93 protein-coding genes and 2 pseudogenes (2 of these 95 cut by a window edge) are annotated in these 115,343 nt (G+C 69.2%); 51 read left to right on the top strand and 44 right to left on the bottom strand.

Annotated features, from left to right (window positions below):
- Positions 1-243, bottom strand: the 5' portion of a protein-coding gene (locus OVA30_RS18895) for a hypothetical protein (RefSeq protein ID WP_268176370.1). 8,163 nt of this gene lie to the left of the window's left edge; 243 of the gene's 8,406 nt are visible here — the first part of the coding sequence; its start codon is at positions 241-243; its stop codon lies beyond the left edge, outside the window.
- 360 nt (positions 244-603) lie between these two features.
- On the opposite strand from OVA30_RS18895, the gene OVA30_RS18890 reads away from it, so the two are divergent.
- A complete protein-coding gene (locus tag OVA30_RS18890; protein ID WP_268176369.1) occupies positions 604-948 on the top strand; it encodes an Hpt domain-containing protein in 345 nt (114 codons plus the stop codon).
- Positions 949-1,163: 215 nt separating this feature from the next.
- A complete protein-coding gene (locus OVA30_RS18885; RefSeq protein WP_003604694.1) occupies positions 1,164-1,484 on the top strand; it encodes a 2Fe-2S iron-sulfur cluster-binding protein in 321 nt (106 codons plus the stop codon).
- Positions 1,485-1,705: 221 nt separating this feature from the next.
- Here the strand turns inward: OVA30_RS18885 and OVA30_RS18880 are convergent, their stop codons facing one another.
- The gene (locus tag OVA30_RS18880) at positions 1,706-2,881 is read right to left on the bottom strand and encodes a vWA domain-containing protein (protein ID WP_268176367.1); all 1,176 of its coding nucleotides are present in this window, start codon (positions 2,879-2,881) and stop codon (positions 1,706-1,708) included.
- Between the two features lie 235 nt (positions 2,882-3,116).
- Between OVA30_RS18880 and OVA30_RS18875 the strand changes: the two genes are divergently transcribed.
- Both OVA30_RS18875 and OVA30_RS18870 read left to right on the top strand, forming a co-directional pair.
- Positions 3,117-3,515 (top strand): hypothetical protein, encoded by a 399-nt coding sequence (locus tag OVA30_RS18875; protein ID WP_015824545.1) that lies wholly within the window; start codon positions 3,117-3,119, stop codon positions 3,513-3,515.
- A gap of 371 nt (positions 3,516-3,886) precedes the next feature.
- Positions 3,887-4,420 (top strand): MucR family transcriptional regulator, encoded by a 534-nt coding sequence (locus tag OVA30_RS18870; protein WP_056117380.1) that lies wholly within the window; start codon positions 3,887-3,889, stop codon positions 4,418-4,420.
- Positions 4,421-5,145: 725 nt separating this feature from the next.
- On the opposite strand, the gene OVA30_RS18865 is transcribed toward OVA30_RS18870, so the two are convergent.
- The 4 genes from OVA30_RS18865 to OVA30_RS18850 all read right to left on the bottom strand — a co-directional run bounded on the left by OVA30_RS18865 (position 5,146) and on the right by OVA30_RS18850 (position 10,162).
- Positions 5,146-5,880: a sigma-70 family RNA polymerase sigma factor gene (locus tag OVA30_RS18865; protein ID WP_003604688.1), complete on the bottom strand. Its 735-nt coding sequence runs from the start codon at positions 5,878-5,880 to the stop codon at positions 5,146-5,148.
- A 247-nt stretch (positions 5,881-6,127) separates the two neighbouring features.
- Entirely contained in the window at positions 6,128-6,949 is an 822-nt protein-coding gene (locus tag OVA30_RS18860) for a class II glutamine amidotransferase (protein WP_003604686.1), read from the bottom strand.
- A gap of 58 nt (positions 6,950-7,007) precedes the next feature.
- The gene (locus OVA30_RS18855; RefSeq protein ID WP_268176365.1) at positions 7,008-8,237 is read right to left on the bottom strand and encodes a hypothetical protein; all 1,230 of its coding nucleotides are present in this window, start codon (positions 8,235-8,237) and stop codon (positions 7,008-7,010) included.
- Positions 8,234-10,162, bottom strand: a complete 1,929-nt coding sequence (locus OVA30_RS18850) for a quinol:electron acceptor oxidoreductase subunit ActD (RefSeq protein ID WP_268176364.1) — start codon at positions 10,160-10,162, stop codon at positions 8,234-8,236. Before OVA30_RS18850 ends, OVA30_RS18855 begins: the two co-directional genes overlap by 4 nt.
- A 436-nt stretch (positions 10,163-10,598) precedes the next feature.
- On the opposite strand from OVA30_RS18850, the gene OVA30_RS18845 reads away from it, so the two are divergent.
- From OVA30_RS18845 to OVA30_RS18835, 3 genes are all read left to right on the top strand, one after another.
- Positions 10,599-13,202 carry an ATP-binding cassette domain-containing protein gene (locus OVA30_RS18845; protein ID WP_268176363.1) on the top strand — a complete coding sequence of 868 codons (2,604 nt, stop codon included), beginning with the start codon at positions 10,599-10,601 and terminating at the stop codon, positions 13,200-13,202.
- 125 nt (positions 13,203-13,327) lie between these two features.
- Positions 13,328-14,518 (top strand): L,D-transpeptidase family protein, encoded by a 1,191-nt coding sequence (locus tag OVA30_RS18840; protein WP_268176362.1) that lies wholly within the window; start codon positions 13,328-13,330, stop codon positions 14,516-14,518.
- 191 nt (positions 14,519-14,709) lie between these two features.
- Complete coding sequence (locus OVA30_RS18835) at positions 14,710-15,615, top strand: MBL fold metallo-hydrolase (RefSeq protein WP_015824538.1); 906 nt, start codon at positions 14,710-14,712, stop codon at positions 15,613-15,615.
- 133 nt (positions 15,616-15,748) lie between these two features.
- Here OVA30_RS18835 and OVA30_RS18830 read toward each other — a convergent pair whose 3' ends face one another.
- The 4 genes from OVA30_RS18830 to OVA30_RS18815 all read right to left on the bottom strand — a co-directional run bounded on the left by OVA30_RS18830 (position 15,749) and on the right by OVA30_RS18815 (position 20,315).
- On the bottom strand, positions 15,749-17,239 hold the full coding sequence (locus tag OVA30_RS18830; protein ID WP_003605217.1) for an amino acid permease: 1,491 nt from the start codon (positions 17,237-17,239) through the stop codon (positions 15,749-15,751).
- A 177-nt stretch (positions 17,240-17,416) separates the two neighbouring features.
- Complete coding sequence (locus OVA30_RS18825) at positions 17,417-18,100, bottom strand: TenA family protein (RefSeq protein ID WP_268176361.1); 684 nt, start codon at positions 18,098-18,100, stop codon at positions 17,417-17,419.
- Between the two features lie 27 nt (positions 18,101-18,127).
- Positions 18,128-18,817 (bottom strand): response regulator transcription factor, encoded by a 690-nt coding sequence (locus OVA30_RS18820; RefSeq protein ID WP_003605215.1) that lies wholly within the window; start codon positions 18,815-18,817, stop codon positions 18,128-18,130.
- 10 nt (positions 18,818-18,827) lie between these two features.
- Positions 18,828-20,315 (bottom strand): ATP-binding protein, encoded by a 1,488-nt coding sequence (locus OVA30_RS18815; RefSeq protein WP_268176360.1) that lies wholly within the window; start codon positions 20,313-20,315, stop codon positions 18,828-18,830.
- Between the two features lie 502 nt (positions 20,316-20,817).
- On the opposite strand from OVA30_RS18815, the gene OVA30_RS18810 reads away from it, so the two are divergent.
- Entirely contained in the window at positions 20,818-21,660 is an 843-nt protein-coding gene (locus tag OVA30_RS18810; protein ID WP_268177515.1) for a hypothetical protein, read from the top strand.
- Between the two features lie 112 nt (positions 21,661-21,772).
- On the opposite strand, the gene OVA30_RS18805 is transcribed toward OVA30_RS18810, so the two are convergent.
- Together OVA30_RS18805 and OVA30_RS18800 are read right to left on the bottom strand one after the other, a co-directional pair.
- The gene (locus OVA30_RS18805; RefSeq protein WP_268176359.1) at positions 21,773-23,479 is read right to left on the bottom strand and encodes a DEAD/DEAH box helicase; all 1,707 of its coding nucleotides are present in this window, start codon (positions 23,477-23,479) and stop codon (positions 21,773-21,775) included.
- Positions 23,480-23,817: 338 nt separating this feature from the next.
- Positions 23,818-24,882, bottom strand: a complete 1,065-nt coding sequence (locus OVA30_RS18800; protein ID WP_268177514.1) for an HD-GYP domain-containing protein — start codon at positions 24,880-24,882, stop codon at positions 23,818-23,820.
- A 167-nt stretch (positions 24,883-25,049) separates the two neighbouring features.
- Here OVA30_RS18800 and OVA30_RS18795 point away from each other — a divergent pair, with 167 nt between their 5' ends.
- The 6 genes from OVA30_RS18795 to OVA30_RS18770 all read left to right on the top strand — a co-directional run bounded on the left by OVA30_RS18795 (position 25,050) and on the right by OVA30_RS18770 (position 31,121).
- Positions 25,050-25,466, top strand: a complete 417-nt coding sequence (locus tag OVA30_RS18795) for an HIT domain-containing protein (RefSeq protein WP_003603554.1) — start codon at positions 25,050-25,052, stop codon at positions 25,464-25,466.
- Positions 25,467-25,476: 10 nt separating this feature from the next.
- Positions 25,477-26,436 (top strand): NAD(+) diphosphatase, encoded by a 960-nt coding sequence (gene nudC, locus OVA30_RS18790; protein ID WP_268176358.1) that lies wholly within the window; start codon positions 25,477-25,479, stop codon positions 26,434-26,436.
- Between the two features lie 171 nt (positions 26,437-26,607).
- Complete coding sequence (trpA, locus tag OVA30_RS18785; RefSeq protein WP_012255531.1) at positions 26,608-27,450, top strand: tryptophan synthase subunit alpha; 843 nt, start codon at positions 26,608-26,610, stop codon at positions 27,448-27,450.
- Positions 27,451-27,560: 110 nt separating this feature from the next.
- Complete coding sequence (accD, locus tag OVA30_RS18780; RefSeq protein ID WP_268176357.1) at positions 27,561-28,484, top strand: acetyl-CoA carboxylase, carboxyltransferase subunit beta; 924 nt, start codon at positions 27,561-27,563, stop codon at positions 28,482-28,484.
- A gap of 32 nt (positions 28,485-28,516) precedes the next feature.
- Positions 28,517-29,842 (top strand): bifunctional folylpolyglutamate synthase/dihydrofolate synthase, encoded by a 1,326-nt coding sequence (locus OVA30_RS18775; protein ID WP_015952634.1) that lies wholly within the window; start codon positions 28,517-28,519, stop codon positions 29,840-29,842.
- A gap of 388 nt (positions 29,843-30,230) precedes the next feature.
- Positions 30,231-31,121, top strand: a complete 891-nt coding sequence (locus OVA30_RS18770) for an outer membrane protein (RefSeq protein ID WP_003603559.1) — start codon at positions 30,231-30,233, stop codon at positions 31,119-31,121.
- A gap of 157 nt (positions 31,122-31,278) precedes the next feature.
- Here the strand turns inward: OVA30_RS18770 and trxA are convergent, their stop codons facing one another.
- Complete coding sequence (gene trxA, locus OVA30_RS18765; protein ID WP_003603560.1) at positions 31,279-31,599, bottom strand: thioredoxin; 321 nt, start codon at positions 31,597-31,599, stop codon at positions 31,279-31,281.
- A gap of 375 nt (positions 31,600-31,974) precedes the next feature.
- Here trxA and OVA30_RS18760 point away from each other — a divergent pair, with 375 nt between their 5' ends.
- Positions 31,975-33,261, top strand: coding sequence for a PQQ-dependent sugar dehydrogenase (locus OVA30_RS18760; RefSeq protein ID WP_003603561.1), 1,287 nt, complete (start codon positions 31,975-31,977; stop codon positions 33,259-33,261).
- A 94-nt stretch (positions 33,262-33,355) separates the two neighbouring features.
- On the opposite strand, the gene addA is transcribed toward OVA30_RS18760, so the two are convergent.
- Together addA and addB are read right to left on the bottom strand one after the other, a co-directional pair.
- Positions 33,356-36,799, bottom strand: a complete 3,444-nt coding sequence (gene addA, locus OVA30_RS18755; RefSeq protein WP_268176356.1) for a double-strand break repair helicase AddA — start codon at positions 36,797-36,799, stop codon at positions 33,356-33,358.
- Entirely contained in the window at positions 36,796-39,939 is a 3,144-nt protein-coding gene (gene addB, locus OVA30_RS18750; protein WP_268176355.1) for a double-strand break repair protein AddB, read from the bottom strand. The genes addA and addB overlap by 4 nt, the downstream gene beginning before the upstream one ends.
- Positions 39,940-40,164: 225 nt before the next feature.
- On the opposite strand from addB, the gene OVA30_RS18745 reads away from it, so the two are divergent.
- On the top strand, positions 40,165-41,601 hold the full coding sequence (locus OVA30_RS18745) for a phospholipase D-like domain-containing protein (RefSeq protein WP_253398410.1): 1,437 nt from the start codon (positions 40,165-40,167) through the stop codon (positions 41,599-41,601).
- Here the strand turns inward: OVA30_RS18745 and OVA30_RS18740 are convergent.
- Positions 41,492-42,271: an endonuclease/exonuclease/phosphatase family protein gene (locus tag OVA30_RS18740; RefSeq protein WP_238507407.1), complete on the bottom strand. Its 780-nt coding sequence runs from the start codon at positions 42,269-42,271 to the stop codon at positions 41,492-41,494. The two genes, OVA30_RS18745 and OVA30_RS18740, sit on opposite strands and share 110 nt — an antisense overlap.
- A 106-nt stretch (positions 42,272-42,377) precedes the next feature.
- The gene (locus OVA30_RS18735; protein ID WP_268176354.1) at positions 42,378-43,190 is read right to left on the bottom strand and encodes an enoyl-CoA hydratase; all 813 of its coding nucleotides are present in this window, start codon (positions 43,188-43,190) and stop codon (positions 42,378-42,380) included.
- 260 nt (positions 43,191-43,450) lie between these two features.
- On the opposite strand from OVA30_RS18735, the gene OVA30_RS18730 reads away from it, so the two are divergent.
- The 10 genes from OVA30_RS18730 to OVA30_RS18685 all read left to right on the top strand — a co-directional run bounded on the left by OVA30_RS18730 (position 43,451) and on the right by OVA30_RS18685 (position 58,687).
- On the top strand, positions 43,451-44,062 hold the full coding sequence (locus OVA30_RS18730; RefSeq protein WP_268176353.1) for a nitroreductase family protein: 612 nt from the start codon (positions 43,451-43,453) through the stop codon (positions 44,060-44,062).
- A 143-nt stretch (positions 44,063-44,205) separates the two neighbouring features.
- The gene (locus OVA30_RS18725) at positions 44,206-45,828 is read left to right on the top strand and encodes an AMP-binding protein (protein WP_442786134.1); all 1,623 of its coding nucleotides are present in this window, start codon (positions 44,206-44,208) and stop codon (positions 45,826-45,828) included.
- 1,096 nt (positions 45,829-46,924) lie between these two features.
- Positions 46,925-48,331, top strand: coding sequence for an adenosylhomocysteinase (gene ahcY / locus OVA30_RS18720; RefSeq protein WP_003606448.1), 1,407 nt, complete (start codon positions 46,925-46,927; stop codon positions 48,329-48,331).
- Between the two features lie 489 nt (positions 48,332-48,820).
- Complete coding sequence (locus tag OVA30_RS18715) at positions 48,821-51,364, top strand: sensor histidine kinase (protein WP_268176351.1); 2,544 nt, start codon at positions 48,821-48,823, stop codon at positions 51,362-51,364.
- A 257-nt stretch (positions 51,365-51,621) separates the two neighbouring features.
- Positions 51,622-53,250: a tRNA (adenosine(37)-N6)-threonylcarbamoyltransferase complex ATPase subunit type 1 TsaE gene (gene tsaE, locus OVA30_RS18710; RefSeq protein WP_268176350.1), complete on the top strand. Its 1,629-nt coding sequence runs from the start codon at positions 51,622-51,624 to the stop codon at positions 53,248-53,250.
- A gap of 33 nt (positions 53,251-53,283) precedes the next feature.
- A complete protein-coding gene (locus tag OVA30_RS18705; protein ID WP_268176349.1) occupies positions 53,284-54,030 on the top strand; it encodes a nucleotidyltransferase family protein in 747 nt (248 codons plus the stop codon).
- Between the two features lie 61 nt (positions 54,031-54,091).
- Positions 54,092-54,541 carry a tellurite resistance TerB family protein gene (locus tag OVA30_RS18700; RefSeq protein WP_268176348.1) on the top strand — a complete coding sequence of 150 codons (450 nt, stop codon included), beginning with the start codon at positions 54,092-54,094 and terminating at the stop codon, positions 54,539-54,541.
- Positions 54,542-54,744: 203 nt separating this feature from the next.
- Positions 54,745-56,847 carry an ATP-binding protein gene (locus OVA30_RS18695; protein ID WP_268176347.1) on the top strand — a complete coding sequence of 701 codons (2,103 nt, stop codon included), beginning with the start codon at positions 54,745-54,747 and terminating at the stop codon, positions 56,845-56,847.
- Between the two features lie 179 nt (positions 56,848-57,026).
- Positions 57,027-57,230, top strand: a complete 204-nt coding sequence (locus OVA30_RS18690; protein WP_003606352.1) for a DUF3311 domain-containing protein — start codon at positions 57,027-57,029, stop codon at positions 57,228-57,230.
- Positions 57,227-58,687, top strand: a complete 1,461-nt coding sequence (locus OVA30_RS18685) for a sodium:solute symporter family protein (RefSeq protein ID WP_147016299.1) — start codon at positions 57,227-57,229, stop codon at positions 58,685-58,687. Before OVA30_RS18690 ends, OVA30_RS18685 begins: the two co-directional genes overlap by 4 nt.
- A gap of 26 nt (positions 58,688-58,713) precedes the next feature.
- Here OVA30_RS18685 and OVA30_RS18680 read toward each other — a convergent pair whose 3' ends face one another.
- From OVA30_RS18680 to OVA30_RS18660, 5 genes are all read right to left on the bottom strand, one after another.
- Entirely contained in the window at positions 58,714-59,598 is an 885-nt protein-coding gene (locus tag OVA30_RS18680) for a metallophosphoesterase family protein (protein WP_003606354.1), read from the bottom strand.
- Entirely contained in the window at positions 59,595-60,494 is a 900-nt protein-coding gene (locus OVA30_RS18675) for a diacylglycerol/lipid kinase family protein (RefSeq protein ID WP_268176346.1), read from the bottom strand. Before OVA30_RS18675 ends, OVA30_RS18680 begins: the two co-directional genes overlap by 4 nt.
- Positions 60,495-60,570: 76 nt before the next feature.
- Entirely contained in the window at positions 60,571-61,089 is a 519-nt protein-coding gene (locus OVA30_RS18670; protein WP_268176345.1) for a DUF3016 domain-containing protein, read from the bottom strand.
- Entirely contained in the window at positions 61,086-61,301 is a 216-nt protein-coding gene (locus tag OVA30_RS18665; protein ID WP_003606358.1) for a hypothetical protein, read from the bottom strand. Before OVA30_RS18665 ends, OVA30_RS18670 begins: the two co-directional genes overlap by 4 nt.
- A gap of 204 nt (positions 61,302-61,505) precedes the next feature.
- Positions 61,506-62,042 carry a ComEA family DNA-binding protein gene (locus tag OVA30_RS18660; RefSeq protein ID WP_268176344.1) on the bottom strand — a complete coding sequence of 179 codons (537 nt, stop codon included), beginning with the start codon at positions 62,040-62,042 and terminating at the stop codon, positions 61,506-61,508.
- 457 nt (positions 62,043-62,499) lie between these two features.
- Here OVA30_RS18660 and OVA30_RS18655 point away from each other — a divergent pair, with 457 nt between their 5' ends.
- A complete protein-coding gene (locus tag OVA30_RS18655) occupies positions 62,500-63,693 on the top strand; it encodes a patatin-like phospholipase family protein (RefSeq protein ID WP_015952617.1) in 1,194 nt (397 codons plus the stop codon).
- Between the two features lie 19 nt (positions 63,694-63,712).
- Here the strand turns inward: OVA30_RS18655 and OVA30_RS18650 are convergent, their stop codons facing one another.
- From OVA30_RS18650 to OVA30_RS18630, 5 genes are all read right to left on the bottom strand, one after another.
- Positions 63,713-63,961 carry a hypothetical protein gene (locus OVA30_RS18650; protein WP_268176343.1) on the bottom strand — a complete coding sequence of 83 codons (249 nt, stop codon included), beginning with the start codon at positions 63,959-63,961 and terminating at the stop codon, positions 63,713-63,715.
- A gap of 354 nt (positions 63,962-64,315) precedes the next feature.
- The gene (locus OVA30_RS18645; RefSeq protein WP_003603100.1) at positions 64,316-64,444 is read right to left on the bottom strand and encodes a hypothetical protein; all 129 of its coding nucleotides are present in this window, start codon (positions 64,442-64,444) and stop codon (positions 64,316-64,318) included.
- Between the two features lie 101 nt (positions 64,445-64,545).
- On the bottom strand, positions 64,546-65,715 hold the full coding sequence (locus OVA30_RS18640; protein ID WP_268176342.1) for an MFS transporter: 1,170 nt from the start codon (positions 65,713-65,715) through the stop codon (positions 64,546-64,548).
- Between the two features lie 76 nt (positions 65,716-65,791).
- Positions 65,792-66,790: a GNAT family N-acetyltransferase gene (locus tag OVA30_RS18635; protein ID WP_268177513.1), complete on the bottom strand. Its 999-nt coding sequence runs from the start codon at positions 66,788-66,790 to the stop codon at positions 65,792-65,794.
- A 212-nt stretch (positions 66,791-67,002) separates the two neighbouring features.
- Complete coding sequence (locus tag OVA30_RS18630) at positions 67,003-67,389, bottom strand: DUF2267 domain-containing protein (protein WP_003603094.1); 387 nt, start codon at positions 67,387-67,389, stop codon at positions 67,003-67,005.
- Positions 67,390-67,543: 154 nt separating this feature from the next.
- Here OVA30_RS18630 and OVA30_RS18625 point away from each other — a divergent pair, with 154 nt between their 5' ends.
- From OVA30_RS18625 to OVA30_RS18595, 7 genes and pseudogenes are all read left to right on the top strand, one after another.
- Positions 67,544-69,106: a helicase HerA-like domain-containing protein gene (locus OVA30_RS18625; RefSeq protein WP_268176341.1), complete on the top strand. Its 1,563-nt coding sequence runs from the start codon at positions 67,544-67,546 to the stop codon at positions 69,104-69,106.
- Positions 69,107-69,301: 195 nt separating this feature from the next.
- Positions 69,302-69,610: pseudogene (gene rplU, locus OVA30_RS18620) on the top strand (50S ribosomal protein L21); the annotation flags it as partial.
- A gap of 132 nt (positions 69,611-69,742) precedes the next feature.
- A complete protein-coding gene (gene rpmA / locus OVA30_RS18615) occupies positions 69,743-70,009 on the top strand; it encodes a 50S ribosomal protein L27 (protein ID WP_003603089.1) in 267 nt (88 codons plus the stop codon).
- 188 nt (positions 70,010-70,197) lie between these two features.
- Positions 70,198-70,797 (top strand): GNAT family N-acetyltransferase, encoded by a 600-nt coding sequence (locus tag OVA30_RS18610; protein WP_268176340.1) that lies wholly within the window; start codon positions 70,198-70,200, stop codon positions 70,795-70,797.
- Entirely contained in the window at positions 70,794-71,273 is a 480-nt protein-coding gene (locus OVA30_RS18605) for a hypothetical protein (protein WP_265224180.1), read from the top strand. The genes OVA30_RS18610 and OVA30_RS18605 overlap by 4 nt, the downstream gene beginning before the upstream one ends.
- 36 nt (positions 71,274-71,309) lie before the next feature.
- Positions 71,310-72,344, top strand: a complete 1,035-nt coding sequence (obgE, locus tag OVA30_RS18600; RefSeq protein WP_268176339.1) for a GTPase ObgE — start codon at positions 71,310-71,312, stop codon at positions 72,342-72,344.
- 67 nt (positions 72,345-72,411) lie between these two features.
- Positions 72,412-72,858 (top strand): hypothetical protein, encoded by a 447-nt coding sequence (locus OVA30_RS18595; protein ID WP_042509031.1) that lies wholly within the window; start codon positions 72,412-72,414, stop codon positions 72,856-72,858.
- A gap of 72 nt (positions 72,859-72,930) precedes the next feature.
- Here the strand turns inward: OVA30_RS18595 and OVA30_RS18590 are convergent, their stop codons facing one another.
- The 8 genes from OVA30_RS18590 to OVA30_RS18555 all read right to left on the bottom strand — a co-directional run bounded on the left by OVA30_RS18590 (position 72,931) and on the right by OVA30_RS18555 (position 83,678).
- Entirely contained in the window at positions 72,931-73,866 is a 936-nt protein-coding gene (locus OVA30_RS18590) for a LysR family transcriptional regulator (RefSeq protein ID WP_268176338.1), read from the bottom strand.
- Between the two features lie 94 nt (positions 73,867-73,960).
- The gene (locus OVA30_RS18585; RefSeq protein WP_003603083.1) at positions 73,961-74,251 is read right to left on the bottom strand and encodes a formate dehydrogenase subunit delta; all 291 of its coding nucleotides are present in this window, start codon (positions 74,249-74,251) and stop codon (positions 73,961-73,963) included.
- A gap of 107 nt (positions 74,252-74,358) precedes the next feature.
- The gene (gene fdhF, locus OVA30_RS18580) at positions 74,359-77,211 is read right to left on the bottom strand and encodes a formate dehydrogenase subunit alpha (protein WP_056505196.1); all 2,853 of its coding nucleotides are present in this window, start codon (positions 77,209-77,211) and stop codon (positions 74,359-74,361) included.
- A 12-nt stretch (positions 77,212-77,223) separates the two neighbouring features.
- Positions 77,224-78,783 carry a formate dehydrogenase beta subunit gene (locus OVA30_RS18575; RefSeq protein WP_056461073.1) on the bottom strand — a complete coding sequence of 520 codons (1,560 nt, stop codon included), beginning with the start codon at positions 78,781-78,783 and terminating at the stop codon, positions 77,224-77,226.
- On the bottom strand, positions 78,780-79,253 hold the full coding sequence (locus OVA30_RS18570; protein WP_003604593.1) for a formate dehydrogenase subunit gamma: 474 nt from the start codon (positions 79,251-79,253) through the stop codon (positions 78,780-78,782). Before OVA30_RS18570 ends, OVA30_RS18575 begins: the two co-directional genes overlap by 4 nt.
- Before the next feature lie 491 nt (positions 79,254-79,744).
- Positions 79,745-81,724: a BCCT family transporter gene (locus tag OVA30_RS18565; protein WP_268176337.1), complete on the bottom strand. Its 1,980-nt coding sequence runs from the start codon at positions 81,722-81,724 to the stop codon at positions 79,745-79,747.
- 169 nt (positions 81,725-81,893) lie between these two features.
- Positions 81,894-83,111: a serine hydrolase domain-containing protein gene (locus tag OVA30_RS18560; protein WP_268176336.1), complete on the bottom strand. Its 1,218-nt coding sequence runs from the start codon at positions 83,109-83,111 to the stop codon at positions 81,894-81,896.
- A 72-nt stretch (positions 83,112-83,183) separates the two neighbouring features.
- Positions 83,184-83,678 carry a DUF427 domain-containing protein gene (locus OVA30_RS18555; RefSeq protein ID WP_182567898.1) on the bottom strand — a complete coding sequence of 165 codons (495 nt, stop codon included), beginning with the start codon at positions 83,676-83,678 and terminating at the stop codon, positions 83,184-83,186.
- An 86-nt stretch (positions 83,679-83,764) separates the two neighbouring features.
- On the opposite strand from OVA30_RS18555, the gene otsB reads away from it, so the two are divergent.
- Positions 83,765-84,520: a trehalose-phosphatase gene (gene otsB / locus OVA30_RS18550; RefSeq protein ID WP_268176335.1), complete on the top strand. Its 756-nt coding sequence runs from the start codon at positions 83,765-83,767 to the stop codon at positions 84,518-84,520.
- Positions 84,521-84,610: 90 nt separating this feature from the next.
- Positions 84,611-85,612 (top strand): glucokinase, encoded by a 1,002-nt coding sequence (locus OVA30_RS18545; protein ID WP_012255495.1) that lies wholly within the window; start codon positions 84,611-84,613, stop codon positions 85,610-85,612.
- Between the two features lie 14 nt (positions 85,613-85,626).
- Here the strand turns inward: OVA30_RS18545 and OVA30_RS18540 are convergent, their stop codons facing one another.
- Complete coding sequence (locus tag OVA30_RS18540; protein ID WP_268176334.1) at positions 85,627-87,171, bottom strand: putative bifunctional diguanylate cyclase/phosphodiesterase; 1,545 nt, start codon at positions 87,169-87,171, stop codon at positions 85,627-85,629.
- A 7-nt stretch (positions 87,172-87,178) separates the two neighbouring features.
- Entirely contained in the window at positions 87,179-87,724 is a 546-nt protein-coding gene (locus OVA30_RS18535) for a heme NO-binding domain-containing protein (RefSeq protein ID WP_056117503.1), read from the bottom strand.
- A 264-nt stretch (positions 87,725-87,988) separates the two neighbouring features.
- Here OVA30_RS18535 and OVA30_RS18530 point away from each other — a divergent pair, with 264 nt between their 5' ends.
- The 5 genes from OVA30_RS18530 (at position 87,989) to tuf (ending at position 94,723) form a co-directional block, all read left to right on the top strand.
- Positions 87,989-88,885 carry a DUF3108 domain-containing protein gene (locus tag OVA30_RS18530; RefSeq protein WP_015952598.1) on the top strand — a complete coding sequence of 299 codons (897 nt, stop codon included), beginning with the start codon at positions 87,989-87,991 and terminating at the stop codon, positions 88,883-88,885.
- A gap of 216 nt (positions 88,886-89,101) precedes the next feature.
- Positions 89,102-89,446: a hypothetical protein gene (locus tag OVA30_RS18525; protein ID WP_268176333.1), complete on the top strand. Its 345-nt coding sequence runs from the start codon at positions 89,102-89,104 to the stop codon at positions 89,444-89,446.
- Positions 89,447-89,635: 189 nt separating this feature from the next.
- A complete protein-coding gene (locus OVA30_RS18520) occupies positions 89,636-93,058 on the top strand; it encodes a helicase-related protein (protein WP_268176332.1) in 3,423 nt (1,140 codons plus the stop codon).
- Between the two features lie 76 nt (positions 93,059-93,134).
- The gene (locus tag OVA30_RS18515; RefSeq protein ID WP_015824489.1) at positions 93,135-93,410 is read left to right on the top strand and encodes an RNA-binding S4 domain-containing protein; all 276 of its coding nucleotides are present in this window, start codon (positions 93,135-93,137) and stop codon (positions 93,408-93,410) included.
- 122 nt (positions 93,411-93,532) lie between these two features.
- On the top strand, positions 93,533-94,723 hold the full coding sequence (gene tuf / locus OVA30_RS18510; RefSeq protein WP_012255488.1) for an elongation factor Tu: 1,191 nt from the start codon (positions 93,533-93,535) through the stop codon (positions 94,721-94,723).
- A gap of 914 nt (positions 94,724-95,637) precedes the next feature.
- Here tuf and OVA30_RS18505 read toward each other — a convergent pair.
- Positions 95,638-95,787 (bottom strand): DUF6065 family protein, encoded by a 150-nt coding sequence (locus OVA30_RS18505; RefSeq protein ID WP_268176331.1) that lies wholly within the window; start codon positions 95,785-95,787, stop codon positions 95,638-95,640.
- Positions 95,788-96,138: 351 nt separating this feature from the next.
- Here OVA30_RS18505 and OVA30_RS18500 point away from each other — a divergent pair.
- Together OVA30_RS18500 and OVA30_RS18490 are read left to right on the top strand one after the other, a co-directional pair.
- Positions 96,139-96,626, top strand: a pseudogene (locus OVA30_RS18500) (hypothetical protein).
- 494 nt (positions 96,627-97,120) lie between these two features.
- Positions 97,121-99,487, top strand: a complete 2,367-nt coding sequence (locus OVA30_RS18490; protein ID WP_268176330.1) for a hypothetical protein — start codon at positions 97,121-97,123, stop codon at positions 99,485-99,487.
- A gap of 25 nt (positions 99,488-99,512) precedes the next feature.
- On the opposite strand, the gene OVA30_RS18485 is transcribed toward OVA30_RS18490, so the two are convergent.
- Positions 99,513-99,980 (bottom strand): hypothetical protein, encoded by a 468-nt coding sequence (locus OVA30_RS18485; RefSeq protein WP_268176329.1) that lies wholly within the window; start codon positions 99,978-99,980, stop codon positions 99,513-99,515.
- 7 nt (positions 99,981-99,987) lie between these two features.
- Positions 99,988-100,149, bottom strand: a complete 162-nt coding sequence (locus OVA30_RS18480; RefSeq protein ID WP_268176328.1) for a hypothetical protein — start codon at positions 100,147-100,149, stop codon at positions 99,988-99,990.
- Positions 100,150-100,509: 360 nt separating this feature from the next.
- Here OVA30_RS18480 and OVA30_RS18475 point away from each other — a divergent pair, with 360 nt between their 5' ends.
- Positions 100,510-101,085 (top strand): hypothetical protein, encoded by a 576-nt coding sequence (locus OVA30_RS18475; protein ID WP_268176327.1) that lies wholly within the window; start codon positions 100,510-100,512, stop codon positions 101,083-101,085.
- 45 nt (positions 101,086-101,130) lie between these two features.
- Positions 101,131-102,831 carry a type IV secretory system conjugative DNA transfer family protein gene (locus OVA30_RS18470; RefSeq protein WP_268176326.1) on the top strand — a complete coding sequence of 567 codons (1,701 nt, stop codon included), beginning with the start codon at positions 101,131-101,133 and terminating at the stop codon, positions 102,829-102,831.
- Positions 102,832-102,835: 4 nt separating this feature from the next.
- Here the strand turns inward: OVA30_RS18470 and OVA30_RS18465 are convergent, their stop codons facing one another.
- The 3 genes from OVA30_RS18465 to OVA30_RS18455 all read right to left on the bottom strand — a co-directional run bounded on the left by OVA30_RS18465 (position 102,836) and on the right by OVA30_RS18455 (position 104,639).
- Entirely contained in the window at positions 102,836-103,267 is a 432-nt protein-coding gene (locus tag OVA30_RS18465) for a hypothetical protein (protein WP_268176325.1), read from the bottom strand.
- A 152-nt stretch (positions 103,268-103,419) separates the two neighbouring features.
- The gene (locus OVA30_RS18460; protein ID WP_268176324.1) at positions 103,420-104,139 is read right to left on the bottom strand and encodes a hypothetical protein; all 720 of its coding nucleotides are present in this window, start codon (positions 104,137-104,139) and stop codon (positions 103,420-103,422) included.
- 5 nt (positions 104,140-104,144) lie between these two features.
- Positions 104,145-104,639: a hypothetical protein gene (locus tag OVA30_RS18455; protein ID WP_268176323.1), complete on the bottom strand. Its 495-nt coding sequence runs from the start codon at positions 104,637-104,639 to the stop codon at positions 104,145-104,147.
- 241 nt (positions 104,640-104,880) lie between these two features.
- Here OVA30_RS18455 and OVA30_RS18450 point away from each other — a divergent pair, with 241 nt between their 5' ends.
- From OVA30_RS18450 to OVA30_RS18440, 3 genes are all read left to right on the top strand, one after another.
- A complete protein-coding gene (locus OVA30_RS18450) occupies positions 104,881-105,255 on the top strand; it encodes a CopG family transcriptional regulator (protein WP_268176322.1) in 375 nt (124 codons plus the stop codon).
- A complete protein-coding gene (gene mobF, locus OVA30_RS18445; protein ID WP_268176321.1) occupies positions 105,252-108,167 on the top strand; it encodes a MobF family relaxase in 2,916 nt (971 codons plus the stop codon). Before OVA30_RS18450 ends, mobF begins: the two co-directional genes overlap by 4 nt.
- Before the next feature lie 345 nt (positions 108,168-108,512).
- The gene (locus OVA30_RS18440) at positions 108,513-109,310 is read left to right on the top strand and encodes a DUF1883 domain-containing protein (protein ID WP_268176320.1); all 798 of its coding nucleotides are present in this window, start codon (positions 108,513-108,515) and stop codon (positions 109,308-109,310) included.
- A 73-nt stretch (positions 109,311-109,383) separates the two neighbouring features.
- On the opposite strand, the gene OVA30_RS18435 is transcribed toward OVA30_RS18440, so the two are convergent.
- Positions 109,384-110,202 carry an IS5 family transposase gene (locus OVA30_RS18435; protein WP_268176316.1) on the bottom strand — a complete coding sequence of 273 codons (819 nt, stop codon included), beginning with the start codon at positions 110,200-110,202 and terminating at the stop codon, positions 109,384-109,386.
- 180 nt (positions 110,203-110,382) lie between these two features.
- Between OVA30_RS18435 and OVA30_RS18430 the strand changes: the two genes are divergently transcribed.
- The 3 genes from OVA30_RS18430 to OVA30_RS18420 all read left to right on the top strand — a co-directional run.
- The gene (locus OVA30_RS18430) at positions 110,383-111,147 is read left to right on the top strand and encodes an IS5 family transposase (protein WP_268176319.1); all 765 of its coding nucleotides are present in this window, start codon (positions 110,383-110,385) and stop codon (positions 111,145-111,147) included.
- Between the two features lie 520 nt (positions 111,148-111,667).
- Positions 111,668-114,154, top strand: coding sequence for a hypothetical protein (locus OVA30_RS18425; RefSeq protein ID WP_268176318.1), 2,487 nt, complete (start codon positions 111,668-111,670; stop codon positions 114,152-114,154).
- Positions 114,142-115,343, top strand: partial view of a hypothetical protein gene (locus OVA30_RS18420; RefSeq protein WP_268176317.1) — the 5' end (the start) only. It continues 8,803 nt past the right edge of the window; the window shows 1,202 of its 10,005 coding nt (coding positions 1-1,202); its start codon is at positions 114,142-114,144; its stop codon lies off the right edge, out of view. The genes OVA30_RS18425 and OVA30_RS18420 overlap by 13 nt, the downstream gene beginning before the upstream one ends.

Genomic DNA, 115,343 nt, shown 5'->3' with positions numbered 1-115,343 from the left:
GCGCGAGCGCCCCCGCTCGGGCAGCGGCAGATCGGAGGCGGCGGGATCGATGTCGAGGGTCGGGGTGCGGCGTCCCCCGGCCTCGGAGAACGGATCGGCCAGCGGATCGCTGTCGCCGACATCGGGCAGCCGCGGCTCGACGCGGGCGGTGTCGCCCGGTGCCGGAATGTCCAGATTCAAAGCCTGCTCGATCGCGGAGAGGGCCGCCTCTGCCGGATCCTTCAGCTTCTTCTCGGTGGCCATGCAACCCTCGTACGCATCGCCGTCCATTGCAGAGCTCGCGCCCTCCGCAATGGAGACGGATTTACCCGACGTCTCACGGGATCTTAGTCCCTCGGATGATGCCCCCGATACCCGATCGGCCCGGCGCACCCAAGAAACCTTAACGGAATGGTTACCAAGCCGGGTCCCGTGATCCGGCATTCGCCCCAAGTTCTGACGCTTGCAGCCTTAAACGGGTACGCCCCGGCGCGCCCTGCGCTGTGGATAGCTGGCGCCACCCACAGGCAGGTCGCCGCGGCGAGCGCTTTTACCCAGAACCGGGCGGATGGAGCGGCCGTTTCATTCCGAACAACGATGATCAAGCAGACGATAAGGACGGACGTGGACCTCGAGAACAAGCTCGCCCCTCTGCTGGATCACGCCCACCTCGATGCGCAGACCTTCGGCGATGCCGACCTCGCCCGGGAGGTGCTGAGCCTGTTCGAGGATCAGTGCCGCCGGCTCCTGCCCGCGATGGCGGAGGCGAGCCGTCCGGCGGAGGAACGGGCCGATCTCGCCCATACGCTCAAGGGTGCGGCGCTCGGCGTCGGAGCGATGCAGGTGGCCGAGGCGAGCACGACCGTCGAAACCGGGTTTCGCACCGTTGGCGAGGCCGATCTCGAAGCGTTGCGGAGCGCCGTCGCCGAGACGCTGGCGGCGCTCGCCGCCCCCGGCCGGGAGATGTGAGCGGCCGCCTGTCAGGTTCGCTCGATGCCCGCGACGTAAGACCGCCGCCGTGCCGGCCCGACCTCTCGGCGAACGGACACGCGGCATCCGCACCGGCGGCGCGACGGAAAAGCGCCGGCTTGGCGCTTGCTTTCTCACTCGGCCGCCCGCAAGCAGGCGCCACGCCGCCCCCCTGAAGGATCGCAGGCGGACGCCGACACGTCCCGGAGCAAGGTATGCCCAAGATCACCTTCGTCGATCACGCCGGCACGGCCCGCACGATCGACGGCGAGGTTGGCTCGACCGTCATGGAGACGGCGATCCGCAACAACGTTCCGGGGATCGATGCCGAGTGCGGCGGAGCCTGCGCCTGCGCCACCTGCCACGTCTACGTGGACGGGGAATGGGCCGACAAGGTCGGGCCGGCCGAGCCGATGGAGCAGGACATGCTCGATTTCGCCTCGGATGTGCGCGCGACCTCGCGCCTGTGCTGCCAGATCCGCGTGACGCCGGAACTCGACGGCCTCATCGTGACGACCCCGGCCCGCCAGGGCTGAGGCGACGCCGCGCGGGGGCGTGCCTCCGCTCCGGGCGGACTCGCCGTGCTCGTCCTGCCGATGAACGCCGCCCGGTACAGGATACGCTGCGGCTCGGCCTCTCGCCCTGCGGCGCCGAGCAGACCGAGGCACGGTTCCAACCGGAGCCTGTCTTGGTCCGCAGCCTCTACGGGCTCCCGCCGCTGGCCGTCCTCGTCACGACCCTGTCGTCGGAAAGCGCTCTAGCGCAGCAGCGCCCGCATCGCCCCGTCCAGCCCTTCGAGCGTCAGCGGGAACATCCGGTCCGCGAAGATCCGGCGGACCATGCCGATCGAGTGGGTGTGGCCCCAGTGCTCGCCCGGAATCGGGTTGAGCCAGACCGCCTTCGGGAAATGATCGAGCACGCGGCCGAGCCAGACCTCGCCCGCCTCCTCGTTCCAGTGCTCCACCGAACCGCCGGGATGGGCGATCTCGTAGGGGCTCATGGAGGCGTCGCCCACGAACACCACGCGGTAGTCGGAGGGATAGGTGCGGATCACGTCGAGGAGCGGGATACGCTCGTCGTGGCGGCGATGATTTTCCGTCCACACCGCCTCATAGGGGCAGTTGTGGAAGTAGAAATGCGCGAAGTGCTTGAACTCCGAGCGCGCCGCCGAGAACAGCTCCTCGGCCAGCTCCACATGCCAATCCATCGAACCGCCGACATCGAGGAAGAGCAGCACCTTCACGGCGTTGCGCCGCTCCGGGCGCAGCCGCACATCGATGAAGCCCTTGCGGGCGCTCTCGCGGATGGTGCCGTCAAGGTCGAGTTCGTCGGCCGCCCCCGTGCGGGCGAAGCGGCGCAGGCGGCGGAGCGCCACCCGCATGGAGCGGGTGCCGAGTTCGCGTGAATCGTCGAGATCCTTGAACTCGCGCCGGTCCCAGACCTTGACCGCACGGAAGTTGCGGTTGCCGTCCTGGCCGATGCGGATTCCCTCCGGATTGTAGCCGTAGGCGCCGAAAGGCGAGGTGCCCCCGGTTCCGATCCATTTCGAACCGCCCTGATGACGCTCCTTCTGTTCGGCGAGGCGCTGTTTCAGCGTCTCGAACAGCTTGTCCCAGCCAAGCGCCTTCAACTCGGCCTTCTCATCCTCGGTCAGATACTTCTCGGCGAGCTTGCGCAGCCATTCCTCGGGAATGGCGGCGGGTTCGACCGCCTCGCCCAGCGTTTCCAGCCCCTTGAAGACCGAGGCGAACACCCGGTCGAACCGGTCGAGGTTCGACTCGTCCTTCACCAGCACGGTACGGGCGAGGAAGTAGAATTCCTCCACGCGCTTGTCCGCGAGATTGCTCTCCATCGCCTGGAGCAGCGTGAGGTATTCGCGCAGGGACACCGGCACGCGGGCCTCGCGCAGGCCCGTGAAGAATTGGAGCAGCATGAGGCCTAAACGCCCGAGCCCGGCCCGCAGGTCAAGCCGAGGCCGGGCTCGGGCCAAGCCGCAGGCGCAGAACCGCCGAGCTTGAGAGTCTTCGACTCCTGTGGACAGCGCCGTTTTCCCGTGGATATCGCCCGACGCCACCTTTGTGCGTGAGGGATAACTGTCATCTCGGCGGAACTAAGGTGCCGTCGCACAATGCAGGATGCGTCCGTGACTTGACGATTGGAAGGACACCATGCCCGTGGTCTTGCGATCCCTGAGCGATTTCAAGAAATTCCTCCGCAAACCCGGAGCGACCCTGCAAATCGTTCAGAACACCTTCGTCGATCGCCAGGACGCCGAGTCCCGCGCTGCCTATCGCCGCAAGGGCCTCTACGAGCCGCGAACCCTCCGGGCGCTCTCGAAGAAAGCCGCCGTGTTCGACGTGAAGGGCCACGAAACCACCGTGTGGCTCTACTGGGATCGCGGCACCCGACACTGGCGCTTCTCCGGCGATACCGTCACGGTTCCGCTCAACGCCACCCTCGGACCGCCCGACGCGGTGGTCTATCGCTGCACTCTGCCGCCGCCGAGCGGGCAACGCCGTCCCGCCAGCCAGCGCGACGACGATGAGGCCATGCTGCCGGGCCTCTAACGGCAGGCTCCGACCGATACAGTTGCGCCGTCATGGCGGGGCGAACCATCCCGGACCTGCCGTGATCCATGAAAGCCGGCCGGTTCGACCTGCCGAGAGCCGCGCTCAGCTCGGACTGACCTCTCACAGTTTGTTGAACGGACGAATCAAGCGCCCTTCATCGTGCGCTTGATCGAACCTCAGCTTGTGTGCACCACCTGGAGCGACCGCAACCTGGTGTCTGATCCCGACTGATCGTTCGCAATAGCAGCCAGATCGTGGTTTTTTCTCGATTTTGCAGTCGTTTTCCAGGAAAATGGCTAGAACCGGACTTGAATCTTTTTCAGATCCTTTTAGCTCACAAGAACGAGGGGCAAATAGGATCACGTACAATGTCGGAAACCAATCAGGTCACGCAACACGACCGTATCGAACTCGCAGCCGATCTCGTCTCGGCTTATGTCTCCAACAACTCTCTGCCGTCGCCTGAACTCGCGGGCTTGATTGTTCAGGTTCATGCGGCCCTGGTCGCCCTGTCGGCACCGCAGGCGCCCAAGGAAGAAGAAGTCGAGCGGGCGACACCGGCCCAGATCAAGAAGTCGATCACGCCGGATGCCCTGATCTCCTTCATCGACGGCAAGCCTTACAAGACGCTCAAGCGGCACCTGACCACGCACGGCCTCGACATCGACGGCTACCGCCGCCGCTACGGCCTGCCGGCCGACTATCCGACGGTCTCGTCCAACTATTCGGCCGCGCGCTCGGCGCTCGCCAAGGATCTCGGCCTCGGCCAGCAGCGCCGCAAATCCTCGGCGAAGGCCGCGGAGCCGGTCGATGAGGTGGTGGCGGAAGCGGCCCCTGAGCCGCGCCGCAAGGCCGCTGCCGGCGAAGGCCGCAAGACCGGCGGGCGCCGCAAGGCCGCCTGAGGATCGATGCCGCGTTGGCGGAGTCATCGGACTCCGCTGGCCGGCTCCGATACGGCAGGTCGATAGGGGCTGCGCAGTCGAAGCCCGGGCCAATCGCAATGCCGCCGAGCCGGCCGACCGCTCTCGATGCCCTGCATAGTGGCTTGTAGCGCCAGCGCTTCGCCGCTCGCGCTTTATTCGCTGACGGCGTGTGAGCCCTCTGCTCACCGCAGACGCACTCACAAAGCGCCGCATCCCGATGCGGCCGGCGCCATCGCGCGAAGACGGCCTCCCTCAGAGACAGGACCCGCGAGCCGGTCGCATTCAGCTTGGCTGGCTTCGTCCAATGTCCGATTTTCGCGACGGGACGCCCGCGTGGTTTCCAGCTCCCCGCCAAGGCCGGTCAGAGGTTCGCGTTCGCGCAACGCCCCCAACATGATCAAGAGTCGGTGCGTCGAGCCTTACGGATACGATCGGGCTGCCTCCGAAGCGTCATTCAGAGCATCGTCCGGCACGAGGGCCGACGGCTTTCAGCAATGGACGCTGCGAGATCCAAGTCCCCAACTACGGTCGTGACCGGAACCCGCTGCACGGAAGCAGATACGGGTTCGACACCGGAAAGCGGGCCGATCACCAAGTCCCGTCGTCGGACCCGGCCCCATCATCGGGCAAACCGCTCGGCCTTTACCGCATCCGTCGCCACCGTTTCGATGGCGAGACGGTTCCGGCGTCCTTCGAGCCAACAATCAGGCGTCGGGCATCGCCGACTGGATGAGACGGTCGGAGGACAGGTCCTCCTCGTCATACCCGAGGAGTTCGGCGAGACGGCCGCGGGCGCGGCTGACGCGGCTCTTCACCGTGCCGACCTTGCAGCCCATGATGGTCGCGGCCTCCTCGTAGGAGACCCCCTCGGCGCCCACCAGCACGAGGGCCTCGCGCTGGTCCGGCGGCAGCTTGGCGAGCGCCGTCTGCAGATCCTCGACATCGAGCCGGTCGCCCTGATGCGGCGCAGTGGCGAGGCGGGCGGCGTAGGAGCCGTCCTGATCCTCGACCTCGCGCACGCGCTTGCGGTGATCCGAGTAGAAGATGTTGCGCAGGATCGTGAAGAGCCATGCGTTGAGGTTCGTGCCCGGCTGGAAGCGGGCGCGGTGCTGCCAACCCTTGAGCAGGGTGTCCTGCACGAGGTCGTCGGAGCGCGCCGGATTCGAGGTCAGCGACAGGGCGAAGGCGCGCAAGGACGGCACCGCGGAGAGCAGGCCGTTGCGGAATTCGGGATCGATCCGCTCGCCCTGCGCCTTGAGGGCCGCTTCGAGCTTGCCGATCAGCTCGGAGAAGCGGGACGGTGTGTCCTCCCCCGCGCCGAGCGTGTCGTACACGCTGCGCAGATGATCGCCGAGATGGCTGCGGATCGAGTCGGAAAGTTTGGGACGGCCGTCTGTCATCGCGGGACGATCCAGGGTCGCTTCGGTATCGTTACGCATCGGGCTCTTCGCGATCGGGACTTTTCGGCAATGCCGGCGCAGTGCCGCACACGGGGCAGGCCCCGGCACGGCCCTTAACATAGTTGTAGCGCATCGGCCCGATCACGCACACCCGCGCCACGCGAAATACTGCCACGCTTGCACACCAGACGGTAGTCTGTCGCCCGAAGAGTGAGATGATTCGCCGATCCTGTCGCTTGAATGCGGCAAATCGGCAGGCCCCTCCGCCTTTCCCGATCGATCGCCCTCAGGCTGCGCCGTGGATCTCCGGCATCGGACGCGCGCGCCGCCGCGTCGCGCCCTTCCGCACCCGCACCACCCCGTCGGTGAGAACGAGGGTGTCGCCGCGCTCCAGCTCGGTCCAGGTCTCGTCCCGGGTCAGCGCCCGCGTGGCGATCATGGTGACGATATCGGTCTCGGTGGTCTCCTGAGCGAAATCGACCCGCCAATCCTCGTCGATCAGCGTCGCCGTGCCGAACGGCGCCCGGCGGGTGAGGTAGCAGAGCCGCTTACCGCAATGGGCGTAGAGCACGCGGCTGTCGGACAGCAGCATGTTGAAGACGCCGCGCTCCGAAAGGATGAGGGCGTAACCCGCAATCGCCGCCTCCAGGGTCGCGGCGCGGGGCGGCTTGGGGAAGCGCTCCTGAAGCTGCGACAGCATCCAGCAGAAGGCGTGTTCGCTGTCGGTGGTGCCGACCGGCTCGAACCGGCCGAGCGGCAGCCGCTTCACGCCCTTGAGCTGGCCGTTATGGGCGAAGGTCCAGCGCCGGCCCCACAGCTCGCGGGAGAAGGGGTGGGTGTTCTCCAGGCTGACGCGCCCGCGATTGGCCTTGCGGACATGCGCGACGACGATGCGGCTCTTGATCGGATAGCGGCGCAGGAGCTTGGCGAGTTCGGAGCGGGCGCTGGGCTCGGGGTCGTGAAAGGAGCGGCAGCCGCGCCCCTCGTAGAAGGTGATGCCCCAGCCGTCGGCATGCGGGCCGGTCTCGCCGCCGCGCCGGGCCAAAGCCGCGAAGGAGAAGCGGATATCGGTCGGCACATTCGCGCTCATTCCGAGCAGTTCGCACATGGTGGCCGGGGTCTTCTGCGTCGCGCGCGGTAGGATCGAGAGAGGCGGGGAGGGGAAACTAGGAAGCTTCGGGGGGCGGAACAACCGATTTGCGGTGCATGTCCCCCGCCGCCGCGCCCGGTCGCCCGCGCGCGCGCTCGCGGCCCGGCCAGACGGGGGTGACGGCGAGACCCGGAATCAGGCGGCGGACCGCGGGCGCCAGTCCCAGGGCGAGCCCGATCATTCCGGCGAGCGCCAACAGGTCGGTGAAGCCGACGCGGAAGTGGCCGCGGAAGGCGGGCGTGACGAACCAGAACAGTTCGGCGAGATGGACCGCGACGGCGAGCGCCGCCACCAGCCGCGTGCGGTTCTCACCGGGACGCAGGGTCAGGATGGCGGCCAGCCCCACGACGGCGCCCGCGGACAGCGCCAGGGCGCGGCCGGAAAAGCCCGCGCGGAGCCGGTACCACGCGGCGGCCCCCGGATCGGCGGCGGCGCCGAGCATCAGGAACTGCACGACGTGCAGGCCGGCCCAGACGAGCAGCAGCACGGCGAGCGGCGTGAGGCGATCGTGGCGGCGCCGGGCGGGCCCGGCATCGGGCGGCGCGACGAGGATCGCGGCGGCGAGCGCCAGACTCGACCACGCCGCCAGCACTAGCAGGCCGAAGGCGCTGGCATGGAAGCGCAGGCCGGGATCGGTTCCGACCGACATGACGAGGTCGTCCGCGGCCAACGTGCCGACCACGGTGTGGAGGCCGAGGCCGAGCACGGCCCGCCCGTCGTCGATCCGACCGGCCTTGGCCCAGGGCTCGCCGCCGCGACGGGCGAAGAGCAGGGCGAGCCCGGTCCAGAGCGCGAAGTAGAGGGCGAGGCGGGCGGCGAGCAGCGGCGGTGCGACCCCGAACAGGGCGAGCGGCCCATCCGGCCCGGCGCTTTCCGGCGCCGGGTAGAGCAGGACGGCGGCCACCGGGATCGGCAGAGCGAGGATCGCGGCCACCGGCATCAGCACGAGCAGGCCGCGCAGGGTCTCCAGCAACGCGGTCTCGGGCTGCGGGCGCCACGCATCGGCCCGCTCGATCATGATGACGACGGGCAGCGCGCCTGCCGGCAGCGCGAGGAGGCAGGTCCAGGCAGCGAGATAGGACGGCGCGAGCCGGGGCAGCCCGGCATGGTGGAACGCCAGCAGCAGGCAGGCCAGCCCGGCCGCGAAGGCCGCCGCCGGGCGGCGGGCCGGATCGCGGAAATAGGCGCCGGCGGATTTCGCCCCCGTCGCCTTGCGGGCGGCGGCGCCCTTCTCCTCCGCGCTCACCGCAGCGGCTCCCCGGCGGCAAGGCCGTACAGTGCGAGGGGACGTCCCGCATCCGCCGGCAGGGCGTTGAGGCGCCGGGCGAGGGCCGCCGGAATGAACGGCGCGCCGGAGGGCTCGATCGTCAGGACGAAATGTCCGGCGAGGGCAGCGGGAGGGAGGCGGCCGGCCCGCCCGGCTCTCACGACGGAGAGGAGCGCGACCGCAAGGCCGAGCACGCCGCCCGCCGCCGCAGCGGAAAGAGCCGGCACCGCCGCCATGGCCCAGGATAACGGCCACGCGGCCGGCCAAGGCGTTGTCCAAGCGGTCGGCCAAGCAGGCGGCCAGGAATTCGGCCAAGAGAGCGGCCGGGCGAGGAGCGCCGCCACGCTCGCCGGCCCGTCCGGCATGTCCCCGGCAAGGCCCGCGATGCGGATGGCGAGGAAGGCCGCAAATCCGAGAAAGGCACCAAACAGCGCGAGGCGGTTCAGGCTCCGCTCCTCCCGATGCAGGGCAGCGGCGGCCTCCGGCATCGGCACCGGACCGAAGGCGTCGAGGCGCGGCGCGCGCGGCCCCGAGAGCCCACGCGCCGCCTCGGCCAGCCCGGCGTCCGAGGCGAAGATTGCGATGAGGCCAGGGGGCTGGCCAGGCGGTTGGGCAAGGGTCTGCACGGCGAACGGGCCCGGCCGGGCGTCCGGCGCGGTCTCCGGCACCCGCGGCGCCGCGTGCGCGTTCTGGGCGAGGGCGAGTTGGCGTGTCTCGGCGATTCCGACCGGCGGCACGAGGCGGAAGAGAAGCAACAGGCCGAGGACGAACAGCCCGGCGGAACCGAGGGTCGCGACCCCCGCGGTGAGGAGATCCGCCAGGGCCGCCCCCGTCGCCCCGATCCGCGTCGCGAGCACGTGATCCGCGCCGAGGCCGATGGCGACGAGTCCGCCGATCAGACCGAGGGCGAGGGCGCTGCGGCGGATGTCGGGGATCCAGAACAATTGCGTGGGGAGAAGCCCGGCGAGCATGAGTATCCAGAAGGCGGGCGCCTCGTCGCCGAGGAGCCGGCGCGTCAGGCGCGCCCGCTCGGCCGCGTCGCCGTAGAGAAGGGCGGTGACGATCTCGGTGACGTGGCAATAGAGGGCGGCCAGGCCGAAGGCGAGCAGCAGCCGGCCCAGGATATCGAGGTGCCGGCCGGTGATGAGGCCGTCGAGCCCGCGGCCTCGGCGCAGGGTCATGGCGAGTGCCGCGATCAGCCCGGCGCCCGAGAGCACCGCCTCGACCAGCAGGGCGACCGGAAGCAGGGTGTCGTGCCGGTCAGTGCGAAGGGCGGCCGCGAGTGCAAGGTCGATCAGCACCGCCACCGCCGCGAGAATGCCGAGCAGGCCGAACCCCCGGCAGGCCCGCTCCCAGGCGAGCCATTGCAGCGCCGAGCCGCACCAGCCGGCGGACAGCGCTCGGTAGAGGCGGGCGCGTCGGCGATCCGGTCCCGCGGCGTCGCGCAACACCGTCAGATCCGGCAAGAGCGCCGCCGCCCACAGGCCGAGGCTCGCCAGGAGCAAGGCCCCGAGGCTCACCGGATGGACCGGCACAGGGTAGAGCGCAGCGAGACCCGCGCAGAGCAGGGCAGCGGTCTGTGTCAGGCGGCCGATGCCGCAGCGCCACGCCACGCCCGCGAGCAGCAGCAGCCCCGAGATCAGCAGGCACCCCGCGGCGAGCCCGATCCACCACGCGGCAGCGGCCGGACCGAATACGGCGGGCGCAGCCGAGCGCAGGCCGGCCCAGACGAGGATCGGGACGAGCGTTCCGGCAACGGCAAGCCACCAAAGGCGGCCGGCCGGCGCGAGCACGCTCCCCGCGAGCGCAGCGGCGATCGACGCGACCGTCTCGTCGGGCCCGATCACCGGCGCGCCGTAGAGGGGAACGGTCTCGGCGGCAGGTGGAAACGCGCGTTCGGTCATCGGCTCAACGGTCGGCCGCGGGCTGCGCGCGGCTTCGATCCTGAAGGACAAAGGCGGGCGATGGTGTGTCTCGCACGGCCATCCGGTCTCGTCCGAAGGGAGGGTAGGGAAGGGCGCTGCCGAACGGGATGGCTGGGAAATGCGGGAAAGGCAGGCCCTCCGCCCGCGGAGTCGAACGCAGGCTGACCGCCATGTGCTCTCCCGCACCAAAGAGCAATGCCGCGGCGGGAATGCAATGCGACGCGCCAGCCGCGCGGGCTTGCGCCGCGGCGTTTCCGTGCGAAGAGGACGATCTGGCGAAGAGGACGATCCGTGACGGCCTCCTCACGCGCCGGCCCGCCGGATCGTCCTTCACAGCGCCGAAACCGTTCTCCGATGCCGCACCCCACCGCCGCGAATTCGTCGGCCACGGCTTGGCCGGGCGCCCGGAATGCCGATGGAGCGTGATCCCGTCCTGTTCGCCTGGGCCTCGTCGCCGCGTCGGCACGCGGCGGCGCTCGCGCTGGCGGTGGGCCTCGGCGGACCGCTGGCGCTGTTCGTGCTGCTGTGCCTGCGCGACCTCATCGCGGTGCTGACCCGCAGCAGCCCGGACTTCCTGCCCTTCCTGCGGATCGCCCTGCCGCTGCCGGGCCATCACGGACACGAAGCGCCGATCCTGTTCCCGGGCTGGAGCCTGCCGCCGACGGAATTGCCGCTGATCGCGCTGACCTCGCTCGCCGCCGCAGCCCTGCTGCTGGCCGCCCTCGGGGCTGCGGTTGCGTATCTCTGCTTCTCCGTCCAGGCCCGGGCCACGGCGCGGCTGCGGGCGCGGGCCACCGAGGCGATCCTCGCTTCGCCGCCCGGTGCCCGCGAGGATCTCCGGGCGCTGCCCGGCCTCGTCGGCCAAGCGCTGGCGCGGATGGGCCCGCTCGCGGCGGTCGGCATCGTCGTGCCCGGCCTGACGCTCGCCGCGATCCTGCTGGCCCTCGTCATGGCGGAACTCGCGGCCCCGCGCCTCGTGCCGGTGATCGCGCTGTTGCTCGCCGCCGTCGGGCTGGCGCGGGTCCTGCTCGCCAGCCGCACCGCCGCCCGGCGCAGCCTGCGCCTCGCCGACACCGCCGCGACGGAGGCGGGCCTGCGCGACCTGATCCGGCGGATGCCGGCGGTGCGCGCCCACGGGGCGGCGGCGTTCGAGCGACGCCGCCTGGGGCTGCGCGCACGGGCAGCGCGCAGCGCGCTGGTGCGGGCCGAGGCTCGGCTCGCCTATGCGCGGGCCCCGGCGCTCGCGCTTGTCGTGATCCTGCCCGCCCTCCTCGTGGCCACCGCCCTGTGGCAGGGCGAGGCCGCCACGGAGGCCGACAACGTCCTGCCCGGAGCGCTGGTCGCGGCGGCCGGCGCCTTCGCCCTGGCGGCAACCCTCGTCGCGATCAGCCTGCGCCTGTGGAGCCAGTATCGCGCGGCCGCCCCGTTGTTCCGCACCATTGCCGAGACGCTCGACGCCCTGAGCCCCCGCCTGCCGGGGAACCGGTCGCGCAAGGCGGTCCCATTCCCGGCGGCGGGCGCCCTCGTCGCGAAGGGCGTCGGCGCCTACGATCCCGGCAGCGGCGAGCGGCTGACGGGCGTTGATCTCGCTCTGCCGATGCCGGCGCATGTGGCGATCGTGGGTCACCGCGGCAGCGGATCGCGGGCGCTCGCCGCCCTGCTCGCCGGGCAGATTGAGCCCACCGCCGGCGCCGTCACCTATGGCGGCACCGACCTGCGCGCCTTCGACTCCGCCGAGCGCGCCCGGCGGATCGCGCTGGCCGGCTCGGAGGCGATCCTGATCGAGGGGACGCTGCGCCAGAACCTGCTCTACGGCGCCCGCAGCGGCGACCGCGAGGCCTCGGGGCTCGCCGAGCGCATCGCCATCCTCAAGCTCACCGGACTCGACGCCTTCGTCTACGAGCGGGGCTTGGAAGCCTCGGTCGATCCCGAGGACGATCCCGCCACCGCCGCGGCGGTCGTCGCCGCCCGCTGGGCCGTGCGCGAGGCGCTGGCGAGCGAGGGCATGGCCCGGCTCGTCGAGCCGTTCGACCCGGCCCGCTACAACCATCAGGCCGATATCGGCGAGAACATCCTGTTCGGCGAGGCGGTGAGCCCGGCCTTCTCGCAAGCGCGGCTCGCGGCCCACCCCTACCTGCGCGCCGTGCTGGAGGCCGAGGATCTCACGCGAACCCTGGTCGATGTCGGGCTCCAAGTGGCGCGCTCCACCGTCGAGATCTTTGCCGACCTGCCCGACGACCACCCGCTATTCGAGACCTTCTCGCTGTTTCCGGCGGCCGAGCGGGGCTATTTTGAGGATCTGGTCGCGCGCCAGCCCGAGGCCCGCGGTTTTCGGCGCGGCCCGGCCGGGCACCGCGACCGCGAGCGGCTGATCGGGCTCGCTTTGCGTTACAGCGAGACCCGCCACCGCTTCGGCCTGATCGACGAGGCGCTGGAACAGCGTCTGGTCGCCGCCCGCCACTCCTTCGCGGCGATGCTGCCACCGCGCTACCGCGAGAAGGTCGAGTTCTACGATCCCTCCCGGCTCACCGCCGCCGCGAGCCTGGAGGAGAACCTGCTGTTCGGGCGCATCACCCAAGGCGAAGCGGGCGCCGAGGGGCGGGTGCGCGCTCTGGTGCGCCGGGTGCTCGCCGAGCAGGGGCTGGAGCCCACCGTCTACCGGCTCGGCCTCGCGGCGCGGATCGAGGCGGGCGTGGCGGTGGCGGGCCAAGGCCAGCGCGCGATCCTGGGGGAGGGCGCCATCGGCCCGCGCGAGCGGGTGGCGATCGAGTTCGTGCGCTGCCTCGTGCGCCGCCCGGACATCCTCGTGGTCGGCCTCTCCCTCGACGACCGCAAGCCCGACGAGATCACCGCCCGGATCGAGCGCCTGCGGGCGCTGCGCGCCGGGGCGGCGCTGATCGTCTGCCTGCCCGATGAGGACACCCTGAACCGGCAGGCGCCGTTCGACGCGGTGCTGCGGGTGGAGCGCAACACGGTGGTGAGCGGCGATCCGCAGGAAACCGAGGCGGTGACCGTCTGAGCGCTTCCCTTTCCCGCAAAACCGCCCCAAAGCTTGTGCACGATCCGGTTCCGTCGCCCGCGGGCGCCGCCGGTCGGCCTCGATCGAGACGGTGCATGCTTCCCCCGAACTGCTCTCGAGGCTCTGTGAGATCCTTCCTCAGAACCTTGATTCCGGGGCTGGTCGGGTTGGCGATCCTCACCGCGTCGGACACGCTCGCCCGGGCCGACAAGGCGAATGCGCCGATCCCGGCCGCGACGCTTGCGCTGATGGCTGCACGCGGCACCAACGCCGCCTCGCCGATCGTGCTGCGGGCCTACAAGAAGGAATCCGAGATCGAGGTCTGGAAGCGCAACGCCAGCGGGCGCTACGTGCCGATCAAGACCTATCCGATCTGCCGCTGGTCCGGGCAGCTCGGGCCGAAGACCAAGAGCGGCGACCGGCAGACGCCGGAGGGGTTCTACACGGTGGCGAAGAGCCAGATGAACCCGAACTCGCGCTACTACCTCTCCTTCGACGTCGGCTACCCCAACGCCTACGACCGGGCACACGGCTCCACCGGCTCGGCGGTGATGGTGCACGGCGTCTGCTCGTCGATGGGCTGCTTTGCCATGACGGATGCGGTGGCGGGCGAACTGTTCGCGATCGCCCGCGAGGCGTTCGCCGGGGGGCAGGGCGCGTTTCAGTTCCAGTCCTTCCCGTTCCGGATGACGGCCGCGAACATGGCCCGGCACCGGACCGACCCGAACATCGCCTTCTGGCGCCAGTTGAAGGAGGGTTCGGACCGCTTCGAGGCGACCGGCGAGGAGCCGGCCGTGAGCGTCACGAGCGGCCGCTACACCTTCGCGCCCTCGCGCGATCCGGCCAAGGAAGCGGCCTTCAGCGCCCTGCACAAGGACGAGACTGACCGCATCGCCGCCCTGGTGGAGGAGGGCGCGGCGGCCGTGCGCACGACCTATTCCGATGGCGGCCAGCACGCCTTCTGGGCAGCGCGGATCCTTCAGGGGCATCCGGTGGGCGACATCAGCCGGCCGGAGGCGCTGGCCTATGCCGGCCAGGAAGTCGTGCTGATCCCCGCCCGCCGCAGGGCGCCGCCACCGCCGCCCGTACCGGACGCCGTATGGACGGCCTGGATCGGCACGGCCAGCCCGTCGCTCACCGTGCGGACCGCAGGTGTCGTGCCGCCCTACGCCGCCGCGACCGCCCGCATCACGGCACCGGTCACGCGCTATGCGCAGACCTGGCCGAGCTTCGCCCGCGCGGCGATCGAGCGTACGCTGCCGCCGCCAGACCTCGCCCCTTCGCAACCCCCGATTGAGAAACTTGCCCAGCGCTGACTTGGAGCCGCTCAAAACGGCGTGTGCGAGCACGCACACAAACCCGAATGGCGGCCCCCCATCTCCGCACTGTACACTCGGAGCCTGAAGAGGGGCCGAAGAACAGCCGCGGATCCATAGCGCGGATGCGTGCGGCGGCACCACTACCACCAGAGAAAGCCCGGCCCGAGGCCGAGCATTGGTACCGATCCATGACCCTGCCATATCCAGCCAAGGACGATTCCCTCGTCCTGCGTTTCTGGGGCGTCCGCGGCTCTACGCCGGTCAGCGGCCCGGAGAACGCCGAGTTCGGCGGCAATACGCCGTGCCTGGAGATCCGTTGCGGGGAACGTCTGTTCGTGATCGATGCCGGCTCGGGCCTCGGTGCCTTCGGGCGCAACTGCTGCGAGAGCCTGCCGCAGGATATCGACCTGCTGTTCAGCCACCTGCATCTCGATCACACGGCGGGTCTGCCGTTCTTCAAACCGGCGGTTCTGGACGGCGCCCGCACGATCCACACCTATTGCGGCAATCTCGATGGGGCCAGCGCCGAGGACGCCCTCGGCCGGCTGTTCTCGCCGCCGCTCTTTCCCGTCACGCTCGACGTGCTGCCCTGTTCCTTCGCGCATCACGGCTTCCGCGCGGGCGAGCCGCTCACCTTTGCCGACGGCATCCGGGTCGATACGATTCTGCTCGACCACCCGCAGGGATCGACCGGCTACCGCTTCGACCATGGTGGCAAGCGGCTCTGCATCATCAGCGACATCGAGCACGGCGTGAACTGGCCCGATCCGGACCTGTGCCGCTTCGTCGAGGGGGCCGACCTCCTCGTCTATGACGGCATGTTCACGGAGGGCGAGTATCCCTGCTGCAAGGGCTGGGGCCACTCGACCTGGCAGAAGGGCGTGGAACTGGCCAAGGGCGCGGGCGCCAAGGCGCTCGCCATCATCCACCTCCATCCCTGCCATTCGGACGTGCAGTTGCGCTCGGTCGAGGCCGAAATGCAGGCCGAGATGCCCACCGCCTTCATCGCCCGCGAGCGGCAGTCGATCGAGGTGGGCCGGCCGCTCGTCGGCCTCGCCGAACCGCCGGTGGTGGCGCTGGCACGCCGGGCCTGAGGCGGCCCGACAGCCCGTGATCTCGGCGCCGGCCCTGTCACCTCCGGGGACGGATCACCATGCCGAAGGAAGCATCATTACCCGGCAGGCGCGGCCCCTCTCCCAGGCGGGAGAGCGGCCGCAATCGGTATCCTTACAGAGCCGAGGTCGCGTTCGCCCCTTCCTCGCGGCCGATGCGGCTGTGCTTGCGGCTCCAGGCGAAGTAGATCACGAGGCCGATCGCCAGCCAGATGATGAGGCGCAGCCACGTATCGCCGTCGAGCGAGACCATCATACCGAGGCAGAACAGGGCGCCGAGGATCGGCACGAACGGCACCAGCGGGGTGCGGTAGGCGCGCGGTGCGTCGGGCTGGGTGCGGCGCAGGATGACGACGCCGGCGCAGACGAGGATGAAGGCGAGCAGCGTGCCGATGCTCGTCATGTGGCCGAGTTGCGAGATCGGCAGGAAGCCGCCGAGCGCGCTCGTGAACACCATGAAGAACAGGTTCGAACGGTAGGGCGTCTTCCACTTCGGATGGATCGCCGAGAAGAAGCCCGGCAGCAGCCGGTCCTTCGACATGGAGTAGAACACCCGGCTCTGGCCGAGCAGCAGCACGAGGATCACGGTCGAGAAGCCGCAGATCACGCCGAAGGTGACGAGGCTCTTCAGCCACGGAAAGGGCGTCGCGGCGATCGCGGTGTTCACCGGGGCGGCATCGCCGCGCATGGCTTCGTAGTGGACGAGGCCGGTCAGCACGCCCGCAAACGCGATGTAGAGCACCGTGCAGATCGCCAGCGAGCCGAGGATGCCGATCATCATGTTGCGCTGGGGGTTCTTGGCCTCCTGCGCCGCAGTCGAGACCGCGTCGAAACCGACATAGGCGAAGAACACCACGCCGGCCGCGCGCATCACGCCGCTCCAGCCATACTCGCCGAAGGTGCCGGTGTTGGCCGGCAGGAAGGGGTCGTAGTTCTGCGCCTTCACGTAGAACAGGCCGACCCCGATCACGATCGCCACCACCGCGAGCTTGAGCAGCACCACCGCGCCGTTGACGCGGGCGGATTCGCGGATGCCGATCATCAGCAGGGTCGAGGCCGCCACCACGATCAGGATCGCCGGCACGTTGACGATGCCATGCGCCAGTGTGCCGTCGGCGAGCTGGTAGGTCTCGAAGGGCGAGTGCACGAGCGAGCCCGGCAGGTTGATGCCCAAGGTGTCACGCATGAAGCGGGCGACGTAGCGCGACCAGCTCACCGAGACGGTGGCCGCCCCGACCGCGTATTCGAGCACGAGATCCCAGCCGATGATCCAGGCGATGAACTCGCCCATCGTGGCGTAGGTGTAGGTATAGGCCGAGCCCGCCACCGGGATCATGCCGGCGAGCTCGCTGTAGCACATGCCCGCAAGCGCGCAGCCGATCGCCGCGATGGCGAAGGAGAGCGTCACCGCCGGCCCGGCATGCTCCGCCGCGGCGATGCCGGTGAGCGAGAACAGGCCCGCCCCGATCACCGCGCCGATGCCGAGGCCGATCAGGCTCCAGGGACCGAGATGGCGTTCCAGCTTGTTCTCGCCGGATTCGGCGTCGGCGTTGAGCCGTTCGAGCGTCTTGATCCGGAAAAGGTCACTCGCCAAGCCTGACGCCATATCTGCCCCAACCCCCTCGTACCGGCCGAACTCCTCTGACGGAGCGGCCGAATTCTCACACAGATGAATCGTGAAACCGACGCGGGCGCAACGGCCTCAGGCGACATTGCAGTGCAAGGACCCGGCCAAGCTGTCACGCGAAGCGGCCGCGCCGAGGTCCGTGGCGGCGATCCCAGCTCACAGCGCCCAGGTGAGATCCCGGTAGGCGCTGTCCCAGAAGCCGAATTCGAGGCGGGTCGCGTGGGTGTAGGCCGCGTGCATCCGCGCGCGCAGGGCCGGGGAGGCGTCGGCGGCCGCCTCGTCGGTCGCGGCGATCATCGCGGCCACCGCCTCGCCGAACTCCTCGCCGGCATAGGTGTCGATCCAGGCGCGGTAGGGATTGTCGGGCTTGGCGCGGGCGAAGATGTCGCGGCCGACCTCGGCGTAGATCCAGAAACAGGGCAGAAGCGCGCCGAGTACGACTTCGTAGGGCTCGGCATAGGCCGTCGCGATCAGCCACGCGACGTAGTGGTCGCAAGCCGGCGAGAGGGGCGTTGCGGCAAACGTCCCGGCATCGATGCCGTATTCTTGGAAGAAGCCGCCATGCAGCGCGCGCTCGACCACGATGGCGGTCTCGGCGCCGCGGGCGAACTGCACGATCCGGTCGGGATGCGGCGCCTTGGCAGCGGCGAGCGCCAGCGCCCGGCCGAAGCCGATCAGGTAATGCGCGTCCTGCACGATGTAGCGGCGGAACCGCTCGCGACTCAGGGAGCCGTCCGCCAGTTCCGCGTTGAACGGCATCGTGCGGATCGTTTCAAAGGCCGCGAGATTGCGGGCCCAGGCTTCCTGCGAGAAGCGCCCGGCTGAGAGGTCTTCGGCCAAGGGCGGCGCTCCGTCTTGTGAAAAGGCTCAACCCTGCCGCTGCGCCTGAGTCACCGCGACGTGGATCAGTTCGGCCAGCGTGCGCACCCTGAGCTTCTGGCGCATCTGCGAGCAGGCATTGGTGACGGTCTTGTAGCTGACCGAGAGGTCGGCGGCGATGGCTCCGTAGGACTTGCCCTGGGCGAGGCGCGCCAGGATCTGCTGCTCGCGCGGCGTGAGCTGCGTCTCCGGGGTGCGGCGCGGGTCGGCGCGCAGCATCGCGACCTCGGTGGCGAGCCGCCGGTCGAGATAGACCTCGCCCGCGCGCACCCGCTCGAAGGCCTGGAACAGCTCGTTCGAAGCGTGATCCTTCAGCACGTAGCCGAGCGCCCCGGCCTCCAGCGCCCGCGAGACGATGACGGGATCGTTGTGCATCGAAAACACGAGCACGCGGGTCTCGGGCTCGATGGCGCGCATGCGCCGGATCAGGGCGAGGCCGGCGAGGCCGCTGCCCTGGAAGGTAAGATCGCAGATCACCACCGGCGGGCGCAGGCGGTGGAAGGCGCGGTAGCCGGAGACGACGCCGGTCGCCTCGACCACGGTCTCGATTCCGGCATCCTCCAGCACACGGCGACAGCCCTGGAGGACGATCGGGTGATCGTCGATGACCAGGACGGGGGTGGCGGCACCCTTGCTCGACGCTGCTCTCATCATGGGGCTGCTGACCGGCGCGTTCATCGTACACGCATCACTTGGGTTGCGGCGCGACGGGCGGAGGCGGAACCTCGCTGCCGTCGCGCTCGGGATCGATCGGGAGGGTGATCCGGACAACGGTTCCGGAGGCGTTGTTGTCAAGAGACGCCGTATCGAGACTGAAATGACCGCCCAGCGCCTCGACCCGCTCGCGCATCCCCGACAGGCCGAGGCCGACACGGTGGCCGGGCGTGATCCCGGTGCCGTCATCCTCGACGCTCACCCGCAGGACCGTCAGGCCGGCGGCGTCGGTCTCCTCCGTCGCGCGGGCCCGGACGTGGCGGGCAGCGCCGTGGCGTACGGCGTTGGTGCTGCTCTCCTGGATGCAGCGGAACACGGTGAGATCGACGATGTCGCCGTAGCCGCGGGCCAAGCCCTCGAACGCGCCATCGAAGGCGGTCTCGGGATGGCGCCGTCGGAAGTCGCGGAGCAGCAGGTTGAGGCAATCGGTCAGCGGCACCTCGCCGAGCCCGTGCGGGCGCAGGCGGTTGAGAAGGTCACGGTTGAGGACCTGAACCTGGCCGACGATGCTGCCGATGTCGCCGGCCCGCGCCGCGAGCCGGCCGCGGTCGATCTCGCCGGGGCTGGCGGCGAGCCGCGCGACGGAGGCCGCGTTCGCCTCAAGCGCAAACAGGCACGGGCCGAACTCGTCGTGGAGTTCGAGGGCGATGCGGGCGCGCTCGTCATCCTGGGCCGTCAAGAGTTGGCGGTTGAGGCGGCCGTTGGCGGCCCGCGCGTCGAAGAGCGCCCCGGCCACGCGGTTGAAGCGCTCGGCGATCACCGCGAGTTCGCGGGAGGCGGGCGGGTCGAGATGGGCGGTGTAATCGTGCCGCTCCAGCCGGTTCAGCCCGTCAGCCAGGCGTCCGAGCGGCCGCAGGATGCGCCCGAGCGCCAGGGTGAGGGCAGCCAGCACCGCGAGGTTCAGGATCAGGCTGGCGAGCGCCAGCGAGCGGGCATAGCCCCAGACTTCCTCGATCTCGTCCAGGGGCTGGGTCGTGATCGCGGCGGTGCCGATCCGCTCGCCCTTCACGACGATGGGCAGATCGTGCTGGCGCGGCTCGGGGGCGATCAGCCGGACGAACCAGCGCGGCGCCGTCCGCTGCTCGCGCGCCTGCTCGGAGGGACCAAAGCCGACACGCTTGCCCTCCGCATCGAGGATGGTCACGCGGACATGGCGCAGGGCCTGAAAGCGCAGGTCGAGGGTGTGGAGCACGCTCTCGGGGCTTGGGCTGCGCAGGGAGCGGATGGTATCGGCGACCAGGGGCTCGACGGTGGCGAGACCGGCCGCGGTCTCGACCTGCACGGCGCTGCGCGCGGTCAGCACGATCACGCCGCAGGAGGCGAGGGCGGCGACGATGTCGATGGCGAGCACGACCAGGATGAGCCGCGTGCGCGTCGGCCAGCCGGCCCAGAACGGCAGCCCCGTGCCGTCGGCCCGATCCTGCGCCTTGTCGAGGTTGGGATCGGCCACGCTTTGCGCCATCAGGGGCGTCGGGGAAGTTTGCGTCGCGGCGGGAATCGGCACGGGCCCTCGCGGTCGATCAGTCCGCCATACGCCGACACGAGCAGGCCGGATCCGGGACCATTCGGCAAACCGCCATCGGTTAAAAGGCTCAGATTTCTACTCTTTCGGCACGGCGGCACCGTGGCCGATCGCCGGATGATTGTCCATGCCGGGGCCGCGCCGCAGGGTCGCGCGGCACACTGATGTTTTTCTTATGATCCCGCACGACCAACCGCGCACCGCATCGATCCGGTTACACGCTCCGTTAAACCGGCTCGGCTAAGGTCGATTGCGAGAACTCATCGCGATGAGACTTGCCCGGCGCGCGCCTGTCCCGATCAGGTCCGGCCGCCCTGGAGTTTCCGCCAGATTCGTGTGGGTGGACGGCGCCTGAATTCTCAACAGGCGACGCCGGACATCTTGCCGCCGCATTGCCGAGGCCGTCTTGTTGCAGGGCTACAACGTGCAAGAGGCCGACCGCATGTCGGTGACGATTCACCCATCTCAAACCCGGCCGGCCGAGAGCAGGGCTCCGGCCCGTCGCCGGCTGCCCGTCATCCTCGGCGCCGCGGGCGGGAGCGCTGCCCTCCTCGTCTTCGCCGTGGGGGCTTTCGCGTTCTTCTCCGATCTCGCCGATCCCAGGAGCCGGCCGGCGCGGATCGCACCCGTCGCCTCGCAATGGCCAGACCTGAAGGACGGCGTTCCGGCGCTGGCGCCGGCCTCCGTCGGGTTGCCGGAAGCGCGCCGGGCCAGCCTGCCGGCCGCGGAACCCGTCGCACCGGCCGCAGCGCCACCGCCCGCGCCGGTGGCGGCTGCAACGCCGGAGATCGCCCCACCGGTCCGGGCGAACCTGCCGATCGAGCCGGCACCCACGGTTCCGGCCGCGGCCCGCACGGCGGCCGCGCTCGCCCCCGCCAAAGTCACTGTGCCGCTGCCTCCGAGCCGGAGCGAGATGGTGCAGGCGAAGACGGAACAGCCGGCGCGTTTCGTTTCGCTGCCCGCGAAGACGAAACCCGAGATCGCCAAGGTCGAGGCCAAGGTCGAGGCCAGAACCAAGACCGAGACAGCCAAGGCTGAAACCGCCAAGGTTGAGCCGGCGAAGGCCGATCCCAGCCGGAAGCCCGCGCCCGCCGTCCGCAACCGCGCCACGGAAGCGCGGCCGACGCAGACCGCCTCGGCGCAAGCACCCGCCGCGCGACCGGCACAGGACGCGGCGGAAGAGCCGGAACTGCTCGGCGTCAAGATTCCCGGCGGCCGTCAGATCCGCGACGGCTGGGATGCCGCCGTGAGCGGCCTGCTCGGCGGCAAGTCCGGCGGCGAATAAGCCCGGCGGCGAGTAAGGCCAAGCTCAAACGAGCCGGACGCCGCCATTACGTTTGCACCCCCGAAATCGTCGCCGGGGCGGCTTTCTTGCCCCGGCGCCGTCGCGAGGCGGCTCAGCCGCCCCGGCCGGTTTTGGTCGCCTCGCGGCGATGGCGCTGGGCGCGGGGGCTCTTCGGTGCCTTGGCGGCGGCCGGTCCATCCCCCTGCATCCGCTCGACGCGGACATCGGCGGGCCCACGCCGGGCGAAGGACGCGGCGAAGTCATCCGCCGCGCTGGCACGGACCTCGAAGGTCGTCTCGTTGTCGAAGATCCGGATGGAGCCGATATCGCCCCGCCCGATCTGCCCGCGGCGGGTCAGCATCGGCAGAAGGCGGCGTGGCTCGGCCCGGTCGCGGCGGCCGAGATTGAGCCGGAACCACGCCGCCGGCTCGTCGTCACCGACCCGCGACGCGCCAACCGGCACACTGCTGCGGGAATCCGGACGCCGGCTGGTCTCGTAGGCCGGATCGCTCACCTCCTCCGGCACGGGGATGCGCGAGCGGTAGAGCCGGGCGAAGGCCGCGGCCAGACGCTCGGGCGGGCAGCGCTCCATCAGCGCCTCGGCCCATTCCCGCTCCCACTCGCGGTCCTCTTCCGTCTCGGGCTCGGCGAGCAGCGGATCGGACATCATCCGCTCGCGGTCGAGGATGCGGATTTCGTCCGCGTTCGGCGGGCCGCTCCAATCGGGACTGACCTTGGCGATGGCGAACATCTGCTCGGCCCGCCGCCGCTTGGCCGCCGGCACGAGCACGACGCTCGTCCCCTTGCGGCCGGCGCGGCCGGTGCGGCCGGAGCGGTGCTGCATCACCTCCGCATCGTGCGGCAGGTCGGCGTGGATGACGAGGTCGAGCCCCGGCAGGTCGATGCCACGGGCGGCGACGTCGGTGGCGACGCAGACGCGGGCACGGCCGTCGCGCAGGGCCTGGAGCGCGGCGTTGCGCTCGCCCTGGCCGAGTTCGCCCGAGAGCGCCACGGCGGAGAAGCCGCGCTCGGTCAGCGAGGCCTGGAGATGGCGCACGCCGTCACGGGTGTTGCAGAACACGATCGCCACCGGCGCATCGACGTAGCGCAGAATGTTGACGACGGCGTGCTCGACCTCGCGCGGCATCACGCGCACCGCGCGGTAGACGATGTCGGCATGGCCGCGGGTCTCGCCGGCGACCGCGAGGCGCAGGGCGTCGCGCTGGTAGCTCTCGGCGAGTGCGACGATGGCCTTCGGCAGGGTCGCCGAGAACAGCAGGGTGCGCCGGTCCTTCGGGGTCGATGCCAGGATGAATTCGAGATCCTCGCGAAAGCCCATGTCGAGCATTTCGTCGGCCTCGTCGAGGATGACGGCGCGAAGACCTTCCGTGACGAGCCGGCCGCGCTCCATGTGGTCGCGCAGGCGCCCCGGCGTGCCGACGACGATATGGACGCCGGCCTCCAGCGCGCGGGCCTCGCGGCGCGGATCCATGCCGCCGACGCAAGGGACGATGCGCGCGCCGGTCTGCGCGTAGAGCCAGGTCAGCTCCCGCTGCACCTGGAGTGCCAGCTCACGGGTCGGAGCGATGACGAGCGCCAGCGGCGCGCCGGGCGGCGGCAGCGCCTCGTCTTCGCCGAGCAGCGTACCGGCGATGGCGAGACCGAAGGCAACGGTCTTGCCCGATCCGGTCTGAGCCGAAACGAGCAGGTCGCGCTCTGGGACGGCATCGAGCACCGCCTGCTGAACGGGTGTCGGCTCGGCATAGTTGCGCTCGGTGAGCGCCCGCGCCAGGGGGGAGGGCAGAGACGGAAATGGCAAGGGAGATGCGCCTTAAGAACCGGCGCATTCGCACCGGTACACGCGAACCGGCAGACGGCCGGATCGGAATTCGGATGCCGTTTCTAACGCCAACCGGGCGCGGAGACCACTACCTGCACCGCGCAGCGGCGTTGCACGGTGCGGATTACGCGGGCGAACTGGCGCGGATGCCCCGGCCTTTTCGAGAAGATCGCCTCACGTTGACGGTTCGTGGCGATATCCCGCCCTGTGCCCGCACCGGAGCCGGTCGTCGCCGATACCAGTCCCAGTCGCTCCAGGGGCGGGCGCTTCTCGACGGCATCGCCGCGCCCAACGACGGCGGATCGGCCGAGCGCGTCCTACGCCGCCCGCTCCTCCACCAGGGCGACGATGTCGTCCCAGCGCGAGAGGAAGGCGGTGACGCAGTCCGGATCGAAATGCCGGCCTGCCTCCGCCTCGACATGGGCGCGCGCCCGTTCCAGGGACCAGGCGGGCTTGTAGCTGCGCACGGAGATCAGCGCGTCGAACACGTCGGCCACCGCGACGATCCGGCCGGAGCGGGGAATCTCCTCGCCCTTGAGACCGCGGGGATAGCCGCTGCCGTCCCAGCGCTCATGGTGGGTCAGCGCGATCTCGGCGGCGATCTGGAGCAGGCGCGAGGGGCTGTCATGCAGCATGTGGTAGCCGCGCAGGGCGTGCTGGCGCATCTCCTCCCACTCGTCGGGGGTGAGGGGGCCGGCCTTCATCAGGATGTGGTCGGGGACCGCGATTTTGCCGATGTCGTGCATGGTCGAGGCCAAAGCCACGTCGTCGGCCTCCGCCGACGACAGGCCGAGTCCCTCGGCCACCGCGATGACGCAGCCGGCCACGCGGGTGAGATGGTCGCCCGCCCGGTCATCGCGGAACTCGGCGGCCAGCATCAGGCGGCGGATCAGCTCGCGCTCACGCGCCGAAGCGTCGGCCACCGCCCGTGCCGCGTCGCGCCGCATGGCGCGCGCGCGATCGTCGCTCTCCCGGCGCGCCAGGGCGAGTTCGATCAGGACGCCGACCCGGTCCTGAAATTCCAGCGCGTCGAAGGGCTTGGGCAGCGTGTCGGTGGCGCCGGCCTCGCGGCCGATCCGGCGCAAGGTCCGGGCGTCGCCGCCGGCCACGAGCAGGACCGGCGTGCGGACGAGGCTCTCCTGCTCCCGCAGGGCGCGGATCAGGGCCGGGGCGTCGAACCGCTCGGGCTCGGCCTCCAGCACGATCACCTCAGGGGCTTCGGCGATCAGGTCGTCGATGACATGGCCCGAGACCGCGAGGATGCGGGCGCTGCAGGGCTGCCCGCGCAAAGCGAGGACGAGGGGAGCTGGGGTCCGCGCCGCCACGATGGCGACCACCGCGTCACGGCTTCGCTCCCCGCTTCCTTGCGCGCCGCCCGTCATCGCGTCATCCACGGCGATCCCGGCACGGCCCTCCGCCCGCCGACTCCCGATCACCGCCCCCTGCGTGCCAGAATATGGTTAACCAAAATTTGACACAGCGTGACCAACCTTCGCGCGGCCGCGCCGACCGGGCCCCACTTTTCGGGCCGGCGCGCTAGATTCCCGGCATGACCGACGCCTTCCCCCTCGATCCGCGGCTCGCCGCCGACACTCATGCCGTGGGCGATCTCGCCCTCTGCTCCGTCCTGCTGATGGACGATGCACGCTTCCCGTGGCTGATTCTGGTGCCGCGGCGGCCGGGCTTGAGTGAACTCACCGACCTCACGCCGGAGGATGCGAGCCTCGCCTTCGAGGAGACGCGGATCGCGGTCAGGGTGATGCAGGCGCTCGCCCAGCCGGATAAGGTCAACGTCGCCAGCCTCGGCAACGTGGTGGCGCAGCTTCACATCCACGTCGTGGCACGGTTCCGCTCGGACCCGGCATGGCCGGGGCCGGTCTGGGGCGTCGGCGAGCGCAAGCCCTACCCGCCGCATGCCCGCGCCGCCCTGCTCGAACGGGCCGCCGCCCTGTTCATGGCCGCGTGAGGCGCCCCGGATGACCGGCTCGCCCACCACGCCCGGCCGGGATGCGCTCGCCTATGCCGCGAGCCGCCTCGTGCGACACTCCGCCGAATTCGGCCCGGCCCCCGCCCTGACGGATGCCGGAGCGGATGCCCGCCTCGTGCTGATGGCGGGCGAGACGGTGATCCTGCGCGCCGCCCTGGCGGAGACCGGAACGGCCCTGCTTACGCCGGACGAGGCCGGCCGGGCCGGCGAACGCGCCGTCGAAATCTACCTCGGTCGGGTCGAGGGGCGGCCGGTCTTCGCCGGCGCCGTCCCGGGGGAGGCGGCCCTGCTCTTCCCCGAGCCCGGCCACCGCGCCCTCGACCTGCGGGCGCTCGCGACCGAGGGCGCGGTGGCCCGCGAGGAGCAGGGACTCATCGCCACCGCCAAATCGGTGCTGGCCTGGCACGCGCGGCACCGCTTCTGCGCCAATTGCGGCAGTCCGACCAGCATCGCCGCCGGCGGCTTCCGCCGGGAATGCGAGGCTTGCGGGCTGCACCACTTCCCGCGCACCGATCCCGTGGCGATCATGCTCGTGCGGCGGGGCGAGACCTGCCTGCTGGGGCGTGGCCCGCATTTCAAGCCGGGAATGTATTCCTGCCTCGCCGGCTTCATCGAGCCCGGCGAGACGGTCGAGAACGCCGTGCGCCGCGAGACCCGGGAGGAGACCGGCGTCGCGGTCGGCGCCGTCGCCTATCACGCCTCGCAGCCCTGGCCGTTCCCGGCCTCGCTGATGATCGGCTGCGTGGCCGAGGCACTGTCGGAGGCTATCCGCACCGATCCCGACGAACTGGAGGATGCGCGCTGGTTCTCGCGCCCGGACGTTGCACGGATGATCCAGGGCAACCACCCCGAGGGCCTGACCGTGCCGCCGGCTACCGCCATCGCCCACCTGCTGCTGCGCGACTGGCTGGACGGTGTCATTGGTCCTGCGCCGGGCTCGACGGCGTAAGGCGAGCGCGCTCGCGCTTCACGGACGCGAGCGGATGGTGTAGGCGCCCCCACTTGGCCGGGAAACCGGCCGAGGAATTGGCCGGGGAAGTCGGGCCCTGCGCGGCGGCCCGGTTCCGGGGGAACCGTGCCCCGGGCCTCAAGGCCGGACCTACCGCCGGGAGCGAGAACCATGACCGCCCGCATCGATGCCGCCTTCGCCCGCTGCCGCGCGGAAGGACGTGCCGCCCTCGTCACCTACGTGATGGCCGGCGATCCCGATCCGGAGACCTCGCTCAAGGTGCTCGAAGCCCTGCCAAAGGCGGGGGCCGACATCGTCGAGTTCGGCCTGCCCTTCACCGATCCCATGGCCGACGGGCCGGCGATCCAGGCGGCGGGTCTGCGGGCGCTGAAGGCGGGCCAGGATCTGCGCGGCACCCTCGCCCTCGTCCGCCGCTTCCGCGAGGGCGACGACCGGACGCCCGTGGTTCTGATGGGCTACTACAACCCGATCCATACCTACGGCGTGCCTCACTTCCTGGAGGATGCGCAGGCGGCCGGCATCGACGGTCTGATCGTCGTCGATCTGCCGCCGGAGGAGGACGAGGAGCTCTGCCTGCCGGCGCTCGAAAAGGGGCTCGCCTTCATCCGCCTGGCGACCCCGACCACGGACGAGGCCCGCCTGCCGGCGGTTCTCGCGAACACCGCGGGCTTCGTCTACTACGTGTCGATCACCGGCGTGACCGGCACGGCGACCCCCGATTTCGGCCGGGTGTCGCAGGCGGTCAGCCGGATCACGGCGCATACGAATCTGCCCGTCGTCGTCGGCTTCGGCGTGAAGACCGGCGCGCACGCCGCCGAGATCGCCCGCGGCGCCGACGGCGTCGTGGTGGGCTCGGCCCTCGTCGATGCCCTGGCCCGCAGCCTCGAGCCCGGCGACCGGGCCGGGAGCGGTACGGTCGAGGCGGTCACCTCCCTGGTGCGCGAGCTGGCGCAGGGGGTCCGCAGCACCGCCAAGGCGCCGGCCGGGGCCTGACCGCAGCCGCTCAGCAGGGAGATCCCCTGGGATCGAGGCGGCGGCGATCCGATATCGATGTGGCAAGGGAACGCGGCAAGTGAACGCGCTGGGACAGGGAGTCTGACGCCATGGTCGAGCCGATGAACTGGATCTCGGAGGTCGTACGGCCCCGGATCAAGACGCTGTTCAAGCGCGAGACGCCGGAGAACCTCTGGGTCAAGTGCCCCGACACGGGCCAGATGGTCTTCCATAAGGAAGTCGAGCAGAACCACTGGGTCATTCCCGGCTCCGAACACCATCTCAAGATGTCGGCCACGGCGCGTCTCAAGATGATGTTCGACGAGGGTACCTGGATCGACGTGCCGCTGCCCGAGGTGCCGGCCGACCCGCTCAAGTTCCGCGACGAGAAGCGCTACGTCGACCGTCTCAAGGAGGCGCGGGCCAAGACCGGGATGCCCGACGCGTTCAAGATCGGCTTCGGTCGCGTCGGCAGCCTGCCGATGACGATCGCGGCTCAGGAATTCGGCTTCATGGCCGGCTCCCTCGGCATGGCCGGCGGCGAGGCCTTCGTCCGCGGCGCCGAGACCGCGCTCGAGAAGCGCACCCCCTACGTGCTGTTCGCGGCCTCCGGCGGCGCGCGGATGCAGGAGGGGATCCTCTCGCTTATGCAGATGCCCCGCACCACGGTCGCCGTGCGCCGGCTCCGGGCCGCGCGGCTGCCCTACATCGTGGTGCTGACGAACCCGACCACCGGCGGCGTCACCGCCTCCTACGCCATGCTCGGCGACGTGCATCTGTCCGAGCCCGGCGCGCTGATCTGCTTTGCCGGCCCCCGCGTCATCGAGCAGACGATCCGCGAGAAGCTGCCCGACGGCTTCCAACGGGCGGAGTATCTGCGCGAGCACGGCATGGTCGATCAGGTCGTCCACCGGCATCAGCTCAAAGAGACGATCAGCCGGCTCTGCGGCTTGCTGATGGACGTGCGCCGGACGCCCGAGCCCGGCACCGCCCCCGAGCCGACCACACCCGAACCCCTGCCGAACGCGGCCTGAACTCAATCCGCGACAGAAGGTCTCCGCGCGAGATGGAATCCTCCGACGCGTTGATGGCGCGCTTCCTCGCCCTGCATCCGCGCACGATCGACCTGTCGCTCGGGCGCATCCAGCGCCTGCTCGCGGCCCTGAATCATCCCGAGCGGCGGCTGCCGCCGGTGATTCACGTCGCCGGCACCAACGGCAAGGGCTCGACCATCGCCTTCATGCGGGCAATCCTAGAGGCGGGGGGCTTGGCCGCCCACGTCTATACCTCGCCCCACCTCGTGCGCTTCCATGAGCGCATCCGCTTAGGCGGCATCGGCGGCGGTCACTACGTCGCCGAAGACCGGCTCGCCGACGCCTTTGCCCGCTGCGAGGCGGCCAACAAGGGCGATCCGATCACCGTGTTCGAGATCACCACGGCGGCCGCCCTGCTGCTGTTTTCCGAATGCCCCGCCGACGTGCTGCTGCTGGAAGTCGGCCTCGGCGGTCGCGTCGACGCCACCAACGTCATCGACCACCCGGCCTGCGCCGTGGTCACTCCGATCGGGCGCGACCATGCCGAGTATCTCGGCGACACCGTCGAGGCGGTTGCGATGGAGAAGGCCGGCATCTTCAAGCGCGGCTGCCCGGCGGTGATCGCCGCCCAGGATTATGCCGGGGCCGATGCCGTCCTCTGCCGCCAGGCCGAGCGGATCGGCGCGGTGCCAGTGCGGATCGGCAACCAGGATTTCTCCGTGCACGAGGAGAGCGGGCGCTTCGTCTACCAGGACGAGGTCGACCTGTTCGATCTGCCCCGGCCCCGCCTCGCTGGGCGCCACCAGCTCACCAATGCCGGCACCGCCATCGCGGCCCTGCGCGCGGCGGGCTTCGGCGATATCGGCACGGTCGCCCTCGAAGCCGGCCTGCGCAACGTCGATTGGCCGGGCCGGCTCCAGCGCCTCGTGCGCGGGGCGCTCGCCGAGCGGATGCCCAAGGACGCCGAGCTATGGCTCGACGGCGGCCACAACGCCGATGGCGGGCGCATCCTCGCCGCCGCCATGGCCGATCTGGGCGAGCGCAGCGACGTGCCGCTGGTCCTGATCGTCGGGCTGCTCGGCACCAAGGATGCCGAAGGCTTCCTGAAGAACTTCGTCGGCCTTGCCCGCTCACTTGTGGCGGTGCCGATCACCGGCCAGATGGCGGCGCGGCCCGCCGAGGAAGTGGCGGAAATCGCCCGTGAGGTCGGCCTCTCGGCCGAGGTCGCTCCGAGCGTCGAGGCGGCGTTGGCGGCCCTGTCGGACACGGTCTTCGAGCGCCCGCCGCGGGTCCTCATCTGCGGTTCGCTTTATCTCGCGGGCGCCGTGCTCGAAGCCAACGGCACGATCCCGGTCTGACGGCGTCCGCCGGATCGAAGCGGACTTGCGACGGGCGCGGCGCGAGGGCCGGAGATTCGCGCCGCAAGGCCATCGCTGGGCAGACCACATGAGCCGGAAGCGATTCGCGCGTCACGCCGGGCGGCTAAAGACCTTCATCGACCTTCCGTCATCCGGCCCGTGACCTGTCGAATCATGCAAACGACGCGATGGTGTCTGCGCGCCGTCCCGTCGATCGGCGCATCCTGACCGCCTGATTTACGCAAAACTGGTTTCGGCCTCCCCGCGCACCGGATGTAACCGCTCGGCGGGTCGATTGTGGCCCCCCGGGTGTGGCCTGTTCGCTACATCTCAGGCCAGGGAAATGGTCTAGCTTGTGGGCGATCGGGTTTCTGCTGGGGATCAACAAGTGAAAAAGCTTCTCACCTCTCTCGCCGCCTTCACGGCGCTGACCGCGGCGGCCTCCGCCGCCGACCTGCCGCGCCGCGCTGCTCCGCCGCCGGTCTTCACGCCCATCCCGGTGTTCACCTGGACCGGTTTCTACGCCGGTTTCAACGCTGGCTACGGCTTCGGCGTCGATGACAACGGTGCGGCTCCGGTCGTCGGCGTGAACAGCCTGACCGGCCTCGTGCGTCCCGGCCAAACCGCCGTCATCGCCTTCGGCGGCAACAGCCGCAGCGACGGCTTCGTCGGCGGTGGTCAGATCGGCTACAACTACCAGTTCACCCCGGGCTCCGGCGTCGTGATCGGTATCGAGGCCGACGCTCAGTACGTCGATTTCGGCCGTGACCGGAACCAGTTCGCGGTCGCGAACAGCAACCCGGCCTTCCCGGGCGTCGCCGCTCAGCAGGTGTTCAACCCGAACGGCCTGTCCAGCCTCGACTTCTTCGGCACCGTCCGCGGTCGCCTCGGCTACGCCTTCGACCGCGTCCTGTTCTACGGCACCGGCGGCTTCGCCTACGGCGCCGGCGGCGGCCGTCAGTTCGGCCTGCCGAACAGCTCCTCCGACGACTTCCGCACCGGCTACGCTGCTGGCGGTGGTGTCGAGTACGCTCTCCCGACCGACTCGTTCCTGAACTTCTTCCGCTCTTCGGCCGTCACGCTGAAGGTCGAAGGTCTGTACGTGAACCTCGATCGCGGCGGCGGTGCCCTCAACGGCGCCTTCGCGGTGAACAATGCCGGCGCCGTCATCGGCACGACCAGCCCGGGCGTGATCGTCGTTTCCGGCCCCTCGCGCCGCAACGACACCGAGTTCGCTGTCGTCCGCGCCGGCCTGAACTACAAGTTCGGCAGCTACTAAGCCGAACCTTCAATAACAGGGTCTCGAAACCAGGGAGCCCGGCCGCAAGGCCGGGCTTCTTGCGTTTTGGGGCCCGTCGCGAGCGAAGCAAGGCATGAAAAAAGCCCGGCCTCGCGGCCGGGCTGTCTCGGTTCGTTCGGCCCGAATTCGGGACGGGTCAGGCGCTCGCCTGGATCCAGCGGGAGAGATCGCCCTTGGGGGCGGCGCCGACCTTCTGGCTGGCAAGCTTGCCGTCCTTGAAGATCATCAGGGTCGGGATCGAGCGGATGCCGTAGGTCGAGGCGATGCCGGGGTTCTCATCGACATTGACCTTGACGATCTTCACCTTGCCCTGGAGATCGGCGGAGATCTCTTCCAGCGCCGGGCCGATCTGCCGGCAGGGGCCGCACCACTCCGCCCAGAAATCCACTACGACGGGCTCGGCGGACTGCAGAACGTCCTGCTCGAAGCTCGCATCGGTCACTTTCACGGTCGCCATCGTAGGTCCTTTCGACACGCGGGTCCCACGCGGGTGCATGGAGGGCCCCTGCGCAGAGGGCACCGAGAGCGGGTTCGGCGCCTCACGGTGAGGCGAGAATTGGCGACGCCCGACCGCCCGGTCAAGGCATCCCGCCCCGGCCGCGGGTCTGGCACGCCGAACCCACATGGATAAGCCTGCCTTCGTCCCCGCAATCCCCCCACAAGCGGCTTGCCGGCGGCCTTGCCCAGCACCTTGCCAAGAGCATTGCCCAGCGCCTTGCCCCTGACGAACCACGTGGCGAGTCCGTCTCCTCGCGCGGCCCAACCCTCGCCGTGGGCCACCTGCGCCCCATTTGGCGAGCAAGATCGGCGACCCGCACAAGGATCAATCGACGTGACGCGCACCCTTTCCCTCTTGCTCGCCACCGTTGCGGCCCTCGGCCTCGATGCCCCAGCCTTCGCTCAGCAGCCGGCCGGACAGGAATCGCGCTCGCCCCGCATCGAGGGTGAATCGTTCCAGGCGCCGGCCGCGCCGAGTGCCGGCACGTCGATCGCCGAGAAGGAGGCGCCGAACACCGAGTACAAGCCGCTCCTGCCCAACCAGACCCGTGCGCCGGAGCCCGCGCAGAAGACCGAGTTCGAGACCGCCGTCGTGGCCAAGGGCCTGGAAAGCCCCTGGGCGATGGAGTTCCTGCCCGACGGCCGCATGATCGTGACCGAGAAGGCCGGCAAGATCCGCCTGATCGCCAAGGACGGCACGGTGGGCCAGCCGGTGGCGGGCGTGCCGAAGGTCGATTCGAAGGGGCAGGGCGGTCTTCTCGACGTCGCGCTGAGCCCGAGCTTCGCCGCGGATCGCACGATCTACTTCAGCTACAGCGAGCCGCGCGACAAGGGCAACGGCACCACGGTCGCCAAGGCCAAGCTGGTCGAGAGCGACGGCAAGGCCAAGCTCGACGACGTCAAGGTCATCTTCCGCCAGATGCCGACCTATGACGGCGACAAGCATTTCGGCTCGCGCCTCGTCTTCGCGCCGGACGGCAAGCTGTTCGTCACCGTGGGCGAGCGCTCCGACAAGCAGACCCGCGGGCAGGCGCAGGATCTGACGAGCGGGCTTGGCAAGGTCTTCCGCATCGACACCGACGGCAACGCCCCGAAGGACAACCCCTTCACCGGCGGCGAGAAGGCCAAGCCCGAGATCTGGTCCTACGGCCACCGCAACGTCCAGGCCGCCGCCCTGGACAACCAGGGCCGGCTCTGGACCGTGGAGCATGGGCCGCGCGGCGGCGACGAGCTGAACCGCCCGCGCCCCGGCCTCAACTACGGCTGGCCGGTGGTCACCTACGGCATCGAGTATTCCGGCGAGAAGATCGGCGATGGCCAGACTCAGGCCGGCGGCACGGTGCAGCCGGTCTATTACTGGGATCCGGTGATCGGCCCCTCGGGCATGGCGCTCTACGACAAGGACGCGTTCCCGGCCTGGAAGAACCAGTTCCTCATCGGCGGCCTCGTCAGCACCGGGATCGTCGCGCTCAAGCTCGATGGCGACAAGGTCGTCACCGAGGAGCGCATCCCACTTGAACACCGCGTCCGCGACGTGCGGGTCGGCCCCGACGGCGCCGTCTACGCGGTCACCGAGGATGACGGCCAGATCGTCAAGCTGACGCCGAAGAAGGGCAGCTGAGGAAGACGGAGCAGGTCTCGCCGAGGCTCCCCCCTCTCCCCGCTCTGCGGGGGAGGGACTGTGCGTCTCATGGTGCTCGATCATCGGGCAAGGCTCATTGTCCGAGCAGCGCCCCCTCCACCCGCCGCACCACCGGGCCCGAGGTCCAGACCAGCAGCGCCACGATCGCGTGTTCGGGCCAGATCGCGGCGGCGAGCCGCGCGTAGAGGCTGACCTGAGCCGCCTCGCGCTCCGGCAGCGGCGCGTCGTCCGCGGGCGGGCGGCCGGTCTTGAAGTCGCAGAGGATCACTCGGCCGTCCTCGACGACGAGCCGGTCGATCCGGCCGGTGACGTCGCGCTCGATCCCCTCGACGACGATCCGGCCCGAGAGCGCCACCTCGGCACGGGCTTGGTCTGAGAACAGCGGCGTGAGGTCCGGCGCCTCGATCAGCCGTAGAACCGCGCGGACGAGATCCTTGCGCTTGGCCTCCTCCAGAGTGGGCGCGCGGGCACGGGCGAAGCGGTCGGCGGCTTCGGCCCGCCGGGCCGGCTCGATCCGCGGCAAGTGTTCGAGAAGCGAGTGGACCAGGGCGCCGCGGCGGCGGGCCTCGGCATCGCCGAGGCGCCGACGGGGCTGGCGCTGCCCGTCCGCCGCGCCGAGCGCGCCCGAGGGACTCAGCGGCGGCGCGGCCTCGGCCTCGGGTGCGGCGGCCGAGAACAGCCAGTCCGGCACCACCTCCGGCTCCGGCGGGGCCGTGTCCGCTGCGGCGGCGGCGAGCGAGGCGGCCGAGCCGTCGCGCCAGATCGTGATCGGCCCGTGCTCGGTCTCGACCGCTTCGCCGTCCCCCAGCCCCCGCTCCAGGCCGATGCGGACCATCTCGCACCACGAGGCCGGCGTCTCCCGGGTCGCGCCGCGATAGGGCGCGATGACGAGGTGGTCGGCGGCCCGGGTCATGGCGACGTAGAGCAGGCGGTTGTGCTCTTCCCGCGCCCGCGCCTGGAGGGCGGAGCGGGCGGCCAGCGTCGCCGCGCAATCCTGCGTGCGCCCGCCGGTCCAGACCGGCGGCAGCGGCCCGTCGGCGGTGGAGTCGAGGCCGAGCAGCGGCGGGTCGTTGCGGCCGAGCGGCTCGCAGCCATCGATGACGACGACGACCGGCGCCTCCAGGCCCTTGGCGCCGTGAACCGTCATCACCCGCACCTCGTTGCGGCCCGATTCCAGATCGCGCTTGACCGAGAGGCCGCTTCGACCGCGGCCGGGCCGGACGATGTAATCGGCGAGGAAGGCATCGAGGCAGGGGGCGTCGCCCCCGTTCTCGGCGTCGGCGGCCTGGGCCAGGAACACGTCGATGGCATCACCCGCCTCGCCGCCGAGCCGCGCCACCAGCCGGCTGCGCCCGCCATGGGGGCCGAGCAGGGCGGCGTAGAAGCCGAACGGGCCGTTCTCCGCCGCGAGTTGGATCCAGAGCCGCAGGGCCGTAAGGCCGCGGATCGCCGCCCCGTCGCCGGCCTGCGCGTGGCGGGTCAGCGCGTCTTCCAGCGTCTCGGCGAAGGGGCGGCGGGCGCAGATGCGGGTGAGGTCGTCGTCGGTGAGGCCGACGAGCGGGGTCTTGAGGGCGGTGGCGAGCGTCAGGTCGTCGGCGGGCAGCAGGCCGGCGCGGCCGACCGCGACGAGATCGAGCACGGCGATGTGGCCCGCGACCTCGAGCCGGTCCTGGCCCGCCACCGGCACGCCGAGGCCCTTCATCGCCCGGATCACCTCCTCGAACGCCGCCGAGCGCTTGCGCACGAGGATCAGCACGTCGCCGGGCCGCCAGATCCGGCCGCAGGCATCGCCCTTCGTCGTCCAGGTCTTCACCGCGCGGGCGATGCGGCGGGCGACGACGATGGCCGGCGCGTTGGGCTCCGGCGCATCGACCGGGGCGGCCCAGGCATCGGGCTCCTCGGCTTCCGCCGGCTCCTCGATCCCCCACAGCTCGACCGCGCCGGGCACCCCGGCGCGGGCGGAGGCGTGGACCGTACCCGGCGCGCCCGCATCGAAGGAGAGGCCGGCGAAATGATCCGGCACGCCGAACACGGCATCGACCGCCGCGAGCACATGGCTCGCGGTGCGAAACGAGAGCCGCAGGCTGACATCGGCGAAATCGTGCCCGGCGCCCTCCGCCGCCCGGCCCCAGGCGCGGCGGGTCAGCTCGAATTCCCGCGGGTCGGCGCCCTGGAAGCTGTAGATCGACTGCTTCGGATCACCCACGGCGAAGCGGGTGCGGGTGAGGCCGCGCGCGCCTTCGCCGGCCGCGAACTCGGCGGTGAGCGTGCGCAGGATCTCCCATTGTTGCGGGTTGGTGTCCTGCGCCTCGTCGACGAGGACGTGATCGACGCCGCGGTCGAGCTTGTACAGGACCCAGGAGGCGCCGACCCGCGAGAGCAAGTCGAGGGTCTTGTGGATCAGGTCATCGAAATCGAGGGCGCCGAGACGCGTCTTCTGCGCCTCGACCCGGCGGTGGATCTCGGCGGCGAGCCGAAACAGGCCAAGTGTCCGAGCGAGCGCGCGGGCGGCGCGTAGTGCGTCGAAGAGCGGGATCAGCCGGGCCTGCTCGTCGAGCAGCGCCTGTTTGATGTCCTCCGGTACCGCCTTGGTGCCGAAGGATTTGGCCGCGCGCGGCTCGTCCTTGTCGGTGAAGAAGACCGAGCGGTAGGGCGCCAGCGCCTTGCCCGCGCCGAGGGCGGCGTGCGCCTCCACGAGCCCGTCGGCGAGCTTTTCGTCCGTCGCCTTGCCGGTGCGCAGCCGGCCCGCGATCTCGCGCCAATCGCCGAGGCTGCTCCCCTCCAGGATCTCCGCCTCGATGGTCTCGACGCTGGCGCCATCCGGCAGCGCCAGGGCGCGCGGCAGGCGGGCGAGCGCCGGCTCCAGGGCGCGGTGGTCGGAGAACAGCGCCCGCGTCCGCATGGCCGAGCGGATCGCGTCGCGCAGGGTATCGCCGGAGGCTTCCGCGCCGACCACGGCGAGCGCGTCGGAGAGCGCTTGGTTGCCGCCGAGGATCGCGTCGGCGAGCACGTTGTCGGTCTCGATCTCGAACGCCTCGCGCGACTGGTTGTCGTCGAGCACGACGAAGCGGGCCGGCACATTGGCCTCGAACGGGAACATGTGCAGCAGCCGCTCGCACAAAGCGTGCAGCGTCTCGATCTTGAGGCCCCCCGGCGTCTCGACGGCGCGGGCGAACAGGCGGCGGGCCAGCCGCAAGGTGTCGCGGGCCGGCCGCTCGCCGGTGAGTTCGGTGAGTTCCGCGGTCAGCGCCGCGTCGTCCAGCGTCACCCAGCGGCCGAGGCGCTGGAACACGCGGATCGACATGTTGGCAGCCGCCGCCTTGGTGAAGGTGAGGCAGAGGATGCGGCCGGGCGGCGCGCCGTCGAGGAGCAGGCGCAGCACCCGGTCGGTGAGCACCTTGGTCTTGCCCGCGCCGGCATTGGCCGAGACCCAGGCCGAGAGGCGCGGGTCGGCGGCCCGGCGCTGGGCCGCCTTGGTCAGGTCATCGACGGTGAAGCCGGTCAGCGGGGCGTTCACGCGGCTTCTCCTTGCCCGGCCAGCGACCATTCGAGCACGCGGGCGAGGTGATCGTACTCGTTGTAGGCGCGCTCGTATTGCGGATAGGGGCGCGACAGGTAGGCGGCTTCGCCGGTCATGTAGCGGGCGATCAATCCGCGCAGGCGCTGCCAATGCTCCTCGACGACGGCCTCCACCGCCCGCGCATCGCCGGGCGGCGGCTTGACCGGGATCGGCCGGAATGGCTCGCGCCCACCCGAGGCGTAGACGTAGAGGAGGTCCGGCGGGGAGGCGGCCTTCAGCCCCTCGAAGGCGCCATGCATCAGCATCGCCGCCTCCAGGGTGAGCTGGGGCGAGAAACCGGCAAAGACGGTGCGGTTGCTCGGCGGCGTGCCTGTCTTGAAATCGACAATGCAGTAGCTGCCGTCGGCGCGGGCCTCGATCCGGTCGGCACGGGCCGAGAGCGTGAAGGTTCGCTCGCCCAAGGGGATCGTCACCTTGCCCGAGCGCTCGGCGTGGATCGTGTGCAAGCCCTGGCGCTGGCTCGCTTCCCATTCGAGGAAAGCGACCGCCATGCGCTCGTAGCGGGGAAACCACTCGGCGTAGAGTTCCGGGTACTGGTCCTGAAGCGGGCCGAAGGCGTCGAAGGCGATCGCGTAGAGCAGGGTTTCTGCGTCCGCCGGCAGCGCGCCGGGATGAGCTTGCGAGAAATCGCCGAGGACCTTGTGGATCAGGCTGCCGCGCTCGGCCGCGCCCGGCACCACGGCGATCGGCTCCAGCGCCTCCAAGCCCAGGATGTGCCGGGCGTAGATCGAGTAGGGATCGCGCACCAGCGTCTCGATCTCGGTGACGCTGAGACGCTCCGGGAACAGAGCCGGGTCGGGCTTCGGCGCGGGGCGCTTGAGGCGCGGGGGCGGGGCCTCCTGGCCGCGATCGAGCCGCGCGGCGAGCCCGCGTAGGCGCTGGCCGCGGGCGATAGCGTCGGCCCAGACCGCATCGCCGCCGAAGGCGCGCAGGCGCTGGAGGAAGCGCGACGGCACGGTCGGCGAGCCCTCGCGCTTGGCCGCGCGGGTGACCACGGCGTCATGAGTGCCCAAGCCCTGCACGAAGTCGTGGGCGGCCTGTCCGATCCGCCGCTCGGGCGGGCTCAGGCCCACATCTCCGCGCATCGGCCGGTTGAGGAAGGCGTCGGTGGTCTGGCGCACCGGCCAGACCGTCTCATCGAGCCCGCCCAGCACGATGCGATCGACGGAGAGCAGGCGCGCTTCGAGCGGCCCGAGGATGCGCAGGCGCGGATGCGCGCTTCGCTGCGCGCAGGCGACGGTGCGGTCGCGGGCAAGCGCGGTGAAGAAGGCGGCGTAGTCGGAGAACCGGCCCGGCAGCTCTTCCTGCTCGGCGGATTCGAGATCGTCGAACAGGCCGTCGAGCGTGTCGAGGGAGGGATCGTCGGTCTCGTCCGCGTCACCCTCTTCGGCCCCGCCCATCATCCGCTCGCAGGCCTCGCGGTGCCCGGCGGCGAGCGCCACGAGGTTGCCGATCTCGGGCTGCAGGTCGGTGCGGAACGCATCGAGCGCGATCTCCAGCCGGTCCAGGATGTCTTCGGCGAGATCCCAATCGACCGGCTTCAGCCGCTTCTTGGCGCGCGGCACCCGCTCGGTGGCATTGCGTTGCAGAGCCACCGCGGCGCGCATTCCGTCGAAACTGTTCTTCGGGATCGGGGCGGGGCCGCGCAGGCCGCCGATCTCGAGGGCGGCGGCCGCGCGCACGACCTCGCTGCGGGTGAGCCCCAGCCGGACGAAGGGATGGGCGAGGAGCGCGATAACGCGGGCCGGCGCCACCTCGGCGGCGAGTTCGGCGACGAGCCGGGCGAAGCGCCCGGCCTGCGAGCGCGCCAGGCTCAAGCCCGCCGAATCCTCGGCCGCGATGCCCCAGCGGGCGAGTTCGGCCGAGACGCGTAGCGCCAGTCCGCGGTCGGGCGTGACGAGGGCCGCGGTGGCGCCGGGCGTCTCCAGCGTCTCGCGCAGGGCGAGCGCGGCGACCAGCGCCTCCTCGCGCTCGTCCGCCGCCTCAACCACGGCGAGGCCCGCCATGCCCTCCCGCGCGAGGGTCATCCGCTCGGCCGCGTCGAGGCCGGCCCAGGCATCGGTGGTCTCGGCCGGGCGCAGCGCCTGCGACAGCAGCTTTTCCCGCGCCACCGCCTCGGGCGAGAGATCTCCGAGCGTCTCGACATCCCGGCGCTCGACGGCAAAGCCCCGCGGTCCGGTGAGCGCCCGAAGGATCGCCTGCGGATGGCCGTGGGCGATCTCCTCGTGCTTGCCGCCGGCGCCGTCGATCGCCTCCCAGCCCTCCGCGTCGAGGTGCAGGTCGAGCCCCGGCAGCACCACCGCGCCGCGGGGCAGGCGGGCCACTGCCGCGATCAGCCGGGCGGTGGCCGGCACCGAGCCGGTGGAGCCGGCCACGATCACCGGATCGCCCGGCCGCTCGCGGAACAGCCGGTCGGCCTCGGCCAACACGAGGCGGCGGGCGCGGGCGGTGGGGTCGGCGAGCGAACGGGCGGCGAGGATGTCGGGCCAGTGCTCGGCGGCGATCTTCAGGAAATCGAGGGTGAGGCGGAAATAGCGCGAATGCTCGGCCTCCACCGCGGCGGCGATCTCGCTCCAGGGCAGGCCCTCCACGGTGAGCGCGTCCATCAGCCCTTCGAGGTCGGCGGCGAGCGCCACCGCGTCGGCAGGGGAGGACGGGACGAGGAAGGGCACCTCGTCATCGATGGGCAGGAGTTCGCGGTCCACCGTCTCCGCCCATTTCTGGACGAGCCGGGCCAGGATCAGCCGGCGCTCCAGCGCGGGGATCGAGGGGTAGAGCAGGTCTTCCGGCGTCTCCAGCAGCGTGTTGGACGAGAGGTCGAGCTCCGCCTCGTCGGCCTCGCCCAGCGGGATCATCCGCGGCAGCAGGGCCGCTCCGCCGAGGCGTTGCGCCAGCACGGTCGAGAGCGCGCGCACCGCGCGCTGCGTCGGCAGGTAGAGCGTCACCGAGGCGAGCGCGAAGGGATCGCCGCCGACCGCGCCGACGAGGCGGCCCGACACGAGGGCGTCCGCCAGCGTCGGCAGGAACGGCGCGCCGGGGGGAATCGTGAAGACGCGGGGGGCGGCGCTGGCGGACATGCTCGACGGTTTGAACCTGACGCTCTGCGGTCGTGACCGACCACCTGAGGGCAAGATGGTGAAGGCTTTCGAAAAGAGGCAGGGGCCGGCCCTGGCCGCTCCGCCCACCGTTCGATCTTTGTTCTAGCATGCAACGGCGATTTGTGGAGGGCTGCCTGTTCGTCACACCAGGCTTGGCTTATCTCCTCCGCCGTTCCCGGACAGGGCAGCGCAGCAGGCGGACCGGTGGAAGAAGTCCTCACTCGATGGCTCGGCACGACGGCCTCGCTCCGCACCGAGATCGTCGCGGCCATCGGCCTGGTGCTCACATTCGGCGTCAGCGTCCACGTGCTGCTGCGCAAGCGGGTGGTGGGCGCGGCGATCGGCTGGATCGGGCTGGCGTGGCTGGCGCCGGTCTTCGGCACGCTGCTCTACCTCACCTTCGGCATCAACCGGGTGGAGCGGCGCGCCCGCCGGCTGAAGCGGCGCCCCTCGCAGACCATTGACGAGACGCCGCAGCCCTCCGCCCACGTGCCCGAGGCCTACCACGCCCTCGACTTGGCGGTGCAGGCGGTGACCGGCCTGCCGACGGTGGCGGGCAATCGGTTCGAGCTCCTCCGCAACGGCGACGAGGCCTATCCGGCGATGCTGGCGGCGATCGGCGAGGCCCGCCGCAGCGTCGCCCTGTCGAGCTACATCTTTCGCGACGACGACACCGGCCGGGCGTTCTGCGCGGCGTTGAAGGCGGCGCAGGATCGCGGCGCCGAGGTGCGCGTGATCCTCGACGGCATCGGCAGCGGCTATTTCTTCCCGGCCGCGTGGCGGCATCTACGCCGGCTCGGGGTGCCGGCCGGCCTGTTCATGCACTCCGTCCTGCCCTGGCGGATGCCGTTCCTGAACCTGCGCACGCACAAGAAGCTGCTGATCGTCGACGGAAGGGTCGCCTTCACCGGCGGGGTCAATATCGCCGACGGCAACCGGGTCTCGGAGAAGCCGGACTTTCCGATCCGCGATACGCATTTCCGGATCGAGGGCCCGGTGGTCGAGCACCTGACCCAGGCCTTCATCGCCGATTGGCTGTTCGTCAGCGACGAGGAGCTGGAGGGCGAGGCGTGGCTGCCGCGGCTGGCGCCGGTTGGCACGGTCACCGCCCGCGTCGTCACCTCCGGCCCGGACGCCGACATCGAGAAGATCGCGACCGTGGTGCTCCAGGCGATCGCCTGCGCGAAGGCGTCGATCCGGCTGACGACCCCCTATTTCCTACCCAACGAACTCGTGCTGAACGCGCTGAGCCTCGCGGCGGCGCGGGGGATCGCGGTCGATATCGCCATCCCGCGCAAGAGCGACCACCGCTTCGTCGATTGGGCCACCCACGGCCATATCGATCCGCTCCTGAAGAGCGGCGTGCGGGTCTGGATCGACGAGCCGCCCTTCGATCACTCGAAGGCGATGACCGTCGATGGGCAATGGTGCTTCATCGGCAGCGCGAACTGGGATTCGCGCAGCTTCCGCCTGAACTTCGAGCTCAACGTGGAGGTCTACGACGTGGCGCTGGCCCGGGCGCTCGAAGCCTTCATTGCGACGAAGTTTCAGACCCCTTTGCGCCTAGCCGACCTCGACGCCCGCTCGCTCCCCGTGCGCCTGCGCGACGCAGCCGTCCGACTGCTTCTGCCATACCTCTGAGCCGGCCGACCGAAGGGACCCCCTCCGGCGCGGGCGAGAGGTGCACCACGATCGGGTGGTGGTCGGAGAGCCCGCGGGGCAGGACCATGCGCTCATGGCAGACGAGCCCGCGCACGAGGCAGCGGTCGAGCCGCAGCGGCAGCACATCGACCATGGCATGGGTCGGCCGCCGGGGGCCGACATCGCGAAAACCCGGCAGCAGGGCCGGGCCGACGATGTTGTAGTCGCCGAGCACCGCCGCGCGCGGCGGCAGGTGGCTCTCGATCCGCCGCAACTGACGCCGGTTCAGCACCTGCCCATGCGAGAGATGCACGTTGGCGACGCCGAACTCACCGGTATCGAGCACTTGGCAGACCCGGTCGATCAGCACCCCCGGCGGCAGGGTGACGATCTCCGGCGGGTTGGGCCACGGCGTCGGGCTCCACATCGCCGGGCCGTGGATGCGGCCGGGCAATTGCGCCCAGGCATAGACCCCGCCGACGCGCTTGGTCAGCGCTGCGATCTCCTTCGTCGCCTCCTGCATCAGCAGGAAGTCCGGCCGCTCCTGCTCGATCAGCGCCACGAGGCAATCCACCGCCGCGCCGGTGCGGCGCAGCAGGTTCCAGCTCACGATTTTTTTCGTGTTCGGACCGGGCTCAGCGGTGATCGGAGGGGGACGTCTGAGGAGCATGGCAGTCCGTTTGCCTGGGTCACGTGACGGCTTCAGGGCGGCGGGGAGGCAATGCGCGGAGCGCGGATCGGTTCGCGCCTCACTGCGCCTTGCCGAGGTCCTTCCGCTAATTCTGCCCGTGATTCCGCCCGTGACTCTTGCGGTCGAGGAAAGCCTCGATGCCGTCTTCCGCCGCCTGCGCCAGCATGTTCTCCGTCATCACCCGGCCGGCATGGGCGTAGGCTTGCGTCAGCGGCATCTCCAGTTGCTCGTAGAAGGCCCGCTTGCCGACCTGCACCGTGTCGGGGTTGCGCGCGGCGATCCCTGCCACGAGCGCCTGCGCGGCCGCCAGAGCGCCGCCCGCCTCCACCACGTCGTTGACAAGACCGAGGCGCCGGGCCTCCGCCGCATCCGCCATGTCGGCGGTCAGCAACATCCGCATCGCCGCCTTGCGCGAGAGGTTGCGCGAGAGCGCCACCATCGGCGTCGAGCAGAACAGGCCGATCTGCACGCCCGGCGTGGCGAAGCGCGCTTGCGCCCCCGCCACGGCCAGATCGCAGGAGGCGACGAGCTGGCAACCGGCCGCGGTCGCGACGCCCTCCACCGCCGCGGTCACCGGCTGGGGTAGGGCAGGAATCGCCATCATCACGTCTGAGCACAGCGCGAACAGCGTTTCGAACCGTTTCGCGCCGCGGTCGGGGTCGCTGCGGTAGCCGGTCATCTCCTTGAGATCGTGGCCGGCGCAGAAGGCGGGGCCCGCCGCCGCCAGCACCACGGCCCGCACCGTGTCGTCCCCCGCAAGGTCGGCGAAGGTCGCGCGCAGCGCTTCGAGCAGGGCAAAGGAGAGCGCATTGCGGGCACCCGGCCGGTTGAGCGTCAGGGTGGCGACGCCGTCGCGGTCCTCGCGCAGCAGGAGAGGGTTCGTGCCGGCTTCGCCCATGAGCATCCTCGTCGCGCCGATGTCGTTCACGGCCGATGTGGTCCACCTTGTTTTCGCGCGCCATGACAAGCGCGGCAATGCCGCCCCCGAGAGCCGTATCCGACCCCTTCGCATCAGGCCGGCGTCTCTCAGTCCTTGTTGTGACGCACATTCTTTCGACGAACCGGTTCCCACTTCGTCGGAATGCGCTCTAGCCCGCTCTTGTGCGGTGCCATACCGTGCGCCGCACCAAAGCCCTGCCAGCCTGGAGACCGCCCCCGGTGACCGACGAGACCACCCGCCCCACCACCCGCGAGCCCGACCACGCCATCGAGCCGATCTTCGCCGAGCGCTGGTCGCCGCGCGTCTTCACCGGGGAGGCGGTGCCGGAGGCCGAGTTGCTGCGGATGTTCGAGGCGGCGCGCTGGTCGCCCTCATCCTACAATTCGCAGCCCTGGCGCTTCCTCTACGCGCTGCGCGGCACCCCCGAATGGCAGACGTTCTTCGACCTCCTCGTGCCCGGCAACCAGAAATGGGCCGAGGGCACCGGCGCCCTCGTCTTCCTCGTCTCCAGCGAGCGGATGAAGGTCGGCGACGAGCTCAAGCCGTCCGCCAGCCACTCGCTCGATGCGGGCGCCGCCTCGCTCGCCTTCGCGCTCCAGGCCAACCGTCAGGGCTGGCACGTCCACGGCATGGGCGGCTTCGACTGGGAGCGGGCGCCCGCCGTGCTGAACGTCCCCGAGCATCACCGGGTCGAGGCGGCCTACGGGATCGGACGCGCCACGCCCTGGGCGGAGCTGAGCGAGGAGCAGAGGGCCAAGGAGCGCCCGAACGGCCGCCGCCCGATCACCGATTTCGCCTTCCGCGGCGGCTTCCCGCAGCGTCAGGACTGAGCGCCCGCGACCGCGTGCAGAACACGGATTGTCCCGGCTTGCACGGGGACCGATGAGAGACACCTGGACGCGCTCGGATGCAGCGCGCCCGGGAGGAAGAGGCGGCACCGGCCGAGCGCCGCCGCAAGTTCGAGGAAGTTGCCGTGCCGGAGCGGGCCGATCGCTACGCGTCGCTCGTCAGGGATTTCCGCTGGAAGATCCCGGAGCGCTACAACATCGCGGCCGATGTCTGCGACCGCTGGACACTGAGCGAGCCCGACCGCACCGCGCTCCTCGTGCTCGGCCCCGACGACCGGCCCGAGCCGGTGAGCTACGGCCGCCTGCGCTCCGATTCGCTGCGGCTCGCGGCGGCGCTGGCCGCGCGCGGCGTCGGGCCGGGCGACCGGGTGGCGGTGCTGCTGCCGCAATCGGTGGCGGTGGTGGTGACCCATTTCGCCGCCTACCGGCTCGGGGCGATCGCACTTCCGCTTGCCGGCCTGTTCGGTGAGGCGGCCCTGCGCCATCGCCTCGCCGATTCCGGCGCCTGCGCCGTCGTCACCGACGCGCCCGGGCTGGCCAAGCTGGAACAGCTGCGCGCCGACCTGCCGGATCTCGCCACGATCCTCTCGGTCGATGGGGCAGGGGAGGCCGCGGAGGATTTCTTCGCGGCTCTGGAGAACGCCCCGGACGGGTTCGCAACGCGGGCGACCGGGCCGGACGATCCGGCCCTGATGATCTACACCTCCGGCACGACCGGGCTCGCCAAGGGGGCGCTGCACGGCCACCGGGTCCTGCTCGGCCACCTGCCGGGCTGGAGCCTGATGCACGGCTTCCCGCCCGAGGGAACCGGGCTGATGTGGACCCCCTCCGACTGGGCCTGGGCCGGGGGCCTGCTCAACGTGCTGATGCCGTCCCTGCGCCTCGGCATGCCGGTGGTCGCGAAGGCCTCGGGCCGGTTCGAGCCGGAGGCGGTGTTCCGGCTGATGGCGGATCTCGGCGTCACCCACGCCTTCCTGCCGCCGACGGCTTTGCGCATGCTGCGCGGGGTGGCCGATCCGCGCCAAAGATTCGACCTCTCAGCCCTGCGCAACATCGCCTCCGCCGGCGAGGCGCTCGGGGCCGAGACCTTCGATTGGGCGCGTGACGCCCTCGGCCTCACCATCGGCGAGGCCTATGGCCAGACCGAGTGCAACCTCGTTCTCGCCTCCAGCGCTCGGATCGGCGTGGCGCGGGCCGGCGCGACCGGCAAGCCGGTGCCCGGCCACCGCGTCGCGGTCCTGCGCGAGGACGGGACCGAGGCGGATGCGGACGAGACCGGCGAGATCGCCGTGCGCGCCCCCGATCCGGTGCTGTTCCTCGGCTACTGGCGCCAGCCCGAGGCGACTGCCAAGAAATTCCGCGACGGCTGGTGGATGACTGGCGACCAAGCGCGACGCGAGGCCGACGGCTACATCCGCTTCGTCGGCCGCGAGGACGATCTCATCACCTCCGCCGCCTACCGGATCGGACCGGCCGAGATCGAGGCCTGCCTCTGCGCCCATCCGGCGGTGGCCCTCGCCGCCGCGGTCGGCGTGCCCGATCGGCTGCGCACCGAGACCGTGAAGGCCTTCGTCACCCTGCGCGCGGGCTTCTCGCCCTCCGACGCGCTGGCCGCCGAAATCCTCGCCTTCGCCAAGGCCCGGCTCTCCGCCCACGAGGTGCCGCGCGCGCTCGCGTTTCGCGACACCCTACCGATGACGACGAGCGGCAAGATCATCCGGCGGCAGTTGCGGGACGAGCCGGCCTAAATTCGAGCTCGGTCAACTTGAAGCATACTAAGACATACCGGGATGCACCTTAGGCCCTGGCCGTCTTAGGCAGGATTATCAATCAATCTTCAACCGGTAGTTTACGAAATTGCCCTACGGCTTATTTAGGTAGCAATTTAGCACACCGCCAACGAACTCAGGCAGGGACACGCGAGCCTCATGATTAATTGCAGACGAAAAATACTACTCAGTTTTACCGCGGATTTGAGTGCTCTTATTGCTATATTTCTGTTTATATTAAGCAGATTTATCCCGGACGCATACTTTATTGCTTCAAGCATAGCACTTCTTTTAATTCTTTTCAGCATCAGGTCGAAAGAACAAGCCGATAAAATTGGCGCCACAGAAGGCACTTCGCCGTCTAAAATCAGCAAATTTCGTAATGTACTGAAAAAATACAATGACCCACGAACTTCTGTAATTTTGCTAATCGTAGCATTGCCCGTATTTGACACAGTTCGCCGCGTGATCGCTCTCGAGATCGACGCTTTTGACAAATTTGCTATTATCACAATGACTATTCTTTTAGCATCGTATATTATAAAAATATGTATTAATATAGATGATTTATTGAGAAATTAAAAGGCAAATCCTCGATATGAAACTAAAAGTGCGACAAAATCGCTTTTTTTACGAATCAAATATGCAGACAATCCAGCAAAATCATATCGCGAGAGCGCAACTGATCGACATCTGATTGTCTTTGAACGGCTCTTTCGGTCTGCCACGGCTCGAGTGGGGGCACTCAGGCAATCTGGCAGCACACTAAATATCGCGAGCGCGCAGGCATTTTCCCTGCCGGAACCAACCCTGTCCCAACGAGGAAGCTCCGGCTGGCAATAGACACTCATGCCCGATCCAGCTCGACGCGACCGGTTTCAGCGCGAGCGCCGCAAAGGCCGCGCTGGCACCCGGGCTCTAGCCTCGAATTAAACGCATAAAGACATCTTTATGTCTTGATTGCTCCCTAGCGAGAGCCCTGCTACAGGGATGGCCGACCCGGCCGGGTGAACCGGCCGATGCGCCGGAACGATTGGCCGTTTCGCGCCGGCCACGACTGAAAAGGGATACCGAGATGGCAGTTGCCAACGATTACATCGTCAAGGACATCGGGCTGGCCGATTACGGCCGCAAGGAAATCTCGATCGCCGAGACCGAGATGCCCGGCCTGATGTCGACCCGCGCCGAGTACGGCGCGTCGCAGCCGCTCAAGGGCGCCAAGATCGCCGGCTCGCTGCACATGACGATCCAGACGGCGGTGCTGATCGAGACCCTGAAGGCGCTCGGCGCCGACATCCGCTGGGTGTCCTGCAACATCTACTCGACCCAGGACCACGCCGCCGCCGCGATCGCCGCCGCCGGCATCCCGGTCTTCGCCGTGAAGGGCGAGACCCTGACCGAGTACTGGGACTACACCTCGAAGCTGTTCGACTGGCATGACGGCGGCATGCCGAACATGATCCTCGACGACGGCGGCGACGCCACCATGTTCGTCCACCTCGGCCTGCGCGCCGAGAACGGCGACACCGCCTTCCTCGACAAGCCGGAATCCGAGGAGGAGGAGGTCTTCTTCGCGCTCCTGAAGAAGAAGCTCGCCGAGAAGCCGAAGGGCTGGTTCGCCGGTCTGGCCGACTCGATCAAGGGCGTCTCCGAGGAGACCACCACGGGCGTGCACCGCCTCTACAACCTCGCCAAGGAGGGCAAGCTGCTCTTCCCGGCGATCAACGTGAACGACTCGGTCACCAAGTCGAAGTTCGACAACCTCTACGGCTGCAAGGAATCGCTGGTCGACGGCATCCGTCGCGGCACCGACGTCATGATGGCCGGCAAGGTCGCGATGGTCGCCGGCTTCGGCGACGTGGGCAAGGGCTCGGCCGCTTCGCTGCGCAACGCCGGCTGCCGCGTGCTCGTCTCCGAGATCGATCCGATCTGCGCCCTGCAGGCGGCGATGGAAGGCTACGAGGTCGTCACGATGGAAGACGCGGCGCCCCGCGCCGACATCTTCGTGACCGCCACGGGCAACAAGGACATCATCACGATCGAACACATGCGGGCCATGAAGGACCGTGCGATCGTCTGCAACATCGGCCACTTCGACAACGAGATTCAGGTCGCCGGCCTGAAGAACCTCAAGTGGCAGAACATCAAGCCGCAGGTCGACGAGATCGAGTTCGCTGACGGCCACCGCATCATCCTCCTCTCGGAGGGCCGCCTGGTGAACCTCGGCAACGCGACGGGCCACCCGTCCTTCGTGATGTCGGCGTCCTTCACCAACCAGACGCTCGCCCAGATCGAGCTCTGGACGAACCCCGGCAAGTACGAGCGTCAGGTCTACACCCTGCCCAAGGCCCTCGATGAGAAGGTCGCGGCGCTCCACCTCGAGAAGATCGGCGTGAAGCTCTCCAAGCTCCGCCCCGATCAGGCCGCCTATATCGGCGTGTCGCAGACCGGCCCGTTCAAGCCCGAGCATTACCGCTACTAATCGGTCTTCGGGCCCCCGGCTTCCGCGCAGGAAGTCGGAGGCCCGGTGCCGCTGAGCTCAAGATTCGCGAGGAAGCCCGGCCCATGGCCGGGCTTCTCTGCGTTTGAGCGACATCTGCCGCTGGGGCGGCGGACGACAGGTGTCGCCGCGAACCTGTTTTGGCGGTCGCCGCGGCCGCGCGAAGTCAGATTCCGGCCGCGGCCCGGCGCCCTGAAAGTCTTAGAAATTCGTCAAGTCCCGATTTCGGTGGTGTGGCTTTTGGGTGCTGTGTGGCGCCGGAATGCAGGGCCGACGGGTTCCGGGCCATAATGGCGCTTCCAGGCGGAATCGACCCCGCGTTACAGTGGCGCGAATCTTCGGAAGCAGGTGCCCGCGCGGCGGCGGCAAGCCGGTCGCGGCAGCGGGTGTTTGCCCGGTGCGGTCCGGGAGCTTTCCAGGCGTGGGCCCAACGGCCTGCGGAGTGTGCCGGGTTTGGGGTGGGGGCGGGACATGGGTCTGGAACGGGCGGCGCGCGCCCTGTCGCGCGTCGGCGTCCTCGTCGTCGCGGCACCGGTCGCGGCACTCGCCGAGGGCGCTCCGTCCATCGAAGCGAGGCCGATGCTGGGAGCGATGCAGACGCACAACGTTGCCGGCCTCGCCGTCGTCCTCGGCCTGATCCTGTTCGCGACCATCCTGTCGCTGGTCTACCTGCGCGAGCGCGTCGGCTGGACGCGCAAGGAGCGCGCGCTTCAAGACGAACTCGCTCATCTGCGCGGCGCGCACGACCGGGCGGAGATGCTGCTCCATTCCGAGCGTCAGGTTCTCGTCGCCTGGGCCGGGCGCGGCGAGCCGTCGATCGTCGGCGATGCGGGCTTTGCCCAGGATCTTCGAAATCAGGATCTTCGAAATCAGGATCTCCGCGGCCAGGATTCGCGCGGGCTTCAGGGCGGCTCCCGGCATCTGCTCGCCTTCGGCACGTGGCTCGCGCCGCAGGACGCGCAGTTGCTCGACTCCGCCGTCGCGACGCTGCGCGAGCGCGGCACCGGCTTCCGGATGAACCTGCGCAGTCTCGCCGGGCGCTACATCGAGGCACAGGGCCAGGCGGTCGGCGGGCGGGCGCTGCTGCGCCTGCGCGAGACCACCGACGAGCGCCGTGAGCTGATCGAGCTGCGCCACACGCTGGAGGAGGCCAAGCGCGGCCTGTCCGCGCTGGCGGGCCTGCTCGACGCGCTGCCGCAGCCGATCTGGCACCGGAGCCCGGACGGGGCGCTCGCCTTCGTCAACGCGGCCTACGCCGCCGCCGTGGAGGCCCCGAGCCGCGAGGCCGCCCTGAGCCACGGCCTCGAACTGCTCGACCGGAGCGCCCGCGAACAGATCGTCCGGCAGGCGCGTCGGCCGGGCCTCCCCGCGCAGGCCTTGCGCCTCTCGGCGGTGGTGGCGGGTGCGCGCCGCACCCTCGATGTCAGCGAGAGCACGCTGGAAGCCGGCCGGGTCGGCATCGCCGTCGATGTCTCGGAGCTGGAGAGCGTGCGGGCCGACCTGCAGCGGCAGATGGATGCCAACGTCCGCACCCTCGACCAATTGCCGACCGCGGTCGCGATGTTCGACGCGCGCCAGCGCCTGATCTTCCACAACGCCGCCTACCAGCGCCTGTGGGATCTCGACCCGGCCTTCCTCGAAGGCCGCCCGCTCGACGGCGAAATCCTCGACCGCCTGCGCGCCGCGCGCAAACTGCCCGAGCAGGCCGATTTCCGTTCGTGGAAGACCGATGTCCTGGCCGCCTACCGCGCGGTCGAGCCCACCGACACGCCCTGGTACCTGCCCGACGGGCGGACGCTGCGCGTCGTCGCCGACCCCAACCCGCAGGGCGGCCTGACCTATCTCTACCACGACGTCTCGGAGAGCATGAAGCTCGCCTCGCGCTACGACGCGCTGATGAAGGAGCAGGCCGAGACCCTGGAAGCCCTCAAGGAGCCGGTGGCGGTGTTCGGCGCCGACGGGCGCCTCACGGTGGCCAACCGCGCCTTCGCCGCGACCTGGCGCCTCGACCCGGCGACGCTGGCGGGCAAGCCGCATGTCGATGCGGTGATCGCCGCCTGCCGGGCGCTGACGCCGGACCAGAGCCCCTGGGCCGGCATCCGCCAATCGGTCACCGGCCTGTCCGAGACTCGCAGCGGCCATGGCTGCCGCCTCGACATCAACGACGGCACGGTGCTCGATTGCTCCTCGCAGCCGCTGCCGCTCGGCGCGACGCTGCTGACCTTCATCGACGTCACCGCGAGCGCCAATGTGGAGCGGGCGCTGACCGAGAAGAACGACGCCCTGGAGCGCGCCTCACAACTGCGCGACACCTTCGTCCACCACGTCTCCTACGAGCTGCGCTCGCCGCTGACCAACATCATCGGCTTCACCCAGCTTCTCGGCGACGAGACCGTCGGCGCCCTGAACGAGCGCCAGCGCGAATATTCCGAGCACATCATGCGCTCGTCGGCCGCGCTGCTCGTCATCATCAACGACATCCTCGACCTCGCCTCGATCGATGCCGGCTCGCTCGAACTCCAGCGCGAGACGATCGACGTGCGCGCCACCGTGGAAGCCGCCGTCCGCGGCATCGAGGACCGGCTGGCGGAATCCGATATCGGCCTCGACCTCGACGTGCCGGAGGGTGTCGGCAGCGTGTTCGCCGACGGCAAGCGGGTGCGTCAGATCCTGTTCAACCTGCTCTCCAACGCGGTCGGCTTCTCCGCGCCCGGCCAGCAGGTCCGCGTCGAGGCGCGGCGCGAGGGGCGGGAGCTGCGGCTGACGGTGACCGATCGCGGCCGCGGCATCGCGCCCGAGGTCATCGACCGGGTGTTCGACCGGTTCGAGAGCAACACGCTGGGCACCAAGCATCGCGGTGTCGGCCTCGGCCTCTCGATCGTGCGCTCCTTCGTCGAGCTGCACGGCGGACGGGTCGAGATCCACTCGGCAGCCGGCACGGGCACCCGCGTCACCTGCCTGTTCCCGGTCGAGCCGCCGCCGGGCAATGGCGGGCTCGCCGAGGCCGCCGAGTAGGACCGGGCGCTCACGGGATCGGGATGCGGTTGGCCGCCGCCGGGGGGCAGGGCTCACCGAGGCCGCCAAAAACGGTTAAACATCCCCTGCTAGAGCGCCTTCCGACGACGTGACCACCGGTTCGTCGAAAGAAGGCGCGTCGAGACAAGGGGCTAGAGACGCCGGCCGGATGCAATCCGGTCGGATACGGCTCTAGAAGGGCGAAGGCTTCACCCTGATCGGGGTGGCCGTTCGCGGTGTTGCGGAGGATTGGGGCGGTGAGCGAGGATCCGGACGGCATGGCGGGAAGCCCGCAGCCCGGCCCGTCGCAGGGCGAGGTCCAAACACCAGCGGCGCCGCGTCGCGCGGCCTGGGAGGTGTTGCTGCCCGAGGAGGGCGCAACCGAGGACATGGCCGCCTTCCTCGCCGGCATCCTCCGGCCCGGCGACCTTGTCGCCCTGTCCGGCGGGCTCGGCGCGGGCAAGACCACGCTCGCCCGCGCGATGATCCGCGAGTTGGCCGGCGACCCGCGGCTCGAAGTGCCGAGCCCGACCTTCACCCTGATCCAGCCCTACGAGACCCGCTCCGGCGGCGCGGTGATCCACGCCGACCTCTACCGCCTGCGCGGCCCGGACGAGCTCGTGGAACTCGGCTTCGACGAACTGTCGGAGACCGCGATCACCCTGGTCGAGTGGCCCGAGCGCCTGGGCGCGCGCGACAACCCGACGCTCACCGTCGAGCTGTCACTGCGGGCCGAGTTCGGCGAGGAGGCCCGCCTCGTGCGGATCGACGGCACGCCCGAGATGCGCGAGCGGGTGGCACGCGCCCGCGCCGTCCGGGCCCTGCTCGCCCGCAGCGGATGGGACGAGGCCGACCGGGTGCTGATGCAGGGCGATGCCTCGTCGCGCGCCTACGAGCGGCTGGTGAAGCCGAGTGGCGAGACCGCCGTGCTGATGATCTCGCCGCCCCGCCCGGACGGGCCGCCGGTGAAGGACGGTAAGCCCTACAGCGCCGTGGTCAAGCTCGCCGAGAGCGTCCACGCCTTCGTCGGCATGGACCGGGCGCTGCGCGCGATCGGCTTCTCCGCGCCGAAGATCCTGGGCGAGAACCTCGAGGCCGGCCTGCTGATCCTGGAGGATCTCGGCGCCGAGCCGGTGACCGAGAACGGCACGCCGCGCCCCGAGCGCTACGCGGAAGCCGTCCGGCTGCTGGCCAAGCTCCACGCCACGGATCTGCCCAGCGCCGTGCCGGTGAGCGAGGGGATCGACCACGTCATTCCGCCCTACGACCTCGAAGCCCTGCTGTTCGAGGCAGAGCTGCTGCCCGAGTGGTACGCCCCCGCGATCCGCGGCACGACCCTGTCGCCGGAGGCGCGCAGCACCTTCCGCGACCTGTGGACCGATGCGCTGAAAGATCTGATCGCCGAGCCCGCCACCTGGACCCTGCGCGACTACCACTCGCCCAACCTGATCTGGCTCCCCGAGCGGACCGGGCTGGAGCGGGTCGGAGTCATCGACTTCCAGGACGCGGTGATGGGGCATCCGGCCTACGACGTCGCCTCGCTGCTCCAGGACGCGCGGGTCGATGCCAGCGCCGATTTCGAGCTGCGGCTCCTCGGCCTCTACATCCGGGAGCGCCGCGGCCGGGATATCGGCTTCGACATGCAGGCCTTCGCCCGCGCCTACGCGGTGCTGGCGGCCCAGCGCGCCACCAAGATCCTCGGCATCTTCGCCCGGCTCGACAAGCGCGACGGCAAGCCGGGCTATCTCGCCCACCTGCCGCGGATCGAGGGCTATCTCGCGCGCAACCTCGCCCATCCGGCGCTGGCCGCGGTGCGGGCGTGGCACGAGACTCACCTGCCGAGCCTCGTCGCCCCGCGGCCGGACGCCGATCCCGCCGCGTCCTGAACGCTTCTTTTCAAACGGACCGGCCGAGGCGGCATGAGCGCTGAACCCACCCCCAAAAACGTCACCCGCGCCTTCGTGCTCGCGGCGGGCCTGGGCAAGCGTATGCGCCCGATCACCGCGACGGTGCCGAAGCCCCTCGTCGAGGTCGCCGGCAAGGCGCTGATCGACCACGCCCTGGACCGGGCGGCGGCGGGCGGCATCGAGACGGCGGTGGTCAACGTCCACTGGCTCGCCGACCTGATGGAGGGCCATCTCTCCCACCGCACCGGCGCGCCGGCCATCGTCGTCTCCGACGAGCGGGACGCGCTGTTGGAGACCGGCGGCGGCGTGAAGAAGGCGCTCGACCACTTCGAGGGTGAGCCCTTCGTGGTGTTCAACTCGGATTCGTTCTGGCTGGAGGGGCCGCGGCCCAATCTCGGCCGGCTGATCGAAGCCTGGGATCCCGACACGACGGACATCCTGCTCCTGGTCGCCCCGACCGCGACGAGCCTCGGTTACGACGGGGCGGGCGACTTCTACATGGACTCCGACGGCCGGCTCAGCTGGCGCGGCGAGCGCGAGGTCGCGCCCTTCATCTATGCCGGCGTGGCGATCCTGAAGCCGGAGCTGTTCGCCGACACGCCGGAGGGGCCGTTCTCCCTGACCCTGCTGTTCGACCGGGCGATCAAACGCAACCGGCTCCAGGGCCTGCGCCTCGACGGGCAATGGCTGCATGTCGGCACGCCGGAGGCGATCGAGGCCGCCGAGGCGCGGGTGCGGGACAGCGCGCGGATCGTTTGACCGGCATCCCCGTTGTCGGGGCTCTGAGACAGGGTTTATCGGGCAGGGTTTCGTTCACGCCATGGGCCTTCTTCACGACGCGGTCGAGCGCTTCCGCACCACCCTCAAGGCCTATGCCGGCGACGAGACGCTGATGCAGGCGGCGGTCTCGGCCTGCGCCAACGTCGCGGTCGCCGACGGCGAGCTGATGACCGAGGAATTCGAGACGGCGCTCGCCGGCATCCGGGCGAACCCGATCATCGAGAAGGGCTACGACAGCCTGACGCTCGAACACGCGCTCTACGAGGGGCTCGGCCGCGCCCGCACCCGGGCCGGCCGCGCGGAGAACCTCGTGCGGATCGGCGCGATCGCCGAGCGGCCGGAGGAGCAGCGCCGCAACGTCTTCCTCATCGCCGCCGATGTGGCCGATCACGAGGGCATCGGCCGCGAGGAGCACGCGGCCCTGGCCGAGGTCGGCGCCGCCCTCCGGCTCAACGGCGACGCGCTGCTGAGGCGGTTTCCGGAGGTGTGAGGCGGGGTCCGAGCATCCCCTCTCCCCGTACGCGGGGAGAGGGGGAATCCCTGCGGCACTGGATCGCCGAAAAATCACCGGTCCCGCTCATCCCCCCTTAAGCTTCTTTCTCAAGCGCCGCTTCACGCGCGGCTGGCACTGTCGCTCCCCTGACGAGCCGGCTTCCGGCCTCGGCCGGACTTTGGGGGACCGACGTGGAACCGATGACCCTTGCGGTGAGCGTGATGGGCCTGAGCATCGCCGCCGCGATGCTGGCGCTGATCCTGGTGTCGCTCCGCCGCCGCGAGCCGGTCGTGCCGGAATCCGACATGACGGAGGCGCTCCAGGACCGGCTCTGGCAGATCGCCGAGAGCGAGGAGCGCTACCGGGTGCTGGTCGAGGCCACGACCGAGGCCGTGGTTCAACGGGACGGGCAGGGACGGATCACCTTCGCCAGCGCGGGGTTTGCCGCGCTGCTCGGCATGAAGCCGCTGGAGCTGATCGGCTCGACTCTGAGCCCGCAGGTGATCGAGCGCGGCGCGAGCGAGCAGCGCGCCGACGGCGTGCGGGTGGTCGAGGAGCGTCTGGTGCCGGTGGACGGCCTGCCGCGCTGGTTCTCCTTCATCGAGATGCCGGTCTCCGGCAGCGTTGACGGTCCGAACTGGCTGCGGGCCGGCCAGGACGTCACCGCGCGCGTCGAGGCGGCGCGTGTCCTCGACGAGGCGAAGAGCCGGGCGGAGGCCGCCAACGTCGCCAAATCCCGCTTCCTCGCCACCGTCAGCCACGAGCTGCGCACGCCGTTGAACGGCATTCTCGGCATGGCCGACCTGCTGCTCGACACCCGGCTCGACCCCGAACAGCGCACCTATGTCGAGGCGTTCCGCACCAGCGGCAAGGCGCTGCTCGGCCTTGTCGACGGCATCCTCGACTTCTCCCGGATCGAGGCCGGCCGCCTCGATCTGGCCGCCGAGCCCTTCGACGTCGCCGCCCTGGTCGAGGGCGTGGTCGAGCTGCTGGCGCCACGTGCGCAGGACAAGGGCTTGGAAATCGCCCTCGACATCGCCGACGACCTCGCCGCCCTGCGCGTGGGCGATGCCGACCGGGTGCGGCAGATCCTCGTGAATCTGGCCGGCAATGCCATCAAGTTCACGCAGACGGGCGGCGTCGGCGTCAGCCTCGCACGGTCGGGGGAGGGGCAGGGGGAAGGGCTCGTCCTCACGGTCGAGGATACCGGGCCGGGCATTCCGGAGGAGCGCATCCCGATCCTGTTCGAGGAGTTCGAGCAGGGCGACGACAGCGCGAGCCACGAGGGCACCGGCCTCGGTCTGGCCATCACCCGCCGCCTCGTGGAGCGCATGAACGGCACGATCGAGGCGCGCTCGACGGTGGGGCGCGGCTCGACCTTCCGGGTCATGCTGCCGCTGCCGGCGGCGGAGGGCGCCATGAGCCCCGAGACACCGAGCTCCGAGACACCGAGCCTCGCGCCGCGAAAGGTGCTGATCGTGGCGGCCTCGCCGTATCAGGCGCCGTTCCTGGCCCGGCGGCTCAGCCGCTCCGGGGCGGCGGCGGTGGTCGTGAACAGCGCGGAAGCCGGCCTCGATGCGCTATCGGGCGTGGCCTTCGACGCGCTCATCGCCGACCGCAGCCTCGGCGACGCCGCCGTGCGGCGGCTCGCGGCCGAGGCCGCCCGGAGCGGCGTGCGCTGCAGCCTGATCCTGCTCTCGCCCTTCGACCGGCGGGAGTTCGGAGCCCCGAACGCGGCGGGCTTCGACAGCTACCTGATCAAGCCGGTGCGCGCCCGCTCGCTGTTCGACCGCTTGCTGGAGCCGCGGCCCGCTCCGGCCCGCAGCCCGGCCGACGCGACGGCCCAGCCCGGTCCGGCCAAGACTGCATTGGGCAAGACTGCATCGGGCAAGACCGCACCCACCAAGACCGCCGCGCCGGGGCGCCGGGTGCTGCTGGCAGAGGACAACCCGATCAACGCGCTGCTCGCCACCAAGGCGCTGGAGCGGCTCGGCGCACAGGTGATCCACGCCCGCGACGGGCTCGAGGCTCTGGCGGCGGCGGAAGGGCATGGGCCGTTCGACCTCGCGCTGATCGACATCCGCATGCCCGGCCTCGACGGCCTGGAGACCGCCCGCCGCATCCGCGCCCGCGAGGCCGAGACCGGCGCGACCCCGCTCCACCTCGTGGCACTCACCGCCAATACCGGCCGCGAGGATGTCGACGCGGCCTCCGCGGCCGGCTTCGACGGCTTCCTGCCCAAGCCGCTGAACCTGCGCGCCCTGCCGGCTCTGCTTGACCGCCGCCAGGAGGAGGCAGCTTGACAGGAGGCCGCTTGAGCGGCGGTCTGCGGTCCGCTTGAGGGGGGAAAGTCGGCGCCGACCCGCGCGGCAGCTCTCGCGCTGGTGCGAATTCTGCCTCATGCTCCCGAGGCCAAGGATGGGGAGCGCATGACCCGAGCGAGACGAGATTTCCGCAAGCTATCACCGGGGAGGGCCCGGCGATGAAGCAGCTTCGATGGCTTGCGGCCTTGCCCGCCCTGGGGATGCTGGCCGGGCCGTTCTTCCTCAACCGGGTCGAGCCCATGGTGCTCGGCATGCCGCTGCTGCTGGCGTGGCTCGTCGGCTGCACCGTGGCGACCTCGGCGATCATGGGGCTTATCTACCTCACCGATCCCGCCAACCGGGAACCGGAGGAGGGGCCATGAACGCCGCCCTTGCGATCATCGCGCTCGCCGTCGTGGTGGCGCTCGGCCTCGGCCTGCGGGCGCGGTCGGGCCACGACATGGACATGGAGCAGTGGAGCGTGGGCAAGCGCGGCTTCGGCACGCTGCTCGTCTTCCTGCTGATGGCAGGCGAGATCTACACCACCTTCACCTTCCTCGGCGGCTCGGGCTGGGCCTACGGCAAGGGCGGGCCGACCTACTACATCCTCTGCTACCTGACGCTGATCTATGTCATCTCCTACTGGATCCTGCCGCCGGCCTGGCGCTTCGCCAAGGAGCGCAACCTGTTCTCGCAGCCCGATTATTTCGCCGCGCGCTACGACAGCCGCAGCCTCGGCATCCTGGTCGCGCTGGTCGGGATCGTGGCGCTCGTCCCCTACATGGTGCTCCAGCTCAAGGGGCTCGGCATCATCGTCGCCACCGCCTCCTACGGCGCGATCTCGCAGACGCTGGCGATCTGGATCGGCGCGGCGGTGCTGACCGTCTACGTGATGGTCTCCGGCGTGCGCGGCTCGGCCTGGACTGCCGTGCTCAAGGATTTCATGATCCTGTTCGTGGTGATCTTTTTGGGGATCTACTTGCCGTATCACTACTACGGCGGCATCGGCCCGATGTTCGAGGCCATCGATACGGCCAAGCCCGGCTTCCTCGCGCTGCCGGACCGGGGCCAGAGCGCGACGTGGTTCGCCTCGACCACGCTGCTCACGGCGCTCGGCGGCTGGATGTTCCCGCACATCTTCGCCTCGATCTACACCGCGAGCGATGCACGCACGTTCCGGCGCAACGCGGTGTTCCTGCCGCTCTACCAGCTCATGCTGCTGTTCGTGTTCTTCGCCGGGTTCGCGGCCGTGCTGCAGGTGCCGGGGCTGACCGGGCCGGACGTCGATCTCTCGCTGTTCAGGATCGCGCTCCAGACCTTCCCGCCCTGGTTCGTCGGCGTCATCGGCGCCACAGGCGTGCTGACCGCCCTGGTGCCGGGTTCGATGATCCTGATCGCGGGTTCGACGCTCATCGCGCAGAACCTCTACCGGCCGCTGGCGCGCAACGCGACCGACGCCACCACGGGTAAGCTCGCCAAGGGGATCGCGCCGCTGCTGGCGATCGCCTGCGTCGGCTTCACCCTTTACGGCGGTGAGACCATCGTGCAGCTCCTGCTGATCGGCTACGCGGTCGTCACGCAGCTCTTCCCGGCCTTCTTCTTCAGCCTGTGGACCCACAACCCGCTCACGCGGGCGGGGGCGATGGCCGGCATCCTGGCGGGAGTGGCCGCGGTGGCGGTGACCGTGCTCGGCGGCTACACGCTGGCCAAGCTCTTCCCCGGCCTGCCGGGGCCGGTACAGGATCTCAACATCGGCGTGGTGGCACTTGCCCTCAACCTCGCGGTGGCCTTCGCCGTCAGCCTTGCGGGCAAGCGCACGCGGCAGACGGCTTTGTCCTGAACCCTGGGGGCGGGGAGGCCGGGCGCTCAGCGCCCGGCCGGCTCCGCCTCGCCCGCCTGCGCCTCCGTCGGAGCGGGCACGGACCCGTCCTCCCGCACGTCCTCGAAGGCCGACCCGGTCCAGACCCGCACGGTGACGGTGGCCCGCCCGTCCTCGATAACGATGCGATTGTAGGCGTTGGGCTCGTTGCCGCGCAGCCGCGTCGAAGTGGCCGAGCCCGCCTGCACGGCGAGCAGCCGCGCACCGCCCGCCCGCGCCATGCCCCGATCCACGCTCACCAAGTCGGGTTCGGTGCCGGTCTCCGGCGCCTCGGCGAAGCGGGAATAGTGGCGGTGGAGATGGCCGGCGAGCGTCAGCCCGACATTGTGGCGGCGGAAGGCGTCGAGCGCCTCGTCGGCGCGCCCGACGAGGCGGGCCTCCGCGTCCCAGGGCGGCGGCATGAACGGATGGTGGCCGACCACGATCCGGAAGACGTGATCCGGCAGCGCCGCCAGCCGCTCCTCGGTGCGGGCGATCTGCGCCCGGGTGATCTTCCCTTGAGACCAATCCGTCTCCGGCGCCCAGGTCCGCACCGTGTTGAGGCAGACCACCGCGATCTCGTCGTCGAGAAAGGTCGGTTCGGTGTCCTTCGCGATGAAGCGGCGGTAGCGACCGAACGGATGGAAGAAGCGGGTCAGGAGCTTGAAATAGGCGATGTCGTGGTTGCCCGGGACCGCGATCCAGGGCGCGGTCAGCCGGTCGAGGAAGGCGCGCGCCGCGACGTATTCCTTGCGCCGCGCCCGCATGGTGAAGTCGCCGGATGCCACGATCAGATCCGGCGGATCGCGGTTCAGCTCGGCCACGAGCGCCTCGACCACCGCCGGATCGGTGCGTCCGAAATGCAGGTCGGAAATGTGGGCGACCCGTCTCACCGGACCGGCTCCGGCACGATCACGGTGAGGGCACGGGGCATCAGGCGGTAGCGCAGGGGCGGGGCGATCAAGCGAACCTCTCCATCATTCATCACCCGTAACGCGCGCCTCCGGGCGGAGACGACGAAGCGGGCCGCGGCACGGCGCTCCAGGCCCGGCTCATCGCGCCAGCGACCGAGCCCGAACCCGAGCGCCAACCGCGCGAGGCGCCACGGCGAAAGCCGGCGGGCGATGTAAAGCGTCAACTCACCGCCATCGACCTGGCTCCGTTCCAGAATCTTTCCCGGCCCCTCCGCGTAATCGTTGTTGACCACCGCGAGCAGGCGCACGCGCAACCGTGTCCGCCGCCCGCCGGCCGAGAGCACCGCCGAGAGGCGCGGATAGGGTCCGAGATGGCGCAGCACCGCTGCCGAGAGCCGTAGCAGCGCCGGGATGCCGAGACGCCGCCCGCGAAAGGCCTCGCGGTGGCGGACCATGCGGGCGGGCATGCCGAGCACCGAGTTGATGAGGAAGACGTGTCCGTTGACGCGGCCGACATCGACGGCGCGGGTCTGCCCTGCCGCGAGCACCGCGATGGCCCCGTCGAGGTCGAGCGGAATGCCGAGATCCTTGGCTAGCAGGTTCATGGTGCCGAGAGGCAGGATGCCGAGCGCCACGCCGCTGCCCGCCAGCATGCCGGCCGCGCAGTTGAGCGTGCCGTCCCCGCCCGCCACCGCCACGGCCGTGACGCCTTCGATGCGCAGGGCCGCCCGCAGGCGCTCGGGCAGGGGCAGGCTGTCGTCCGACTCAGGGAGGAGGTCGAGGCCCGCCGTCCTCAGCCGCGCGCGAATCGCATCCGGCGTCAGGCCCTCGGCGAAGGCGCCCGACGCGGCGTTGGCGACGAGGACGATCCGCATGTCTCCCGGCGTTCCCCCGCATCCCGACGGCGCGGGGATGACAGGCTCGGGCGTCGGGCGTGTGACGAAAGCGGGATCAGCCCGGCGGCGGGCGGCGTTGCACGAAGCGCGCCTGGAACCAGTCCCGCAGCACCTCGCGCTCGTAGAAGAAGGTCTGCCCGGACGAGAGGCGGTTGGCGCGCAGCAGGAAGTTGATGTCGCTGACGACTTCCTCCGCCGCCAGCAGCCTGCGGCCACGCTCCTTCAGGGCGTAGCGCAGGCGGAAACGGGGCGGGGTGATGTCGGTCACCACCCGCACGCCCTGGGCCGCGCCGAAGCTCGGCTGATCGAGCCCGGCGAGGTCGATGTCGAGCACCGCGATGTCCAAGGTCTGGCCCGGCGCCAGAACTTGATTGCCGAGCGTCTCGAACAGGCGGCGCATCTCGGCCAGCACGACCCGCGGCGACAGGCCCGAACCGAAGCGGTTCTGGGCATCGGTGTAGCGCTCGGGTGCGACGAAGGTCACCCGCACCTGCGCCGCCGCGGGCGAGACGGCGAGGGGCATGGACAGCGCGGCGGCCAGCACCGCGAGCAGGCCGAGCGCCGCCGCCCTCATTGCTGCGAGCGCTTGAGGATCGTTTGCAGAGCGCGAGCGACCGGCTCGGTGATGGTGCGCCGGTACTTGCGATGCACGAGCTGGCCGTTGTGGTAGATATCCTGCTCGACGTAGAGCCGCTCACCGTCCCAACGGACGATGTTATCGGATTCCGCCGTCTCCTCGACGCCCAGATCCTGGCGGAGGATCGGTGCGCCGGATGTCGTTTGCATGGAGCCGCCTCGGCCTTTTTTCGGGATCGTCTGCCCTGTTTAGGGCCTCGGCGCGCGCTGTGCCAGGGTTGGATGCAGGGTCCAGTGGTCGGAAAAGCGATCCGCCGGTTTCTTCAAAGCGCACTTGTCGCTTGGTTGTCTCTCGGTCGGCGGTTTTTTCACGAACCGCATGCGCCCTTCGGCGGCGACCTCACGGCAACCCGGTCACCGCACCGAGACCTGATCCTTGATGCGCTGGTAGGTGGCGCGGTTGAGGACGCGTTTGCTGAGAAGCTGATCGACGGAGGCGTAGGGACGGTGCTGGACGATCGTCCGGCCGATCGCACCGCCGCCCTTCAGGCTGTTCAGCTCGGCGAGAGAGGCGGTGTTGAGGTCGATCAAGGAGACCACGGCCGGTGGGGCGTTCTCCTCCGCCTCGGCCGCCGGATCGGACTCGGGCGGCGCCGTCCGCGCGACGGGGGCGGGTGACGGCGCGGGATCGGCCGGCGGCGATGCAGGTAGGGCGGGAGGCGGCGCCTCGGCGACCGGTCGGGGCGGCTCCGGTGACGGCTCGGCCGGCTTCACCACGCGCACCGGCACGGGCGGAGGCGCGGATGCAGCGCCCGATGGCCGTCCGGGCGTCACCGTCGCGGCGGCCTCCGAATCCGGGCCGTGCAGCCAGACCGACTGGATGATCCAGGCCAAGCCCGCTGCCGCCAGGATCAGGAGGAGAACCCTGAGGATCGCCGACCCGCTCAGCATGGGCGCCGCCCGCCCGCAACGTGGGCGCAGGAGGCAGTCGGGGTGTCGTGCTCGGCTCCGGACATTGGTGGGATCCTAACGTGCTGGCACGGCGCGAACATATGACAAATTCGAGAGATGAGAGCGCTTTCCGACGCAATGGACGCCGGTTCGGCGAAAGAAAGCGCGTCAAAGCAAAGATCGAGAGAGGCCGAACGGATGCAATGGGGTCGAATGCGGCTCTGAGGCACGCCGCCCTGTGGCAGACCAAGCCGGCCCGCCACAACAGTCCGGCGCAAGCGAACCCGTGCAACAGGGGACCTCGAGAGGCGAACCTGCGCGACTACGCTCGCTCACGTTGTGGCAACACGGCATCAGCCGGCGTTTGAGCGCAACACGCGTGTGCGGGAACGCAATACGGCCAAGCTCGTTTCGTGTAAGCTTGCCCTGTTCCATCGGGCTTGTTCGGGTCATGTCGATGCCAAAAGGTTTCCGCTGGTCGCGCCTTCTCCTTGCCGCGGCGGTTGCCGGGCAGGCAGCGGCCTGCTCTTCCTTGCCGCGGACGAACTACACGGAGAGCGAGGCGGAAGCCGCGACCGTGCCGGGGATGGTCGGGGTGCGGGCCTATGCCGATGCCGGCGCCGCCGATTTCGTGGCGATGGCCGCCGGCCCGCAGAAGAAGCGTCAGGCCTTCACCTATCTCGCGCTCTCGGGCGGCGGGGGTGACGGCGCCTACGGCGCGGGCGTGCTCAACGGCTGGACCGCCTCGGGCAAGCGGCCGGAATTCACCATCGTCTCTGGCGTCTCGACCGGTGCTCTGATCGCGCCCTTCGCCTTCCTCGGGCCCGCCTACGACCCCTACCTCACCGATATCTACACCAGCGGCATCGCCGACTCGCTGGTGCAGAGCCCGAGCATCGCCAACGTGCTGTTCGGCTCCGGCCTGTTCGGCGACGGGCGGCTGCGCAACCTGATCGCCCGCTACGTCACGCCCGAGCTGCTGCAGGCCGTGGCGGAGGAGCACGCCAAGGGCCGCCGCCTGCTCGTGGTGACGACGAATCTCGACACGCAGCGCGCCGTGATCTGGAACATGGGCGCCATCGCCGCGAGCGGCGCGCCCAACGCGGTGTCCTTGTTCACCGACGTGCTCACCGCCTCGGCGAGCATCCCGGCGGTGTTCCCGCCCCAGCTTCTCGATGTGCAGGCGGAGGGCCGCGCCTTCCAGGAAATGCATGTGGATGGCTCGGTGGTGACGCCGGTCTTCACCCTCCCGCAATCCTTCCTGGTGCGCGACGGGCGCTTCCGCAGCGCGGGCAAGGCCGACATCTACGTGGTCATCAACGGCCGCCTCGAACCGGAATTCGAGGTGACCAAGAACAACACCCTGTCGATCGTCGAGAAGTCCTTCACCACCGCCAGTCGCGCCCGCTCGCGGGCGACGCTGGTGGCCACCGACGTGTTCGCCCGCCGCAACGGGATGGGCTTCAATCTGACCTATATCGACGAGCGCGCGCCGCAGACCACGACGGCGCGCGGCTTCGACACCGCCTACATGCGCAGCCTCTACCAGTTCGGCTACGAGGCCGGGCGCACGGGTCAGTTCTGGCAGCCGAGCGTGCCGGCGGCGCCGCTGGTCAAGAACGTGGTGCGGGAGGCGGTGGCGGCGCGCTGAACGCCGCCAGCCGCCAGCGTCACAGGGCGATGCGCAGCGGCTCGGCGCTGAGGCGCACCGCGCCCGCACGGCGTCCGGTCTCGCCGACCGCGTACTGGAACGCTGCCTCGCGGCTGCGGAAATAGCCGCCGCCGAGGCCTTGGCTTTCCAGGGCGACCCAATGGCCCTGACCATCCTGGCCGACGATGTAGGTCGGCAAGCCGCGGCTCGCTTCGACGTCGACCGCCGGGGATGGGGCGGCCGGGGCACCTTCGTACAATATGGACATGATTGCAGATCGAGTCGCGCGGTCCGGTGACGTGAACCGGGGCGGGAACCCGAGCCTTTACCTGTGAGGATTCGAGACCAAGAAACGCCAGGGGCATAAAGACCCCATCCCGCATTGGCCACCCCACAGGCCGGTCCCCAGGGTTGCAATCCCATGCGGCGATCCCGACAACCGGCGAGAAATCGGCATGAAAAAGGGCCGCGCGGCCCTTTCGAGCCGCCGGCCCTTGGCTCGCGCCCTGGCAGCGAGACCTAGAGCCGTATCCGACCCCATTTCATCAGGCCGGCGTCTCTAGGTCTTTGTTTCAACGCGCTTTCTTTCGCCGAACCGGCGTCCATTGCGTCGGAAATCGCTCTACTTGCGCAGGAGCTTGGTGACGAGACGGCCGATCGGGGAGCTCGATCCGGCGTTGCGGTCGTCGCGGGCGACGACGCGGTCGTCGGTGCCGAGGAGCTTGGTGACGAGGCGTCCGATGAGGCTCATGGGTCGGGTTCCTTCACGTCGCGAGGACGGGCAACGGTGCAGCTTCGACGAGATAACGAGCACCGCGGCGGCGGCGTTCCGTGCCCCGTCGCAACCGATCGTCAGCCCCCGCGTCCGCGAACGAGACCCCGGACCACCGGCACGGCGTAGAGCGCGAAGAGCAGGCTGAGGGCCACGGCGAAGCCCTGCGGCGGCTGGAGGTCCATGCCGCCGCCGATGAGCGGGGGTCCGAGCATCAGCCCGGCATTGTAGAGCATCACGAAGGCGGCGTTGGCGCCGGCCAGATCCGGCCCGCGCAAGGTGGCTCCGAGATGGGCGAGCCCCACCGTGTAGAGCGTGCCGACGATCCCGCCCCAGACGAAGAGCAGGGCGGAGAGCAGCGGCAACGAGGCGGAGGCCGCCGGGATCAGGGCCGCCCCGAGCGCCCCGGCGAGGCTCGCGCCGAGGAGGACGAGGCGCCGGTCCACCCGGTCGGCGAGGAGGCCGACGGGGATCTGGAACAGCACGTTGCCGAGCGCCACCGCACTGACCAGAGCGGCGGAGATCGTCGCGTCGAGGCCGATGCGGAGGCCGTAGAGGGGCAGGATGGCGAAGGCGCCCGCCTCCACCGCGCCGTAGAGGGCGGCGGCCAGCACGGCGAGCGGCGCGAGGCGCAGGTAGGTCAGGATGCCGGCCCCCTCGTCGTGCCCGAGATCTGGCGAGAGGTTTCGGGCTAGCACCAGCGGGGTGAGGCCGAGGAAGAACAGGGCCGAGCCGGCGAGATACGGCGCGAATCCGTCGGTGCCGAGCAGCGTCAGCAGGGTCGGCCCGATGGCGAAGCCGATGGCCAGGACCGTGGCGTAGATCCCCATCACCAGCCCGCGCCGCTCGGGCGGCGCCGCGTCGTTGATCCAGTACTCGGAGAGCACGAACAGCACGCCCATCGTCGTCGAGAAGACGAAGCGGAGGGGAAACCACAGGATGAGGTTCGGGAAGAGCTTGAAGGCCGAGAGGCACAGCCCGCCGAGCACGATCGCCAGGATCAGCAGGCGCACCACCCCGACCCGCGCGGCGAGCCGCGGCACGAACGGCACGGTGAGAATCGCCGCGAACCCCGCCACCGCCGTGTTGAGGCCGATGACGACGCTCGACGCGCCCATCCGCTCCATTTCCAGCGACAAGAGCGGGATCGACAGGCCGAGCCCCGTGCCCACCACCGCCACGCAGGTGATCGCGGCCGTCATCGCACCGAGGCGGTCGCGATCGGAGGGATGAGCGGAGACGGCGGGCATGACCTTCGAACGACGCGCGAGGGTTGCGGGGCGCTCGGCCTGAACCGGCATCACCCCGCCCCGCAACCCGGCGCGGTCAGGCGGCGTGCCGATCCGCACCCGCGCCGAAATGGCCGATGTAGCGCGCGGCGATGCCTGAGACCGGCAGCACCACGAGCACGTCGGTGGTGCCGAACTGGCGGTCCACCACCGCGCCGTCGCCGAAGGTCGCTCCGACCCGGAGATAGCCCTTCACCAGCGGCGGCAGCGCCATCAGCGCGGCCTTCGGATCGACCGCCTCCTTCGCCAGCCGGTCCATCGCGACGTAGCGCTCCGGCAGGGCGCGGGCTCGCCACGCCTCAGGGGCGCGGGCATGGTGGTGGAGGAAGCTCAAGGGCAGCGCCAGACGCTCGGGATCGGTGCCCTCCAGGCTGGCGCAGCCGAGCATCGCGTCGATGCGGTGGTGCTGCACATAGGCCCAGATGCCATGCCACAGGAGTTCGACGGTGCGCTTGGTGCGGTAGGGCTTCAGCACGCAGGAGCGGCCGAGTTCGAGGAAGCGCTTGCCCGGATGGCGCTCCAGCAGCGGCGCGAGGTCGTACTCGCCCGAGGAGTAGAAGCCGAAATGCGCCTCCGCCCGGTCCTGGCGCAGCAGCCGGTAGGTGCCGACCACCTTCGGCCGGGCCTTGCGGAAGGGCTTCGCCTCGGTCGCCGCGTGGTCGATGACGAGGAGGTGGTCGCAGATCGCGTCGTAGGCATCGACATCGCGGCGCTTGAGCGCGGCCATGCCGGTCGGCACTGCCGACATCTCCTCATAGAACACGCGGTAGCGCAGGCGCTGCGCCCGGCGGATCTCGGACTTGGTGGTGGCGAGCCGCACTTCGAGCGCCCCGATCCGGCCGAGGCTGGGGTCGAGCCCCGGTTCGAGCAGAAGGCGCTTGGCCCGGTTCTTCAGCAGGATCGGCGCACCGCCGGGCAGGGCGAGGTCGCCGCCCTCGAAGGTCTGGCGGAAGCGGGCGAAGGGCGCCTGAACCTTGGTCTCCCAGCCGGCCTTCCACGCGGCCGTGGCCTCGCGCGGGGAAAAATTCGGCAGCATGATCGACACGATCCCGTCGCGGGAGGCCGCGCGATGCGTCCTCTTGCGCGGCGACAACATCACGAAGGCCGCACGCTTTTATGACGGAGATCTTCGTGCCTTGACAGAGACTTGCGCGAAGCCCTTGCCAGGCTTCGCGCGAAGTGCCCATGGTAGCCGGCGAATGAAAACCGGCTAACGATCACAGGGGTTTAGGGCAAGATCCTACCGTCTCAGACGAACTGGTTCAGGCCCGGGATCGAGCCGACGATCGGACCCATGACGTCCTCACCGGCCTTCTCGCGGCCGTAGGCGAAGAGTTCCTGGCCGAGCGGCTGCATCTGGTTCATCGGCACGCCGGCCGAGATCAGCTTCTGGCCGAGCGCCATCACGCCGCCGCCCATCATGCCGCCGAGCATGCCCATCAGCCCGCCGCCGCCCTCGCCGGCATTGGCCTCGGCGATCGCGGTCTCGGAACCCGGAAGCGCGGCCATCAACTGGCCCACTTCGGTGGCCGGCCCTTCCTTCTGCAGGAAAGCGAGGATGTGTCCGATCGCGGTCTTGGCGGTCCCCGCGTCGAGCCCGGTCCGGTTGGTCACACGGGCAATCAATTCTTCCATGAAACGCTTCCTCCTTAGCAGATGCGTGTCTGTCCGATGCGGCGACGGCGAAATCAAGGGTTGCCGATGTCCCGGCCCTGGATCGGGCGGGCGGGGCGCCATACCCTGTCGGTCACAACACCTGCACAACGGCGACGGATCGGACGAGGACGGCATGACAGCGGGCGAGGGGACGATTCTGGTCGGCCGGAGCACGGGGCCGCGACCGAAGCCCGAGGTGCTGAGCCTGCGGCTGGCCAACCGCCACGGCCTCGTGGCGGGCGCCACCGGCACCGGCAAGACCGTGACGCTGCAGGTGCTGGCGGAGGGCTTTTCCAACGCGGGCGTCCCGGTCTTCGCCGCCGACATCAAGGGCGATCTTTCCGGATTGGCGGCCGCGGGCGAGGCCAAGCCGCATTTCGTCAAGCGGGCGGAAGAACTCGGGATCGCTTACGAGCCCGACCGCTTCCCGACGGTGTTCTGGGACGTGTTCGGCGAGCAGGGCCACCCGATCCGCTGCACCGTCACCGAGATGGGCCCGCTCCTGCTCGCCCGCCTGCTCGAACTCAACGACATCCAAGAGGGCGTGCTCAACATCGCCTTCCGCGTCGCCGACGAGAACCAATGGCCGCTGATCGACCTGAAGGATCTGCGCGCGCTCCTCACCTTCCTGTCGGAGAACGCCAAGGAGCTGTCGGCCACCTACGGCAACGTCTCGGGCGCCTCGATCGGCGCGATCCAGCGGGCGCTGCTCGTGCTGGAGAATCAGGGCGCCGACCAATTCCTTGGCGAGCCGGCGCTCAACCTCGAAGACTTCATGCGCACCGACCGGGAGGGCCGAGGCTTCGTCAACATCCTGGCCGCCGACAAGCTGATGCAGCGGCCGCGCCTCTACGCCTCGTTCCTGCTGTGGATGCTCTCCGAGCTGTTCGAGCAGCTTCCCGAGGTCGGCGACCTCGACAAGCCCAAGCTCGTGTTCTTCTTCGACGAGGCGCACCTGCTGTTCAACGACGCGCCAAAGGCCCTTCTCGACGCGGTGGAGCAGGTGGTGCGCCTGATCCGCTCGAAGGGCGTCGGCGTCTACTTCGTGACGCAGAACCCGCTCGACGTGCCGGAAACGGTGCTCGGCCAACTCGGCAACCGGGTGCAGCACGCGCTGCGCGCCTTCACGCCCCGTGACCAGCGCGCCGTGCGCGCCGCCGCCGAGACCTTCCGCCAGAACCCCGGCTTCGATGTCGGTAAGGCGATCACCGAACTCGCCGTCGGCGAGGCGCTGGTGAGTTTTCTGGAAGCCAAGGGCACGCCCTCGGTCGTGGAGCGGGCGCTGATCGCCCCGCCGCAGGGGCGGGTGGGGCCGCTGACGCCGGCCGAACGCGCCGCGATCATCGGGCAGAGTCCCCTGCGCGGAAAATACGACGAGGCGATCGACAACGAGAGCGCCTACGAGATGCTGGCCCAGCGCAAGCACCTCGATTCCGCCCCGGCGGAAGCCGCGGGCCAGAGCGAAGGCGGCCTTTCGGGCATGCTGGGCGGCTGGCTCGGCGGGATCTTCGGCGGTGGCGAAGAGGCGCCGAAAGGCAAAGGGGCCGGCAAGGGAACCGGCCGCACCCGCCGCCCGCCGCCGAGTCTGGCTGAGCAGGTCATCGGCAACGCCGCGCGCTCCATGGCGCGCAAGGTCGGCACGGAGGTGGGCGACGCGATCCTGCGGAATGTGCTGGGCGGACTGACGAAGCGGTAGGCGGGTCTTCGTCTTGCCTTGACAGAAGCCCCGCTCCCGACTATCCGGCCGGCACCGCGCGGCTTCCTCGACGAAGTCCGCGCGTTTCGCGTTCGTGCGCTCACGGCCCAGCCTGACCTGCGCGGATGACCTGAACAAGAAGACGGCCCAGGCCCTCACGGCGCCGGAGGCCGGCACAGAACACGAGAGACAACGATGTTCGCAGTCATCAAGACAGGCGGCAAGCAATATCGCGTTGCCGCCAACGACGTCATCACCGTGGCCACCCTCGAGGGTGAGGCCGGCGCCGCCGTCACCTTCGGCGACGTGCTGCTGTTCACCGATGGCGATGCCACCCAGGTCGGCACCCCGCTCCTGTCGGGCATCGGCGTCACGGGCGAGATCGTCCAGCACGGCCGCACGCGGAAGGTCATCGCCTTCAAGAAGCGCCGTCGCCAGAACTCGCGCCGCCGCCGCGGTCACCGTCAGGACTTCACGGTCGTGCGCATCACCGAGATCAGCGCCGGCGGCAAGACCTCGAAGGCCGAGCCGCGCAAGACCCGGAAGGCCGAGCCGGCCGCCGAGTCCGCCCCGGCCGCCGCTGAGTAATCAGCCGCCCGTCCGAACGCAGATCCAGCAGAATTCCGGAGCAATCCCATGGCACACAAAAAAGCAGGCGGCTCGTCCCGCAACGGCCGCGACTCCGCCGGCCGGCGCCTCGGCGTCAAGAAGTTCGGCTCCGAGGCCGTGATTCCGGGCAACATCATCGTGCGCCAGCGCGGCACGAAGTGGCACCCCGGCACGAACGTCGGCATGGGCAAGGACCACACCCTGTTCGCCCTCGTCCCGGGCAAGGTGCAGTTCGAGACCCGGCGCGGCCGCGATTTCGTAACCGTAGTGCCGCTGGCTCAGGCCGCGGAGTAACGGCGGACGCTTGTCGCTGACGACGAAGCGAGCGTCCCGCCGGTGTCCCACACCGAACCGGCGGACGATCGCTGAAGGCTTCACGCGAAGCTTCGAGCGGATCGGAACACGGGGGAGGATGGGGCACCATCCTCCCCCTTCGTCGTCCCGGACGGCGCCTTCGCGCGCCATCGCATGACCGGCTCACGATGTTCCCCGATCTCACCCGCGACGACGTTTTCCGCATCGAGACGCGCCGGCTCTGGCTGCGCTGGCCCACGGCCCGCGACGCCGAGGCCGTCTCGCGATTCGCCGGCGATCCGGCCGTGGCCGAGATGACCGCGCGGATTTCGAGCCCGCTTCCGCTGCCCGAGGCCGAAAGCTTCGTGATCCAGGCGCGGGCGATGAACACGGCCGGGGAGGGGCTGATCATGGCCCTGTGCCGGCGGGCGGCGCCCGCGAACCTGATCGGTGTCGTCTCGGTCGAGAACCGGCCCGACGCGGTCGAACCGCATCTCGGCTACTGGCTCGGGCGCCCGTTCTGGGGCGAGGGGCTGATGACCGAGGCGGCCGAGGCGCTGGTGGACGCCACCTTCGCCTATGCCGGGGAGCGAGCGCTCGCCTCGTCGGCGATGATCGGCAATCCTGGCTCGCGCCGTGTGCTGGAGAAGTGCGGATTCCGCCTCACCGGCGAATCCGCACCGGTCTTCGAGGCGCGGGGCGGTGTCGTGCCGAGCTACAACTTCCGGCTCGATCGGGCCGAGTGGCTCGACCGGCGCGGGACGGCCGTGGGAGGCCGCCTGGCATGAGGACACGGATGGTTGCCGGCCTCGGGGCCGGCCTCACCGCGATCGCCCTCGGCAGCCTGATCTTCGCGATCACCCGCGAGGTGCCGCCGCCGCCGATCGAAGCCGCGGCGGCGCCGGCCCCGAGACCTCGGGGCGAAACCCGGCTCTACTGCGAGTTCTATAATTTCGCCGGCCGCACTCCGAAGGTCGGGTTCTACTTCGCCAGCCCTGCGGGTGGCGGAACCGCGTACGGGCAACTGTTCCAGCGGGAGGCGGACGGGTCTCAGACCCTGTTCGACGAACGGCCGACCTGGACCTATGCTCGCGACGGGGAGGCGCCGACCCTGCGCTCGCCCGACGGCGCGATCCAGATCAACCTCTACGGCGATGGCGGCGCCAACGGCCGCCAGCCGGATGCCGGCGGCTGGTTCGAGGCGGGCCTGCGCAGCATCCAATACCTCAATCTCGACGGCCAGTGCCGTCGCACAGAAAGCTGACCGGCCCTCCCGGTCCAGAATCCAAGGCGAAGCACCGTGAAATTCCTCGATGAAGCCAAGGTCTACGTCCGCTCCGGCGACGGCGGTCCCGGCTGCGTCTCGTTCCGGCGGGAAAAGTTCATCGAGTTCGGCGGGCCGAACGGCGGCGACGGCGGACGGGGCGGTGATGTCTGGATCGAGTGCGTGCAGGGCCTCAACACCCTGATCGACTACCGCTACCGGCAGCACTTCAAGGCGAAGAAGGGCGAGCACGGCATGGGCTCGAACTGCCACGGCGCCAAGGGCGACGACGCGGTGCTTCAGGTGCCGGCGGGCACGCAGGTCTTCTCCGAGGACGGCGAGACGCTGATTGCCGACATGACCGAGGTCGGCCAGCGGGTGCGGCTCGCCAAGGGCGGCAATGGCGGCTTCGGCAATGCCTACTTCACCACCTCCACGAACCGGGCGCCGCGCCACGCCAATCCCGGCCTGGAAGGCCAGGAGATGTGGCTGATCCTGCGCCTCAAGCTCATCGCCGATGCCGGCCTCGTCGGCTTGCCGAATGCGGGCAAATCGACCTTCCTGGCGACCGTCACCGCCGCCAAGCCGAAGATCGCCGACTATCCCTTCACCACCCTCCATCCGGGTCTCGGCGTGGTGCGCTCGGACGAGCGCGAGTTCGTGCTCGCCGACATCCCCGGCCTGATCGAGGGCGCGCATGAGGGCGTCGGCCTCGGTGACCGCTTCCTCGCCCATGTCGAGCGCTGCCGGGTTCTGCTCCACCTCGTGGAGGGCACGAGCGAGCATGCCGGCAAGGCCTACAAGCTAGTGCGGCGCGAGTTGGAGGCCTACGGCGAGGGCTTGTCCGACAAGCCCGAGATCGTTGCCCTCTCGAAGGCGGACGCGCTCGATGCCGACACCCTCAAGCAGCAGCTCGCCCGGCTGAAGCGGGCAGCGGGCGGCAAGCCGCTGGTGCTCTCGGCGGCCTCGGGGCAGGGCGTCCAGGAGGCTTTGCGCGCGATCCAGGCCCAGCTCGATACGCAGGGCGCAGAGGAAGCGGAGGCGCAACCCGCCGAGCCCTGGCAACCGTGAGCGCAGCGGCGCTACGCCTCAGTCCAGACCGGCGACGGGATTTGCCGGTTTGCCCTACATCGGATGCATGCGCAGCACCCTCGCCCTCCTCCTCGCCCTCGCCGCCTCCCCCGCCATGGCGGAGGATTCCTGCACCGATCTGATCGACCGGGTGCAACGGGCCACGAGCGCGACGGTCGCCGAGCGGAGCGCCGACTTCGCCCGGTTCGAGGCCGGGCCGCAGACATCGCTGACGCTCTCGTGCGCTGGCGCCAACGCGTCCTCCGTCGGCGCGCAGTACAAGGGCGAGACCCCGCCTGAGGCCTACGACACGCTGTTCGTACAGGCGGGCCATGCCATCACGGGGATCGCACCGGATCGGCTGCGGGACGCTACCCGGCAGGCCCGCGCGAGCGCGCAGGACAAGCGCCACAGCACGGTCGAGGTGGACGGCGCCCGCGTCACCTGCGCCTTCATGCGCAAGGAGCAGGGTCCGCTCACCCTCTGCGCCGTGATCCAGCGCCCTGGCGCCTGACCGGTCAGGGGTGGAAACGGGGCGCTGCCCCGCGCCCCGCCAAAGGGATGATCCCTTTGGGATCTCAGGATCTCAGCTTGATCCGGGACCGTGCGGCACGGGCGAGACCTGATCCTCGCCGTCCAGGGTCCGGGCTACGGCGCGGGCGACGTTGACGAGAGCGGTCACCATGGGTGTCGCCGGGTCGCGGCGCGGGGCGACGAGGCCGATGGCGTGGCGCAGATCCGGCTCCACGATCGGGATCGCCCGCAGCCCCTCGGTCGGCCCCAGCGCGTCGGCAAGGATGGCCGGCATCACGCTCGCCCATTGCAGGGTGCGCACATGGGTCATCAGCACGACCATGGAATTGGATTCGAGCGTCGGCGCCGCCTCGCCGCCCGCGGCCCGTATCTGCTGATCGATGATGCGGCGGTTCTGCATGTTGGGGGTCAGCAGGCAGAGCGGGATCTTCGCCAACTCCGCCCAGGTGACGCTGGCCCGGTCGTCGTAGGGGCCGCCGGCCGCGGTCAGGAGCTGGTAGTGCTCGGTATAGAGCGGCACGGCGATCACGCGCCCGAGCGGCTCGTTGTCGAGATAGGTCAGCCCCGCATCCGCCTCGAGGTTGTCGATCAGCGAAAAGATCTCTTCCGAGGTCGTGGACAGGACGCTGAAGCGCACGTTCGGGTAGCGGGCGCGGTAGGGCGTGGTCAGCGCGGCCACCATCGGCAGTGCCGTCGGCACCGCAGCGATCCGCAGGTGCCCCGTCAGCCCCTTGCGGAGCGCAGCCACGTCGTCCTGCATGGCGCGGGCGTCGCCGACGATGCGGCGGCCCCAGGCCAGCACCCGGTCCCCCTCGGGCGTAAACCCCTGGAAGCGTGAGCCGCGCTGAACCAAGCGCACGCCGAAACGGTCCTCCAGGCTCTTCACCCCCGCCGAGAGGGTCTGCTGGGTCACGCCGCAGGTCTCCGCCGCACGCCCGAAATGCTGTTCGCGGGCGAGCGCCAGGAGGAATTCGAGCTTATCGATCACGGATGCGCCGCCCCGGCGCCCGCTGAGAGGGCGGGCTCCCGCCGTGGTAGGCCGATTGCGGCCGGCTTCTCAAGCCGCAGGCCGCCGCCGGCATTTACCCCGCGTCGCTGGCCCCCTCGCCCACGAGCTGCGGATTGCGGGTGGCCGGACGCACCGGGCTCTCGACCGCCGGGTCCTCGTGAAGCGCCCGGTGAACGAGCGCGTCGAGCCGCTCGCCGGCCTCCTCGGCGTAGCCTTCGAGGTCGCGGCGCATCTTCGGCGTCCAGAACGCCACGATGTGCTTGTGGATGCCCGAGACCGCTTCCTCCTCCGGGTAGGACCGGAAGAACAGGGCGATCTGGTTGGCCATCCGCACCAGTCGGTCGTTGATGGTCGTTGCGCTCATGCCCGCACTCGGCTGTGTCTGATTGGAAAGCGCGCCCTCCCGCTCCCTCATCCTGAGGGACAGGATCGGACGTCTGGGGGCGGGCCGAAACCCGCCCCGTTGGAAGACTATTCCGCCGCCTCGGCGATGCGGGTGAGCGAGAAGTCCTCCTCGTAGAACTTCGCCTGCCAGTCGGAGGGCCGGTTCGTGCGCCGCACCTGCACCGCCGTCACCTTGTATTCGGGGCAGTTGGTCGCCCAGTCCGAATAGTCGGTGGTGATGACGTTGGCGCCGGTCTTGGCGTGGTGGAAGGTCGTGTAGACGATCCCCGGCTGCATCCGCTCGGTGACCTTGGCCTTCAGCGCGATGTCGCCCGAGCGGCTCTCCAGGGCGACGAGGTCGCCATCGACGATGCCGCGCATCTCCGCGTCGAAGGGGTGGATCTCCAGCACGTCTTCCTCGTGCCAGCGGGAGTTCTCGGTCCGCCGCGTCTGCGCGCCGACATTGTACTGCGAGAGGATGCGGCCCGTGGTGAGGATCAGCGGGAACTTGCCCGTGGTCCGCTCGTCGGTGGGCACGTATTCCGTGATCATGAAGCGGCCCTTGCCGCGCACGAACCGGTCCACGTGCATCATCGGCGTGCCGAGCGGCGCCTTCTCGTTGCACGGCCACTGGATCGAGCCCAACTCCTCCAGCTTGTCGTAGGAGACGCCGGCGAAGCTCGGGGTGAGCGCCGCGATCTCGTCCATGATCTCGGACGGGTGGGTGTACTCCATCTTGTAGCCCAGCGCGTTGGCGAGCAGCACCGTGCCCTCCCAGTCGCCGTAGCCGCCCATCGGAGCCATCACCTTACGCACGCGGGAGATGCGGCGCTCGGCATTGGTGAAGGTGCCGTCCTTCTCCAGGAACGAGGCGCCCGGCAGGAAGACGTGGGCGTATTTGGCGGTCTCGTTCAGGAACAGGTCCTGGATCACGATGCACTCCATGGCCTTGAGGCCGGAGGTGACGTGATGGGTGTCGGGGTCGGACTGCGCGATGTCCTCGCCCTGGATGTACATGCCCTTGAAGCTGCCGCCGACGGCCTCGTCCAGCATGTTGGTGATGCGCAGACCCGGCGCGTTGTCGAGCTTGGCCCCCCAGATCGCCTCGAAGCTCTCGCGGGTGGCGTCGTCCGAGACGTGGCGGTAGCCCGGCAGCTCGTGCGGGAACGAGCCCATGTCGCAGGAGCCCTGCACGTTGTTCTGGCCGCGCAGCGGGTTCACGCCCGCACCCACCATGCCGATATTGCCGGTGGCCATGGCGATGTTGGCCATGCCCATCACCATGGTCGAGCCCTGGCTGTGCTCGGTTACGCCCAGCCCGTAATAGATCGCCGCCTTGCCGCCGGTGGCGTAGAGCCGGGCCGCGGCGCGGATCTCCTGCGGATCGACGCCGGTGATGGCCTGCGCGGCCTCCGGCGAGTTGCGCTCCTCGGCGATGAACCGGGCCCAGGACTCGAACTCGGCCAGATCGCAGCGCTCGCGGACGTAGTCCTCGGCGATCAGCCCTTCCGTGACGATGACGTGGGCGAAGGCGTTGATGAAGGCGACGTTGGAGCCAGGCTTGAGCGGCAGGTGATGGTCGGCCCGGATGTGGGGCGACTTCACGAGGTCGATCTTGCGCGGGTCGGCGACGATGAGGCGGGCGCCCTCACGCAGGCGCTTCTTCATCCGCGAGCCGAAGACGGGGTGACCGTCGGTCGGGTTGGCGCCGATGACGAGGATCACGTCGGATTCCTCGACCGACTTGAAGTCCTGCGTGCCGGCGGAGGTGCCGAGCGTGGACATCAGGCCGTAGCCGGTCGGCGAGTGGCAGACGCGGGCGCAGGTATCGACGTTGTTGTTGCCGAAGGCGGCGCGCACCAGCTTCTGGACGAGGTAGGCCTCCTCGTTGGTACAGCGCGACGAGGTGATGCCGCCGACCGAGTCGCGGCCGTACGTCGCCTGGATGCGCTTGAACTCGGAGGCGGCGTGATTGATCGCCTCCTCCCACGACACCTCGCGCCACGGATCCGTGATCTTCTCGCGGATCATCGGCTTGGTGATGCGGTCCTTGTGGGTGGCGTAGCCGTAGGCGAAGCGGCCCTTGACGCAGCTATGGCCCTCGTTGGCCTTGCCGCCCTTGTAGGGCACCATGCGGACGACCTTGTCGCCCTGCATCTCCGCCTTGAAGGCGCAGCCGACACCGCAATAGGCGCAGGTCGTGACCTCGGAATGGTCCGGCTGGCCGTATTGGTGGATCGTCTTCTCTTGCAGCGTCGCGGTCGGGCAGGCCTGGACGCAGGCGCCGCAGGACACGCATTCGGACTGCATAAAGTTGGTCGGGCCCGCCGCCACGCGGCTGTCGAAGCCGCGGCCCTCGATGGTCAGTGCGAAGGTGCCCTGCGTCTCCTCGCAGGCACGGACGCAGCGGTTGCAGACGATGCACTTCGACGGATCGTAGGTGAAGTAGGGGTTCGACTCGTCCTTGGGCAGGTAGCGGTCGGAGGCCGGCTTGACGTGGTTGTCGCCGTCATAGCCGTAGCGCACCTCGCGCAGGCCGACCTGACCTGCAGTATCTTGCAGCTCGCAATCGCCGTTGGCGGCGCAGGTCAGGCAGTCGAGCGGGTGGTCGGAGATGTAGAGCTCCATCACGCCCTTGCGCAGCCGATGCAGCTTGTCGGTCTGCGTGTGCACGACCATGCCGTTCTCGGCCGGGGTGGTGCAGGAGGCGGGCGTGCCGCGGCGGCCGTCGATCTCCACGAGGCACATCCGGCAGGAGCCGAACGGCTCCAGCGAATCCGTGGCGCAGAGCTTCGGGATCTTGGTGCCCATATGCATCGCGGCGGCCATGACCGAGGTGCCCGCGGGCACGGTCACGCTCTCGCCGTCGATGGTCAGCGTCACCGTCTGCTCATTGAGCCGGATCGGCGTGCCGTAGTCGATTTCCTTGATGAGGGTCATGCGACGGCCTCCTCACTCGGCCGCGACGGGCAGATCGCCCGCGCGCCGAAAATCCTCGGGGAAGTTGGTGATCGCGCTCATCACGGGCATGGGCGTCAGGCCGCCCATGGCGCAGAGCGAGCCGTCGGTCATGATCTCGCAGAGATCTTCGACGAGCTTGAGATTGGCCTCCGGTCGGATGCCGGAGATGACCTTGTCCATGGTCTCGACGCCGCGGGTGGCGCCGACCCGGCACGGGGTGCACTTGCCGCAGGATTCGGTGGCGCAGAACTCGAAGGCGAAGCGGGCCTGCTTGGCCATGTCCACGGTGTCGTCGAACACGACGATGCCGCCATGGCCGACGAGGCCCTTCTTGGCCGCCATCGCCTCGTAATCGAGCGGCGTGTCGAGCAGATCGTCGGGGAAGTAGGCTCCGAGCGGACCGCCGACCTGCACCGCGCGGACCGGCCGGCCCGAGGCCGTGCCGCCGCCGAAATCCTCGATCACCTGACGGATGGTGATGCCGAAGGCGTACTCGATCAGGCCGCCCTGCCGGATGTTGCCGGCGAGCTGAATCGGCAGGGTGCCGAGCGAGCGGCCCATGCCGTATTCGGCGTAAGACTTGGCGCCGTGCTCCAGGATGTACGGCACGGCCGTGAAGGTCATGACGTTGTTGACCAGCGTCGGCTTGCCGAGAAAGCCCTTCAGCGCCGGGATCGGCGGCTTGGCCCGGACGATGCCGCGCTTGCCCTCAAGGCTCTCCAGCAGCGAGGTTTCCTCGCCGCAGATATAGGCGCCGGCGCCCAGCCGGACTTCCAGGTGGAAGCTCTTGCCGCTACCCAGAATGTTGTCGCCGAGGACGCCCGCCCGCACGCCGTTGGCGATGGCATCGCGCAGGGTCTTGAAGCTCTGCGGGTACTCCGAGCGGCAGTAGATGTAGCCGCGGGTGGCGCCGGTCGCGACGGCGGCAATGGTCATGCCCTCGATCAGGTTGAAGGGATCGCCCTCCATCATGATCCGGTCGGCGAAGGTGCCGGAATCGCCCTCGTCGGCGTTGCAGACCACGTATTTCTGGTCCGATTGGGCCAGCATCACCGTGTTCCACTTGATGCCCGCCGGGAAGCCGGCGCCGCCGCGCCCGCGCAGTCCCGAATCGCGCACCTGGGCGACGATGCCCTCGGCGCCGAGCTTCAGCGCGGCCTCCAAACCGCGGTAACCGCCATGGGCCCGGTAATCCTCGACCGAGACCGGATCGACCACGCCGCAGCGGTGGAAGGTGAGCCGGTGCTGCTTGGCCAGGAACGGAATCTCTTCCGGCTTGCCGAGGCGGAGCGCGTGCTCCCCACCTTCGGTGAGCCCGGCATCGAGCAGGCCCTCGACATCGGCCGGGGTTACCGGACCGTAGGCGATGCGGCCCTCAGGGGTCGCGACTTCGACCATCGGCTCGAGCCAGAGCAGGCCGCGGGTGCCGGTGCGGACGATGCGCACGTCGAGACCGCGGGCTTCCGCGCCGGCGAAGATCGCCCGGGCGACGCGGTTGGCACCGAGCCCGAGGGCGACGGCGTCCTGCGGGACGTAGAGGGTGATGCTCACGCGCGGGCCTCCTTGAGGGCGGCGTCGAGGGATTCGGCGGAGAGGCGAGCGAGCGGCTCGTCATCGACCAGGGCGGCGGGCGCGTTGGCGCAGAGGCCGAGGCAGTAGACCGGCTCGACGGTCACGCCGTCGGCGCTGGTACCGTGCCAATCGCAGCCCATCCGCGAGAGGATCTCGCCGTGCAGCCGGTCGGAGCCCATCGCCTGGCAGGCCTCGGCCCGGCACAACTTGACATGGTGGCGCCCGGCCGGCGGCTCGCGCCGGAAGTCGTGGTAGAAGGTCAGGCAGCCATGCACTTCGGCGCGCGATAGGTTCAGCGCGTCGGCGATCATCGGCACCGCCTGCGCGTCGACGTAGCCGAACGCCTCCTGCAGAGCATGCAATATAGGGAGAGTCGCACCCTCCAGGGATTGCAGCCCGGCGACGATTGCAGCCGCGCGGGTCGCGTTCCAAGGCTCGGGACTGACCATCGTTTCCTGCCCAACTTGGTTTTGTTCTAAGGCCGGATCCAACCAGGGCCGGCACTAAAGTTCAATCAAGCAGTCTCGTGGTTTGACAAAAATCTTCGATCAAAACGACTCAGTTGCAGTGCATCATCCGCTCAACGGCGATTCAAACTTTTTTTGAAACGGCGAAAAATTTTCTTCGAGGCCATCGGGCTAGAGGCGCTCGGAACAACGTAAAGCGGTATTTCCGCGATCGTCGCGGACGTGAGATGAGGGATGCTTCGGACCCTCGCTGCCGTCTCGGAGACGCGCTCCAAGTCTGTGGGTCGATGAGGTGTCCATCGCCTCGGCAGCACGCGGCGACGATCGCCAAGGCCTGTAGCGCCGCCTGCGATGACGGCGCGGCAGGGTTTGCGGACGGAAGCCGGGGCGGTCCCCTTATGCGCTTGAAGCGCCCCGCAGCGATGCCGGCCGAGACCGGCAGACCCGACCTCGGCCCGTCCGACGCAATCGGTTCAGGCAGCGCCCCGGACCGCCCGGAACTGTGCATAGCGCTTCAGGAGATCGTCGATGACTCGATCCCGGCCGTAGCCGGTGACGTCGTGCGGGCGGTCGCCCTCGGAGGTCTGAACGAGGGCGCGATAATGGCGCTCATCCGACGACTTCGACGGATTCTCGGCCCAGGCGAAGCTCGGATTCCGCAATCCGCGCACGCGGATGCCGTAGCGGAAGGCGCCACGGTCCCCGTAGGGAACGATCAGATCGATGCGCTCGGCCGACCGCACGACCTCGGGCGACAAGCCGCTCTCGCGCATCTGCCCGGCCACCGCTTCGAGGGCGGGCGCGACCGTCTCGTCGAGGAAGGTCTTGAGGTCTTCCCTGCGGTAGGAGTGGGTGATCGCCGCCAGCCGCTCCTGCCAGGACAGGCCGCCCGTCGGCCCGGCGGCGGGCGAGGACAGGTCGAGGCCGCCGGCACGCCCCTCCAGTTGGAGGGCCCGGAGCAGGCCGTAGCAGATGAAGATCATCACGATGGAGAAGGGCAGGGCGCTGGCGATGGCCGCCGTCTGGAGCGCCTCCAGGCCGCCCGCCACGAGTAGCACGGCGGCGATGGCGCCGCTGCTGACCGCCCAGAACACCCGCTGCCAGAGCGGCGGGTTGTCGGCCGCGCCCGAGGTGATCATGTCGATCACCAGCGCCCCGGAATCCGCCGAGGTAACGAAGAAGAAGATCACCAGCAGCGTCGCCAGCCCCGAGGCGATCATGCCGAACGGCAGGTGCCCGAGCATCTCGAATAGGGCGACCGGCATGTTGTCCTTGACGATCTGCGCGAGCGGCACCGCGCCGGCGCGATCCATCTCGATGGCGGTGTTGCCGAACACGGTCATCCAGAAGAACGTGAACAGCACCGGCACCAGCAGCACGCCGGTGACGAATTCGCGGATGGTGCGCCCGCGCGAGATCCGGGCGATGAACATGCCGACGAAGGGCGACCACGCGATCCACCAGCCCCAGTAGAACAGCGTCCAACTGCCGAGCCATTCATTGGGCTTGTAGGCGTAGGTCTGGAGCGTGCGCTCGACCACCGCCCCGAGATAGGCGCCGAGATTCTGAACGAAGGCCTGGAGCAGGAACACCGTCGAGCCGGTGATCAGCACGAAGGCGAGCAGCACGACGGCCAGGATGATGTTCAGTTCGGACAGGACCTTCACGCCCTTGTCGAGCCCCGAGGCGACCGAGAGCGTGGCGCAGCCGGTGATGGCGGCGATCAGGATGATCTGTACGAAGGTGTTGTTCGGTACGCCGAACAGGTGGGTGAAACCGGCATTGACCTGAAGCACGCCGAGCCCGAGCGAGGTCGCGACGCCAAAGATCGTGCCGAGCACCGCGAAGATGTCGATCGCGTGCCCGATCGGACCGTTGATCCGGTCACCGATGAGAGGGTGGAGGGCCGAGCGCACCGTCAGCGGCAGCCCGCGGCGGAATGCGAAATAGGCCAGCGCCAGCCCCACGACGATGTAAATCGCCCAGGCATGCACCCCCCAGTGGAAGAAGGTCAGCACCATCGCCCGCTGCGCAGCCTCGATGGTCTTGCCCTCGCCGACGGGGGGCGTGGCATAGTGCTGAAGCGGCTCGGCCACACCGAAGAAGATCAGGCCGATGCCCATGCCGGCGCTGAACAGCATCGCGAACCACGACAGGTAGCTGTAGTCGGGCTCGCTGTCGTCCGGCCCCAGCTTCACGTCGCCGTAGCGGCTCAGCATCAGGAAGATCGCGAAGCCGAGAAAGCCGGCGACGACGGCGATGTAGAACCAGCCGAATTCGTGCACGATCGCGGCTTGTAGGCTGTCGAAGATCGACTTGGCCTGTGCGGGAAACAGCGCGCTGAGACCGGCGAAGGCGAGCGTCAGCCCGGCCGAGGTGAAGAAGACCGGCGGATTGACCTGCATCCTCGGGCCGCGTCGACCGAGAGGGCGCCGGTCGTTGAGATCGTTCATGTCCGCTCGGGCTTCCCTTGGTGTCTTCGAACGATCCGGTCGCGGCGGATGCAGACAGGCTCACGGCATCGGCGCGAAGGCGGTCCGCCCCGATGCCGAGAAAGGCTCATCGACATATGTTAATGGCCGCGCTTCCGTTCCCGAGGCCCGTCCGGAACGGTGAAGACCCTCAGCTCTCGATGGCGGCGTAGGTCAGCACCCGCAATTCGCGGCGCAGGGGCAGGGCGGAGGAGGGGACGAGCTGGGTAAGCAGCAGCACCGCCATGTCCTCGTCCGGATCGATCCAGAACGACGTGCTCGCCACCCCACCCCAGGACACCTCCCCCGGCGTGCCCAGGATCTGGGCGCGGGCCGGATCGAGCATCACCGAAACCCCGAGACCGAAGCCGATGCCGGCATAGGACGATTCGGCGAAGCGCGGCTGGCCCATGGCGGCGAGATCGCCGGGCAGGTGGTTCATCAGCATGAGCTCGACGGTCTTGCGCCCGACAAGCCGCACGCCGTCGAGTTCGCCGAGATTCAGGATCATCCGGCAGAAGCGCAGGTAGTCGGCGGCCGTGGAGACGAGCCCGCCCCCGCCCGAGGCCAGCGGCGGCGGCGCCAGGAAGCGGCTGCCGACGCTGTCGTCGTAGAGGCGCAGCTTGCCCGCGCGGTCGAAGGCGTAGTTCGCCGCAAAGCGCGCCTGCTTCTCTTCCGGCACGAAGAAGTCGGTGTCGTCCATGCCGAGCGGGTGCAGGATGCGCGTGCGCATGAACTCGGCGAAGTCGGTCCCCGACACCACCGCCACGAGATGGCCGAGCACGTCGGTGGCGACCGAGTAGTTCCACTCCGCCCCCGGCTGGGCCAGCAGCGGTTGCGCCGCGAGCTTGGCCACGAGGTCGCCGAGCGGAAGGGTCGAGGTCTGGAAGTCGATCTCGTTCTGGCGGTAGAGCGCGTCGACGAGCGTCGCCTCCATGAAGCCGTAGGTCAGCCCGCTGGTATGCGTGAGGAGGTCGCGGATCGTGATGGCGCGGAGCGCCGGCTCGGTCTCGAGCTTCGCCCGGTTGCCGCCGGTCATTACTCGCATGTCCGCGAATTCGGGCAGGAAGCGCGAGACCGGATCGTCGAGCTGGAAGCGGCCCTCCTCGTAGAGCATCAGCACCGCGAGCGAGGTCAGCGGCTTCGTCATCGAGTAGATGCGGGTGATGGTGTCGGCGGCAAACGGCCTGTCCCGCGCGAGGTCGGCATGGCCGTGGGCGCGGAAGAAGGCGGTCTGGCCACCCCGCAGCACGCTCACCGAGAGGCCGGCCAGGCGCCCGCTCTCGACGTAGCTCCGCATCCAGGCATCGATCCGTTCGAGGCGGTCGGGACAGAGGCCGACGTCTCGGGGATCGGTCTCAACCTGCATGCGCGGCTCCTCGCGTTCGTGTCAGAGGCCCGTGTAGCGGCCTCGCACGGAGGGGCGCTAGCCCGAAAACCGTCACCAGCCCATCGTGCCGGGCCCGCCCTTGAACGGGCCGACGAGCCCCGGCGTGATCCAGCCGCCATAGAAGCCGCCGGGCTGCGGCTCGGCTCGCACGTCGCCGACGAGGCAGGCATCCATCGGCCCGGCATAGAAGGCGACGTAGCCGGCGATGGGCCGGAAGCCCGGCGTCGGGTCGGGATAGGCCCAGGCCGCCCCCGGTGCCCGTTCTCCGCCGCCCGTCACGTCGAACAGCACGGCCCTGCCTTTCCACTCGCAGATTCCGGCCCGGCGCGGAGGTCCGAGCACCCCCTCCGCGATATCCTGGGGCGGGACGTAGTAGGTCGGCGGGTGGCTCGTCTCCAGCACCCGGAAGCCGGCCGTGGTCGCGGCGATGGTCCGGCCGCCGAGGATGACGGTCAGCCGCTCCGGCACCGGCTCCAGCCGGGGCGGGCGGGGATAGTCCCAGACGCTTTCCTGCCCTGGGCCGGGGCGGACGGGGATGGGCCGCACGGGCGCCTCCGTTGGTGTCGCATCAGCGGTTTGTCGCAACCGCCCCTCATGCTAGCGCATGGGCAGCCCGAGAGAAGGACGACGCCGTGAGCGAGACCGCAGACTACGCCCTGTTCCTCGATTTCGACGGCACCCTGGTCGAGATCGCCCCGCGCCCCGACGCGGTGCAGGTCGATCCCACCCTCGTGCCCGCGCTGGAGCGGTTGCGCGAACGGCTCGGCGGCGCGCTCGCCATTGTCACCGGACGGCCGGTTGCGGTGATCGACGACTTCCTGAGGCCCGCCCGGTTCGACGTGGCCGGGCTGCACGGCGTCGAACGCCGGGTGGACGGCACCTTGAGCGGCGGACGGCCGGAGGATCATCCGGACCTGCGCGCGGGCGTCGAGCGGCTGCACGCGGAGACGGCCCGCTACGAATCCGTACTGATCGAGGACAAGGGCGCCTCGGTCGCCGTGCATTGGCGGCTCGCCACGCCGGGTGACGCGCAGGCAGCCGAAACCATCGTGAAAGCGGTGGCGGCCGATCTCGGCTCCGCCTACCGGCTCCAACTCGGCAAGGCGGTCGGCGAGATCGTGCCGGCCGACGCCACCAAGGGCCACGCGATCCGCGCCTTCCTGGAAGCGCCCCCCTATGCCGGCCGGCGCGCGATCTTCCTCGGCGACGACCGCACCGACGAGATCGCCTTCGCCTCCGTCAACGAGGATGGCGGCATCAGCGTGCGCATCGGCGACGGAGAGACCGTGGCCGGCCGCCGCATCGCCACACCCGCGGATGTGCGCGCGCTGATCAGCGCCTGGGCCGAGGGCGCACCGATCGACCCGGACACGCTGCCCGCCGCCTGACATCGTTCACCGCTTCGTTCACGGCTTGCCGAACGGCCGACGCACCCTCTGTTAAGGTCGCGGCAAAGCACCACGAGAGGCCAGAGGCGGATGTTCGAATTCCCGGTGCTGATCGGCGATATCGGCGGGACCAATGCCCGCTTCGGCCTGATCGAAACGCGGGGGGCGCCGCCCCGTCTCCTCTCGCGCGAGGCGACGCACGGCCATCCCGATCCGAGCGCGGCGATCCGGGCCTCCCTGGCGCAGGGCGGCGGGCCCGCGCCGCGCTCGGCGATCCTGGCGATCGCGGGCCGGGTCGATGCGCCGGCGGTCCAGCTCACCAACGCGGACTGGCTGGTGGACGCCGCCGCGATCGCCCGCGATTTCGGGCTCGCGCGGGTCGCCCTCGTCAACGATTACGTGCCGGTCGCCGCGGGCGCAGCCGGCATCGCGCCCGACGACCTCACGCCGATCGGCCCAAGTCGCGGTGACGCAAGCGGGCCGCGCCTCGTGCTCGGGCCGGGCACCGGCTTCGGCGCCGCCGCCCTGATCCCCTACGAGGACCGCCTCGCCATCGTCTCGACGGAGGCCGGCCACACCGATCTCGGGCCGACCGATGCGGAGGAGTTCGAGATCTGGCCGGCGGTCGAGCGTGTCGAGGGGCGGGTCACGGTGGAGACACTGCTCTCCGGTCCCGGTCTCGCCCGGATCTGCGCGGCGATCCGCGCGGTGCGGGCGGGCGGCGACGGTTCCTTGTGCGACCCGGCCGAGATCACGAGCAGCGGCCTCTCGGGCGAGGATCCGCATGCACACGCCGCGCTCGCGCTGTTCAGCAAGCTGCTGGGCCGGGTATGCGGGGATCTGGCGCTGACCTTCCTTGCCACCGGCGGGGTCTATATCGGCGGCGGCATCGCCCCGCGGATCGTCTCCGTCCTGCGGGAGGGCGCGTTCCGCGAGGCCTTCGAGCGCAAGGCGCCCTTCGCCGAGCAGATGCGCATCATCCCCACCAGCGTCATCACTGTGAAGGACCCCGCCTTCAGCGGCCTCGCGGCCCTGGCGAGCGAGAGCGAGCGCTTCGTCTATCACGGGCATGCCTGGACGCCGCAGACGTAAGGCGCGGCAGGACCTCAGGCGATGCGCCGCGCCCCGTCAAAGCCGAGATAGCCGGCGAAAGCCTCCGCCGGCATCGGCCGGCCGAACAGGTAGCCCTGGAGGTGGCGGCAGCCGAGATGGCTGAGCCAGAGGGCCTGGCCGGGATCTTCCACCCCCTCCGCCACCAATCGCAGGTCGAGGGCGCGGGCGATCTGGACGATCGCGCCGAGGATGCAGCGGGCCTCGTGCTCCTGCGCCACGTCCACGGTGAGCAGCCGGTCGAGCTTCAGCGTCTGGATCGGCAGCCGGCGAAGATAGCCGATATTGGAGTAGCCGACCCCGAAATCGTCGAGCGCGATCCGCACGCCGTGGGCGGCGAGCCGCTCCAGCTGCACCCGTGCGCGATCGAGATCGTTCAGCAGCACCTCCTCGGTGATCTCGACGGTCAGCGCCTCGGGCGGGAAGTCGAGTTCGGCGAGAAGCGCGATGACGTCGTCGGCGACCGAGCCGAGCTTGAACTGGCTCGGCGAGAGGTTCACCGACAGGGTGCGGATCGCCCCCGCCCGGACCCAGTCCCGCGCCGGCGGGCAGGCGCGGCGCATCATCCCTGCGAACAGGTCGCGCATCAGCCCGCGCTCTTCGGCGAGACCGAGGAAGGCAGCCGGAGCGAGGAAGCCGAGCTGCGGATGAACCCATCGCGCCAGCGCCTCGGCCCCGACGGGATGGCGGGTGACCCCGTCGACGATCGGCTGGAACCATGGCTCGATCGCGCCGGAGCGGATTGCCGCGCCGAGATCGGCCCCCAGGGCCTGCCGCTCCTCGATCTCCCGGCCCATCCGCGGGTCGAACCGGGTCCAAGCGGCGCGGGTCGCCTTCGAGCGGTAGAGGGCGATGTCGGCGAAGCGCTGAAGGTCGCTGCCCGTCGCGGCATCGTCGGGGAAGACGGCGATGCCGAGCGAGGCGGACGCCTCCAGCATCCGCCCGCGATAGGCGACCGGCCGGCGGATCTCCGCCACCACGGCCTCGCCGAGACGGGCGAGATCGCTGCGAGGGCCGAGCGGAACGATGGCCGCGAACTCGTCGCCGCCCAGGCGCGCCGTCACCGCCCCTTGGCCGACGGTCCCGCTCAGGCGGCGGGCGACATGCTGGAGGAACACGTCTCCGGCCTCATGGCCCAGGCTGTCGTTGATCTCCTTGAAACGATCGAGGTCGAGCAGGAGCAGGGCGAAGCGCTCGCTGCCCGTCCCGCGGCCCGCCCGGCCGACGGCGGCGCCGAGGACGCGGGCGAAGCGGGTGCGGTTGGCTAGGCCGGTGAGCTGGTCGCGCTCGGCCAGCGCCACGGCGCGCTCGCGCGCCAGGGCCAGTTCGCGCGTGCGTTCATCGACCCGCAGTTCCAGGTCCGCGGCGAAGCGGGAGAGTTGCTGGTTGAGGGCGTAGAGTTCGCGGGACTTGGCTTCGAGGAGGGACTCGGCCTCGGCGCGGGCGCTCCGCTCGCGGGCGACGCGCCGCTCCAGGCGCCGGATGCGCTCGTCGCGTTCCGGGCTTGCCGTGACCGTCGGGCCTTCGTCCGGTTCCGGCATCACGGCGTCAGGCCGCGTGCTTGATGGAGAAGCGCACGAAGGGGCCGGCCGGGTGCTCGACCCTCAGCTTGGCGATGGCGACGGGCTGGCGGAAGTGGTCGGCCGCGCCGTGGATCATGCCCTCGGCCAGCGCTTCGAGGGGCCGGCAGCTCTCGTAATCGAGATCGATCGCATCCGAGCCGTAGCGGGTGAGGCGGAACACCGGCAGTTCGGCGTCGGGGTAAAGCTTGTGGACCTCGCGGTGGATGTAGGCGTCGACGCTTTCCAGGAAATCGAACAGCGATGTCTGCACCGTGAAGAACTCGGGATAGCGCACCGCGAACCGTCGGCAGAGATGGCGGCCGAACAGCGTCAGCAGGTCGGGCACGGGCTTGCCCGTGCGGCGCGACAGGGCGGTCACCAGGGCCTGCATCTCGGTATACGGATAGGTTCCGACCGCCGTGTAAGCCCCGCCGTTCGGGACGTCCGCGTCATCAATGATGTCGTCGGCGACGTCGGAACCGAGCGCCCCGGACACGAAGTCCAGGAACTCCGTAAAAACGACGCCTTTCATACGAACCTACCGCGCCTGATCTATGATAAGACGCTCGCCCACAGGCATTACGATTGCATTAAATTTTATACAAAGGCCGGTTGCTGTCAGGCTGGTGTCATGGCGCTCGTAGGGCGTGCGTCGGCGCGCCCGGTAGCAGCGTTGCCCGAAAGCCCCCTGGCTTCGCCCGAACGGTCTGTTAACCATGGCAGGCGCTAAGCTTCCTCGTCCCAGCCGTCTCGTCCCGAGCGGCGCGGGAGCGTGGAGCCGCCCAGAGTCCAGACCATGCGCGCCAAGCCTATCCTTCGCGCCCACCTCCTGCTTCTCGCCGGGGCGCTCGCCCTTCCGGCCGGGACGCAGGCCGCGCCGCGGGCCCACAGGGCCAAGGCGGCCCCCGCGGGCGTCGCCGTCGATTACAGCGTCAACCTCGCCGGTATCCCGATCGGCAACGCCCAGCTCACCGGCGCCTTCGAGGGCGCGCGCTACCGCATGGATGTCTCGGCGGTGCTGACGGGTCTCGTCGGCGCCGTCACCGGTGGCCAGGGCTCGGCCCGCTCCTCCGGCAGCATCGCCGCGGCGCCGCTGCCGAGCGCCTTCTCGATCGCCACCCGCACCAGCAGTTCGGGTATCGCCGTGCGCATGGCGCTGGCCAACGGCAACGTCACCCAGGCCGAGGTGACCCCGCCGCTGCTCGATACCGGCGACCGGGTGCCGGTCACCGCTGCGGCCAAGCGCGGCGTGATCGATCCCGCGAGCGCGCTGATGATGCCGGCCCGCGCCCGCGCCGACCTCACCGACCCCGAGAACTGCAACCGCACGCTTCCCGTCTTCGACGGTGCCACCCGCTTCAACGTGGTTCTGAGCTACGGCGAGACCCGGCAGGTGGAAAAGCCCGGCTATAGCGGGCCGGTTCTGGTCTGCAACGCCCGCTACGTCGCCATCGCCGGCCACCGGCCCGACCGGCCGGGGGTGAAGTTCATGGAAGACAACCGCGACATGTCGGTCTGGCTCGCGCCCGTCGAGGGAACGCGGGTGCTGGTGCCGCTGCGGATCGCCGTGCGCACCACGCTCGGCACCAACATCATCGAGGCGACCCGCTGGACGCGGACGGGCACCGCGACCGCCAGCGGCGGCGAAGCCCAGCCGGGCGCCGTCGCCGATGCGAGCCTGTCGCAGCAGTAGGTTTTGCGGATCGCAATCCGGCGCGACCCGGTCATCCGCGACGCGCCCTCATCCTGAGGTGCCCGCGTCAGCGGGCCTCGAAGGATCCTCCAGATCTCGCGCGGTCCCTGGAAGATCCTTCGAGGCCGCCGCGACGCGTCGGCACCTCAGGATGAGGGGGCCGGGCGGAACCGAGCGAAGATCGAAGAAGCTCCGATGCGGTTAGGAGGCTCAACCATGCGTCGGTTCGCAAACGCTTCGACCCCCAGGAGCGCTTTGCGGAGCGTCTGCCTCGCCCTACCGCTCCTCGTCTCCGGCGCCGCTCAGGCCGACGGCCCCCTCACGACTGGGCCGGATTGCGGCCCCGACGCGTTCTCCAGCGCCCAGGTGATCGAGCACCGCCCACCGCGCCGCGGGCCGCTCACGGCGATGCCCGACACCCTCTGCACGGACCTCACGCCGCAGCAGCCGCAACCCCGGATCGACATCTACGCCTATCCGAGCGTCGGCGCCCCGGCTGGCGGGCAGGGCCCCGGCATCCCATATGAGGGACAGTCGCCGCGGCTCGCCCCGTACCGCTAGAGCGTCGTCCCGAAAGGTGGTTGCCGGCTTTCGGAAAAAAGATGATGCAAAAGCAAGAGCCTCGAGCACCGTCCCGGATCAGGTATCCGAGATAGTGCTCGAGCGGCCGACTTCCGATGCAGGGCCCAGCGCCCGGCTGCCCTCCGCTCCGCCGACGGCCCTCAGCGCCGTAGGGATCGCCGCCCCCGCATGACGCTCCGCACCCTTCACCGCGAGGCCCGCGCGCGCGGGGTCACGGCGGTGCTCGGCCCGACCAACACGGGCAAGACGCACATGGCCATCGAGCGGATGCTTCTGCATCCGACCGGCATGATCGGCCTGCCCCTCAGGCTCCTGGCGCGCGAGGTCTACCTGCGCGTGGTCGCCAAGGTCGGGTCCGAGAACGTCGCCCTCATCACCGGCGAAGAGAAGATCAAGCCGGACCGGCCGCGCTACTGGATCTGCACCATCGAGGCGATGCCGCGCGATCTCGACGTCGCCTTCGTCGCGATCGACGAGATCCAGCTCGCCGCCGACATGGATCGCGGCCACGTCTTCACCGATCGCCTGCTCTACCGGCGGGGCCGCGAGGAGACGCTGCTGATCGGCTCCTCGACCATGCTGCCGCTGGTGCAGGCGCTGATCCCCGGCGTGCAGACGACGACGCGCCCGCGTCTCTCGAGCCTGACCTTCGCGGGCGAAAAGAAGATCTCGCGGCTGCCGCACCGCACGGCGATCGTCGCCTTCTCGGCCGAAGAGGTCTACGCCATCGCCGAGTTGATCCGGCGCCAGCGCGGCGGCGCGGCGGTGGTGCTCGGTGCGCTCTCGCCCCGCACCCGCAACGCCCAGGTCGAACTCTATCAATCGGGCGACGTCGATTACCTCGTCGCCACCGACGCGGTCGGCATGGGGCTCAACCTCGACGTCGATCACGTCGCCTTCGCCGCGAATTGGAAATACGACGGTACCCGCTTCCGCAAGCTGTCCCCGGCCGAGATGGGCCAGATCGCAGGCCGCGCCGGCCGCCATATCGCCGACGGCACGTTCGGTTCGACGGGGCGCTGCCCGCCCTTCGAGCCGGAGATGGTCGAGGCGCTGGAGACGCACGACTTCGAACCCGTGCGCATGCTGCAATGGCGCAACCCGGACCTCGAATTCGCCTCGCTGGAACGGCTCCAGGCGAGCCTCGACGAGCATCCGCACGAGCAGGGCCTCACCCGCGCGCCGATGGGCGAGGACCAGCAGGCGCTTGAGATCCTGATGCGCGAGGACGACATTCGCGACATGGCCAAGGGCCCCGCGGCGGTGCGCCGCCTCTGGGACACCTGCGGCGTGCCGGACTATCGCAAGGTCCACCCGCAGACCCATGCCGACCTCGTGGCCCAGCTCTACCGCTTCCTGATGCGCGGCATGGCGGGGCGCATCCCCAACGACTGGTTCGCCCGCCACGTGGCGATGATCGACCGCACCGACGGCGACATCGACGCCCTGTCCCAGCGCATCGCGCAAGGGCGGACCTGGACCTTCGTGGCAAACAGGCCTGACTGGTTGCTCGATCCTCTGCATTGGCAGGGCGAGACGCGTCGGGTAGAGGACAGATTGTCCGACGCCCTGCACGAGCGCCTCGCGAGCCGCTTCGTCGATAGGCGCACCAGCGTCCTGATGCGGCGCTTGAGAGAGAAGACGATGCTGGAAGCCGAAATCACCTCCGGCGGTGACGTCACCGTCGAGGGTCAACATGTGGGCCGTCTTCACGGCTTCCAATTCGTGCCCGACCCGCAAGCCGAGGGCCACGAAGCCAAGACCCTGCGCTCTGCCGCCGACAAGGCGCTGGCCGGCGAGATCGAGGCGCGGGCCGACCGCTTCGCCTCGGCCGCCGATGCCTCGCTGGTGCTCTCGCATGACGGCATCATCCGCTGGACCGGCGATCCCGTCGCCAAGCTGACGCCGGGCGACAAGCTGTTCGAGCCCGGCATCCGCCTCATCGCCGACGACAGCCTGTCCGGCGCCGCGCGCGAGAAGGTCGAGACGCGGCTGGCCGCATGGCTGCGCGCGCACGTCGTGCGCCTGCTCGGGCCGCTGATGGAGATCGAGACGGCGGCCGACCTCACCGGGCTCGCCCGCGGCATCGGCTACCAGGTGGTCGAGGCGCTCGGCGTGCTGGAGCGGGCCAAGGTGGCGCATGAGATGCGCACCCTCGATCAGGACGGGCGGGCGAATCTGCGCCGTCACGGCGTGCGCTTCGGCGCTTACCACATCTTCCTGCCCGCGCTGCTGAAGCCAGCCCCGCGCACGCTCGCCGCCCAGCTCTGGGCGCTGAAGAACGGCGGTCTCGACCAGCCCGGCCTCGACGAGATCGCGCATCTGGCCAGTTCCGGCCGCACCTCGATCAAGGTCGATCAGAACATTGCCAAGGGCCTCTACCGCGCCGCCGGCTTCCGGGTCTGCGGCGAACGGGCGGTGCGCGTCGATATCCTGGAGCGGCTCGCCGACCTGATCCGCCCGGCCATTGCCTATCGCCCCGGCACGACCCCGGGCGAGCCGCCGGCCGGCACCGCGGACGGCGACGGCTTTGTGGCGACCGTGAACATGACTTCCCTCGTCGGCTGCTCGGGCGAGGATTTCGCCTCGATCCTGAAGTCGCTGGGCTACGTCGCGCAGAACCGTCCCGGCCCGGCCATCACGGTGCCCCTGGTCGCGGCGGCACCGACCGTCCCCGCCGCGCGCACCGCCGAGGCCGCACCGCAGGAGACGGCGGGCGAAGAGACCGCCGATGAGGCGACGGCGACCGAGGCGACATCGGTCGAAGAGACGCCAGCCGAGGAGACGGCTCAGGCGCGATCGCAGGACGCGCCCGAGGTCGATGCCACGGCCGAGCCGAGCGACGAGGCGGCGCCTGCCGAGGCGACGTCCGAGACCGGGGGCGAAGCCGAGACGGTCGCCGCCGAAGCCGAGCCCGCTGCGGAAGAGACGGCCGCCGCACCGGTCGAAGCCGTTGCCCCGATCGAGGAAACGGCACCGGGCGAGGCTGAGACGGCGGACGCCGCTCCCGAAGCCGCCGCGCCGATGCCGGCCGAGACCGCCGACGCCGCGCAGGCGGCTGCGGCGACCGGAGAGGTCGAGGCGGTGGACGCTGCCGATTCGGCGATTCCGGCCGATGAGCCCTCCACGGAGGCGGATGCCGCCGCCGAACCGGCCGCGCCCGAGACCGTCGAGGTCTGGCATCTGCACCGTCCGCAACGTCACACCGGTCCGCGGCCCGGCCGCGGCCAGGGACGGCCGGAGGGGCGCCAGGACGGAAGGCAAGAGGGCAGACAGGACGGCCGCCAGGATGGTCGCCAAGATGGTCGGCGTAACGACGGCCCGCGCCGTCCTCGCGAGGACCGTCCGGAAGGCGGACGTCCGGCCCGTGCCGACGGCAGGCCCGACAGCCGCCGGGAAGGCCAGGGCGAGGGCGGCCCTCGCCGCGAGCATCAGGGCGGCCGCAACCGCCCCGACCGCCGCGACGAGAACCGCCGCCCGAACCCCGAGCAGCGCCCGCCGCGCCGCGAGCGCCAGCCCGATCCCGATTCGCCCTTCGCGGCGCTCGCCGCGCTGAAGGCGAAGCTCGAATCGGACGGGGGCAAGCGCTGACGCGTCCGCGCGACAAGCGGTTGCCGGCTTTTCAGAGAGCGGGCGCCGTGACGGCTCCGGCAATCGTGATCGCCGGATGAGCGCGGGGCGCCAGCGCCTCGACAAATGGCTGTGGTTCGCGCGTTTCGCGCGGACCCGCTCGATGGCGGCCCGGCTGGTGAGCGACGGGCATGTCCGCGTGAACGGCACCCGTGCCGACGCGCCGGCCAAGGCCATCCATTGCGGTGACGTGCTCACCGTCGCCGCCCCCCACGGCACGATGCTGGTGCGGGTGCTCGATCTCGGCGAGCGCCGCGGCGGCGCCCCGGAGGCGCAGCGGCTCTACGAGCCGGTCGGCGAGGCCAGCTCCTGACGTCTCATTCGGCGCGATCCGCCCTGCCGGCAAACCTGCCGCTTGATCATCGTCGCACAAGCCTCTAATCGGTCCGCGCCTTTACGCCCGGCTTATGGCCGGTCCCGCGGTAGGATTGCACGATGGCCAAGGAAAAGTTCTCCCGTACCAAGCCGCACTGCAACATCGGCACGATCGGGCACGTGGATCACGGCAAGACGTCGCTGACGGCGGCGATCACGAAGGTTCTGGCGGAGTCGGGCGGGGCGACCTTCACGGCCTACGACCAGATCGACAAGGCGCCGGAAGAGAAGGCGCGCGGCATCACGATCTCGACCGCCCACGTCGAGTACGAGACGACCAACCGCCACTACGCGCACGTCGACTGCCCCGGCCACGCCGACTACGTGAAGAATATGATCACCGGTGCCGCCCAGATGGACGGCGCGATCCTGGTCGTGTCCGCCGCCGACGGCCCGATGCCGCAGACCCGCGAGCACATCCTGCTCGCCCGCCAGGTCGGCGTGCCGGCGCTGGTGGTGTTCCTCAACAAGGTCGACATGGTCGATGACGAGGAGCTCCTGGAGCTGGTTGAGCTGGAGGTGCGCGAGCTCCTCTCCAAGTACGACTTCCCCGGCGACGACATCCCGATCACCAAGGGCTCGGCCCTGATGGCGCTCGAGGACAAGGAGCCCAAGATCGGCAAGGAAGCCGTCCTGGCGCTGATGGCGACGGTCGACGAGTACATCCCGCAGCCGGAGCGTCCGATCGACATGCCGTTCCTGATGCCGATCGAGGACGTGTTCTCGATCTCGGGCCGCGGCACGGTGGTGACGGGTCGCGTCGAGCGCGGCATCGTCAAGGTCGGTGAGTCGGTGGAGATCGTCGGCATCCGTCCGACGACGACGACGACGGTGACCGGCGTCGAGATGTTCCGCAAGCTGCTCGACCAGGGTCAGGCCGGCGACAACGTCGGCGTGCTGCTGCGCGGCACGAAGCGCGAGGACGTGGAGCGCGGCCAGGTCGTGTGCAAGCCGGGTTCGGTCAAGCCGCACTCGAAGTTCAAGGCCGAGGCCTACATCCTGACGAAGGAAGAGGGCGGCCGCCACACGCCGTTCTTCACCAACTACCGCCCGCAGTTCTACTTCCGCACGACGGACGTGACCGGCGTGTGCACGCTGCCCGAGGGCACCGAGATGGTGATGCCGGGCGACAACGTGACCATGGACGTGGTGCTGATCGTGCCGGTGGCCATGGAAGAGAAGCTGCGCTTCGCCATCCGCGAGGGCGGCCGCACCGTCGGTGCCGGCGTCGTCGCCGCCATCAACGACTGATTTCTTTTCGGAATCGGGCGCACGGGTCTCACTCGTGCGCCCGCATCGATCGGACGAAATAAAGAGGGCCGGCGCTGCGCGCCGGCCCTTTTTTCGTGCATGCCATGGGCTTCGGGCCGCCGGCGATGGCCACGGCGCCCTTAGAGGCCTATTGATCGGCGGCACGGGTCATTCGAGCGTCGCGGCGACCACCGGAACGGGCCTTCTGCCGGGAGAGTCCGATCGCACAGGCGAAACAGCAGGGTGATCCGCAAGAAGCGCTTCAGTGCCATCGCGACCCGCGCATCGCACCTTTCGGTGTCGGCGGCCCCGCCTTGGGCCTCTGGGAGGGACCAGCCGAACCCAGACATCCCGTATCCGGGCCCTCAGCTCGAGAAGGATCCGAAGCCCTCGAAATCGCTTGTGCGAGAAACGCGGTTGGCCGGCGAGCCTTGCTGACCGTGGGGGGCGTGACTTGTCGTGGTGATGGGTGCCGACTTTGCCAGTCCAGCGTTGCTCATCGCAGGGGCGGTTCTACCGCTACGCTTCCACGTCGCAAGCATAGCCGTGCCGTTCGACATGTTGACGTCGCGCATCGAGTTGCCTTGTTGGCGAGCGATTATTCAGGAAGTGCGCAGAGAACGCGCGCTCGATGCTCATGTTCCGGGCATGTGCGCGACGAACGCGGCGGCGGTGCGAGGGCCCGCTTTCAGGCGCCGCGGCGCGACGAAAACTGCGATGTTCCATAGCGCGACATCGGCGCCGACCGGACGGGCTTGGGCCAAAATCCGCTTGGTGCGGTGGAATGTCGGTCCCTCGCGGACAGCCGGATCGCGCCCGGCGATGTAATCGTGCTGCCATCCCGCTCGGACCGCGTCCGGTTCGCCCGCTGCGATGCGCGCTTGGGAGGTCGAGTGGCGACCGCGCCATTCGTCTTAGGTGGCCTTCAGCTCGGGGGCGTCGTCGAAGCTTCTGATGCGCGGGCAGATCGCGTCGAACGTTTCGTACGGAACGGACGCGATGAAGCAGAAGCATTCGCCCTTCACGAACCGCACCGTGCCGGGCCACGTGAAGCGCCCGTTCAATCCCAGGAACCGATTCCGGCGCGCCACAATCCTCGGACCGATCCCGCAGTCGGTCGAGATGAGCTGCGCCCGTGAAGAGGGGACGCGCCGGCCGCAGGCGAACGGGGCGAACGCAGCGGCCGGCGCGCTCGCGGCTGGGAGCCGGGGGGCTCGACCACCGCGATTCATGATAGTCCCGGTCAACGCTCGCCCGAACTGAGGGCTCCCGACGCCACCTGCGGCCTTTCGCAACGTCTCCGACAAGGCCGCGCGCGCCCCCGCGCCGATCCGGTGATGTCCGTTGGAACACCGGCCGGCGCTGCCGTCTTGCCCGTTCGGTATGGGCATTCCATCCGACGGAGGGCAGGCACGATGCAGGACTATGGGACCTCGGCCGGGATCGGGTTCTTGGCCGGGTTGCGCACTATGTCGGCCTGCGCCGCACTGAGTTGGGCTGCCGCACACGGGCGGACCCGGAGCGCTGCGATCCCCGCCGGTCCCGTTGCACGGACTGTCGCCACGACGGCGGCGTTTGCCGAGATGGCCGGGGACAAGATGCCGTTCGCGCCCGACCGGCGCATTCCCCCTCGTTCGCGGTCCGGCTCGCGATCGGCGCAGTCGGTGGCTGGATGTTCGCCGGGCGCCGCGCCTCGCTCGAGGCCGGGGCACTGGCCGGCGTCGCGGGCGCCGTCGCCGGTACGCTGCTCGGTCGTGCAGCGCGGGGCCCCGGCACGGGCGCACCCTTCGGCCTCGCGCGGGGGCTCGCCGAGGATCTGGTGGCCGCCGGCCTCGCCGCGGCTCTGGTCGCCTCCGCGGAACGCCAGCATCGGGTTCGACCGTCGCACCGTCGTTCCATCTGAACCCGAGACGGTCTGATTCACGGGCGCAGGATGGCTCGCGCACCCCGACGCCAGCCACGGCGCATGCGCCATCACCGGCGATGTTCGTGGAGGCCTACAGATACGGGCGCCGGCTCAAGTCCCTGTGCGACCGGAGGCTCTACGAATTCATCTGCCAGACCTGGGGGAAACGGCCAGACCGGCTCAGGCTCGATCCGGCACACTCCAGGTTGGGACCGAACATCCAGCGCGCCTTTTCTGGGGCCGCACCTTGTCCGGCCATGGCAGAGTGCTGACGGTCACGCCTGAGTGCGGGAAGAGATGTCCGGCATATAAGTCGTTGCCATCGAACGACTTAGCTGAGGCTTGGCTGGGGCGCCAGGATTCTGACCCAGCGGCCAACTCCGCGCAAACCACTGATTCCTCGGCGGAATCCGGGTCGCATCTGAACATGTCGTACAGAAATGTGTGACGCCGATCAAGGCCCGATCCGCCGCTGCTGATATTGCCTGTCCATGGGCACGTATCACGTGTCACGAACCATTGCTGAATCCTACGGATGTCCCGGCGGACTTCAGATCGGGCACGCCCGCACCTATCTGCGCAGGATGGCCAGTTCCAACATCTCAATCCGCCTCGAGAAGCTGCGCTTTCTCGTCGACGACCTGCGGCTAACGTCCGCGCTGTCCGGCGCCGCGCCTGATGCCTGGTCCGGCCGACTGATCGCGCGGCACGTCCTGGTGCGCGCCTACGACGTCGTCGCCCACAGCCGCGGGCTGCGCCGGCTCGTCCAGCCGTTCGGATCGATCCAGGCCTTTAACGACGCCAAGGAGACCTACGCCACTTGGTTCGACGAGTACTTCAAGACGACCCGGCATAAGCTCAGCGCTCACGTCCAGGATCTCGACTTCGGGCGTCGCATCGAGCTGTGGAACGACGTGGAGGCCGGCAAGATTGGTGTCTTCGTCGACGGCGCCGCGCAAATCTACGAGGCGTTGGCAGGCCTCGGGCTGCCGGGCTACGCGCCGCTGCCCGCGGCTCCGGCCGAGATCGGCGACGCCGCCTTCGCGGCCGCGCTCATAGATTTTCGCGCGTCCGCCGCTGCCCCGCGCGCGGAGTTCGCCGCCGACCCGCTCGGGATGACGCGGCCGGGGACGCTCAGCGGCATGGGAACGACGCCGCTCCACGAGCGGGCATCCCAGCTCGCCCTGATCGCGCGCTGGATTGCCTGGGATCAGGCGGTGCTCGATCGGTTCTCGGCGTTCCCTCGGGTGCGCAGAATCCTTCAGGCGCGGCTCGTCACGGACGTCGTCAGCTTCGCCGACTGCCTCGTGACCCGGCCGGTCGCCGCGGGGGCGCTGCAGGCGTTGACGGGTCTCGACGACCTGCTTGCGGCTGAGGGAGGCCCCTCGGAGCCTCTGACGGCCTTCCTACGCACGTATCGTTTCGAACAGGCGGTCGATCGCCTGCGGCCGGCGCGCAACAAGTTCGGGGCGCATCTCGACGACGATCCGACGATGGGACTGTCGGACGTGCTCGCCCTCTTCGACGCGCTGGATTGGTCGGACGTGCCCGCCGTCGCCGAGACCCTGCGGACAGCCTTTCGCGCCGCCTGCCACGAACGCGTCTACCTGATCAGCTATCTCGCGGACGGCGAGGAGATCCGCGGCGCGGTGCCGCGGCCGAGCGATACCGTGACGGCTTACGACCCGACGGCGCCCGCCGCGGCGTGGCCTCGACTCGCGCGGCCCGGCGACCGGTCGGAAGGCGATCTTCGCGCGGCCCTAAGCGACTGGCTCGGCCCGGACGCGGACCGCGCAGAGGTCGCGGCGGAGATGTTCCGGGCCGTCTGCTCCGGCAATGCCGGCGAGGCGTTCGTGCTCGAACACGCTATCGGCAGCGGCCAAAGGTGGGAACACCATACGTTCACGCGTGGCCATCGTGTCCTCCTCGACGAACTGTCGAACGCCCGCACCCCAGAGGAGGTCGGGCGGCTGCTGGAACTGCTCCTGCGGGCCAGCCGCAATCACCCCGTCCGAGCCGCCGAGGTTCTGGTCCGCTTCGCCGCGGAGCCCGGTGCGCAATGGCAGTGGCCAGGCTTCTGCCGGGCGCTCGGCGAGGTCGCCGCTTGGGATGCCCCGTCGCACCTCGGACCCCTGCGCGCCGCAGCCAGGCCCGACGAACCCTGGGACCTGCGCCGCGCGGCCATCCTCGGCCAGTTCGGCTGCTTCGTCCGGTTCGAGGGCGTCCTGCGGGTGAACAGCGGCGGCCCGACGCTGGACTTAACGCGGGATATCGAGCCACTCCTCGCCTCTACGACGCCCCATCAGCGTCTGGAGTTACGGCTCGCGATGGTGAGCGCTTTCTGCGCGTACGGCATGGACATCTTCGTGCGCGCGTTCGAGACCGAGCTCCGGGCGCTCCACGACGACCTGCACGCGCTCGTCCGCGACGAGTTGGGGCGTCAAGGCCGCCCGGAGCGCAGCGATGCCGCGCTCAAGCTCATCGCCCACCTCGACATGGTCGGCGTCGTGCTGCTGCTCACCGAGCCTTCGCCCGGACCGGACGTGCGCGAACTGCTCGGGCTCGTGCAGGACGGGACGATCGTCCCGGCACGTCACGATCTGGCCGGACGGCATCTGGCTTGCTGCCTCTGGCTGGCAGGGGACATCGAGCGGGCGCTGACCGTGGCGACGCGGTTGACGCAGCGCCAGCCCGGATCCGCATCCTACGAACTGCTGCGGCTCGAAATCCTGACCAACCACCCCGGCTGCAAAGAAGAGGTCATGGCCGGCGCGGTGCGCCTCCGGCGCGATTTTGACCTGTCGGCCGAGGAGCTTGCGCGGGTATCGGCGATCGAGGCCTCGCCCGAACCGACCTGATCCAAGTCGGCTGCCGCGCCCTCGTTCACAGGGCTGCTAGCACCCACGGCTCGGAGCGCGTCGAAATCCCGCGTGCCTTCACGGCGTTCGGCCGGATGGGACCGATGTCCCGCCATCGGCCCATCAGGATCTCGGCGCCCACATGGGTTTGCGGCTGTGTTCGTCCATTAGCCGTCAGTCTTGGCCCGCGGCTCTGGCCCGCCGTCAGATCCTCCACCTCCAAAGGCAGCATTACCGCGCGCAGCAGCCAGCCGTGACCCCGGGCGTTGTCCGCGAACAGGACGCAGTGAGTCGCCGTCAACGTCGTCAGCACGCTCGCGCGGTCGCGTTCGGGACTATGTCGAGGATGGATCTGAGCCTTCTCGTCGCGTCTGCAGCAGATGGTGCGACCTTCGCGTCGGTCGTATGGCTGCTCTGCATCCGGCCGCGCCGCCCTTGAAAGCTGAGCCGCACGGCTGGCGGTCGGTTTGTCCGCGTTGCTGCGCTCGGCCATGGCTGGGCTACTCCGCGGCAATGAGAGGGAGGTCGAGCAATGCGGCGATCGCGACCGGGCGGACCCAGATCAGCTCGCTCGACAGCCTGAAGCTCTCGCCGGCCCATGCGAGAAGCAGCGTCCGGGCAATCATGCCCATGACGGCCTCGGCGGCGTCAGGCGAGACCATGTTCCCACGTCGAACGGTAGGATGAGGAACCGAAAGCCATTGGCGACCGCGGCCGGGCACGCAGTGCGACCCAACCGTCATCCAGACGGATCATGCAACGGTGGATGGTGGATGGTCAGTTCCCAACGAACCGATCATCGCAGCCGATGCTGATTCTGGCCGATGTGATGCCTGTCACGAAGCTCAAATTCGGGCGCGATGCATCCGCCTAGCTCGTCGCTATCCGCTTGGTCAGGACGATGCCAAGTAACGACCGTGATAATTAATCTAAATTTCAATAAAACTTTATCCTATATCTCTCTAAAATTTCAACGGTCGGAATGTATGTCAGGATCACGGGAAACGAGCACGGCGGATAATATGCCAGATCTCAATGCACAAATCATGCTGAGCCAACACTGGAATGAACGCGAAGCTCTCCAAGAGGGTTATCGCATCATCACCTTCCTCATGTCTTTGACCGACCGAGAATATGCGTTCATCAAAAGGGATCTACATCCGCCAGAGGCGTATATCGCCCTGCTTAGGGGCTCGAATCTTTACAGTCCAGCCTGCGTGTATATCTACGTTACCGATGATCAGCTAAGATCCCTCATCCAAGATGCCGACGAAGATTTGATGCATACGTTCAGGCAGGGGCATCCTGTTTTTGTTCCCCCGAACAATGATCCATACACCCCGCTCGCTTTGCTTGAATACGCCATAGAGCAGTTAAAAGATAAGCATTATACAGTTATTCTATGTGAATTGATGAACGAAAATACCGAGAGCTTGCTTGCAACTCAGAGGACTCCCGCCGATATGAAAATTGCTCAGCGCGTTGTGCGCGGTTGTGCGAACAAACGCGGGCCGGCGATTATCGCGCAGGTCGGCGCCAATGACTTTTTAACATCGGTTGATATGCGCAACATCATCTTGCCGTCGCCGAATTTATAGAAACATACACGTCTTGCAGTACTATCGCATCGGACATTGATGGACATGCATCGTCCTGGCCTCGCTTGGCGTGTCACGTCCATTATTTTGATCGTTATCGGGGTTCTCGTCCTCGGTTATCCGGCGGCGTTCCTCGCGACGCATGGGCTCGATCCGGGGGGCTGGCCGTCGGTCCCGGGGACGCCGCAGGTATGGTTCTCGCCGCAGGGGGCGGCCCTCAGCGACAAGGCGTCGTTCCTCGTACAGCGGATCGGCAGAACCTATGCCAACATGGCGCTGGGCCGATCCGACGGCCTGCCCGGCGGTGGCCGCGTCGCGCTTGCCTGGATCGTCGGTGCGGCAGCGGCGGCCATCGTCATCGTGCTGACGAGCGGCACGCTCGTGCCCTCGCGTCACCGGTCGAAGCGCTACGGCGACGCCAAATGGGCCGGCCCCAAGGATCTCGCGCGCATGCGCGAGGGGCTGGAACTCGGCCTCGATCCCGTCACGGGCCGGACGGCCCGCATCCAGGTCGAGGGCAATTTGGTCACCATCGCGCCGCCCAGGTCCGGCAAGACCTCCGGTTTAATCTTGCCCAACCTCGTCCTGCCCGAGCCCGATGCCTGGGCCGGACCGGTGGTGGTCGTCGACCCGAAGGGCGACGTCGTGCGGGCCGTGCGCCGTCGCCGCGAAGCGCTCGGGCGCAGGGTCCGATGCATCGATCCCGTCGGGATCGCCCAGGGCGGTGATCGGTGGAACCCGCTGCTCGGGCGTGAGGCCGGCGACGTCCTATACCTGCAGAGCATGGCCCGCGCGCTTCTGCCGGACCGCGTGCACTCGTCGGACGGCGGCGAGTTCTTCAAGGACCGCGCCGTCTCGGTCGTCGTCGCGGCGCTGAGCGTATCAATCCGCGACGGCCGGAACGACGTCGTTGAAGCCGCCAACCTCATCCGCGATCCCGCTCGGCTGCGGGGCGCCCTCGATGGCCGTACCGACGCCGCCTCTCGCGACGCGATTGGGATCCTCGAATCCCCCGACGATCGCTCGCGCGGGGCCATCCTGTCGACGGCCGCACAGGTGTTCAGCTGGGCGCTCGACGAGCGCATGCAACAGGTGATCACCGACCACACCTTCGAGCTCGGCGATCTCTGCGCAGGCGACACCGACCTCTACATCGTGCTGCCCGCCGACAACCGCCGCCTGATCCTGGCTCCGTTCGTCCGGTGGCTGCTAGCCGACCTGTTCGCCGCCGTTCGCCGGACGCGCCCGTCCGAGCGCATCGTGGCGATCATCGACGAGGCGGCGGTGCTCGGCCCCTTCGACGCGATCTTGCGCGGCGTCGGTGAACTGCCCGGCTATGGCATGTCGTTGTGGACGTTCTGGCAAACTCGTTCGCAGGTCATCGAACTCTACGAGCGCACCGGCGCCGACACGATCCTCGGCACGGCCGAAGCGCTGATACTGTTCAACCTGTCGCGGGCGGAGGGCGACGAGAGCCGGCACTGGTCGGACACGATCGGGACCTATACCGGCGTCGATCCGCGGCCGGGCCGCAATGGCGGACCGGACATCCACGACGTCCCCACCGCAGTGGCGCTGGTGCCGCCGACGGAGCTGGCAGCCGCGACACAGCGCGACTCGATCGTGTTCCTGAACTCGGGCCGGTACACGACCGACCCGCTGAAGCTACGCAAGACCCAGTACGACGACCCCCGGTTGACCGGCTTGCTCGATGGTGCGCCGCCCGTCGGGCCGACCCGATCATGAGCGGTCAGCGCCACATCCGCAGGGATGCCCGCGGCACCGAGGCGAGCGCGTAGTCGAGGCGCGGGCACCACAGCCCGATCACGGGATCGGCCGCCGATCGGTCGAACACGGCGACCGTCGTCCCCTTTGGCAGAGCGAGGTACTCCTGCCGGCCGTCCGGGCATGTGAAGGCCACGAGGCCCTTCTCGGTCAGCGACGCCAACGGTCGCGTGCTCTGCCACGACACGTACAGCCATGGAGCACCGACGACGATTGAGCCGATCATGAGCGGCGAGAGACCGACCCGGATCAGGACGGACTTCGTGATATGACTCCATCGGCCGCGCGGCTGGAGATGCTGTAACCGGCGCCGACCCGGCACCAGGCTTGCCTCCAGCGAGCGGCGCAGGGCGATCCGGTCGGCCAGGATGAGGTCGGGATGGTTGAGGTGGCGCATCCGTTCGGCCGGAGCCAGCCCGAGGCATTCCTGCAGACGCTGCGCGCTCGCGGCCGCAACGGCGCGCTCGGCCGCGGCGGCCTCCGCCCTGGCTTGTCGTAGCGCCCGATCGGGATCAGCGCGTGAAGGGTGCCGTGCCGGCTCCGGCGGTCTCATCCGACCAGCCACTCGGCGGCGGGCTTGACGGCGGCCATCGCCTCGGCGCGGAAGCGGGTCAGGTCACGCCGGATCCTGGATCCGAGCGCGAGACCGTGACGTTCGTTGAGCTTCGCGGCGTCGAGTTGCGGGATCGAGGCGAGCCCGCCGGCCTGGAGGATCTCGACGGCCTTGTCTTCCATGACCTGCTCGGCCAGCGCGGTTGCCGTCGCGCCGGCGCCGATCTTGGCCAGCGTCTTGGCATCGACCTCGCCGCGCAGCCGGTTCTCGACGAGAAAGCGCGCTGCGGCAAACGGCTGGGCGAGCTTGAGCAGGCGCGGCGCCTCGGCCAGGGCCCCCGGCTCGGCGGTGACCACGACGAGCACGCCGACCGCGATGCCTGCGTCCGATAGGTCCGGGGCGAGATCGGCGAGCAGGGTGAGCAAACTTGCCGACGTGTTGGCGCCGACATCGGCGATGGTCGGCAGGCTCGCCGCCGTCATCGCGGTGATGACCGGATCGAACTCGGCCCGCGCCGCCCGCCCGCCGGTGCGCTCGATCGCGGCGCGCTCGGCGCGCATGGGGAAGAATTGCACGCGGTCTTCCAGCTCGATCAACCGCTTCGAGGCGTCGACCTCGATGAGAGGAGCCTCGGGCACGGCCTCGGCGAGTGCGCGCGCGACGATCGACTTGCCGACGCCGCCCTTGTCTTGGACGACGAGTAGGATGCGGGCCATGGCTGTCAGTCCTTCTTCAGAATGTCCCGGAGCTTGTCGAGATTCTCGCGCCGGATGGCGTCTTCGGTCCGGCCCGCATCCGAGGTCGTCCGATCGAGCGGGCTGGCCAGCGAGGCTAGATCGGCGGACAAGGCGAGCCGGCGCTCCGTGCGGCGGGGCGACGGGTCCACCGGCAGATCAGATCGCGTCTGCCGGGCTCCCATCTTGGCCGCGCGGCGCTTGGCCTGGCGGCGCACGCTCGACACGAGGCCGCTGATCTGCGCTCCGGTCAGGGGGCGGCCGTCGCCTGTCGTGTAGCCCTGCTTGGTCAGGCCGGCCGCGATGGCTTTCCAGGTGACGCCACCGGCCTGCATCGCCACGAGGGCTTCGAGGTTGTCGCGCACGACCGCCATGAGCCCGGTGGCCGGCCGACCGCCGGGCGCGTGTCCGCCGGACCGCAGGGGGGCGTCGGATACGTCGCGTTCGAGGCGGCGGAGATCGAGGCGCGTCGGTTTCGGCATGGGGCGGGGATAGCACGTACCCCGTTGTCGGCCTGTGTGGATGAAGGCGCCGATGCAGGCGAACGCGGCAAGGAAGTGTTAGCATACGACAGGGCGCAGCAAGGCACGGTAGGAGCGCAGCAGTGCACGGTATCGGTACGGTAGCAAGCGCAGCAACATGAGGGGTATCACACCACACGCACTAAAGTTGCCGCGGCGTTAACCAAGTAGCCTTTAGGGTCCCGGGACGCAGGTTTCGGGCTTGCCGATCAGGGTGATGCGAGAGCACGGTCTTGCCCTGTACGAATACCCGCTCATTGCTCCAACTAGTGTCGATCCCCTCGCCATGCAGCCTGTAAGTATCCTGACCGTCAGCTTCGATGCCGAACTCGGCCTTCGTCTTGCCGAGGCTGCCGAGCGCAGCGGCCTCTCGCCGGCCGACCTCGTGCTGCGGGCGGTACGCAACGATCTCGACGGCGTCATGGCGTATGCCCGCATCACCGACGAGGTCAACCTCGTCAAGGATGGCCTTGCCGCCTTGACCGGTCTCGTCGGCCAGGCACTGGCCGAACCGACCTCAGGCGAGGTCGCCGCAATTTGCCGTTACAAGCCTGCGCCCTCGTCGGCTGGCCCGTGACGGCAAGCCTCCACACCCTCGGCGCGGGGGCGAGCGCTGGCGCCTACTACACCCAGGATCCCTACCGCGAGACGCAGAACCGCGACGAGTACTACGCCAAGGATGGCGGCGGCCGGTGGTGGACGAGCGCCGGCAGCATCGTCCGAGACGGAGCAGCAATCGATCTCGCGAGCTTCCAGGATCTGTGCGCTGGGCGCGATCCGCGTACCGGCCAATCGCTGGTGCGCGGGGCCGGTGAAGGGCACAGGGCTGGATGGGACGTGTGCCTGACCGCGCCCAAGACCTTCTCGATCCTGTGGGCCGATGGTGGCGCCAACCAGCGGGCGCAGCTTGAAGCAATCCATGCCGCGGCGGTGACCCACGCGCTGGAGTTCCTGCGCGTGGAGGGGCTCGTCGAGGTTCGGCTTGGAGCTGGCGGGTATCTACGCGAGCAGCCGACCGATCTGATGGTCGGTCGCTTCGACCACTATACGACGAGAGACGGTGACCCCAACTGCCATACACACTGTGTAGTGATTAACGTGGCGGAGTGTACTGATAGAAAATATCGAACACTGGAGCCAACCAAGTTGTTCGACTGGCAAAAAGTCGTGGGATCAGCGTTTAGGGTCGCCCTTGCGGAAGGATTGTCGCGCGAGTTCGGTTTCGCCTTACGTTCGGCCGGTCAGGGCCAGTTCGAGATCCGTGGCATTCCCGACGCGGTGATCGCCGCCTTCTCCAAGCGATCGGCGGCGATCGAAGCGGTCATCGGCGGCGATCGCACATCGGTCTCCGGGTCGCGGAAAGAGGTGGCGGCGCTCTCCACCCGCGCTGCCAAGGCCGACCTGCCGACGGGTGCCGAACTGGAGAAGCGCTGGCGCCAGGAATTTGCCAGCCTCGGTTTCGACCCATGGGCTGCGGTGCGTGAGGCGAGCCGGAGTCCGGCTGCCGCTCTGGAAAGAGATCTTGAGCCTAAGCAGGATGTCGCGCGCGAGCTCGACTTCGATCCGCCGGAGCTTGCCGGCGACACGCCGGTGGCGCGGGCGGCGTCCGCACTATTCCGGCATCGCAACGTCGTCGACCGCGAGAGCCTGATCGAGCAAGCGCTGAACGAAGCCTCACTGCAGGGCATCGGTATCGCTGCGGTGCGGGCCGAGATCATCGCGCGGGAGCGACAGGGCGATCTCATCCGGCTCAGCCCGTTCGATGGGCAAGCCTGCTGGACAACTCCTGGCATCGCCGCTGCGGAAGCTGCCCTTCTGCGCGCCGCCGACCGACCGGATGCGGGATCACGGTTCCGACAAGAGGCGCTGAGGGCGGCGATCGAGGCGGCTCCGGAGCTCTCAGCCGAACAGCGCGAAGCGGTCATCCACGTCGCGGGGCCGGACGCCAGTGGCGTCAGTGTGCTGGAGGCGGGTGCAGGGACAGGAAAAACGACGACTGCCCGCGTGGTCGTGCAGGCGGCTCAAGCGTCCGGTCTCACCGTGATCGGCCTGGCACCGAGCTGGGCGGCGGCCAAAGAGCTCGCCGCCTCGACGGGAATCGAGACATTTGCCATCGCCAAGTGGCGCCACGATCTCAAACACGGGTGGATCCCCCCGCTCGATGCCAACACCCTTGTCCTATGCGACGAGGCCGGAATGGTCGGTACGAGGGACATGGCCTTCGTGCTCGACAGCGTGGCATCCGCTCCGAATGGAGGCGCCCGCGCGATCCTGCTCGGCGATAGGCGCCAACTCGCTGCCGTGCCGGGCGGATCTGCGTTGCGTGCCGTCGTCGACGTCCTCGGCCGGCACGCGACGCTGACCGAGGTGCGACGCCAGGTGCTGCATTGGCAGCGAGCCGCTTCCATCCTGATGGCGCGCGGCGACGTTGAGGCAGCGCTCCGTGCCTATGCTCAGCATGAGCGGATCGAACTCGTCAGCGGTTCGAGTGCGGCGCAAGAACAGGTGATCGCACTCTGGACCGCGGCCCGCGAACGCTACGGCAACAGCGAAGTTTTGATCGTCACCCGCCGCAACCGCGACGCGGCCGCCCTGAACACGGCCGCCCGTGCCGTCCTGCGTGCAGAGGGGCGTATCACGGGACCCGACGTCGAGGTTCGTGCGCGAGACCGGGAGAACAAGCCGTCGACGCTGAGCCTTGCAAACGGCGACAGGATCCGGTTCGGCGAGGGGATCCGACGCCACGGCATCGTCAACGGCACCCGCGGCGAGATCCAGGCGATCGGCACGGACGAGCAGGGTGAGCTGCAGATCGCGGTGCGCCTGGAGGATGGCCGCAGGATCGAGGATGCCTATGCGGCGCTCGTACGCGATTCGAAGCTAGGGCGGGACTCACCGACGCCGCTGCCTCGGATCAGCCTGGCAATTGCCGGGACCGCCTACTCCGTACAGGGTCGGACCGCATCGGCATGCGTTTACTACAACGCGACTTCGAGCGATGCCCGCGAGCTGTATGTGGGCCTGACGCGACATCGGCACGACACTTGGCTCGTGGTCGAGCGAGACCGGTTGGAGGCGGCCGTGCGCAGCCGCGGGTCGGATCCGCGGATGGTGCCGAGCCGAGCCGAACTTTACGAGCGGCTGTTTGTCGAAGCGCGGCGCTACGCCGAGAAAGCGAACGTCGTCGACCATGTTGAGGATCGCGCTGCCTTCGTCCGGTCCGGTGCGATCCCGCCAGCACGGACAGACGTCCGGCTCGACGTCGCGCGTGGCTTTCAGGCCGGGCGATTGCTGCGAGCGGTTCTTCAGGAGATTGCCGCGGTGCCGCGCATGACTGGAAGGTCTCTTAAGAAACTGCTGCGCGCAGCTGAGCGCAGCGTCTCACGTCGCCGGCAAGACCTTCCTGACCCGTCACGAGGATCCAATGGGAGCCCGGTTTCTGACCCACCGAAAAACCCAAAACGGTCGGCGCCGGAATTCGACCGATAGAAGCGGCGGGCCATCCATAAAGGGGGCTCAAGATCAGGCTGATCGCCAGCCTCGTCCTGTGCCCCCACTGCCGAAGGCGCTCAAAGTCGTAGCCGCCGCCAAGGAGGTCTCGCATTAAGACACATGTCGGGTTTTGAAAGATTATGTATCCGACGACAGAAAACTAGTCAGGCTATTTCGACATTTCGGCCTTAGGGGGGGGCGAGTGTGGGATCGTTGAGTAAAAATGAACGTCGACGAAACAGTCGTTTTTCGCACATATGCATCAATGCAATTTGCGGGCACAAACCGGGAACAAGCTAGCTTGGCACACGTTATAATATTTTGGCCTTTTGGGGTGGCCCTATGAAATTCACGAAATATGACTTTGGCCACCTGGACCGTGGTGACGTTGTCGAAGTTACACTACAGGGCAGTGCAGCCAATGTTAGGTTAATGGATAGCTCAAACTTCAGCAACTATAAATCAGGTCGTCAGCACCGTTATACGGGTGGTCTGGCAAAACAGTCACCAGTTAGATTAGTAGTACCAAACTCCGGGCATTGGTATTTGACCATCGATATGCAAGGGCTGCAGGGTACGACTCGGTCGTCTGCACGTGTTATTCCTGCCGCGGCGATGCGACCACTGCCAACCTTCAATGAGGCACCTCTTAGCAGTATCCGGTCATTGGTTCGAGATGCAGAAGAGGAACTTGTTCCAGCTGTGGATGGACCGGATGGACGCACCTTCGACGTGTTTATTTCACACGCGTCAGAAGACAAAAGTGACGTTGTCCGCCCGCTCGCTAACGCTTTGAAGCAGGCTGGCCTCAGTGTCTGGTATGACGAGTTCGAGCTACGCATTGGCGATAGTCTCCGGCGCAAGATCGACAAAGGGCTAGCTAGCAGTCGTTTCGGTGTTGTTATTCTTTCCAAGGCTTTCTTCGGGCGTGGCTGGCCGGAATATGAGCTGGATGGCTTGGTCACACGATCCAATTCAGGCGAGCAGATTATCCTCCCTGTCTGGCATGACGTCAGCAAAAAGGAAGTTATCGGCTACTCTCCGTCGTTGGCCGACAAGCTGGCACGTAGCACTTCGACCCATACGGTTGAAGAAATCGCCGCCGAAATAGTCGAGGTCATCCGTTCTCCGGCAGATTAAGTCAAAGCTAAACATCATCTGTCAGTCGTTGCCGCAGTAGGAGTTTCGAGGCTAGAGGCTGTTAGACCCTGTTTCATAAAGCTCGGGCGATCCGTCTGACGAGGATCATGGCTGCGGCGAGGACGAAGAAGGCGAGCGCAGAGGACGGGGTAGCCTCGTGGTCGCGAGCCAACCTGCGGCAGCGGGCGATCCAGCCGAAGCTCCGCTCGATGACCCACCGCCTGGGCTGCACCGCAAAGCCCTTCTGGCCCTCCTTGGGTTCGACGATCTCGACCGTGATGGTCGTGGCCGCGCCAACACGCTCGCCTCGATAGGCACGGTCGGCAAAGCAGTGGGCCAGGAAGGGAAACAGTCCGCGCGAGGCTCGAAGCAGGGCAATCGCGCCGTGGCTGTCGTGCAGGTCAGCGGGTGAGACCGCAGCCACGAGCAGGCGCCCGTCTGTATCCGTCAGTGCGTGGCGTTTGCGCCCGACGACCCGCCGGGCCGGATCGTAACCGCGTTCGCCGGCCACCCCCACGCCACCCGAGCGGGCAGCTTGCGCATCGACGACACAGCCGGTCGGGCAGGCCTCACGTCCGACGCGCTCACGGTCGGCCATCGTGAGGGCATGAGCGAGGCGCTCGAACACGCCTGTCTGCGAGAGACGCAAGAACCAGCGATGCACCGTGCTCCACGGCGGGAAGTCCAGCGGCAGATGCCGCCACGCGCATCCTGTCCGCAGGACGTACAGGATGCCGTCGAAGACCGCGCGCAGGGGCCGGCGCCATGGGCGGCCTGTGCTGGACGGCGCAGGCAGAAGCGGCGCAAGCACCGCCCACTCGGCATCGCTGAGATTGGTTGCGTAAGGCAGGCTCTCGCGCGCAAGCTCGGCGCGGGCGGCGGGCGTCCACATCGGGGTTCCTGGGTGAGCGTCAGAAACTCTCCCAACGCCTGCGATGCTCGCCGCTCACTCAATAGCTAAGCTGTTCTGCCCATTATGAAACGGGGTCTTACGGATCTTTGGGTGCACCAGTTTTGGGGGATGCAGTCCCGCCGCGCCTACCCATCCGATGTCAGCGATGAATAATAGGGCTTGGTCGCCCCTTACCTGACGCTGCTGCCTGAAGCGGCCGGCCAGCGTGAACACAGCCTGCGGGAGGTGTTCAATGGATTGCGCTACGTGGTGCGATACGGCGTGGCTTGGCGCGCGATGCCCCATGACTTGCCATCCTGGCACGCCGTGTACGATCAGGCGCAACGCTGGCTGGGGGCCGACTGCTTCGAGAACCTAGTCCACGACCTCCGCGCCGTGTTGCGCCTCGCCTCGGGTCGGGTCGAGGAGCCCTCGGACGTGGTGCTCGACAGCCGCACCCTGCGCTCGACGCCTGAAAGCGGCGCTCGCGAGGCCTGGGATGGACACAAGCGCAACCGCGGCTCGAAGCTGCACGTGGCGGTCGATACGCTTGGACAAGTGCTGGCGCTGCACGTCACACCGACCAACACCGACGATCGGGCTGCCGTGGCCGCGCTGGCTGATGCCGTGCAGGAGGCGACCGGCGACAGCGTAGATCTCGCCTATGTCGATCAAGGCTACACGGGCGAGCGTGCAGCGAAGGCGGCGGCAGATCACGGCATTGCCCTGGAGGTCGTGAAACTGCCCGAGGCCAAGCGCGGCTTCGTTCTGTTGCCGCGACGGTGGGTGGTCGAGTGCGCCTTCGCCTGGATGGCGCGCTTCCGCCGCCACGCTCGTGACTATGAACGCCTGCCCACCACCCTGGCAGGACTTCACCTGGTCGCCGTCAGTGTACTGCTACTCCGCAGGGCGGCCGACCTCGCAGAAGCCCCTAACAGCCTCTAGTTGGATATTGGAGAAAAGCTTGACGTAAATCCCGATAGTTGCACAAACCAGTCTGTCCTAATGCCCCAAGATGTCAAAATCAGTTAATAGTAATCCATACTCGTCGTCGATAGGTATCTTACGGCAATTCTAGATACATCAGATGTACCATTCGCCGTATATGCTGCAGCGGTACGATTAAATATAGATAATTAGCCCAACATTGTTATCTGCCATTTATTTTGCGCCCGAGAGTTGCATCGCATACAGCGCAAGGTGACAGCCTGGGCATGTAAATAATATTCATTTCCCTCTTTGACACGCATCGCAATTTGATTATTCTAGAGCACGAGTGACGCACAGATCCGGCTGGGATTGAAGTCAATAGGTTGTCGTCACTTCTTGTCAGACATGAGCTGCCGGGCAATCATTGGTGGTGTCCGGGCTCACACTGGACCAATAGATCATTCTGAAACGATTGGTCGGAAGTGAGCTGGCAGCAGATGAAGCGGCAGCTCCGAACTTGGTGGCGGAGCTTCGCATGATCACGCGATTGTTGGTCCTGATAGGCCTTGCCCTTCTTCTGCCCCCAGTGCAGGCCCCCGCGAGTGGAGCGACGCTCCCGGAACGCGACCCCTCTTATGGCGGAAGCGAGGTCACCGGCCTCTACCGCCTCTTGGCCCGGCTGAACGGCGAGCCGCTGCCGCTCGCCGACCCGGACCCGTATCCTCGCGCCGGTGACATGCTGACGACTGGGGGGGGCGCAGCGCCGCCTTACGTGGCCGGCAAGCCGGTGGTCTGCTTTCCGCTCGGGGTCACGCGGCTCGACGGGACTTTCAGGCGCAAGGCGCCGGCACTCTTTAAGTCCGTCGAACGAGCTCTTGGCGCGCTCGCCTCCGAGTTGCAGCGGGCGCGCGCCGCCAGCACCTTCGGGCGAGCATCGCCCACGATCACGCTGCGCCTGATCGGCTATTCCGACCCGACCACCAATCCGCCGCAGGCCAGCCTGCCGGGGCGGGACGGTACCAATTTCGAGACGTCGCTGGAGCGCGCCGAGGCCGTCCGCGAGGCGCTGCGTCGACGGCTCGGCCCCGGCTTCACGTTCGAGGTAGAGGGACGGGGACATTACCGCCCCCGCCCGACCGATCCCGCCGATGGCGAGGGCACGCTCGAGCACGACCGGAACGACGACAGTTGCGCGACCTTCGAGTCGGGGCCGGCCGGCGCAGCCGCCATCCAGGCGACCACGCCGGCGCCCCCGGAGGGGCCCGGCTCGCTGCGATACGTCGCGTCGCAGCGGCGCGTTGAGTTCGAGATCGTCACGCCTGTCCTGACCCATGTCGGCCACCGGCTGACTAAGGTGCCGGAGGCCGACGACGCCTCCAACGACGTCCGTCTGCGGCTGTTCCCGGGCAGAACGATGCCGGCGCGGCTGTTCGCGCACGAGATCTCCTGGTTGCCCTTTGGGCCGCGCCTACCGGGCCGAGACCATCCCTGCGCGCCGCGGCCGGGCACCGGGTCGCTCAAGCTGCTGCGCTCGCCGTCGTCTGGCTGGGTCCGTCAATTAGGGGCCGACAACAGGGAGCTCCCGACCAGCCGGCTCGACGGGCGCGACACGCTCGCGCTGCGGCTCGATGTCGACGAGGTCTGGAAGCGCGAGGGGGCGCGGACACTCAAGGCGTGGCGCGTGTCGGTGGCGTTGGCGGCCCTGCCCGACTTCAATCACGACCCGGACACGCAGCCGGACCCGAACCCCAAACTGCCTCCGGAACGGCGGCCGTATTCCTATGACCGGGGGATCGGCATGCCGACCTACTGGGCCGTACACCAGCGCTTCGAGGCTCTCGTCATCAAGGCGGCTACCGATCCGCCGGAGGGTGCCGCGGCCAATCCGGTGAAAGCGTGCCTCGACGCGCTCGGGATCATGCCGGCAGACGCCGACAAGCGGGCCGCCTGGCTGCGCGCGCTGCGCGACGCCGTCCTCGCGCAGCTGCCGAAGGACATAGACGGGATCCTGCTGCACGTTCACCGGCTCGACCGCCGCTTCCGCTTCTACGACCTCGCGCCCGGCATGGTGCTGCGGCCGCGGCCGACGGATTACGATCTGCTGGCGCTCTGGACGCGGCCCGCCGACCCGACGCCGATCCTGCTCAGGTCCGACCCCGTCGACCCGTGCGCACGCGTCCCGGTTCCGCGAACGACGGCGGGCGGGTCGATCGATCCGAGGCGGGTTGTGACCGGCGACCCCTTCGCAACACTGTTCACCGGCCTTTCCTTCGGCGCGGTCTGCACCGGCACGCCCTATCCCGGCGACTCCCTGTCTACCCCCGAATGCCGAGTGGATGGGGCGAGCGGTACCGGCGACGAGAATTGCACCAAGCAATATCGTCCGCTCACCAGCCCGGGCGACATCGGGCAGTACGTGGCGGGCACGCACGTTCGGGTTTTCGCGCCGCTCGGGGACGGGGAGCCCAAGAGCTACGACGCGAAAGCACCACGCGTCGTCACGTGCCCGCGCAGCGGAAGCAAGCTGTGCGATACCAAAGCCTGGATATTCGGCCTCGACGCATCCAACAATCCAAATGCGAATCACGTCACGATCCTGGCGCGAACGCCTTGGGGTGCACCCCTCGATGACTGGCGCTCGGCTCGGAACGACGCTCTTCCGAAGCCTAAGGCACTCCTCCCCTGCGTCGGTCCCGTCGAGTGCGGCTACCTGGGCGGCGGGCTGTCGCTGTCTCCGGCGATCAAGGTGAAGCTGAACGGCCGCGACGAGTTGGCGAGCCTTGGCTCCGGGGTCGCCCACCTGCTGCCGACCGAAGACAGTGCGGCCTGCTTCGAGCGGCTTCCACCCGCCGCGCGTGGTTGGCCGCGTGGTGCGCAACTGGCTATGCCGCTGGACGTCGAGCTTGCAGGGCCGGGCGGAGCTCCGCTCGTTTTGGCGTCCGAGCTCGTCGCGGATCGCCGCGACTGCAGGCTGCTCGGCCTCATCCTCACGCACGGGAGCCGTCTGAGATGGTCACGCTGACACGCCTGCCCGGCACCAAATGCTTCTCGAAAGTCTCCGGAGAGGCGCGCGTCATAGTCCGCCCGCGCGGCGAGGTGCCGGGCGACGACTTCATTCCGACGGAGGACACTATCCGGGAGGCCATCGTGGCGTTCCCGCATCGGCTGTCAGACGCAGCCGAAGTCTGTACTTGGCTCGAAAATGAGGCCGAGGCTCAGCGTCAAGCGGCACCGGACGCGCCGACTCGACGGGTGGTATTCCTCGATCGGTTGATGAACGTCGTCGCGGTGATCGTCGGGAGCCGCCGGGGCGAGATCCCGGCTGTCCTGAACGACGGCGGCCAGTCCCGCGCCAACGGCGTCGATCTCGGCGATCAGTTCGGGTTGCTCCTGTCGGAAGCCGAGTTGCGCTTCGACGGGACATCGCTTTCCGTCGAGCCGTCCGAGTCGCCGCACCGCCTGGTTCGCTGGCGGCAGGCCCCGTCGAGCGCCGATCACCTGGCCACCGACGCCGTCACGCTGGCGCTCGACGGAGACATGCTCGGGCTCGTGATGGCGCGCGGGCGCGCTGGGCCGCACGAGAACGGCAAGGTCACGTCCGATCTCACGACCTATCACGATTTAGGCCTCGTCAGCAGCTTCGTCGAGCTGATCAAGACATCCGGTCCATTCGGCGACACCTTGAAGTACCGCGCGACACGTGCTGCGCTGCTGCATGCGGGCGACGGATTTGACACGGTGGCGTCCTTCGCGGCCTCCTTCGACCCGCACGAGCTCTACGACGGGGAGCGCTCATTCTTGCGGCTGCTGCCGGAGAAAGGAGGCGACGCCCTGACCTTGTCGCTGCCCGCCACGCCCGGACAGCCGGTCCGCGTCAGGCCCAGCGGCGGAGACTGGGAGCGCGGGAATGCGCCCCGATTCGTGTTCACCAATCAGATCGGTGATGGGAAAAGCCTGGAGGATCAGCGCGAAGACCTGCTGACGCTCGTCGGCGAATACCTCGTCGAACCGCTGGCCGTCTCTTCGGGCGGTATTCGGGCGGCGCTGGACGTCTCCGATCTCGGCCTCGTGCCGGGTTTCGCGGCCAGCGAGGCGATGCAGCCGATGGCCGAGGCCGGTGGGCTCAGGACGCAGGCGGCGAAGCCTCTCACCGTCAGCTTCGTGCTCGGACCGGCCTTCGACCCGAAGGAGAAGACCGTCGACGGACCGCC

The organism is Methylorubrum sp. SL192 (genome assembly GCF_026672325.1).
Taxonomy (GTDB): Bacteria; Pseudomonadota; Alphaproteobacteria; order Rhizobiales; family Beijerinckiaceae; genus Methylobacterium; species Methylobacterium extorquens.
Note: the sequence above shows the minus strand (reverse complement) of the source record. Positions and strands in the feature narration are given on the sequence as shown.

Coding starts and splice junctions, on each gene's coding strand:
- OVA30_RS18525 (WP_268176333.1), top strand. CDS start 89,102: ATGCGTCGGTTCGCAAACGCTTCGACCCCCAGGAGCGCTTTGCGGAGC.
- fdhF (WP_056505196.1), bottom strand. CDS start 77,211: ATGACCCTCATCAAGGAAATCGACTACGGCACGCCGATCCGGCTCAAT.
- OVA30_RS18775 (WP_015952634.1), top strand. CDS start 28,517: ATGGAATCCTCCGACGCGTTGATGGCGCGCTTCCTCGCCCTGCATCCG.
- OVA30_RS18520 (WP_268176332.1), top strand. CDS start 89,636: ATGACGCTCCGCACCCTTCACCGCGAGGCCCGCGCGCGCGGGGTCACG.
- OVA30_RS18645 (WP_003603100.1), bottom strand. CDS start 64,444: ATGAGCCTCATCGGACGCCTCGTCACCAAGCTCCTCGGCACCGACGAC.
- OVA30_RS18560 (WP_268176336.1), bottom strand. CDS start 83,111: ATGCAGGTTGAGACCGATCCCCGAGACGTCGGCCTCTGTCCCGACCGC.
- OVA30_RS18705 (WP_268176349.1), top strand. CDS start 53,284: ATGAGCGCTGAACCCACCCCCAAAAACGTCACCCGCGCCTTCGTGCTC.
- OVA30_RS18670 (WP_268176345.1), bottom strand. CDS start 61,089: ATGAGGGCGGCGGCGCTCGGCCTGCTCGCGGTGCTGGCCGCCGCGCTG.
- OVA30_RS18845 (WP_268176363.1), top strand. CDS start 10,599: ATGGAGCGTGATCCCGTCCTGTTCGCCTGGGCCTCGTCGCCGCGTCGG.
- OVA30_RS18740 (WP_238507407.1), bottom strand. CDS start 42,271: ATGCTCCTCAGACGTCCCCCTCCGATCACCGCTGAGCCCGGTCCGAAC.
- OVA30_RS18460 (WP_268176324.1), bottom strand. CDS start 104,139: ATGGCCCGCATCCTACTCGTCGTCCAAGACAAGGGCGGCGTCGGCAAG.
- OVA30_RS18880 (WP_268176367.1), bottom strand. CDS start 2,881: ATGCTGCTCCAATTCTTCACGGGCCTGCGCGAGGCCCGCGTGCCGGTG.
- OVA30_RS18435 (WP_268176316.1), bottom strand. CDS start 110,202: ATGTGGACGCCCGCCGCCCGCGCCGAGCTTGCGCGCGAGAGCCTGCCT.
- OVA30_RS18530 (WP_015952598.1), top strand. CDS start 87,989: ATGCGCGCCAAGCCTATCCTTCGCGCCCACCTCCTGCTTCTCGCCGGG.
- OVA30_RS18715 (WP_268176351.1), top strand. CDS start 48,821: ATGGGTCTGGAACGGGCGGCGCGCGCCCTGTCGCGCGTCGGCGTCCTC.
- OVA30_RS18795 (WP_003603554.1), top strand. CDS start 25,050: ATGACCGACGCCTTCCCCCTCGATCCGCGGCTCGCCGCCGACACTCAT.
- OVA30_RS18850 (WP_268176364.1), bottom strand. CDS start 10,162: ATGACCGAACGCGCGTTTCCACCTGCCGCCGAGACCGTTCCCCTCTAC.
- OVA30_RS18570 (WP_003604593.1), bottom strand. CDS start 79,253: ATGGTCAGTCCCGAGCCTTGGAACGCGACCCGCGCGGCTGCAATCGTC.
- nudC (WP_268176358.1), top strand. CDS start 25,477: ATGACCGGCTCGCCCACCACGCCCGGCCGGGATGCGCTCGCCTATGCC.
- OVA30_RS18690 (WP_003606352.1), top strand. CDS start 57,027: ATGAAGCAGCTTCGATGGCTTGCGGCCTTGCCCGCCCTGGGGATGCTG.
- trxA (WP_003603560.1), bottom strand. CDS start 31,599: ATGGCGACCGTGAAAGTGACCGATGCGAGCTTCGAGCAGGACGTTCTG.
- OVA30_RS18810 (WP_268177515.1), top strand. CDS start 20,818: ATGTCGGTGACGATTCACCCATCTCAAACCCGGCCGGCCGAGAGCAGG.
- OVA30_RS18565 (WP_268176337.1), bottom strand. CDS start 81,724: ATGAACGATCTCAACGACCGGCGCCCTCTCGGTCGACGCGGCCCGAGG.
- OVA30_RS18515 (WP_015824489.1), top strand. CDS start 93,135: ATGAGCGCGGGGCGCCAGCGCCTCGACAAATGGCTGTGGTTCGCGCGT.
- OVA30_RS18870 (WP_056117380.1), top strand. CDS start 3,887: ATGTCGGAAACCAATCAGGTCACGCAACACGACCGTATCGAACTCGCA.
- OVA30_RS18480 (WP_268176328.1), bottom strand. CDS start 100,149: ATGGTCTCGCCTGACGCCGCCGAGGCCGTCATGGGCATGATTGCCCGG.
- OVA30_RS18465 (WP_268176325.1), bottom strand. CDS start 103,267: ATGCGCCACCTCAACCATCCCGACCTCATCCTGGCCGACCGGATCGCC.
- OVA30_RS18540 (WP_268176334.1), bottom strand. CDS start 87,171: ATGCCGGAACCGGACGAAGGCCCGACGGTCACGGCAAGCCCGGAACGC.
- rpmA (WP_003603089.1), top strand. CDS start 69,743: ATGGCACACAAAAAAGCAGGCGGCTCGTCCCGCAACGGCCGCGACTCC.
- OVA30_RS18700 (WP_268176348.1), top strand. CDS start 54,092: ATGGGCCTTCTTCACGACGCGGTCGAGCGCTTCCGCACCACCCTCAAG.
- OVA30_RS18860 (WP_003604686.1), bottom strand. CDS start 6,949: ATGTGCGAACTGCTCGGAATGAGCGCGAATGTGCCGACCGATATCCGC.
- OVA30_RS18685 (WP_147016299.1), top strand. CDS start 57,227: ATGAACGCCGCCCTTGCGATCATCGCGCTCGCCGTCGTGGTGGCGCTC.
- OVA30_RS18815 (WP_268176360.1), bottom strand. CDS start 20,315: ATGGCGCAAAGCGTGGCCGATCCCAACCTCGACAAGGCGCAGGATCGG.
- addB (WP_268176355.1), bottom strand. CDS start 39,939: ATGTCCGCCAGCGCCGCCCCCCGCGTCTTCACGATTCCCCCCGGCGCG.
- OVA30_RS18830 (WP_003605217.1), bottom strand. CDS start 17,239: ATGGCGTCAGGCTTGGCGAGTGACCTTTTCCGGATCAAGACGCTCGAA.
- OVA30_RS18695 (WP_268176347.1), top strand. CDS start 54,745: ATGACCCTTGCGGTGAGCGTGATGGGCCTGAGCATCGCCGCCGCGATG.
- OVA30_RS18675 (WP_268176346.1), bottom strand. CDS start 60,494: ATGCGGATCGTCCTCGTCGCCAACGCCGCGTCGGGCGCCTTCGCCGAG.
- OVA30_RS18585 (WP_003603083.1), bottom strand. CDS start 74,251: ATGAGCGCAACGACCATCAACGACCGACTGGTGCGGATGGCCAACCAG.
- OVA30_RS18820 (WP_003605215.1), bottom strand. CDS start 18,817: ATGAACGCGCCGGTCAGCAGCCCCATGATGAGAGCAGCGTCGAGCAAG.
- OVA30_RS18440 (WP_268176320.1), top strand. CDS start 108,513: ATGAAATTCACGAAATATGACTTTGGCCACCTGGACCGTGGTGACGTT.
- OVA30_RS18655 (WP_015952617.1), top strand. CDS start 62,500: ATGCCAAAAGGTTTCCGCTGGTCGCGCCTTCTCCTTGCCGCGGCGGTT.
- OVA30_RS18635 (WP_268177513.1), bottom strand. CDS start 66,790: ATGCTGCCGAATTTTTCCCCGCGCGAGGCCACGGCCGCGTGGAAGGCC.
- OVA30_RS18735 (WP_268176354.1), bottom strand. CDS start 43,190: ATGGGCGAAGCCGGCACGAACCCTCTCCTGCTGCGCGAGGACCGCGAC.
- OVA30_RS18455 (WP_268176323.1), bottom strand. CDS start 104,639: ATGCCGAAACCGACGCGCCTCGATCTCCGCCGCCTCGAACGCGACGTA.
- OVA30_RS18595 (WP_042509031.1), top strand. CDS start 72,412: ATGCGCAGCACCCTCGCCCTCCTCCTCGCCCTCGCCGCCTCCCCCGCC.
- OVA30_RS18885 (WP_003604694.1), top strand. CDS start 1,164: ATGCCCAAGATCACCTTCGTCGATCACGCCGGCACGGCCCGCACGATC.
- OVA30_RS18630 (WP_003603094.1), bottom strand. CDS start 67,389: ATGGAAGAATTGATTGCCCGTGTGACCAACCGGACCGGGCTCGACGCG.
- OVA30_RS18535 (WP_056117503.1), bottom strand. CDS start 87,724: ATGAAAGGCGTCGTTTTTACGGAGTTCCTGGACTTCGTGTCCGGGGCG.
- OVA30_RS18545 (WP_012255495.1), top strand. CDS start 84,611: ATGTTCGAATTCCCGGTGCTGATCGGCGATATCGGCGGGACCAATGCC.
- OVA30_RS18625 (WP_268176341.1), top strand. CDS start 67,544: ATGACAGCGGGCGAGGGGACGATTCTGGTCGGCCGGAGCACGGGGCCG.
- OVA30_RS18640 (WP_268176342.1), bottom strand. CDS start 65,715: ATGCCCGCCGTCTCCGCTCATCCCTCCGATCGCGACCGCCTCGGTGCG.
- OVA30_RS18605 (WP_265224180.1), top strand. CDS start 70,794: ATGAGGACACGGATGGTTGCCGGCCTCGGGGCCGGCCTCACCGCGATC.
- OVA30_RS18660 (WP_268176344.1), bottom strand. CDS start 62,042: ATGCTGAGCGGGTCGGCGATCCTCAGGGTTCTCCTCCTGATCCTGGCG.
- OVA30_RS18475 (WP_268176327.1), top strand. CDS start 100,510: ATGCCAGATCTCAATGCACAAATCATGCTGAGCCAACACTGGAATGAA.
- OVA30_RS18425 (WP_268176318.1), top strand. CDS start 111,668: ATGATCACGCGATTGTTGGTCCTGATAGGCCTTGCCCTTCTTCTGCCC.
- OVA30_RS18650 (WP_268176343.1), bottom strand. CDS start 63,961: ATGTCCATATTGTACGAAGGTGCCCCGGCCGCCCCATCCCCGGCGGTC.
- tuf (WP_012255488.1), top strand. CDS start 93,533: ATGGCCAAGGAAAAGTTCTCCCGTACCAAGCCGCACTGCAACATCGGC.
- OVA30_RS18610 (WP_268176340.1), top strand. CDS start 70,198: ATGTTCCCCGATCTCACCCGCGACGACGTTTTCCGCATCGAGACGCGC.
- trpA (WP_012255531.1), top strand. CDS start 26,608: ATGACCGCCCGCATCGATGCCGCCTTCGCCCGCTGCCGCGCGGAAGGA.
- OVA30_RS18470 (WP_268176326.1), top strand. CDS start 101,131: ATGCATCGTCCTGGCCTCGCTTGGCGTGTCACGTCCATTATTTTGATC.
- OVA30_RS18490 (WP_268176330.1), top strand. CDS start 97,121: ATGGGCACGTATCACGTGTCACGAACCATTGCTGAATCCTACGGATGT.
- OVA30_RS18875 (WP_015824545.1), top strand. CDS start 3,117: ATGCCCGTGGTCTTGCGATCCCTGAGCGATTTCAAGAAATTCCTCCGC.
- ahcY (WP_003606448.1), top strand. CDS start 46,925: ATGGCAGTTGCCAACGATTACATCGTCAAGGACATCGGGCTGGCCGAT.
- accD (WP_268176357.1), top strand. CDS start 27,561: ATGGTCGAGCCGATGAACTGGATCTCGGAGGTCGTACGGCCCCGGATC.
- OVA30_RS18865 (WP_003604688.1), bottom strand. CDS start 5,880: ATGCGTAACGATACCGAAGCGACCCTGGATCGTCCCGCGATGACAGAC.
- OVA30_RS18835 (WP_015824538.1), top strand. CDS start 14,710: ATGACCCTGCCATATCCAGCCAAGGACGATTCCCTCGTCCTGCGTTTC.
- OVA30_RS18485 (WP_268176329.1), bottom strand. CDS start 99,980: ATGGCCGAGCGCAGCAACGCGGACAAACCGACCGCCAGCCGTGCGGCT.
- OVA30_RS18665 (WP_003606358.1), bottom strand. CDS start 61,301: ATGCAAACGACATCCGGCGCACCGATCCTCCGCCAGGATCTGGGCGTC.
- OVA30_RS18800 (WP_268177514.1), bottom strand. CDS start 24,882: ATGACGGGCGGCGCGCAAGGAAGCGGGGAGCGAAGCCGTGACGCGGTG.